This window comes from Hymenobacter siberiensis (assembly GCF_018967865.2).
Taxonomy (GTDB): Bacteria; Bacteroidota; Bacteroidia; order Cytophagales; family Hymenobacteraceae; genus Hymenobacter; species Hymenobacter siberiensis.
In genome coordinates this window covers 1,606,962-1,722,304 of record NZ_JAHLZY020000001.1, presented here as the reverse complement: position 1 = coordinate 1,722,304, position 115,343 = coordinate 1,606,962, and the positions used below count along the sequence as shown (strand labels likewise).

At 61.9% G+C, this 115,343-nt stretch carries 92 protein-coding genes, 3 tRNA genes and 3 pseudogenes (2 of these 98 cut by a window edge); 57 read left to right on the top strand and 41 right to left on the bottom strand.

Translation table 11 applies throughout. The features are described 5' to 3' along the window. Together porU2 and KQ659_RS07635 are read right to left on the bottom strand one after the other, a co-directional pair. Window positions 1-2,317 carry the 5' portion of a putative type IX secretion system sortase PorU2 gene (gene porU2, locus KQ659_RS07640; protein ID WP_216689329.1) on the bottom strand. 2,873 nt of this gene lie to the left of the window's left edge, so the window shows 2,317 of its 5,190 coding nt (coding positions 1-2,317); it begins with the start codon at window positions 2,315-2,317; the stop codon falls past the left edge of the window. A 73-nt stretch (window positions 2,318-2,390) separates the two neighbouring features. Continuing rightward, a complete protein-coding gene (locus KQ659_RS07635) occupies window positions 2,391-3,506 on the bottom strand; it encodes a putative type IX sorting system protein PorV2 (RefSeq protein WP_216689330.1) in 1,116 nt (371 codons plus the stop codon). A 375-nt stretch (window positions 3,507-3,881) separates the two neighbouring features. On the opposite strand from KQ659_RS07635, the gene KQ659_RS07630 reads away from it, so the two are divergent. Together KQ659_RS07630 and KQ659_RS07625 are read left to right on the top strand one after the other, a co-directional pair. After that, complete coding sequence (locus tag KQ659_RS07630) at window positions 3,882-4,229, top strand: PadR family transcriptional regulator (RefSeq protein WP_168673967.1); 348 nt, start codon at window positions 3,882-3,884, stop codon at window positions 4,227-4,229. Between the two features lie 61 nt (window positions 4,230-4,290). After that, window positions 4,291-6,948, top strand: coding sequence for a PspC domain-containing protein (locus KQ659_RS07625; protein WP_216689331.1), 2,658 nt, complete (start codon window positions 4,291-4,293; stop codon window positions 6,946-6,948). Between the two features lie 98 nt (window positions 6,949-7,046). Here the strand turns inward: KQ659_RS07625 and KQ659_RS07620 are convergent, their stop codons facing one another. From KQ659_RS07620 to mce, 3 genes are all read right to left on the bottom strand, one after another. Beyond that, the gene (locus tag KQ659_RS07620) at window positions 7,047-8,486 is read right to left on the bottom strand and encodes a CCA tRNA nucleotidyltransferase (RefSeq protein ID WP_216689332.1); all 1,440 of its coding nucleotides are present in this window, start codon (window positions 8,484-8,486) and stop codon (window positions 7,047-7,049) included. Between the two features lie 107 nt (window positions 8,487-8,593). Next, window positions 8,594-9,166: an L-threonylcarbamoyladenylate synthase gene (locus tag KQ659_RS07615; protein WP_216689333.1), complete on the bottom strand. Its 573-nt coding sequence runs from the start codon at window positions 9,164-9,166 to the stop codon at window positions 8,594-8,596. 150 nt (window positions 9,167-9,316) lie between these two features. Then, complete coding sequence (gene mce, locus KQ659_RS07610) at window positions 9,317-9,730, bottom strand: methylmalonyl-CoA epimerase (protein ID WP_216689334.1); 414 nt, start codon at window positions 9,728-9,730, stop codon at window positions 9,317-9,319. Window positions 9,731-9,939: 209 nt separating this feature from the next. Here mce and KQ659_RS07605 point away from each other — a divergent pair, with 209 nt between their 5' ends. From KQ659_RS07605 to KQ659_RS07590, 4 genes are all read left to right on the top strand, one after another. Then, entirely contained in the window at window positions 9,940-11,154 is a 1,215-nt protein-coding gene (locus KQ659_RS07605) for an IscS subfamily cysteine desulfurase (protein ID WP_269808172.1), read from the top strand. A 104-nt stretch (window positions 11,155-11,258) separates the two neighbouring features. Further along, window positions 11,259-11,669 (top strand): Fe-S cluster assembly scaffold IscU, encoded by a 411-nt coding sequence (gene iscU, locus KQ659_RS07600; protein ID WP_046244756.1) that lies wholly within the window; start codon window positions 11,259-11,261, stop codon window positions 11,667-11,669. 91 nt (window positions 11,670-11,760) lie between these two features. Then, window positions 11,761-12,153 carry a hypothetical protein gene (locus KQ659_RS07595; protein WP_216689335.1) on the top strand — a complete coding sequence of 131 codons (393 nt, stop codon included), beginning with the start codon at window positions 11,761-11,763 and terminating at the stop codon, window positions 12,151-12,153. A 123-nt stretch (window positions 12,154-12,276) separates the two neighbouring features. Further along, window positions 12,277-12,603: a HesB/IscA family protein gene (locus KQ659_RS07590; RefSeq protein ID WP_070728920.1), complete on the top strand. Its 327-nt coding sequence runs from the start codon at window positions 12,277-12,279 to the stop codon at window positions 12,601-12,603. 152 nt (window positions 12,604-12,755) lie between these two features. Here the strand turns inward: KQ659_RS07590 and KQ659_RS21780 are convergent, their stop codons facing one another. From KQ659_RS21780 to KQ659_RS07565, 5 genes and pseudogenes are all read right to left on the bottom strand, one after another. After that, complete coding sequence (locus KQ659_RS21780; protein ID WP_226930113.1) at window positions 12,756-16,331, bottom strand: T9SS type A sorting domain-containing protein; 3,576 nt, start codon at window positions 16,329-16,331, stop codon at window positions 12,756-12,758. Window positions 16,332-16,577: 246 nt separating this feature from the next. Further along, window positions 16,578-16,886, bottom strand: a pseudogene (locus KQ659_RS22075) (lamin tail domain-containing protein); the annotation flags it as partial. A 368-nt stretch (window positions 16,887-17,254) separates the two neighbouring features. After that, window positions 17,255-17,602 carry a hypothetical protein gene (locus KQ659_RS07575; RefSeq protein WP_216689337.1) on the bottom strand — a complete coding sequence of 116 codons (348 nt, stop codon included), beginning with the start codon at window positions 17,600-17,602 and terminating at the stop codon, window positions 17,255-17,257. A gap of 359 nt (window positions 17,603-17,961) precedes the next feature. Further along, window positions 17,962-18,696 carry a LytR/AlgR family response regulator transcription factor gene (locus tag KQ659_RS07570; protein ID WP_216689338.1) on the bottom strand — a complete coding sequence of 245 codons (735 nt, stop codon included), beginning with the start codon at window positions 18,694-18,696 and terminating at the stop codon, window positions 17,962-17,964. Window positions 18,697-18,769: 73 nt separating this feature from the next. Continuing rightward, window positions 18,770-19,885, bottom strand: a complete 1,116-nt coding sequence (locus tag KQ659_RS07565; protein WP_216689339.1) for a sensor histidine kinase — start codon at window positions 19,883-19,885, stop codon at window positions 18,770-18,772. 397 nt (window positions 19,886-20,282) lie between these two features. On the opposite strand from KQ659_RS07565, the gene pulA reads away from it, so the two are divergent. From pulA to KQ659_RS07545, 4 genes are all read left to right on the top strand, one after another. Then, window positions 20,283-22,274 (top strand): type I pullulanase, encoded by a 1,992-nt coding sequence (gene pulA, locus KQ659_RS07560; RefSeq protein WP_216689340.1) that lies wholly within the window; start codon window positions 20,283-20,285, stop codon window positions 22,272-22,274. 296 nt (window positions 22,275-22,570) lie between these two features. Then, window positions 22,571-23,560, top strand: coding sequence for a PspA/IM30 family protein (locus KQ659_RS07555; RefSeq protein WP_216689341.1), 990 nt, complete (start codon window positions 22,571-22,573; stop codon window positions 23,558-23,560). Window positions 23,561-23,697: 137 nt separating this feature from the next. Continuing rightward, entirely contained in the window at window positions 23,698-25,476 is a 1,779-nt protein-coding gene (locus KQ659_RS07550) for an OmpA family protein (RefSeq protein WP_216689342.1), read from the top strand. Between the two features lie 211 nt (window positions 25,477-25,687). Next, the gene (locus KQ659_RS07545) at window positions 25,688-26,470 is read left to right on the top strand and encodes an ABC transporter permease (protein WP_216689343.1); all 783 of its coding nucleotides are present in this window, start codon (window positions 25,688-25,690) and stop codon (window positions 26,468-26,470) included. A 68-nt stretch (window positions 26,471-26,538) separates the two neighbouring features. Here KQ659_RS07545 and KQ659_RS07540 read toward each other — a convergent pair whose 3' ends face one another. Beyond that, window positions 26,539-27,135: a transposase gene (locus tag KQ659_RS07540; protein ID WP_216689344.1), complete on the bottom strand. Its 597-nt coding sequence runs from the start codon at window positions 27,133-27,135 to the stop codon at window positions 26,539-26,541. A 102-nt stretch (window positions 27,136-27,237) separates the two neighbouring features. Between KQ659_RS07540 and KQ659_RS07535 the strand changes: the two genes are divergently transcribed. Beyond that, window positions 27,238-28,068, top strand: a complete 831-nt coding sequence (locus tag KQ659_RS07535) for an ATP-binding cassette domain-containing protein (RefSeq protein WP_216689345.1) — start codon at window positions 27,238-27,240, stop codon at window positions 28,066-28,068. On the opposite strand, the gene KQ659_RS07530 is transcribed toward KQ659_RS07535, so the two are convergent. Further along, the gene (locus KQ659_RS07530) at window positions 28,065-28,655 is read right to left on the bottom strand and encodes a hypothetical protein (RefSeq protein ID WP_216689346.1); all 591 of its coding nucleotides are present in this window, start codon (window positions 28,653-28,655) and stop codon (window positions 28,065-28,067) included. The genes KQ659_RS07535 and KQ659_RS07530 overlap by 4 nt on opposite strands. 28 nt (window positions 28,656-28,683) lie before the next feature. Then, window positions 28,684-29,781: an AAA family ATPase gene (locus KQ659_RS07525; RefSeq protein WP_216689347.1), complete on the bottom strand. Its 1,098-nt coding sequence runs from the start codon at window positions 29,779-29,781 to the stop codon at window positions 28,684-28,686. Between the two features lie 52 nt (window positions 29,782-29,833). Here KQ659_RS07525 and KQ659_RS07520 point away from each other — a divergent pair, with 52 nt between their 5' ends. After that, on the top strand, window positions 29,834-31,195 hold the full coding sequence (locus KQ659_RS07520; protein WP_216689348.1) for a sigma-54-dependent transcriptional regulator: 1,362 nt from the start codon (window positions 29,834-29,836) through the stop codon (window positions 31,193-31,195). A 269-nt stretch (window positions 31,196-31,464) separates the two neighbouring features. On the opposite strand, the gene KQ659_RS07515 is transcribed toward KQ659_RS07520, so the two are convergent. Further along, window positions 31,465-35,019 (bottom strand): PAS domain S-box protein, encoded by a 3,555-nt coding sequence (locus KQ659_RS07515; protein WP_216689349.1) that lies wholly within the window; start codon window positions 35,017-35,019, stop codon window positions 31,465-31,467. 258 nt (window positions 35,020-35,277) lie between these two features. On the opposite strand from KQ659_RS07515, the gene KQ659_RS07510 reads away from it, so the two are divergent. From KQ659_RS07510 to KQ659_RS07495, 4 genes are all read left to right on the top strand, one after another. Beyond that, the gene (locus tag KQ659_RS07510; RefSeq protein ID WP_216689350.1) at window positions 35,278-36,726 is read left to right on the top strand and encodes a sensor histidine kinase; all 1,449 of its coding nucleotides are present in this window, start codon (window positions 35,278-35,280) and stop codon (window positions 36,724-36,726) included. A 232-nt stretch (window positions 36,727-36,958) separates the two neighbouring features. Next, complete coding sequence (locus KQ659_RS07505) at window positions 36,959-37,669, top strand: hypothetical protein (RefSeq protein WP_216689351.1); 711 nt, start codon at window positions 36,959-36,961, stop codon at window positions 37,667-37,669. A gap of 238 nt (window positions 37,670-37,907) precedes the next feature. Beyond that, window positions 37,908-41,207 carry an AsmA-like C-terminal region-containing protein gene (locus KQ659_RS07500; protein WP_216689352.1) on the top strand — a complete coding sequence of 1,100 codons (3,300 nt, stop codon included), beginning with the start codon at window positions 37,908-37,910 and terminating at the stop codon, window positions 41,205-41,207. 173 nt (window positions 41,208-41,380) lie between these two features. Beyond that, window positions 41,381-43,279, top strand: coding sequence for a CocE/NonD family hydrolase (locus KQ659_RS07495; RefSeq protein ID WP_216689353.1), 1,899 nt, complete (start codon window positions 41,381-41,383; stop codon window positions 43,277-43,279). A gap of 235 nt (window positions 43,280-43,514) precedes the next feature. Here KQ659_RS07495 and KQ659_RS07490 read toward each other — a convergent pair whose 3' ends face one another. Together KQ659_RS07490 and KQ659_RS07485 are read right to left on the bottom strand one after the other, a co-directional pair. Further along, window positions 43,515-44,168, bottom strand: coding sequence for an HAD family hydrolase (locus tag KQ659_RS07490; protein ID WP_216727542.1), 654 nt, complete (start codon window positions 44,166-44,168; stop codon window positions 43,515-43,517). A 121-nt stretch (window positions 44,169-44,289) separates the two neighbouring features. Further along, window positions 44,290-44,475, bottom strand: a pseudogene (locus tag KQ659_RS07485) (ATP-binding protein); the annotation flags it as partial. A 75-nt stretch (window positions 44,476-44,550) separates the two neighbouring features. Between KQ659_RS07485 and KQ659_RS07480 the strand changes: the two are divergent. Together KQ659_RS07480 and KQ659_RS07475 are read left to right on the top strand one after the other, a co-directional pair. After that, window positions 44,551-44,994: a helix-turn-helix domain-containing protein gene (locus tag KQ659_RS07480; RefSeq protein WP_216689356.1), complete on the top strand. Its 444-nt coding sequence runs from the start codon at window positions 44,551-44,553 to the stop codon at window positions 44,992-44,994. A 5-nt stretch (window positions 44,995-44,999) separates the two neighbouring features. Beyond that, window positions 45,000-45,794, top strand: a complete 795-nt coding sequence (locus KQ659_RS07475) for a transposase (protein ID WP_216689357.1) — start codon at window positions 45,000-45,002, stop codon at window positions 45,792-45,794. Here the strand turns inward: KQ659_RS07475 and KQ659_RS07470 are convergent. The 3 genes from KQ659_RS07470 to dinB form a co-directional block, all read right to left on the bottom strand. Next, a complete protein-coding gene (locus tag KQ659_RS07470) occupies window positions 45,777-46,889 on the bottom strand; it encodes an IS4 family transposase (protein ID WP_216688119.1) in 1,113 nt (370 codons plus the stop codon). The genes KQ659_RS07475 and KQ659_RS07470 overlap by 18 nt on opposite strands. 665 nt (window positions 46,890-47,554) lie before the next feature. Further along, a complete protein-coding gene (locus KQ659_RS07465) occupies window positions 47,555-49,687 on the bottom strand; it encodes a carboxy terminal-processing peptidase (RefSeq protein ID WP_216689358.1) in 2,133 nt (710 codons plus the stop codon). A gap of 228 nt (window positions 49,688-49,915) precedes the next feature. Beyond that, entirely contained in the window at window positions 49,916-50,956 is a 1,041-nt protein-coding gene (gene dinB, locus KQ659_RS07460) for a DNA polymerase IV (protein ID WP_408610775.1), read from the bottom strand. Between the two features lie 248 nt (window positions 50,957-51,204). On the opposite strand from dinB, the gene KQ659_RS07455 reads away from it, so the two are divergent. The 3 genes from KQ659_RS07455 (at window position 51,205) to KQ659_RS07445 (ending at window position 54,402) form a co-directional block, all read left to right on the top strand. Then, window positions 51,205-51,280: transfer RNA gene (locus tag KQ659_RS07455), tRNA-Asp, on the top strand. Window positions 51,281-52,000: 720 nt separating this feature from the next. Beyond that, window positions 52,001-53,485 carry a glycoside hydrolase family 30 protein gene (locus KQ659_RS07450; protein WP_216689360.1) on the top strand — a complete coding sequence of 495 codons (1,485 nt, stop codon included), beginning with the start codon at window positions 52,001-52,003 and terminating at the stop codon, window positions 53,483-53,485. 137 nt (window positions 53,486-53,622) lie between these two features. After that, on the top strand, window positions 53,623-54,402 hold the full coding sequence (locus KQ659_RS07445) for a GDSL-type esterase/lipase family protein (RefSeq protein ID WP_216689361.1): 780 nt from the start codon (window positions 53,623-53,625) through the stop codon (window positions 54,400-54,402). A 39-nt stretch (window positions 54,403-54,441) separates the two neighbouring features. On the opposite strand, the gene KQ659_RS07440 is transcribed toward KQ659_RS07445, so the two are convergent. After that, window positions 54,442-55,092 (bottom strand): sce7726 family protein, encoded by a 651-nt coding sequence (locus KQ659_RS07440; RefSeq protein ID WP_216689362.1) that lies wholly within the window; start codon window positions 55,090-55,092, stop codon window positions 54,442-54,444. A 238-nt stretch (window positions 55,093-55,330) separates the two neighbouring features. Between KQ659_RS07440 and KQ659_RS07435 the strand changes: the two genes are divergently transcribed. Next, on the top strand, window positions 55,331-56,818 hold the full coding sequence (locus tag KQ659_RS07435; protein ID WP_216689363.1) for an OmpA family protein: 1,488 nt from the start codon (window positions 55,331-55,333) through the stop codon (window positions 56,816-56,818). A 27-nt stretch (window positions 56,819-56,845) separates the two neighbouring features. On the opposite strand, the gene KQ659_RS07430 is transcribed toward KQ659_RS07435, so the two are convergent. Then, window positions 56,846-57,166: a hypothetical protein gene (locus KQ659_RS07430; protein ID WP_216689364.1), complete on the bottom strand. Its 321-nt coding sequence runs from the start codon at window positions 57,164-57,166 to the stop codon at window positions 56,846-56,848. 501 nt (window positions 57,167-57,667) lie between these two features. Here KQ659_RS07430 and KQ659_RS07425 point away from each other — a divergent pair. The 9 genes from KQ659_RS07425 to KQ659_RS07385 all read left to right on the top strand — a co-directional run bounded on the left by KQ659_RS07425 (window position 57,668) and on the right by KQ659_RS07385 (window position 66,695). After that, window positions 57,668-58,744: a hypothetical protein gene (locus KQ659_RS07425; protein WP_216689365.1), complete on the top strand. Its 1,077-nt coding sequence runs from the start codon at window positions 57,668-57,670 to the stop codon at window positions 58,742-58,744. A 117-nt stretch (window positions 58,745-58,861) separates the two neighbouring features. After that, complete coding sequence (locus tag KQ659_RS07420) at window positions 58,862-59,668, top strand: cytidylyltransferase domain-containing protein (RefSeq protein ID WP_216689366.1); 807 nt, start codon at window positions 58,862-58,864, stop codon at window positions 59,666-59,668. 76 nt (window positions 59,669-59,744) lie between these two features. Further along, on the top strand, window positions 59,745-60,602 hold the full coding sequence (locus tag KQ659_RS07415) for a transketolase (protein WP_216689367.1): 858 nt from the start codon (window positions 59,745-59,747) through the stop codon (window positions 60,600-60,602). A gap of 70 nt (window positions 60,603-60,672) precedes the next feature. Further along, window positions 60,673-61,632: a transketolase family protein gene (locus KQ659_RS07410; RefSeq protein ID WP_226915615.1), complete on the top strand. Its 960-nt coding sequence runs from the start codon at window positions 60,673-60,675 to the stop codon at window positions 61,630-61,632. 235 nt (window positions 61,633-61,867) lie between these two features. Continuing rightward, complete coding sequence (locus tag KQ659_RS07405; protein ID WP_216689368.1) at window positions 61,868-63,202, top strand: aminotransferase class III-fold pyridoxal phosphate-dependent enzyme; 1,335 nt, start codon at window positions 61,868-61,870, stop codon at window positions 63,200-63,202. Window positions 63,203-63,355: 153 nt separating this feature from the next. After that, complete coding sequence (locus KQ659_RS07400; protein WP_226915616.1) at window positions 63,356-64,162, top strand: SDR family oxidoreductase; 807 nt, start codon at window positions 63,356-63,358, stop codon at window positions 64,160-64,162. Between the two features lie 106 nt (window positions 64,163-64,268). Then, the gene (locus KQ659_RS07395; protein WP_216689370.1) at window positions 64,269-65,159 is read left to right on the top strand and encodes an N-acetylneuraminate synthase family protein; all 891 of its coding nucleotides are present in this window, start codon (window positions 64,269-64,271) and stop codon (window positions 65,157-65,159) included. 172 nt (window positions 65,160-65,331) lie between these two features. Then, complete coding sequence (locus KQ659_RS07390) at window positions 65,332-66,327, top strand: sterol desaturase family protein (RefSeq protein ID WP_216689371.1); 996 nt, start codon at window positions 65,332-65,334, stop codon at window positions 66,325-66,327. A gap of 35 nt (window positions 66,328-66,362) precedes the next feature. After that, window positions 66,363-66,695: a DMT family transporter gene (locus tag KQ659_RS07385; RefSeq protein WP_216689372.1), complete on the top strand. Its 333-nt coding sequence runs from the start codon at window positions 66,363-66,365 to the stop codon at window positions 66,693-66,695. A gap of 54 nt (window positions 66,696-66,749) precedes the next feature. On the opposite strand, the gene KQ659_RS07380 is transcribed toward KQ659_RS07385, so the two are convergent. Then, a complete protein-coding gene (locus KQ659_RS07380; RefSeq protein ID WP_216689373.1) occupies window positions 66,750-67,517 on the bottom strand; it encodes an SDR family oxidoreductase in 768 nt (255 codons plus the stop codon). 224 nt (window positions 67,518-67,741) lie between these two features. Then, the gene (locus KQ659_RS07375) at window positions 67,742-68,161 is read right to left on the bottom strand and encodes a hypothetical protein (protein WP_216689374.1); all 420 of its coding nucleotides are present in this window, start codon (window positions 68,159-68,161) and stop codon (window positions 67,742-67,744) included. Between the two features lie 225 nt (window positions 68,162-68,386). On the opposite strand from KQ659_RS07375, the gene KQ659_RS07370 reads away from it, so the two are divergent. Then, window positions 68,387-68,653 (top strand): hypothetical protein, encoded by a 267-nt coding sequence (locus KQ659_RS07370; protein WP_168673920.1) that lies wholly within the window; start codon window positions 68,387-68,389, stop codon window positions 68,651-68,653. Window positions 68,654-68,781: 128 nt separating this feature from the next. Here the strand turns inward: KQ659_RS07370 and KQ659_RS07365 are convergent. Beyond that, a tRNA-Ile gene (locus tag KQ659_RS07365) sits at window positions 68,782-68,855 on the bottom strand. Window positions 68,856-68,953: 98 nt separating this feature from the next. Here KQ659_RS07365 and KQ659_RS07360 point away from each other — a divergent pair. The 7 genes from KQ659_RS07360 (at window position 68,954) to KQ659_RS07330 (ending at window position 75,335) form a co-directional block, all read left to right on the top strand. Then, the gene (locus tag KQ659_RS07360; RefSeq protein WP_216689375.1) at window positions 68,954-69,613 is read left to right on the top strand and encodes an HAD family hydrolase; all 660 of its coding nucleotides are present in this window, start codon (window positions 68,954-68,956) and stop codon (window positions 69,611-69,613) included. Next, window positions 69,576-70,859, top strand: coding sequence for a site-2 protease family protein (locus tag KQ659_RS07355; RefSeq protein ID WP_226929869.1), 1,284 nt, complete (start codon window positions 69,576-69,578; stop codon window positions 70,857-70,859). Before KQ659_RS07360 ends, KQ659_RS07355 begins: the two co-directional genes overlap by 38 nt. 211 nt (window positions 70,860-71,070) lie before the next feature. Further along, window positions 71,071-71,709, top strand: a complete 639-nt coding sequence (locus KQ659_RS07350; RefSeq protein ID WP_216689376.1) for a hypothetical protein — start codon at window positions 71,071-71,073, stop codon at window positions 71,707-71,709. Between the two features lie 267 nt (window positions 71,710-71,976). Beyond that, on the top strand, window positions 71,977-72,354 hold the full coding sequence (locus KQ659_RS07345) for a hypothetical protein (protein ID WP_216689377.1): 378 nt from the start codon (window positions 71,977-71,979) through the stop codon (window positions 72,352-72,354). Window positions 72,355-72,487: 133 nt separating this feature from the next. Continuing rightward, window positions 72,488-73,258, top strand: a complete 771-nt coding sequence (locus KQ659_RS07340; protein ID WP_216689378.1) for an MbnP family protein — start codon at window positions 72,488-72,490, stop codon at window positions 73,256-73,258. 7 nt (window positions 73,259-73,265) lie between these two features. Next, the gene (locus tag KQ659_RS07335) at window positions 73,266-74,309 is read left to right on the top strand and encodes a cytochrome-c peroxidase (protein ID WP_226915618.1); all 1,044 of its coding nucleotides are present in this window, start codon (window positions 73,266-73,268) and stop codon (window positions 74,307-74,309) included. 18 nt (window positions 74,310-74,327) lie between these two features. After that, a complete protein-coding gene (locus KQ659_RS07330; RefSeq protein WP_216689379.1) occupies window positions 74,328-75,335 on the top strand; it encodes a hypothetical protein in 1,008 nt (335 codons plus the stop codon). An 85-nt stretch (window positions 75,336-75,420) separates the two neighbouring features. Here the strand turns inward: KQ659_RS07330 and KQ659_RS07325 are convergent, their stop codons facing one another. Further along, complete coding sequence (locus KQ659_RS07325; protein ID WP_216689380.1) at window positions 75,421-76,611, bottom strand: phosphoglycerate kinase; 1,191 nt, start codon at window positions 76,609-76,611, stop codon at window positions 75,421-75,423. Window positions 76,612-76,778: 167 nt separating this feature from the next. Here KQ659_RS07325 and KQ659_RS07320 point away from each other — a divergent pair, with 167 nt between their 5' ends. From KQ659_RS07320 to KQ659_RS07310, 3 genes are all read left to right on the top strand, one after another. Next, window positions 76,779-79,574, top strand: a complete 2,796-nt coding sequence (locus KQ659_RS07320) for a D-alanine--D-alanine ligase family protein (RefSeq protein WP_216689381.1) — start codon at window positions 76,779-76,781, stop codon at window positions 79,572-79,574. Between the two features lie 206 nt (window positions 79,575-79,780). After that, window positions 79,781-80,542 carry a PASTA domain-containing protein gene (locus KQ659_RS07315; protein ID WP_216689382.1) on the top strand — a complete coding sequence of 254 codons (762 nt, stop codon included), beginning with the start codon at window positions 79,781-79,783 and terminating at the stop codon, window positions 80,540-80,542. Between the two features lie 145 nt (window positions 80,543-80,687). Further along, on the top strand, window positions 80,688-82,676 hold the full coding sequence (locus KQ659_RS07310) for a T9SS type A sorting domain-containing protein (RefSeq protein ID WP_216689383.1): 1,989 nt from the start codon (window positions 80,688-80,690) through the stop codon (window positions 82,674-82,676). Window positions 82,677-82,911: 235 nt separating this feature from the next. Here KQ659_RS07310 and KQ659_RS07305 read toward each other — a convergent pair whose 3' ends face one another. The 3 genes from KQ659_RS07305 to KQ659_RS07295 all read right to left on the bottom strand — a co-directional run bounded on the left by KQ659_RS07305 (window position 82,912) and on the right by KQ659_RS07295 (window position 86,884). After that, a complete protein-coding gene (locus KQ659_RS07305; protein ID WP_226915824.1) occupies window positions 82,912-83,403 on the bottom strand; it encodes a fasciclin domain-containing protein in 492 nt (163 codons plus the stop codon). A 638-nt stretch (window positions 83,404-84,041) separates the two neighbouring features. Continuing rightward, window positions 84,042-86,483 carry a TonB-dependent receptor gene (locus tag KQ659_RS07300; RefSeq protein WP_216689384.1) on the bottom strand — a complete coding sequence of 814 codons (2,442 nt, stop codon included), beginning with the start codon at window positions 86,481-86,483 and terminating at the stop codon, window positions 84,042-84,044. Window positions 86,484-86,812: 329 nt separating this feature from the next. After that, window positions 86,813-86,884 (bottom strand) — tRNA-Arg (locus KQ659_RS07295). A 158-nt stretch (window positions 86,885-87,042) separates the two neighbouring features. On the opposite strand from KQ659_RS07295, the gene KQ659_RS07290 reads away from it, so the two are divergent. Next, window positions 87,043-87,492 carry an organic hydroperoxide resistance protein gene (locus KQ659_RS07290; RefSeq protein ID WP_216689385.1) on the top strand — a complete coding sequence of 150 codons (450 nt, stop codon included), beginning with the start codon at window positions 87,043-87,045 and terminating at the stop codon, window positions 87,490-87,492. 90 nt (window positions 87,493-87,582) lie between these two features. On the opposite strand, the gene sucC is transcribed toward KQ659_RS07290, so the two are convergent. Further along, window positions 87,583-88,779, bottom strand: a complete 1,197-nt coding sequence (gene sucC / locus KQ659_RS07285) for an ADP-forming succinate--CoA ligase subunit beta (RefSeq protein ID WP_216689386.1) — start codon at window positions 88,777-88,779, stop codon at window positions 87,583-87,585. A 219-nt stretch (window positions 88,780-88,998) separates the two neighbouring features. Further along, on the bottom strand, window positions 88,999-90,171 hold the full coding sequence (locus tag KQ659_RS07280) for a glycoside hydrolase family 113 (protein WP_216689387.1): 1,173 nt from the start codon (window positions 90,169-90,171) through the stop codon (window positions 88,999-89,001). A gap of 136 nt (window positions 90,172-90,307) precedes the next feature. Between KQ659_RS07280 and KQ659_RS07275 the strand changes: the two genes are divergently transcribed. Beyond that, complete coding sequence (locus tag KQ659_RS07275) at window positions 90,308-90,967, top strand: ABC transporter ATP-binding protein (protein ID WP_216689388.1); 660 nt, start codon at window positions 90,308-90,310, stop codon at window positions 90,965-90,967. Between the two features lie 346 nt (window positions 90,968-91,313). After that, window positions 91,314-92,102 (top strand): hypothetical protein, encoded by a 789-nt coding sequence (locus KQ659_RS07270; protein ID WP_216690731.1) that lies wholly within the window; start codon window positions 91,314-91,316, stop codon window positions 92,100-92,102. Between the two features lie 116 nt (window positions 92,103-92,218). Here KQ659_RS07270 and KQ659_RS07265 read toward each other — a convergent pair whose 3' ends face one another. After that, complete coding sequence (locus KQ659_RS07265; RefSeq protein ID WP_216689389.1) at window positions 92,219-92,773, bottom strand: hypothetical protein; 555 nt, start codon at window positions 92,771-92,773, stop codon at window positions 92,219-92,221. A gap of 276 nt (window positions 92,774-93,049) precedes the next feature. Between KQ659_RS07265 and KQ659_RS07260 the strand changes: the two genes are divergently transcribed. Next, complete coding sequence (locus KQ659_RS07260; RefSeq protein WP_216689390.1) at window positions 93,050-94,987, top strand: RecQ family ATP-dependent DNA helicase; 1,938 nt, start codon at window positions 93,050-93,052, stop codon at window positions 94,985-94,987. Between the two features lie 97 nt (window positions 94,988-95,084). On the opposite strand, the gene KQ659_RS07255 is transcribed toward KQ659_RS07260, so the two are convergent. Beyond that, window positions 95,085-95,384 (bottom strand): rhodanese-like domain-containing protein, encoded by a 300-nt coding sequence (locus tag KQ659_RS07255; protein ID WP_216689391.1) that lies wholly within the window; start codon window positions 95,382-95,384, stop codon window positions 95,085-95,087. A gap of 170 nt (window positions 95,385-95,554) precedes the next feature. Here KQ659_RS07255 and KQ659_RS07250 point away from each other — a divergent pair, with 170 nt between their 5' ends. Then, a complete protein-coding gene (locus KQ659_RS07250; protein WP_216689392.1) occupies window positions 95,555-97,897 on the top strand; it encodes an endonuclease in 2,343 nt (780 codons plus the stop codon). An 83-nt stretch (window positions 97,898-97,980) separates the two neighbouring features. Here the strand turns inward: KQ659_RS07250 and KQ659_RS07245 are convergent, their stop codons facing one another. Further along, entirely contained in the window at window positions 97,981-98,256 is a 276-nt protein-coding gene (locus KQ659_RS07245; RefSeq protein WP_216689393.1) for a GNAT family N-acetyltransferase, read from the bottom strand. Between the two features lie 124 nt (window positions 98,257-98,380). Between KQ659_RS07245 and KQ659_RS07240 the strand changes: the two genes are divergently transcribed. Both KQ659_RS07240 and KQ659_RS07235 read left to right on the top strand, forming a co-directional pair. Further along, complete coding sequence (locus KQ659_RS07240; RefSeq protein ID WP_216689394.1) at window positions 98,381-98,824, top strand: hypothetical protein; 444 nt, start codon at window positions 98,381-98,383, stop codon at window positions 98,822-98,824. A gap of 50 nt (window positions 98,825-98,874) precedes the next feature. Continuing rightward, window positions 98,875-99,147: a hypothetical protein gene (locus KQ659_RS07235; protein WP_216689395.1), complete on the top strand. Its 273-nt coding sequence runs from the start codon at window positions 98,875-98,877 to the stop codon at window positions 99,145-99,147. A gap of 144 nt (window positions 99,148-99,291) precedes the next feature. Here the strand turns inward: KQ659_RS07235 and KQ659_RS07230 are convergent, their stop codons facing one another. From KQ659_RS07230 to KQ659_RS07220, 3 genes and pseudogenes are all read right to left on the bottom strand, one after another. Then, a complete protein-coding gene (locus KQ659_RS07230; protein WP_216689396.1) occupies window positions 99,292-101,400 on the bottom strand; it encodes a TonB-dependent receptor family protein in 2,109 nt (702 codons plus the stop codon). 269 nt (window positions 101,401-101,669) lie between these two features. Next, window positions 101,670-101,936: pseudogene (locus KQ659_RS07225) on the bottom strand (transposase); the annotation flags it as partial. A gap of 15 nt (window positions 101,937-101,951) precedes the next feature. After that, complete coding sequence (locus KQ659_RS07220; RefSeq protein WP_216689397.1) at window positions 101,952-102,101, bottom strand: hypothetical protein; 150 nt, start codon at window positions 102,099-102,101, stop codon at window positions 101,952-101,954. 351 nt (window positions 102,102-102,452) lie between these two features. On the opposite strand from KQ659_RS07220, the gene hemF reads away from it, so the two are divergent. Then, the gene (gene hemF, locus KQ659_RS07215) at window positions 102,453-103,505 is read left to right on the top strand and encodes an oxygen-dependent coproporphyrinogen oxidase (RefSeq protein WP_216689398.1); all 1,053 of its coding nucleotides are present in this window, start codon (window positions 102,453-102,455) and stop codon (window positions 103,503-103,505) included. Window positions 103,506-103,775: 270 nt separating this feature from the next. On the opposite strand, the gene KQ659_RS07210 is transcribed toward hemF, so the two are convergent. The 4 genes from KQ659_RS07210 to KQ659_RS07195 all read right to left on the bottom strand — a co-directional run bounded on the left by KQ659_RS07210 (window position 103,776) and on the right by KQ659_RS07195 (window position 107,256). Further along, complete coding sequence (locus tag KQ659_RS07210) at window positions 103,776-104,615, bottom strand: universal stress protein (protein WP_216689399.1); 840 nt, start codon at window positions 104,613-104,615, stop codon at window positions 103,776-103,778. Between the two features lie 129 nt (window positions 104,616-104,744). Continuing rightward, window positions 104,745-105,584 carry a universal stress protein gene (locus KQ659_RS07205; protein ID WP_216689400.1) on the bottom strand — a complete coding sequence of 280 codons (840 nt, stop codon included), beginning with the start codon at window positions 105,582-105,584 and terminating at the stop codon, window positions 104,745-104,747. Window positions 105,585-105,871: 287 nt separating this feature from the next. Beyond that, on the bottom strand, window positions 105,872-106,678 hold the full coding sequence (locus KQ659_RS07200) for a L,D-transpeptidase family protein (protein ID WP_226930112.1): 807 nt from the start codon (window positions 106,676-106,678) through the stop codon (window positions 105,872-105,874). After that, a complete protein-coding gene (locus KQ659_RS07195; RefSeq protein ID WP_226929866.1) occupies window positions 106,669-107,256 on the bottom strand; it encodes a L,D-transpeptidase scaffold domain-containing protein in 588 nt (195 codons plus the stop codon). Before KQ659_RS07195 ends, KQ659_RS07200 begins: the two co-directional genes overlap by 10 nt. Before the next feature lie 454 nt (window positions 107,257-107,710). Here KQ659_RS07195 and KQ659_RS07190 point away from each other — a divergent pair, with 454 nt between their 5' ends. Then, window positions 107,711-108,523, top strand: coding sequence for a universal stress protein (locus KQ659_RS07190; RefSeq protein ID WP_216689402.1), 813 nt, complete (start codon window positions 107,711-107,713; stop codon window positions 108,521-108,523). A 69-nt stretch (window positions 108,524-108,592) separates the two neighbouring features. Further along, a complete protein-coding gene (locus tag KQ659_RS07185; RefSeq protein WP_216689403.1) occupies window positions 108,593-109,147 on the top strand; it encodes a hypothetical protein in 555 nt (184 codons plus the stop codon). An 11-nt stretch (window positions 109,148-109,158) separates the two neighbouring features. Here the strand turns inward: KQ659_RS07185 and KQ659_RS07180 are convergent, their stop codons facing one another. Beyond that, the gene (locus KQ659_RS07180; RefSeq protein ID WP_216689404.1) at window positions 109,159-109,602 is read right to left on the bottom strand and encodes an energy transducer TonB; all 444 of its coding nucleotides are present in this window, start codon (window positions 109,600-109,602) and stop codon (window positions 109,159-109,161) included. 183 nt (window positions 109,603-109,785) lie between these two features. Here KQ659_RS07180 and KQ659_RS07175 point away from each other — a divergent pair, with 183 nt between their 5' ends. The 5 genes from KQ659_RS07175 to KQ659_RS07155 all read left to right on the top strand — a co-directional run. Further along, window positions 109,786-110,898, top strand: coding sequence for an IS4 family transposase (locus KQ659_RS07175; RefSeq protein ID WP_216688119.1), 1,113 nt, complete (start codon window positions 109,786-109,788; stop codon window positions 110,896-110,898). Between the two features lie 107 nt (window positions 110,899-111,005). Next, the gene (locus tag KQ659_RS07170; protein ID WP_216689405.1) at window positions 111,006-111,314 is read left to right on the top strand and encodes a hypothetical protein; all 309 of its coding nucleotides are present in this window, start codon (window positions 111,006-111,008) and stop codon (window positions 111,312-111,314) included. Between the two features lie 26 nt (window positions 111,315-111,340). After that, the gene (locus KQ659_RS07165; protein ID WP_216689406.1) at window positions 111,341-111,658 is read left to right on the top strand and encodes a hypothetical protein; all 318 of its coding nucleotides are present in this window, start codon (window positions 111,341-111,343) and stop codon (window positions 111,656-111,658) included. 145 nt (window positions 111,659-111,803) lie between these two features. After that, window positions 111,804-114,656, top strand: a complete 2,853-nt coding sequence (locus KQ659_RS07160) for a S8 family peptidase (RefSeq protein ID WP_216689407.1) — start codon at window positions 111,804-111,806, stop codon at window positions 114,654-114,656. Window positions 114,657-115,278: 622 nt separating this feature from the next. Then, a protein-coding gene (locus KQ659_RS07155; RefSeq protein ID WP_168673872.1) for a hypothetical protein crosses the window boundary here: on the top strand, window positions 115,279-115,343 show its beginning. Its footprint extends 184 nt past the window's final position; the window shows 65 of its 249 coding nt (coding positions 1-65); the start codon lies at window positions 115,279-115,281; the stop codon falls past the right edge of the window.

Sequence of the window (115,343 nt, the reverse complement as noted above, 5' to 3'; positions counted from 1 at the left end):
CCTGCGTGAAAGAGCTTTGCAGGCGGCGCACCACCTCGTCGTGTACTACCGTAATAGGCTTACCGTACCAGGCCGGGTCGTTGAAAAGGAGTTTATAAAGCGTGTCCTGGGCAATACTCAAGGGAGTAGCGTAGCTGAAACCCGATTCTGCCAGCGAGCCCAGTGCGCCCTTGCGGTCGGCAAAAAGCCAGTCTTCTACCACTGTAGGGGCCCGGGTGAAGGTGCCATTAGCAAAGCACCCGGTCAGAAATAAAAATGGATACTTACGGTAGTTGGTAAAAGATGGCATGGTAGACGGCATGCCAAAATTCAACGTAAAAGCGGTGGCACCCGCATGCCCGAAATAAGAAATCAAGGAAACGCCAGCATTAAGCTGGGACGAAATATCAACGGCAACCGGCAGCGGCGTATTCCGGACCTCCGTTTCGACGTGCCCGCCGAACAGTGGGCGCTCGACCCGGGCCTTCGCCGCATCCATATAAGACTTGTATTCAATTGCTTCACCGGCATCCTTAGCTCCCACCAGGTGCAGCACATTTTTGCGCCACGGCTGGGACCCCAGAGGCTCCAGATTCTGCGCATCTTGGTCGATTACCTTATTCAGGTAATTCATTATCTGCTGCGGAGTGGTCACGGTGAGGCGGCCAGTGTGCAACCGGGCCACGAAATTATTGTTGAAGTAATCGGCCGTCAGCAGGTTATCCGATACTGAGCGGGAACTGGTGGGCACCAGGTCCAGGCTGAATTCGCCACCCCGGGCGAAGTACGAGCCTTGCACCGGCTCGCTGGGTACAATGCCCTTGCCCAGCAACAGCAGGTAACGGTTGGTCGCATTGGGCGTAGCCGCTGCCAGCCACCGCGAAAAATGACGTAGCGCCAGCCACGATTTTTCGCCGTAGAAAAACTGGTCGTACAGCTGCTGCGAGGTCACCATAAGCGTGTCGTAGCGGCCGCCGGCCGTCGAAGCGCGGTAGTTGGCGTAGGCGCGGGCCGCGTTGGGTACCGTGCCTACGGCACCCATCAGTTGCGGGTGCGTGATAATGGTGAACGTAGGCACCGCCGGATTGATGGTCCGGAACCGAACCCGACGGGCCGGCAGGGGCTTTGGCAACGTAGCTTCATCGGCCAGCATGAGGCGATGCGTAATCGCCGCCGTGGCGCCCGGAAAGACGAAGCGCTTCAGCGTTGCGCTGGCACCTTGTGTGCCCACTACCCGCTGCACGTTGTACAAGTCGTTGATATCGAAGCCAGCCACGGTGGCGGGCACATCAGCCAGCTCGTAGGTGGCGGCCCCCGTTAGCAGAGAATCATTCTGAAAAAGCAGGCGGTTGCGGCTGGCCAGCCAGGCCGGAGCCTGCGGAACAGTGGTGCGCAGGTAGTGCGACACGAAATAATCGCCGGCCGCGACTGGCGCAACGCTTTTCAGCTTGATGATGACCCGACCGGTACTGCTAACATCGGAGGCCTGCAGCGTGAACGATTGCCGGGCCCGCACCAGTCCTACGTAGTTCATCACCCCCAGCACCCGCTCGGCTCCACCCCCCGTGGGCGGCACCACAATCACCTGCGTATGGTGGGGTGTTCCCACGCCGCCAGAGCGCTGCGAAAAGTCCTGCGCCCCGAACAACACCACCTCGACACGAGGCAGCGGCCCGGTGGCAGCAGGGCTCACCGACACAGAATCAATGGTATACGTCAGCTCATTATTACTGGCATTCATATAAAAGCCCTCACCGGCCTGCATCCAGGGCAAGTAAGTACTCAGTTCCGGCGGATAGTCCTGGAAGCCCTCTATGCGCAGGGTCAGCCGTTCGCGCAGATTGTGCGGATGCACGGTGCCGCCGGCTGCTACCGGCTCCTGCATGTGGCGACCGGCGGTGCCGGCGCGCCAGGTCAGGAAGTAGCTGGCCGTATCGGTGTACAGGCTGAAGTATTGATGCGGCTGGTCAGCAGGGTTTTTATAGAGCTCCGCATCGAGCCGGCCATCGTTGTGCACGGCGTAGAATTCGATGAAAGAAGTGGCATCCAGCGTGGTGCGGCTGCCGCCCACGTAGGTGGCAATTTCCCGGCCGCGCCGCCAGATTTGGAGCTCGTTGGGCACCACGCCGGTAATACCGGCTTGGGTCAGGTACTGATAATCAATTTTATATAATCCATCCCGCACTATTTTCATTTTATAGTACGTCTGGCCGGGCACAATCCACTCATTGCCCACCGGGCCGGACTGGGCCTGGGCGGTAGTACTGCTCAGCCACAATCCCACCCACATCAACAGCACTACCCATCGCCGCGTCGAATACGTGTACTTTTTATTCATTCTATTTTGAAAATTCATCTATTTACAATACTATCCATCAGGCACCTATGCAGCTATTTACCAACCTGGGCTGCTATTTGAAGCCGTAGCCCAGTGATACAATCAGGGAGTTGGTCTGGGACGCGCTGCCCAGTTTCTCTACGGCCAGGCGCGAGAGCGCCAGGTCGATGCGCAGTCCGCTCACGGCTACGCCGGCCCCAAGGCTGTACTGGCCCTTCCACTGCAGGGACTGGTCAACCACACTGCTGATTTTCTGGAAGTTGCCAGCCCCACCACGCAGGAACACGAGGTTCTTGTAGCCCAACTCCACGCCCAGGCGCGGGTCCACGCTCACGGTTTTGCTGGAAACCAGGGTGTTGCGCTGGCCATCGGTAGTGGCCTCCAGGTCGACGGCGACGAGGGCGGAGAACTGCTTGGGGAGGTCGAAGCGACGGCCCACACCCAGCACGAAGCGCGGCAGTGTGATTTCGGTGCTGTTTTTCGGGATGGAATCCGACTTGATAGCCACGTTGCTGTTCAGCCCCTTCACGTACTCGGCCGAGTTGATGTTCCAGGAATTGAACGTGGTGGTGATGTCGCGGGCCATCAGGGCCATGTTCCAGCCCTTGTGGTTGTACTGCACCCCGGCATCAATACCAAAGCCGTAGCCGTGGGCAAACTTGCCGATGTTACGGTAGATGATTTTGCCGCTGCCGCCCACGCTCAGGCCTTCCACGCCCAGCTTGCGGGCGTAGGAAAGCAGCAGCGCGTAGTCGGCCACCGAGAAGTACTCAATCTTGCTGTAGTCGACGTAACCGTACTCATTTACCAGGGCGCGGGTATCGGCGATGTTGTCTACGCCCAGGCGCAACACACTCACACCCAAGGCACTCTTATCATCGATGGGCATGGAGAAAGCGGCGTAGTCGTTTTTCACCACCCCCGAAAACAGTTCGGAATGCATCAGTACGCCGTCGTACTTGTGGGTTTGGTTGGTGAGGCCGGCGGGGTTCCAGTAGCCGGCGGTGGCGTCGGTGGCCAGGCTCACCTGCACTTTGCCCATGCCCAGGGCCCGGGCCCCCACGCCAATGTTCAGAAATTCGTTGCTGTACTTGGGCGTTTTGGTAGACTGCGCGGCGGCCGGCAGGGCCAGCGCGGCGGTGGCTCCCACGAGGGCCAGCCCGCGGGCAACAGAGGAAAATTGGGACATAGAAAGGCGACTAGTAAAGTTTGCGCGGACGGAACGCAAGTTACTTCATTATAGTGCGTCCGGCCCCGCGAATTTCGGGCCAAACCGCCGGATACGCGCTGTTCGGCCAACGGCAGAAGTGGCGTTGCCCGGCTTTTGACGGCCCGCAACGCCGAGGTTCGGGCAAGGCACGGACCATTTCACCCACTCATAGCCAGGCAAAAGCAGGTATTTTGGGGGGACACCGCCTTAATTATCGAAATTTTATCGCTGATAATCAATACGTAATATCATATTCAATTGGATTTGATGGAATTATTTATCCAGTACCTTGCGTTACAAAGTACCTACCATACATTTGTACTGTTCGTCACCCACTAGTCAACCTACTCGCCCATGAAACTCGAGAACACCCAGGTTCAGATGCGCAAGGGAATCCTTGAGTTCTGCATCCTGGAAATTATCGCCCGCGGCGAAGCCTACGCCTCCGACATGCTGGAGGAGCTGACTTCGGCCCGCATGATAGTGGTGGAGGGCACGCTCTACCCGCTGCTCACTCGCCTCAAAAATGCTGCTCTGCTCGACTACGTGTGGAAGGAGAGCACCAGCGGCCCGCCCCGCAAATACTACACCCTCACCGAGGAGGGCCGCAAGTTCCTGGCGGAGCTGCGCGACACCTGGGAGGAAATGGCTGCTTCGGTGGGCATCATCCGCCACAGCCGGCCACCCGGCGACAGCCGCTAACCCTACCTCTTTTTCTGCTTCACTCACCAGCATCCAATTGGCCCGTTCGGCCTTCTTTCACATGAAAAAGAACATCAGTATCAACTTGCAAGGCATCATCTTCCACATCGAGGAAGACGGTTTCGACGTTCTGAGTCGCTATCTGGCCGAGGTGAAAGCTCACTTTGCCAGCTACCGCGGCCACCAGGACATCGTGACCGACATCGAAGGCCGCGTCGCGGAGCTTTTCGCCGCCCGCCTCTCGCCCATGCAGCAGGTCATCAGCCTCGATGACGTGAATGCCATGACGGCTAAAATGGGCCGTGTGAGCGACTTCGCTCCCGATGCCGATGAGGACGACGAGGTAGAAGCCACTGCTCCCTCAAGCGATACTGTCGGCCCCGAAGGCGCTTTTGGTCGCAAGGGCCCGTTTAGTCCCGAAGGTGCGTTTGCCAACAGCAGCGAGCCCTCGGCTCCCGGCGAAACCAAGCGCCTGTACCGCGACATGGCCAACCGCAAGGTGGCGGGCGTGGCGGCCGGCATCGCGCAGTACTTCATGGTGAACCCGCTGTGGATTCGGCTGGCGCTGATATTCGGCACCGTGTTTTCGCCCGCTATCAGTATCTGGTCGCGCCACAACATGCGCGTCGATTTTGGCGGCTGGCTGGTGGTTGCCTACGTGGTGCTCTGGATTTTGCTGCCCAAGCGCTACGATGCCCCCGCCCCTACCGAGGCGCTGCTGAGCACGGGCCCGCTGGCCGGCCGCCGCCTGTTTCGCGACACCGGCACGGGCAAGGTAGCCGGGGTGGCCTCTGGCCTGGCCGCCTACTTCAACGTGGATGCGACGCTGGTGCGGATACTGCTGATTCTTGGGCTGCTACTGGGCTTCTCCACCATCCCGCTCTACATTATTCTATGGATAGTATTGCCCGAGGCCAAAACGGTCTCGGACAAACTCCGTATGCGCGGCGACGCCATTACGCTGGAAAGCTTCGACAGCAGCGCCCGCAACAATGCTTTCACCGAAGGCTCTGCTCTCACCAACCGCCCCGTGGGCGAGTTTGTGGAAGATGCCGCCCGCAACCTGCGCCCGGCCGTCGATTTCGTAGGCTCGGCCATTCGGGTAGTGGCCGGCGTGCTGCTCACCATAACCGGGTTTGGCCTGCTGCTGGCGCTGGCCATTGGCCTGGGTACGAGCATTGGCCTGTTTCCGAATGCGGAGAACATGATTTTCACCCACGTGCTGCTGCAGGGCGTGCCGGCCTGGGGCTTGCTGGCCGGCTTCCTGGCCCTGGGCATTCCGGCCCTGGCCCTGCTGCTGGGCGGCCTGAACCTGCTCTTCCGCCGCTCGCTGATGACGCGCACCATGGGCCTGTCGCTGCTTGGGCTCTGGTTACTGAGCATTGTGGGCGTGACGGTGGCTGGCGTTCAGCAAAATCGCAACTTTCAGTACGATGCCGAAGTGGAGCAGCTGGAACAATTCTCGAAGTTGACCACACCCGTACTCATGTTCGACTCGCGCCGCGTAGACCGCGACTGGGAGCAGCACGTCGACCTGCGCCTCGCCGCCGTCGACAGCGGCAAAGTGGTGGAAGTGCTGCGCACCCTGAGTGCCAAAGGCCCCAGCGAAGAAGTGGCCCGTAACACGGCCCTCACCACCATCAACTACACGGTGCGCCCCAGCGGCGACTCCTCGCTGGTGTTCGACGACCATTTCTCCTTCCTGCCCGAGGCAGCCTACCGCAAGCAGGAGCTGAGCCTCACCCTGCGCCTGCCCCGCGACCGCACATTCCGCATCAGCCGCAACTTTGCCAACGACCTGCTTGATGAGGATGATTTTGTGGGCAACCGCCGACCCCGCGACCCCGAGCAGCACCGCTACCGCCTGCGCGGCAACAAGCTGGAGTGCATCAGCTGCACCAACGAGCATCTGGGTCGCGACGAAAACAACGACGACTCGAACATCAATATCGACAGCGACGACAGCGACAGCGCCGACGACAACAGCGACGATAATAACGACAACAGCGACGGCAACAGCCGCAGCGGCCTCTCGCTGAACTACGGCGGCGCACCCAACTTCAATACCGATTTGAGCAGCTACGGCAGCGGCCGCCGCACCTTCGACGAAACCGGTTTCACCCGCGTTTCGGTGGCCGGGGGCTACCGGGTGGTGGTGCGCCACGGCAATAGCTTCAAGATTGAGGCCGGCGGCGATGACAGCGCCCTCGATAACCTGCGCGTGGAGCGCAACGGCGACGAGTTGGTGGTGAAACCCTCCCGCAGCCGCAAGTTTTTTGGCGATGCCGACCACAAAGTCCTCATTCGCATCGAGATGCCCAGCATCGACCGCCTCGAGCTGGCCGGCGCGGTGCAGGGCGACCTCGGCGGCTTCGACCGCCAGGAAGATATGCGCATTGAGCAGGCCGGCGCCAGCCACCTGCGCCTGAACGGCAACTACGGCAACCTGAAAATTGACCAGGCCGGTGCCTGCCGCACCACCGCCACCGGCCAGGCCAACAACCTGACCCTCAACGCGGCCGTGGCCTGCGAGCTGGCCGGGGCCAACCTGAAAACGCGCGTTGCCAAAGTTTCGCTCGTCGGGGCCTGCAAAGCCCGCCTCAACGTGACGGAAAGCCTGAAGGGCGACGCCGTGGGTGCCAGCGAAATAGCCTACAGTGGCCAGCCCGCAACCGTGAAAGTGGACGCGGTGGGTGCGTCCAGCATCAAACGTTTGTAGCCCACCGAAGATTTAGGCCGGGTTATAGCTATCGAGGCAACTTTACCCGTACTATTAACATCTATTCCCCCGACGAAAAACAGAAAACGAAGTCAGGCTTAGTTTGGTGAGTGAACGAGGCCTCCTTCCGGAGCCAGTCCTTTGGCCGCCCCCTGCTGCAACAGGAAGGCCAGGGCTGGCTCCATTTCGTTTTTAATAATGCCGTCGAGAATGGCTTCCATCACGGCTTCTTTCAGCTCGCCCACGGCTCGCGAAGGTTTCAGCCCGAAGGTTTCCATGATAATCTCGCCGGTGATGACCGGCCGGAAGCTGCGCAGGTGGTCCTTTTCCTCCACCTCCTTCAGCTTCTCTTCCACCTCCGTAAAGTTGCGCAGGTATCGCTCCTTACGGGTGTGGTCCTTGCTGGTGATATCGGCCCGGCACAGCAGCATCAGCCGGTCAATGTCCTCGCCAGCCTCGAACAGCAGGCGGCGCACGGCCGAGTCGGTCACAGTTTCCTTTACCAGGGCGATGGGGCGCAGGTGCAGCTTCACCAGCTTCTGCACCATGCGCATCTCCTCGCCCAGCGGCAGTTTCAAGTCGGTGAAGATGCCCGGCACCCAGCGTGCGCCCTTGTCCTCGTGGCCGTGAAACGTCCAGCCCACTTTGGGGAAGTAGCGCTTGGTAGCGGGCTTGGCGATGTCGTGCAGCACGGCAGCCCAGCGCAACCACAGGTCGCCGCCGGCGGCGGCCACGTTGTCAAGCACTTGCAGAGTATGGTAAAAATTGTCTTTGTGGGCGTGGGCACCCACTTTTTCCACGCCGTACAACAGCGCCATCTTCGGGAAAATGAGCTGCAAAAGGCCCGTCTGAAACAGCAGCTTGAACCCGTAGCTCGGCGTGGGCGACTCAATAATCTTATTCAGCTCGGTGGTAATCCGCTCCTGCGACACAATCTTTATCCGCTCCTTATTCCGAATAATGGCATCGAACGTATCGGGCTCAATATCAAAGTTTAGCTGCGAGGCGAAGCGGACGGCGCGCATCATCCGCAGCGGGTCGTCGGAGAACGTCACGTCCGGCCCCAGCGGCGTGCGAATGGTTTTGCCGGCCAGGTCCTTCATGCCGTCGTAGCGGTCCACTAGCTCGCCAAAATTTTCGGGATTCAGGCTCAGGCCGAGAGCGTTGATGGTAAAATCGCGGCGGGCCAGGTCCTCTTCCAAAGTCCCGGCCTGCACTTCCGGCTTGCGGCTTTCGGTGCGGTAGCTCTCCTTGCGGGCCCCCACAAACTCAATGTCGCCGGCCTCTTTGGTGGGCAGCATGGCCGTGCCGAAGTTCTTGAATACCTGCACTCGGCCCCGACCTTTCAGCTTATTGCCCACGGCCTGGGCCAGGGCAATGCCATCGCCCACGGTCACCACGTCAATATCCTTGCTCTCGCGGCCCAGCGCCAAATCGCGCACATAGCCGCCGATAACGTAGGCCGGCTGGCCCAGTTCGGCCGCCGCTTCGGCAATGGTGTGGAAAATGGGCAGGTCGGGCAGTTTAGGCATATTCATGGGCGCAAAGGTAAAACCCGGCGTGTCGCCCTCCGCGTCACCCTCCTCCCCTGACCCCCTCTCCAAAAAAGAGGGGGTCAGGGGAGGAGGGTGACGCGGAGGGCGACTTACGCCCGCACCACCTCCAGCTTGCCATCCGCGCCCAGCCGCACCAGCCGCGAAGGCGTGGTGCGCGTGGCATCGTCCTGCCGCCAGTTCACTACATGGTCGGCCCCGCGCACGATGGCGGCATCCACCTCCGTGTACACCGCCGGGGTCGGCTCGCCGGCTTTGTTGGCAGAGGTCGATACCAACCCATGCCCCAGCCGGCGCACAACCTTAAAGCAGAACTCATCCTTCACCACGCGCAGGCCCACGGTGCCATCCGGGGCCACCAGCTCCTTGGCCACCGCCCGGCCAGCAGGCAGGATGTAAGTGGTCGGCCGCGTATCGGCGGCCAGCATGGCTTCCAGCTCGGCCGGCACTTCGGCAGCGTAGCGCTTCAGCATGTCAAAATCGGCCACCAGCACGATGCTGGGCTTGCCGGCCTCGCGGCCCTTCAGCTTATAAAGCTGCTGCACGGCGGGCAGGGCTTCGGCATCGCAGCCCAGGCCCCACACGGTATCGGTGGGGTACACAATAACCTGCTGGAGCAGCAGCGCGTCAACGGCAGCATCGACTTCTTGTTGGAAACGGTTCATATTACTGATTTACACTGATTAACCGTGATTTCACCGGGTTTTTATTGCCCGCGAAATCATGGCTTTTTGTTTTTATTAATTTCAATCTCCTAATTCAATTAATGACCAAACCGCAAAGATTACCGCCGAAAGAAATCAGCGAAATCACGGCTAATCAGCGGCAATCAGTGATTGGCAGAGCTCCACCAACACCCCGGCCGCGCTCTTGGGGTGCACGAAGCACACCAGCTTATTATCGGCCCCGCGCTTGGGTTCCTCATTTAATAATACGAAACCCTCCTCTTTCAGCCGCGCCATCTCGGCGCGGATATCATCAACCTCGAAGGCGACGTGGTGAATGCCCTCGGGCTTTTTAGCCAGGAATTTCGTAATGGCGCTGTCCGGCGAGGTGCCGGCCAGCAACTCAATCTTTGAGCCACCGACCTGAAAAAAGACGGTATCGACGGCCTCGCTGGCCACGTGCTCCTTCTTATAGGGGGCCGCGCCGAGCAGTTTGGTGTAGATTTCGGTGGCGGCTTCGAGGTCGTGTACGGCCAAGCCGAGGTGTTCGAGGTTGGTAAGCATGAGGTGAGTGTGGAAGAGATAATGCCGCTTACCGGGCAAAAAAGCGGGTTTTACCGCGCATTTTGCATCGTTACCGGAAGTCGGCGCATTTCCTTATTTAGATTGTGTCTACTTTTGTGAGACCAAAGAAAACTGATTGCCCCCGAACCGTGTTCTAAGAGCCGACCAGGCTTTCATTGGTTTATCTTTTTGCTATACCGTTGCGCGCAATGCTGAAGCTCCCTATTTACCTCGACAACAACTCCACCACCCCACTCGACCCGCGTGTGCTGGATGCCATGATGCCCTACCTGACCGATGTATTCGGCAACGCCGCTTCGCGCAACCACCCCTTCGGCTGGGCCGCTGAGGAAGGCGTGGACTACGCCCGCGAGCAGATTTCGAAGCTCATCAACTGCGACTCAAAAGAAATCATCTTCACCTCGGGGGCTACCGAGTCGGACAACCTGGGCATCAAGGGCGTGTTCGAAATGTATAGCCAGAAAGGCAACCACGTCATCACCACCACCACCGAACACAAAGCAATACTCGATACCTGCAAGCACATCGAGAAGCTGGGCGGCAAGGTGACCTACCTGCCCGTTGATGAGCAGGGCCTCATCAGCCTCACCGACCTTGAAGCCGCCATGACGCCCGAGACCATTCTCGTGACCATCATGTACGGCAACAACGAGACGGGCACCATCAACCCCATCCGCGAAATCGCCAAAATCGCCCACAATCACGGCGCCCTGTTCATGACGGACGGCACCCAGGCCGTGGGTAAAATCCCGGTTGATGTGATTGCCGAAGGCATCGACATCATGGCCTTCACGGCCCACAAGATGTACGGCCCGAAAGGCGTGGGTGCCCTCTACGTGCGCCGCAAGAACCCCCGGGTGAAAGTGACCGCCCAGATGGACGGCGGTGGCCACGAGCGCGGTATGCGCTCGGGTACCCTCAACGTACCCGGCATTGTGGGACTGGGCAAGGCCTGCGAATTGGCCCGCCTCGAAATGGCCGCCGACGCTGCCCGCCTGAGCGTGATGCGCGACCGCCTCGAAAAAGAACTGATGACGATGGAGGAAACCTACGTGAACGGCTCGGTAGAACACCGCCTGCCCCACGTTACCAACATCAGCTTCAAGTACGTGGAAGGCGAAGGCCTGATGATGGGCGTGAAGGACCTGGCCGTATCGTCCGGTTCGGCCTGTACTTCGGCCTCGTTGGAGCCCAGCTATGTACTCAAGGCCCTGGGCCTGAGCGACGACCTGGCCCACAGCAGCCTGCGCTTCGGCCTGAGCCGCTTCACCACCGACGAGCAAATCGACTACGCCATCGGCCATGTAAAAGAGGCCGTGACCAAGCTCCGCGAAATGTCGCCCCTGTGGGAGATGTTCCAAGAAGGCATCGACTTGAGCAAAATCGAGTGGGCGGAACACTAAAATAGTTATGAGTTAAAAGTTATGAGTTATGAGTTTTTCATTTGCCCTCATGGCTCTGCTTTTCAACTCCTAACTCATAACTTTTAACTCATAACTCCAAAATCATGGCTTACTCCGATAAGGTAATCGACCACTACAGCAACCCCCGTAACGTGGGCACGCTGGACAAAAGCAAGAAGAACGTAGGCACCGGCCTCGTGGGCGCACCTGAGTGCGGCGACGTAATGCGCCTGCAAATTGAGGTGGACGAAGCCACCAACACCATCACCGACGCCAAATTCAAGACGTTCGGCTGCGGCTCGGCTATCGCCTCGTCGTCGCTGGCCACGGAGTGGCTGAAGGGCAAATCCATCGACGAGGCCCTGGCCATCGACAACATGGAGATTGTGGAAGAGCTGGCCCTGCCGCCCGTGAAAATCCACTGCTCGGTACTGGCTGAAGATGCCATCAAGTCGGCTATCTCGGACTACCGCGTGAAAAACGGTTTGCCCGCCCTGGAGCTGGCGCACCACTAATTTTTCGAGTTAAAAGTGAAGAGTTAGGAGTTTTTGGTCCCAAACCGGGCCGAAGCTTCTAACTCTTCACTTTTAACTCTTAATCCGACTAATGGACGAATTTGACATTGCCCGACTGGAGCGCGAGATTCGGCAGTACCTGGGGCTGGAGCCCACGCAGCTGCAATTCGAGTTCCGGGAGCTGGAAGGGCTGACCCGACTGGATTTGATTACGGTGAATCCGCGCCATCAGCAAAGCTTCCTGTTTCGCTACGAAACCGGCCGTGACAAGGTGGAGTGCCTGGAAAAGATGCTGGCCTACGTGCGCAGCTACCGTGATACCGAAAGCTCCTACACGCTGCAATGGCGGGCCCGGGGCGACAGGGAGCTGCAAACGTCCTACTTCCGGGCACACAACGTATATGAGGCACTGGACAAGCTTTATTTCGACCGCGATTTGAACACGATTACCGTGTTCAGCGTAGTGTTGAACCCAAGCTCTTAAGGGCTTCGATGAATTGTTTGGCGAGCGAGTGAACAAAGAAATTCGGCCGCTTGTTTATAATGTGTCTAAATTGCGGGTCCATTCGACTTTCCATCAAGCCTGAACGGCTCCGCTCCTACTGCCATGATTACCGTATCCGATAAAGCCAAAGAAAAAGTAGCACGCCTGATTGAAGACGCGCATCTTGACGACACCTACCGCCTGCGCGCCTCGGTGGCTGGCGGCGGCTGCTCGGGCCTGAGCTACAAGCTGGATTTTGATAACGAAGTGCGTCCCATGGACCAGGAATTCGAGGACAAAGGCGTGCGCGTAGTGGTCGACATGAAAAGCTTCCTCTACCTGGCCGGCACCGAGCTGGATTTTTCCGACGGCCTCAATGGCAAGGGATTCCAGTTCAATAACCCCAACGCCTCGCGCGAGTGCGGCTGCGGCGAGAGCTTCTCCGTCTGACCACGGATTAGCACGGATTTTGTGCTGCCGAGGAAACTTCAATCCTCACTCACAGCAAATAAAAAAGGCTTGCCATCTGGCAAGCCTTTTTTATTTGCTTAAAACAGTTTGACGTACGTCCACGAAATCCGTGGAATCCACTAAAATCCGTGCTAATCCGTGGTCTTTTCAAACTTCTGCACGGTGCGGCCGGCAGCGGTTTGCAGCTCCAGGAAATAGAGGCCGGTGGGCAGAGCTTCGAGACCGATGCTGGCGGTGCCGGCTTCGGTAGTGCCGTGCAGCAGGGACTGGCCCAGCTGGTTGAGCACGCGGTAGGGCGTGGCGGCTTCGGCGATGAAGCTGATGCGGCTGTGGGCGGGGTTGGGGTAGAGCTCCACTTTGGCGATTTCGCCGGAACCGGCTACCGTGACCACCGGCGAAAAGCTGCTGCCGCCGTCCAGGTCGACCTGGCGCAGGCGGTAGTAGAGCTTGGCGGCCGGGGCGGCCTTGTCGAGGGTGGCGTAGGCTGTGGGGTTCATGCTGTTGCCCTGGGCAGCTACGGTGGCCAGCTTGGCGAATTCGCGGCCATCGACGCTGCGCTGCACCTCAAAGCGGGCGCTATTTTTCTCGGTGGCCGTGGCCCATTTCACCGAAACCGTCTTATCGGCCTGGCGCTGGGCGCTGAAAGCGGTGAGCTCGACGGGCAGCGGGTTGGTAGCGGCCAGCACATTGGTATTGGACAGGTCATTCTGAGCTCCGAGCACGAAGTCGGAAAAATCAGAGAACGACGCGGAGGTGAGCGTACCTGCCACCGAGGCCCCCCCGGCACCGGAATCGGTACCCGTGTTGCCGGAGCGGCCCAGGTTGGTCCACTGGTTGGCGAATGAGCCGGTGGCGTCGCGCTTAGCAATCACGAAATCGGTGCTGCTGGGTACGTTCACGTAATCTTCGGCCCCGAAGCTGAGGGTGACAGTGCCGGTGAAGTTGCCCGCCGTGGTATTCGATGATTTAACGGTGTAAAATCGTTTCGACGACACGCGGGCCAGCGGGGCCGTACCCAGGCCGGCATCTGTCGATAAAGTACGGCTGGAGTTGCCCTCAAACTGCTCCGCAGTGTAGGTCGAAGCAGCGGTCTGGACCGTGCTGCTGAGCGTGATGGGCCGATAAAATGTGCTCTTACCAACCGGAAATACCATGGTAGCCGCACCCGCGCCCGTAATGCGGGCCATTGGGCCATTCACGAAGCTGCTGGCGCTACCACCGGTTAGCATAGCGCCGTTTTTCAGCGTGAGTAAGTTGGTGGCGGTGGTAGCGATATTACCGGCGGTGAGGACCAGCGTACCGCCCAGAGTGAGCGGGGTACCCAGCGCGGCCAAACCATTGCTAGTGCGATTCAGCGTGAAGTTATTTATTTCGGCAAGGCCGGTTGCAAAAATCAGGGTGCCCAGTGTGCCGGTGCCACCCACAATCAGATTAGTCGTGGCCGAACCTACGATGTTGCCAGACCCGGTATTGACGATGGTACCGTTCAGGGTAAGGGTGGCTGGCGTAGCACCATCGCCAATTTGCAGGCCGCCATTAGCCAGGGTTAGCACCCCGTTTACGGTGAGGTCGGATGGCACGGTAAGGCGGTCGCTGAAGGCCTGGAGGCGGAAGTTATTTACTGTTGTGGCACCAGGGGTCAGGCGCAGCGTACCAATGGAATAACTGCTCCCCGTTTCAAGACTGATGCTAGAAGCTGGTGAAGCGGTGACGGTGCCCAGGCCGGTACTAGCGGTAGTACCGGCAGAGATAACGGCCTTGCCACCAACGTAAAATCGCAGGGTATTTGAATTCAATACCAAGGTAGTACCCGTTTCGAGGTAGTAGCCACCGCTGGCGAGATTGCCCAGCTCAAGGGTTGTGGGGCCTCCCGCGTCGGAGAGAATGACCCCGCCTCCGGGCTTGTAGGCAAATAACTCGGACAGCAGAATATTGCTGCTGTTGCCGGCAATGGTCTGCGGGATAGCGGCAAACAGGTTAAGGGTAATGCGGGCGCTGGACGAGTTGTTGAAGGTCGCACCATTCACCAGCGTGAGGTTGCCAGTGAGGTCGATGGACGAGAAGGGCGAGGAAGTATTACCGCCCAAAACTGTGTTGTCCAGGGTGAGGTTGCCGGGCACCACGGTGCTAGTGATAGGCGCGGCGAAGGTGCCGGTATTTTTAGTCAGGGTCTTGGTGCCGTTTGTCAGCTTCAGGTTCTGGTAGGCAAAGGTGCTGGACGCGGGCACGGTGAAGGTGCCGGTCTGAGCGAAATCGATGGTGCTGCTGGCATCCTGCACGCCTTGGGTAATGGAGTTGTAGGCGGCCGCCACCGTATGCTGAATGACGAGCGTGCTATTGGCCAACTGGTCGAGCTTGCCACTGAAAACAAGCCCCGTGGGAATCACCAGCGAGGCATTGGCCGTTAGCACTACTTTCGAGCCCGCGCCCGTCACCGTCCAGTTGGCGCTGATGGTGCGGTTGTTACCCGCTACGTTGTAGACAGTACCAACCGTTGTGAAGTCGCCCAGCGAGTTGCCCGAACCGTCGCTGCTGGTCCCGAAGGTGCTGGCCAAGTTTAGGGCGCCGGTGGCTTTGGCGTAGAATACGATGGGCGCGGTAGTAGTAAAGCTGGCCGTACTGGAAGCCGTGGTCAGGTAGTTTTCCAGACCGGGCGTGGCGTTGTCGTTGTAGGCGTAGGCCTCCAGGGTATAGCCGGTGGTGGCCGATAAGCCCGTTACCGTGAAGGTATTGGGAACGGTGCCGGTAGGGCCGGCATACACGACGTAGTTGCCGGGGCCGGTGGTGGCACCGCTGCCGAAAGTGGTGCTGGCAGGGTAGGTATTGCCATCGACCGGGGCCCCAGCCGCAACCGAGGTGGCATGAATAACCACCAGCTGCTGGGCACCATTGCCGCCGTTCGCCACCACATCGGCCTGCGAAAACACAACGTTGGCCGTGCTCAGGGCGGGCGGCGTGGTGGGCTCGATGGCCAGCATAGGAGCCGGGCCACAGGTTACGGCCACGTCTTCGAGGTAGAGCTGAGCCGTGCTTGTTTCGGCACCGCGCAGGAAGCGCAGCAGCACACTGGAACGGGTTTGGTAGGCCGACAGGTCGATGGTGTGCTTGGCAAAAGTGGCCGTCAGGTCGGTAATAGCATAGGCAACCAGGGTGGTATAGTTACTTCCCCCGTCAATCGAAACCTGCACCAGCAACGAGCGGGCCGCCGTGCTGCCGCTGCTGCGGGCTACAAAGAAATCGAGGCTGCTGGGGTAGCTGAGGGCGGTGGCATTGATCAATGAATGACCGGCACCGTTGAACACAGCCGAGCCGCCCGAAGAACCAATGCGGTTGAAGGCATTCTGCGTTACACCGTTCACCGCCCACTTCGCGAAGGGGAAAGCATCGAAGTTATCCACCAAACAAGGAGCCGTGGTCACGGCGAACGCTCCAGATGGTGAGCCATTTATGAAGGGGTTGCTGGCATTTATCCGGATGGTGTAGGCCGCGCCGGGAGTAGTACCCCCCGGAACGGTGACTGTGAGCGAGCCCACCGTGCTGGCCGTGGTGCTGAGCGCCGTGCCGGGGAATGTGCCGCCGACCGTCGAAAGCTCGGCTGAGAAGACATTACCCGTACCGAAAGTATCGGTGGTGGTATACGTCACCGTTACGCTACCGCCCTGCGTGGCCGGGTTGGGCGTGGCGGTGCCGGTGGTGATGGTAGGCACGGCTACGCAACTGAAAGCCGCAGTACTTGAGTTACGTGCTACGGGAGCAACCACCGTAAAGTCCGCGCTGTTGTCATCTGTATCTGTGCAACCACTGTTTTTCCGTACAGCTGCTGTCATGTTCCCGGTGGCTGAAGTTGAGCCTGTTCCCTCAAATCCGGTCCCTACAGTTGCCGTAGATACGCCATACCCAACCCGGTCTATTAATGTGGAGCCTGACAACAAGTCAAATCGTCCTTTGGTAGCAGTAGAAGAGATATTAACTACAGCTAACTGGTCCGGCGTAGGCAGATTGCCCGCCGTTGTCGATAAGGATACCAGAAAGTATTTACCAGGAGCAATGGATGCACTGGATGACATGGAAACAGAGCCGCCTACTACCCCGGCTGAACTGAAATATTTTACTGAGTAGCCGCTAAGTGAAACGCTTGCAGTGCCTCGATTGAAAAGCTCAACAAAGCTTACCGTGTAGGTTGAGCCAGCGTTTCCCCCTCCACCATATGCTTGGCTGATAACGAGGGTGGCGCTCTGCCCCCACCCAAGCAGCGGTAACATTAGCATCACTGCCAGCGCGAAGCTGCGGCCGATACCAGCGGAAAAACGAGGTAATGGTTTTCTCATAAAAAACGGAGTGTAGGGGTGTTGCCAAATTATCATACGGTGGACACGTTGGGTGTAAATATATTTGAATAAAATTAGATTTAAAGCATTATTCTATTATCAAATCTTTATCCCCCATCCCTAACATATTCAGCAACTTGCAATTAGATTTTTTTATTTACCGAGCCAATCCTGGAAACTCCCGGCCTTTGGCAATAAATACTTGACAGCAAACTTGTCATATCAACAGTAGGATTGGACTATCACCCACCCCTATCCCCTTAAATACACAAAGCCCTTGCGTCCGCAAGGGCTTTGTGTATTTAAGCAAGGTGGCCGGAGGTTGCACCCGCCGGCACAACGGCGGGCCGTGGCTGGTAATGGTGCCTGCCATTCCAAGACGGGGGCATTTGCTGGACGCTCCTGTCAGCGGGAAGTAATTGGGTGGCCACGCGCAGCACGGCGGGCCGCTTAGGAATGACAGGACTTATGGCATAACGCGGCACCGGCCGGCGACGGGGCAGGGTTTTTACCAGCGTGGCCATGGGCAGGTCCTTGTTCTGGGTAACGACCAACACATCGATATTCAGGCGTTCGGGCTCCTCTTTGAGGGCCCAGGCCAGGAGGGGCATGGCCAGGGCCCGGCGCATGGCCAAGGTTTCGAGGAGCAAAAACTAGTCTTCGGCCCACATGGCCAGTGGCGTGGCGGGCGGCGCGAAGAAGGTGACACGCCAGCCGCGCTCCTGGGTTCAGCCAAATTTAAAGCTGTTCAGCTCCAGCCCGCCCAGGCTGCCGGAAAGGCACAAAACGGCCAGCTGCGGCGGGGACGCCTCCCACTCATGGGGGGGCCATGCCGGGAGTGGGGCGCCTGGAAAAGGTGAATGGATTCATAGCTCAGAAAGACAGGAAGCGTGGGGCATTGGAATGGTAGAGGGTGGAAGCGTGGTGGGACAGCAAATAGAAATCGCAGCTAATCCGAACTGTCATCCTTCGCTGCGCTCAGGATGACAGTTTTATTCAAGCGCTACCCTCAGGTCCAGCGGCTGAGGAACTGCAGGAAGGCTTCTTTGTACTGGTCGCCCACGGGGATGGTGACGGCGCCAATCTGGACGGTGAGACGGCGCACGGCCTCAATCTTATCGAGCGCCACGATGAACGAGCGGTGGATGCGCATGAAACGCCGAGCGGGCAGCTTTTCCTCCATCGCCTTGAGGCTCATGAGGGAGAGCAGGGCGCGGGGCGTGCTTTTGAGGTGGACTTTGACGTAGTCCTTCAGGCCTTCGATATAGAGAATGTCGCTGAGGGCTACGCGCACCAGCTGGTACTCGGCTTTCAGGAAAAGGTATTCTTCTTCCTCAGGGCTGGTGGCGGGGGCCGTGGCGTGTTGCGCGGTGAGCTCGGCGTAGGCGCGGGCCTTGCCGGCGGCGCGCAGAAACTCCTCGTAGTTGAAGGGCTTCACCAAGTAGTCGAGGGCATCGACGCGGTAGCCTTCGAGGGCGTACTGGCTGAAGGCGGTGGTGAAGATGACCCGCGGGCCGGTGGGGCCCAGCACGCGGGCCAGCTCCAGGCCGTTGAGCTCCTGCATCTGAATATCGAGGAAGGCCAAATCGACGGTGCCGGGGTGCTCGTGCAGGTACTTGAGGGCCTCCACGGCGCTGCCAAATTTGCCCACAAGCTCCAGAAATGGCGTTTTTTGAACGAAGGACGCGACCAGGCCCAGGGCCAGGGGCTCATCATCGACGGCAATGGTTTTGAGGGGCGTCATAAGGAATAAGGAACAGGGGATAAGGAATAAGGACGTGGGAATTAAGGATAAGGAGCTGAAACGAAAGGAGCGACTACGCCCTCAATTCCTTATCCCCTATACCCTTTTCCTTGTCCCCAATATGCAACGTGAGGTGCACCCGGAATTCGTTGGCGGGCGTGTGGTCATCCACCAGCAGGTTGAACCGGCCGGGGTACAGCAGGTCGAGGCGGCGGCGGGTGTTGGCCAGGCCGATGCCGTTGCTGCCGGCCAGGTCGGTGCTGGGCAGCGCGAGCAGGGTGTTGCGCACTTCCAGCTCCAGCACATCAGACGAGGGCTGGGTGAGGCCGATAAAGATGCGGCTGCTTTGGGTGGCGGCCACGCCGTGCTTGAAGGCGTTTTCGAGGAAGGGCAGCAGCAGCATGGGGGCCACGAGCACATCGCGCACGGGCTCGGGGCGGTCGAAGGTGACGGTCACGCGCTCATCGAGCCGCAGCTGCATGAGGGTGATGTAGTCCTGCACGAAGGCAATTTCCTGGCTGAGCAGCGTGAGGCCACCGGCGGTGTCGTACAGCACGTAGCGCATCATGCGCGAGAGCCGGTGAATGGCCACGCGGGCCTGCTCGCCGTCGAGCAGCGTGAGGGCGTAGATGTTGTTGAGGGTATTGAAGAAGAAGTGCGGGTTAATCTGGGCCTTGAGCACCGACAGCTCCGAGCTCACGCGCTGCTGCTCCAGCGTCTGCCGAATCTGGGCATCGTTCTGCCACTTCTGCACCACCGTAATGCTCGTGCTGATGCCCAGCACAAACATGGTGGTGAGCAGGCCCATGGTGTCGATGCGGAAGCTGCCTCGGTTCAGCCGGGGCCGACCGGCCGCCGCCTCAAAGGCTTTGTCCATGAGGGCGGGCAGGTCGAGCACCGATTCCAGAAACTTACTGAAGCTGAGCACCACCGCCGTAGTGGCCACCAGGGCCAGAATAAACCAGCCGTTGCGCCCATGCAGCAGCAGGCGCGGCACCGTAACGTTGGCCGTGAGGTAATAGGTGGCCACCCACGCGGCAAACATCAGCCCCTGCTTCAGCCAGAACTGCGGCGGCATGGTGAGCCGCCCGGTGAGCGGCTGAAACAGCAAAAACGTGAGCCCGAACAGCCCCCACACCAGTACATGAATAAGCGGCGTGAGGTAGCGACGGGGCGTGAGGACGGCCATAGATGAGGGAGAAATCGGAACAAACATAGCCGGTCCCGTATTCCAAAGCCGGGCCAAACCGACCGCACCCGCAATTCCATCGACGGCGGGCAGCGTTTTACCGTCGGGCAGGTGGGCGGGGTTTGAAGGACGACACTCCCCTCCTTACCAAGGAGGGGATGTTTCAGCAAAGCTGAAACGGGGATGGTTGTGGGCGTTGTGGGCATTGAACGGTCGAGACCAGTTCAACACCACCCGGGACCGGTTCAACACCACCCGGGACCAGTTCCGCACCGCCCTGTCACCGTTCAACGCACACAACCACCCCAGCTGACGCTTTGCGTCAGCATCCCCTCCTTGGTAAGGAGGGGAGTTTGGTGAGGTTACACTTCCGGCCGGACTCCCGACCTTTGCCCCCATGATTCGCCCGCTTCTACTACTGCTTGTGCTGCTCTCCCCTGCTCCCGCAATCTCAGCACCATCCCTTCCCGACTATGCAACTTACCCCACCTACCTCGGCCCCGACCTTGGGCTAACCTGGCGCGGGGGCCAGGCCACGCTGCGCGTGTGGGCCCCCACCGCCTCGGCCCTGCACATGCGCCTCTACGCCGCCGGCAGCGGCGGCCCGGCCCGTGCCGACTTTGTGATGGCCAAAGCCGAAGGCGGCACCTGGACCTACACCCTGCCCGCCGGCACCACCGGCTTCTACACAGTACAGGCCACCATCGCCGGCAAAACCCTGGCCGAAGTAGCCGACCCCTACGCCCACGCCGTGGGCGTGAACGGCCAACGCGGGGCCGTGTTCAACCCCATCATCGCCGAGCCGCCGGGCTGGAAAGACGACCTGCGCCCCGCCCTGAAACAAGCCACCGACATTGTAATCGGCGAAGTACACGTACGCGACCTCACCATGCACCCGCAGTCGGGTGTGCGGCACAAGGGCAAGTTTCTGGGGGCCGCGCAGGTGGGCACCCGGGGCCCGGACGGCGTGAGCACCGGTCTCGACCATTTGGTTGAATTGGGCCTGACCCACGTCCACCTGCTGCCCACCACCGATTTCGCCAGCATCGACGAAGCCGCGCCCGCCAGCGCCAACCGCTACAACTGGGGCTATGACCCGCTGAACTACTCCGTGCCCGAAGGCACCTACTCCACCGATGCCACCAACCCGGCCGCCCGCATCCGCGAGTTCAAGCAGCTGGTGGAAAACCTGCACGGGGCCGGCCTGCGCGTGGTGCTCGATGTGGTGTACAACCACACCGCCGATGCCCGCCGCAGTAATTTCGAGCAGCTGGTGCCCGGCTACTACTACCGCCACAACCCCGACGGGAGCCTGAGCAACGCCACCGCCTGCGGCAACGAAGTAGCCTCGGAGCGGCCCATGGTCCGCAAGCTCATCGTGGAATCGGTGGCGTATTGGGCGCAGCAGTACCACGTCGACGGCTTCCGTTTCGACCTCATGGGCGTGCTCGACATTGAAACCATGCGCGCCGTGCGCGTGGCCCTCGACCAGCAGGACCACAGCATTTTCATCTACGGCGAGGGCTGGACCGCCGGCCCCTCACCCCTGCCCGACGCCAAACGCGCCCTCAAGGGCAATATGATGAAGCTGGACCGCATTGCCGCCTTCGGCGACGAGCTGCGCGATGGCGTGAAGGGCCACTACGCCCACCAGACCGAGCCCGGCTTCGCCAGCGGCCAACCCGGCCTGGAGGAAAGCGTGAAATTCGGCATCGTGGCCGCTACCCGGCACCCGCAGCTCGATTATACGAAGGTTAACTACTCGAAAGCGCCGTGGGCCGGTGCACCGTCGCAGGCCATCAACTACGTGGCCTGCCACGACGACCGGGTACTCTGGGACAAGCTCAAGGTATCGAACCCCAACACCTCGGAAGACACGCTCATCAAGATGGATTTACTGAGCAACACCATCGTGTTCACCTCGCAGGGCGTACCGTTTTTGCCGGTCGGCGATGAGTTCCTGCGCACCAAGGGCGGCTCCTCCAACTCCTACAACCAGCCCGACAGCGTGAACCAGATTGACTGGGGCCGCAAGGCCAAATACGTGGGCGTGTACGAGTTCTACCGCAAGCTGCTGGCCCTGCGCCGCAACCACCCCGCCTTCCGCCTGCCCACCACCGAGCTCATTCAGCAGCACCTCGAATTCCTGCCCAACATGGCCCCCGGCATCATCGCCTACCAGCTGAAGGACCACGCCGGCGGCGATGCCTGGAACACCATCACCGTCATTTTCAACGGCAACCGGGGGGCCTGGAGCGTGCCCCTGCCCCGCGAAACCTACAAAGTAGTGCTGCGCGGCAACCAAATCCAGGAAGAAGGCCTCGACGTGCTGGAGGTAACCAGCGGCGTGCAGGTCCCCGGCAACTCCGCCCTGATTCTGGTGCGGTAGAGACGCATAATTGCGTCTCGTCGTTGAACGGTAATCGTACAGACGATGCGGACGAAGAGACGCAATTATGCGTCTCTACCCTTGCTGATTTGAAAAAATTCGCTTTCCATTTTGGAAAAATTCATCCCCGTTGGGCCCCGTGCCCGGCGGGGATTTTTTATTATTCAATTGGTAATCAACAGGTAGTTCGGTTCGAACCCAGGCATCACCAATCCGGCATTGGTATTGGCATATGGTGGAGGCAACCAATTAACGGCCGCACCGGCCACCACCTCCCTCCCCCCAATACCAACGCCATGAACGCACTTCCTTCTTTCGATTCCGCCCCCGGCCTCCCCAAGTGGCAGCAGCCGGAAAAAGTAGCCGGCCGCGTGGTCCTTATCGGGCTGGTAGGCACGGCGGTGTATTTCTGGGGCAGCATCCTGCCCTTCCTCGTCGACATGGTGTTCGACACCGTGAAGCTGGGCATCGGGCTGGGCACGCTGTTCGTGCTGTTTCTGCTGGCCACCAACAAGCGGATTCACGCCGGACTGTGGTACGCCGGGCAGCGGGTGCTGCGCTCGATGGCGGGCATCTTCGTCAACACCAACCCCATCGGTATCATGGAGGACTACATCTCGAACACCGAGAAGGAAGCCCGCAAGATGGACGCCGAAGTCACCAACATCGAAGGGGCGCACGAGCTGGTGAAGCGCAAGCTGGCCGCCAACGCCGCCCAGATAAAGGAGTACCTGGCGCTGGCCGACTCGGCCACCCGCCAGGGCGAAAAGGACGCCGCCGAGAGCTACGCCATGCGCGCCGCCCAGGTGCAGGACTATAACCAGCGCCTGCAGCCCATGGCCACCACCACGGCCAACGTGACGGTAGTAATGCGCCAGATTCTGAAAGCCGCCCTGCGCCAGATTGATGGCAGTAAGTTCAAAGTCAACCTTTTGAAGGATGAATATCAGCTGGCGAAACGCACCAGCTCGGGCATGCGCGCGGCCATGAACATCCTGCGCGGCGACCCCGACAAGAAGTACTTCTTCGACCTGGCCACGGACCGCGTGGCCGAAGACATGGCCCAGCAGCTGGGCCAGATTAAGCAGGCCATGCGCTACTCGCAGGAGTTCGTGAAGGAGATGGACATCCAGAACGGGGTGATGAGCGAGAAGGGCCAGCGCCTGCTCGACCAATACCAGAAAGGCGAATTCAACGCCGTGCTCAACGAAAAACCGCAAGCTCCCCAGAACATTCTCACCACTAAAAAAGCCTCCGATGATGCCTACTCTAGCCTGCTTGATTAGCTTTTTGCTGGCCTGGGCCTGCTTGAGCAGCGCAGACTTTGTAGCGCGGACTTTTAGTCCGCGAGTCACCCAGCCAGCCCACTCTATTTCCATTCAACCACCCCATTCGCGGACTAAAAGTCCACGCTACTACTCCGATGACAACACGCGGTAAATTCATTATTGGCCTCCTTCTTTTTGGCCTCCTGTACTTCGGCATCAACAAGCTGGTTACCAGCGGTGCCGTATTTAAAAAGGCCGACACGCAGTCGGTGCTTTTGAACTCGATTGAGCTGCCCACGACCACCGGCGGCAACCGCGCCAACATCGTGGTGCCGCTGGCCCCCATGCCCGGCACCGCCCCGGCCGACAAAGGCACGCCCCTCACCTGGGAAGTGATGGCCTGGAACAGCCAGATGGCCGGCATGCTGGCCAACGGCGGCCCGCGTTCCACGATGGGCTCGGCGGCCGCCGCCAACGGCCTCGACATGCAGATTGTGCGTCAGGACGACGTGAGCAAGATGCAGGCCGACCTGGTGAAAAACGCCCTCGACCTGCAAAGCAACCCGGCCACTCCCGGCCTGATTGTGAGCATCATGGGCGACGGCCTGCCGGCTTTCTCGGCGGTGCAGAACGAGCTAAAAAAAACCGGCACGCAGCTGCAAATCATCCCCTACTCGGTGGGCAAATCCTTCGGCGAAGACAAGCTGATGGGCCCCAAGGAGTGGCTGGATAACCCCAAGCTGGCCCTGGGCAAAACCGTGGCCTGCTATCTGCGCGACGGCGACCAGAACATTGCCCTAAAATGGTGCGCCGACAACGGCCTGAAGGTGAACCCCGACGAAACCACCTACGACCCCGAAGCCGTGAACTTCATGGCCGCCAGCGACTTCCTGGTGGCCGCCGAGAAATACATCCTCGGCAAGCCCGAAGCCCGCACCAAGGTAGTGAACGGCAAGAACACGGGCGTGAAGGTGGACGTGGTAGCCGATGCCGTGGCCACCTGGACGCCCGGCGACGTGAACATCGCCAAGCAGCGCGGCGGCCTCGTGAACATCGTGAGCACCAAGGACTACTCCAACCAGATGCCCAACATCATGGTAACGACCAAGCGCTGGTACGACGCCCACCCCAAAGAGGTACTGGGCCTGATGACGGCCTTCGCCGTGGCCGGCGACCAGGTGAAAAGCCACCCCGAAGCCCTGACCCGCGCCGCCGATATTTCGGCCACCGTGTACGGCGACCAGGATAAGCCCGGCGCCTACTGGCTGAAGTATTACAAAGGCGTGAGCGAAGCCGACCGCAACGGCGAAGTAGTAGAGCTGGGCGGCAGCAAAGCCTTCAATTTCAGTGACAACCTGACCTTGTTCGGCCTTGATGAAGGCGGCACCAACATCTACGCCTCGGTGTACAAAACCTTCGGCGACGTGCAGAAGAAGCTCTATCCGAAGGAGCTGCCCATCTACGTGCCACTCACCGAAATGCTGGACCTCGCGCCCCTACAAAAGCTGCAGGCTCAGTACAAAGGCAAAGCCGTAGCCCCGGCCGAAACCCAGCAGTTTGCCGCCGGCGACGAAATCCGCCAGAGTGTGAGCAAGCGCGCCTGGAACATCGAGTTCAACAGCGGCCAGAGCAGCTTCACGCCCCAAACTACCCGCGAGCTAACCCAGCTGTTCGATGACCTGGTAGTAGCCGGCCGCCTGAAAGTAGCCGTGCACGGCCACACCGACAACGCCGGCGACCCCGGCAAAAACCAACAGCTTTCGGAAGACCGCGCCATGGCCGTGCAGCACTGGCTCGAAACCAAGAGCCACAGCGCCTTCCCCGATGGCCGCATCCAGGTGTACGCCCACGGCGCCACCGAGCCGGTAGCCAGCAACACCACGCCCGATGGCAAAGCGAAGAACCGCCGGGTCGAGGTGGTGCTGGGCAACTAGAACGACACTCCCCTCCTCAGCTGAGGAGGGGATGTGAGCGCCGAAGAGGCGCGAATGGGGGTGGTTGGCCTCGTTGAACGACACCCGAACGAAACCCTTACAGAACCTCACGCGAGTCGTTCAACGATTCAACCACCCCAGTTGAGCCTGCGGCTCAACGTTCCCTACTTGGTAAGGAGGGGAGTTTGACCGCCATTTCCGTCCTCCCACCATGAAGACCCTCTTCTCCCCTAACGCCCAGCCGCGCCCGCTCATCTTCACCACCATGGTGGTGGCGCAGGTGGCCCTGCTGCTGCTGTTATGGCTGTTTTACCCCATGCAGCTCTTCCCCAGCCTGAGCGAAGTATTCCGCTCCCTCGGCGACCTCATCACCACGCAGGGCCTCATCCCGGAGCTGTGGGCCAGCATGACCACCGCCATCGAGGCACTGGCCGTGGCCACGGTGCTGGCGCTGGGCATTTCCTACCTCACGGCGCTACCCTTTTTCCGGCCCATCGCCTACGCGGCCTCCAAGATGCGCTACCTCACCCTCACCGGCCTCACCTTTTTCATGGCCCTGATGGTCAGCTCCGGCCATCAGGTGAAGCTGTCAGTGCTCATTTTCGGGGCCACCGTATACCTGGTCACGGGCATGACGAGCGTAATTCTGACCACCACGCAGGAGGAAATGGACCACGCCCGCACCCTGGGCATGAGCGAGTGGCGCAGCTTCTACGAAGTGGTAGTGCTGGGGAAATTGGATGAGATGCTCGAAGTGGTGCGCCAGAATTTCGCCATCATCTGGACCATGATTACGCTGGTGGAAACGCTCTACCAATCGGAAGGTGGCATCGGGCTGCTGCTGTATAAGCAGAACCGGTACCTGCACCTCGATGGGGTGCTGGCCATTCAGCTGGTGATTCTGGCCACGGGCGCGGCGCAGGACTACGTATTTGTGCTGCTGCGGAGGGTGTTTTTTCCTTACTCGGCGCTGGGCAGTAGCGCGGACTTTTAGTCCGCGAGTGAACGGTACGCCTGAACGTTTCCACCCAATTGCTTCAACTCGCGGACTAAAAGTCCGCGTTACTGCGCCAGGAAGCTATACGGCCACTTTTCCCAGTCATCAACCAGCCCGGCTTTCACCGGATTGTCCAATACGTAGCGGATAATCCGGTCCAGCTCTCCTGGCCGCACCACGTGGTCGTAGCTCTCGGCCTGCCAGAAACTGCCGCTCCGGCCCAGCAACTGATTCGCCTGCTTGCTGGAATAGCCTTTTAGCGATTGTAGTGTTTTTACCAGCGACGGCGCTCCTTCGGACAGTTCTACTACCAGATGAGCGTGGTTGGGCATGATGCAGTAACATCGCAGGTGGTAGCCTTTTCCATCGGGATAATGCAGGGCCTGTGCCACGATGGCCGCAATTTCGAGCTGCCGCAGCCAGGTGGGACCGTAGCTACTGCCCGCCAGCAAATCATCGAAACGCCCGAAGTATTTCTTCCGCTCGGCATACTGCGCGACGGGGTCTGGCCCGCAGCTTTCCTGCAGCAATCGCGCTTCGGTCTGCAGCCGCTCCAGCACCTCCTGCGGCAGGCTACCCGCCAGCCGGAATGTAATGAAAATGAGTTCGCCCGGTGGCAGCCGGTGCGGCAGGTTGCGCTCATAATAAATCAGGTCGGACACCCTGCAATGTAGCGTGGACTTTTAGTCCGCGACCCACAAAGTCCCTCAAAACATCCTTTTCCACCGCTCTCACTCGCGGACTAAAAGTCCGCGCTACTTCCCATGACCATCCACACCCACGCCTACCGCGACCCCATCCTGACGCTCAACAACGTCTCCATCACCCTCAACAACGAGCAAATCCTGCGCGACATCAACGCCCAAGTCCTCGACGTGACCCGGCCCAACATGCGCCAGGGCCAGGTCGTGGGCTTCTACGGCCGCTCGGGCATCGGCAAGTCGGTGCTGTGCCGCATCATGGCAGGCCTCATCGCCCCCGGCACCGGCACAGTGGAAGTGGGCCTCGCCCAGCAGCCCGTGACGCCCGGCATGGTGGGCTTTGTGCAGCAGCGCTACCCCCTTTTCGAGCACCGCACCCTACACGACAACCTGCTGGTGGCTGCCCAGCGAAAGCACGCCCCCGCCGACGCCCGCCAGCACGTCGAGGCCTACCTCGAACGCTTCGGCCTGGCCCCGCACCGGCGCAAGTACCCGGCCCTGCTCTCGGGCGGACAGCGCCAGCGGGCGGCCATCGCCCAGCAGCTGCTCTGCTCCGACCACCTCATCCTGCTTGATGAGCCCTTCTCCGGCCTCGACGTGGCCATGATTGACGAAGTGAAACGCATCATCGTCGAAGTTACCACCATGGACGAGCTGAACACCGTCATCATCGTCTCGCACGACATCGTGACCACCACCGCCCTGGCCGACCGCCTCTGGCTGCTCGGCTACGAACACGACGCGGCCGGGGCCCTCGTGCCGGGCGCCACCATCAGCTCCCAGCACCAATACAACCTGGCCGAAATGGGCCTCGCCTGGCACGAAAACGTCGAAGCCGAACCCGAATTCGCCCAGTTCGTCGAGCACATCAAGCAGGAGATTAGGGGGAGTTAGGTAAGGTCGCGCACTTGCCAGTCGGGCGATAAACGATTGGGATGAAGATTGTATAAATGAAATTTCAAACCCCACTCATCCAATTTATTGGTTAGTTTCTGGTCGAGACCAGCTACTCGTTGCTTTCTACCTAACTGATAAATACCGTTTTCTGCGGGGTTAAGTGTTCCGACAGGTAACGCAGGTTCTACTAAAAGCAGGACCACCTCTATTGCTGGTTGTTGGCTCAAGCAGGCATATGGACCCAAGATTTCATCCTGCAAACGTTCGGCAATTAGCAGCCCAGCCAGGGTGCCAGCTGTTTTCTGCATTACCGTTCTAAACAACTCCGTATGTCGGGGCTCTTTTTTTCTAGAATCACTCAGTTCTTTACCTAACGCTTCCCGTTTGCGGTCATCTTTTACCTCAATGAACTGCAACCGTTCCGGCATGCCAGGCAGCCTACACACTATATCTATTCCCCGCACGTACTGCACGCCACCTTTCTCCATTACCCGCCTGTAGAAGCTAGCCGCATCACCCGTTACGGGGTTGACTGGCCGGTCATAAGGTACTGCCTGCCAACCCTCAGAAAACTCAATTTCCAAGTTTCGCTCAATTATCCTTAGCATGAGCTTAACTATTTTCTCGGGCAAAGATTTCTTCCAAGTCGTCGGCTTGGTCTAACTCAACTTCCAATGCCACTACATCGGGCAGATACTTAAAATCATCCCGCGTGACGACTACAGTAGGTTGTCCCTGTTCTGCATTTAAACCAAAATATTTTATGGGCAGCGCCTCCTCATCTACCTCCCGCGACAAGATATGAAATTCTTTTAACAGACTCATACTGTGAGTTGCCAAGATAATTTGAAATTTCTGACGTGCCAGTTCAGCAAGCACTTTTGCTAATTCGCGTAGTAGAGCCGGATTGAGATTCGCTTCTGGTTCATCCCAGAACAGCGTAGCATTTTTATTTAAGCTCCCAATGGCAAGTAGATGGCTGAGTGTCCCCAATTTGCGGAATCCTTCAGCTGCCAATCCAACCCGGAATCTCGCACCGTTTTTTGGGTAGAAATAAAACCGCCCATCCTCCGACTGTATTTCTCCCTGCATAATATCGGCCCATTTGCTAAGCACTGGCTTTGCAAATGCCGGTGGCGTTTTAGGCACCCGAATAGTCAGTTGTGTTGCCAAGTCAAGATAGGTGCTATCAAATACATCCGGATTATTTTTGCTAATACCCAGAATGTCGGGCATTAGTGATAAAATCTCTTTAGCCGGAATGAAGATGGGCGTAGCTGTTTCTTTGGCGGCAAACTGAAACGGCTGGTCAGGCCCTATACTGTTTAAAGGATGGTCAGAGTGTTTGATTCTGAAAGCAAATCGAGAATCGCCCTCCGTCCCAAACGATGCACTTACCTGCGCATCTTGTTCACCAGCATTATTTCGCACCAACTTATTCTGCGTGCCTGGCAGAAATACAGCAGACAAACGACTAGATAGCGCAATACTAACTGAAAGCTGGAAATCAGTGGGGTCGAATTCATCCTTAGGTTTGTTGCGCCTAATTTGTTCTGCGAAAGCAACCGTTTGGGCCACCGCATAACCAAGCTTCAGCACATGGCTTTTACCAGTACCGTTATTACCAACAATCACATTCAGTCCTGGCCCAAATTCAAAATCAACTTCGGCAAAGGCGGTGAAATTCTCAATATGAAGGCGTTCTAGCATAGCTCAAAACTACTGCTAATTGCCGTCTGCTCTCACTTTCCAACGCAAAAAAATGCCCACTGGTACCCTGCTCATCATCGACGACGAAGCGCGCTTGCGCCAGCTGCTGGCCCAGGTGCTGGAGCTGGAAGGCTACACCGTGCTGCAAGCCCCCGACGCCCACCGCGGCCTGGAGCTGCTCCAGCAACACGCCGCCGACATCCTGCTCGTGCTCTCCGACGTGAAGCTGCCCGATGCCAACGGCGTCGACCTGCTGCCCCGCTTCAAAGCCGCCGCCCCCGATGCCGAAGTGGTGCTGCTCACCGCCTTCGGCACCATCCCCGACGGCGTGAAGGCCATGAAGCTCGGCGCGTTCGACTACCTCACCAAGGGCGATTTTGAGCAGCAGCTGGTGGTGGTGGTCGACCGCGCCGCCGAAAAAGCCCGCCTCCGCCAGCGCGTGACGGAACTGGAGCGCCGCGTGGGCCAGCAGTACCGCTTCGAGTCCATGATTGGTCACTCGCCCGAGCTGCGGCGCGTGCAGCAGCTGGCCCGCCAGGTAGCGCCCACCGACAGCACCGTGCTGCTCGAAGGCCCCACTGGCAGCGGCAAAGAGCTATTTGCCCAGGCCATCCACCAGGCCAGCGGGCGGCAGGGCAAGGCCTTCGTGGCCGTCAATTGCAGCGCCTTCCCCAAGGATTTGCTCGAATCCGAGCTGTTTGGCTACAAGAAGGGCGCCTTCACCGGCGCGCTCTCCGACAAGAAGGGCCTGCTGGAAGAAGCCAACGGCGGCACCCTGTTTCTGGACGAAATCGGCGAGCTGGAGCTCAACGTGCAGGCCAAGTTCCTGCGCGTACTCGAAAGCCAGAGCTTCACCAAGCTCGGCGACACCAAGCCCACCAAGGTGAACGTGCGCCTGGTGGCCGCCACCAACCGCAACCTCAAGCAGGAAGCCGACGAAGGCCGCTTCCGCCCCGATTTGTACTACCGCCTCTCGGTGTTCGTCATCAACGTGCCTTCCCTCAAAGAGCGCCCCACCGACGTGCCGCCGCTGGCCAACTACTTCCTCCAGCACTTCGCCGCCCGCCTCGCCAAGCGCCTACCCGGCCTTTCGGACGAGGCGTTGGCCCTGCTGCAGCGCTACCCCTGGCCCGGTAATGTGCGCGAGCTGAAAAATGTGCTCGAGCGCGCCGCTATTCTGGCCCCGCCGGGCGAGCTGTTATCGGCTGATTTTCTACCCGATGAGTTCCATGCCCTGGGTCGCCCTGCGAAGCCCGGTGCCGACGCGGCCGACGACAGCATGCGGGCCGTGGAAGCCCGCCACATCAGCAAGCTGATGGGCGAGCTGGACGGCAACAAGCCGGACGTAGCTAAGCGCCTGGGAATTGGCCTCACCACGCTGTACCGGAAGCTGGAGGAATACGGATTGGGGTAGGGTGCGTTAACTGGCGCGAGTTTAGCGCAGCGTAACTCGTGCCGAAAATGACGGGGAGGCTGCGCCTCCCCTGCTGCGCCAGCGGCAATGTAGTACCGCGCCCACTGCGCCGTTCTGCTGCGAGGCACAGCCTCACCCGAACGGCAGGTACGAGTTACGGCTGCGCCTAAACTCACGCCAGTACTGCCTATTGCGCCGTTCTATTGCGAGGCACAGCCTCGCCCGAATGGCAGGCACGAGTTACGGCTGCGCCTAAACTCGCGCCAGGGCTACGGTCGCTTTGAGCTAGTCAAATCCAGCAGCAACTGGCAGAGAGCGGTTTCTTCGTAGGGCTTGGTGAGGCAGGCATTCATGCCAGCGGCCAGGTAGGCGGCGCGGTCGGCGGCGAAGGCATTGGCGGTGAGGGCGATGATGGGCAGGGTAGCGCGGGCCGGGTCGGGGTGCCGGCGGATGGCCTGGGTCACCTCCACCCCACTCAGGCCCGGCATGCGGATATCGAGCAGGGCCACATCGAAGGCATGCGCCTGCAGCTCGGCCAGGGCATCGAGGCCATTGCCCACGGCCCGCACCTGCACGCCCCAGTATTCGAGCACGACCACGACAATGCGCTGGTTTACCAGGTTGTCTTCGGCCAGCAGCACGCGCAGGCCGCGCAGGGCTTCGTAAGAATCATCGGGCGGGGCGGGGGCCAGCGGCACGGCCGGCTCCGGGGCGCGGGGCAGCACCAGCTGAAACGAGAACGTGGTGCCCACGCCGGGCGCACTGCACAGGCGCAGGGTACCACCCATCTGCTCCACCAGCTGCTGGCTGATGGCCAGGCCCAGGCCCGTGCCGCCGAAGCGCATGCTAGTTTCGGCACTGGCCTGGCTGAAGGCGTCGAAGATGTGGGCTTGCTCCCCAGGAGCGATGCCGATGCCGGTATCCGCCACCCAAAAGCGCAGCACGAGCTCCTGCGGCGTATCGTGGCGCACTTCGGCCCCCAGCCGAATATGGCCCTGCTCGGTGAACTTAATGGCGTTCGACAACAAGTTGAGCAGCACCTGGTGCAGGCGGTAAGCATCGCCCACCACCCGGAGCTCGGCCGAATGCGGCGGCTCAACGTGCAGAGTCAGCCCTTTTTGGGCGGCCAGAGTGGCCACCATCTGGCCGGCCCCCTGCATGGCCACGGCCACATCGAAAGGCTCGTGGTTGAGCTCCAGGTGGCGGGTGGTGATTTTGGCCATGTCCAGCACGTCGTTCACGAGGGCCAGCAGGTGCTGGCCGGCCTCCTGCATGGTGCCCAGGTAATCGAGCTGCGGCGCGGTGAGGGCCGTTTTGCGCAGGAGGGCGGCCATGCCCAGCATGCCGTTGAGGGGCGTCCGGATTTCGTGGCTCATGCGGGCCAGAAAGGCTTCCTTGCCGCGGGCATTTTCTTCGGCTTCCTGCTTGGCATGCTGCAGGGCGCGCTGGGCCAGCACGCCGAGCGTCACGTCGTAGCCAGAGGCCACCACGTAGGGCGAGTAGCCTTCCTCGGTCACCTTATAGGTGTAGTAGTTGAGGTAGCGCAACTCGCCGGCCTTGTTGCGGATGCTGACGACGCGGGGCTGCGGCAGGGCCGACTCGTAGCCGTCCAGATAGGCTTGCAGGGTGGCATGGTGTTCCGGGGTCAGGGCTTCGCGCAGGTGAAGGCCCACCAGCTGCACCGCCGGCATGCCCATGAGCCGCTCAATGGCCGGGTTAACGGAAAGGATTATGCCCTGCTGGTTGTGGGTACAAATCAGGGCCTGCGAGTAGTACACCAGGTCGTGGTACTGTTTTTCGCGGCGCTCCAGCTCCTGGCGGGCCTGCTTCATGGCCGTGATGTCGGTGCCGATGGTGAGGATATTGACCTGGCCATCGGCCCGGAGCATGGGCCGCTTGTGCATGTGAAAATGGAGTATTTCGCCCGAAAGCTGGGTGAAGGGCAGCTCTACCGTCAGGGATTGGTGCGTGTTCTGCACCTGCTGGTTCAGGGCGCGCACCAGGTCCCGCTCCTGCTGCACCACGGGGCTCGTGATTTCGGCATGCTGATGCTGGGCGCGTTGCACGGCTTCATCGTAGGCCTTGTTAAAAAACGATATCCGCCCTTCGGCATTCATCAGACAAATAACATTGGGCAGGGAGTCCACAATCTGCCGGATAAAATCCTGCTGCTCCTGCAACATGGCCTGCACCTCGTGCTGCAGCTTTTCAGCCTGGTAGCGCGCCGTAATGTCGATACCCGAACCCACTACCAGGCGCAGGGCCCCATCGGCCCCAAACACGGGCCGCAAGTGGCGCATTATCAGCTGGGGGCGCTGGTGGCGGCTGGTACGCATTTCCTCCCAGGTCACGTCCTCGCCGGTACGCACGGCCAGGTCGAAGTACTGGTTTCGCTGTTGGTGCAGGCCGGCGGGGTGCTGCTGGTGGTGAAGGGCAAAATATTCGTCGCTGGTGAGGCCGATGATTTGCCGACGCACCACCGGGTCGGCCACCGACGACGGATTGACGAACAGAAAGCGGTGATTGGCATCGAACACGGCCACGTCCACGGGCAGCAAGTCCAGGATGGACTCGTAGAACTCCTGCTGCCGGGCTATTTCCTGCTCGGCCTGCTTGCTGGCCGTGATGTCGCTGCCCGAGCCAATGACCAGCAGCATGCCATTGTGCCCCCGCACGGACCGGTAGCTCCGCTGCAAATACCGCGGTCCCGGGTAAGTTTCCTCCCAAGTTACCTCGGCCCCGGTGCGCAGGGCTTTGGTGAAGGCAGCCGCTCGCTGCTCGATGACGGCGGCCGGCAGCCCGCGCTGCACACCGGCCACCGTGCTGGTCTGGCCCAGCATCCAGGCGCGAACGGCAGGGTCGGGCTCCACCACCGGGTTGAGAAACAAGTAGCGGTGCTGGGCGTCGAACACGGCCATGGCCGTAGGTGTCTGCTCCAGAATGCTCTCGTAAAAGGTACGCTGCGCGGCCAGCTGCTGCTCGGCCAGGTGCCGGGCCGTGATGTCAGTGAGGTAGAGGGTAACCGTATCCTGGCCCGGCCCGGCCACGGCCCGGCACAGGTAGTGCTGCCCGGCCACTTCCAGGGCCTGCTGCTGCTGCGTGGGGGTGCGCAGCGCAGCCTGCACCAGCGCGTGCAGCTGCTGCTGGAAATCACCCTGCGTGCCGGCCGCCAGGGCTTGCAGCAGGGGTTGGGCAGCAGGGTTGGCATAAATCACCTCGCCGGTGGCCGTTAGGCGCAGGGTGGCGTTGGGGTTTTGCTGGGCAATGAAGGAAAGCGTCCGAATCTCGGCATCGCGCTGATGCCGCTTGGTCACGTCGCGGTAGCAAATCAGGCGGCCGGCGCACACGGTATCCAGCACCAGGTAGTCAAGCTCAACCACCCGCCCATCGGCCAGCCGGAACTCCTCCCGCAGCACGGTTTGCCCCGCCGCATGCAGGGCACGGGCCCGCGCCGCAAAGGCCGCGGCGTCGGCAAACGCATTACCGATAGCAACGGCCTCGTGCGGAATCGGCGGCTTGCCCTCCAGGGGACCGGCCACCGGCGGCAAGCCAAACATCTCCCAAAATGCCTGATTAACAAACTGAATCTGATTGGAGTGGTCCACCAGCACCAGGGCAGCCGGCAGGTGCTGCACCAGGGTCGTGAGCTGGGTGTGATAGTGCTGGGCGCTGACGGCCACGGCGGCCAGCTGTCTTTCCAGGGTAGCGGCCTGGGCCTGGGCGGTAGCCAGGGCAGTTTCGGCCTGCTCGCGGCGGGCACGCTCGGTAGCAACGAGTGCGGCCCAATCAATATCGGAGTGGGGAGCAGCGGGGAAGATGGCCATGGAAAGGAAAAGGTGGCATAAGGCCAGAGCCGCTGGTGGTAGCAGTGGCCCGGGCGGCGGCCCAAGATACGGCGATACGGCCGGGCGGGTGGCAAACAAGGCCCGCCGCTTGATTACGGTCCTGCCAGAGCCGCCGTCTGGGACCGACGTTATAGCTTTAACCGATTTACGGGCTCATCCGCCCTTTGTTCTCAATTTATTTGGGTGCCGAAACCGGCCGGCCACCTGGTCGGGGGCCGGGGCGGCATTCGTTGCGTCATGTCCCTCAAACTAAAAATCCGCCTCAGCGTCTTTCTGCTACTGCTGCTGCTGCTGGGGCTGGGCGGCTACGCCTTCCTCACCATCCGCTTTCTCGAAAACGGCGCGCACGGCATCGAGCAAGCTGATTTCAACACGGCCCGCTTTGCGGTGCTGGCATTTCTGGCGGCCGGCACGGCGGTGGGCATCACCATGATGGTGCGGCTGCCACGCATCGTGGTGCGCCCCCTGCACCGCCTCACCGCCGACATGGAGCGGGTGGCTGGCCCCGGCCCCGCCACCCGCGTGGCCGTGGGCAAGCGCGACGAGGTGGGCACCGTGGCCGCCGCCGTGAACCTGGTGCTGAGCCAGGCCCAGGACGAGCGCCGCGCCACCCTGGCCGAGCTCTTCACCGAGCGCAACCGCATGGAAAGCCTCGTGCGCAGCCTCGATGAGGGCCTGCTCCTCCTCGATGAGCGCGGCACCATTGTGCTGGCCAACCCCGTGGCCTGCGACCTGCTGGGCCTGCCGCAGTCGGAGCTGCTGGACCTGCCCGCCACCGCCGTGGCCGCCACCAACGAGCTGCTGCGCGACCTGCTGGTGCCCCTGGCCGAAGCCAACATGGCCGGCGATGAGACGCCCGACCCCGTGTTCATGTTTCCGCACAAGGGCGACGCGCCGCACTACCAGCTCAAAATAAGCCCCATTGAAACCGTGGACCAGGCCAGCCGACGCACCGCCGCCGGCCACATCCTGTGCCTGCGCAACGTGTCCGACTTTAAGAAGCTGGACGAGCTGAAATCCACCTTTTTGGCCACGATTTCGCACGAGCTGAAAACACCGCTGGCCAGCATCAAACTCAGCCTGATGCTGTTGCAGAACCCGCGCACCACCGATGCCGAGCGCCAGGTGCTGGCCACCGGCATCGGCGAGGAAACCCAGCGCCTGCTGAACATGGTGGGCCAGCTCATCGAAGTATCGCGCCTCGACGCGGGCGCGGGCATCAAGCTCAACGTGCAGCCCATGCACCTGGCCGACGTTATCCGCTACGCCACCCAAACGGTGCACCCGCAGCTGCACGACAAGCAGATTCGGCTCGACCTGCAGCTGCCCGAGGCCCTGCCCGAAGTGCACGGCGACGTGGAAAAAACCACCTGGGTGCTCATCAACCTGCTTTCCAACGCCATCCGCTACTCGCCCACGGCGGCCCCGCTCATCATCCGAGCCATGCAATGGGGCGAGATGGTGCGCGTGAGCGTGGAGGACCAGGGCCCCGGCATTGCGGCCGAGCACCACAAGCGCATCTTCCAGCGCTTTGCGGGCGTGCCGGGCCAGGGCGGGCACGGCAGCTCGGGGCTGGGCCTCAGCATTTCACGCGAGTTTATTGGGGCGCAGGGCGGGCAGCTGTGGGTGGAAAGCCAGCCGGCAGCGGGCAGCCGGTTTCTGTTTACGCTGCCGGTGGTGGGCTAAGGGGTTAAGGCTGGGTTGAGAGGCTAAACAGGGACGTCATGCCTCGGCTGCGCTCGGCATGACGCGTGCAGTAGTATTCCAATCACTAGGAAAAGAAATAGTGGCAGCACGCGTTATGCCTGTGCTGCGCTCGGCATAACGTCTCTATGGTACCATTTCCGGCCGTTTGCCGCCGGCATGCGTAAACCCAACCGTACCGGCGGCCCCGCGCCGCCTTTCCCTTTTTTAATATATGCTGACCCCCGCCCCCAAATTCACCGTTGAGCGCCTCACCTTCGCCACCCTCACCGAGCTGCCCAATACCTGGCAGAATTCAGATTACAAAGCCTTGTTGGTGAAGATGAACTACGACAATCCGGACGCCATCAGCGAAGCCGAATTGAAGGAAATGTGCCTCATGTCCTTCACCGATTTGGAGCCCCGCGAGGCGGCCGAAGTGGTGCTGGGCTACTTGTATCCGGAAGAGCTGAATGCCGGCCAGATTGAAAACCTGAGCCACCAGATGCTCACCGAGAAGCTCTGGGAAGAAAACCCCGAATTGCCGCTGCACAAGGGCTTTTACCAGGCCACGCAGCTGCTGCACGATGCATACAACGGCACCTTCCCGGCCACCAAGGCCGTGGAGTTCCAAGTGAAATGCACCGCCGAAAACCCCGCCGACCTGGCCCTATTTGCTGATGAGCCGGCCGCGCCGCTGGTGCGCCTGCTCGCGCCCGGCCTGCCAGCCAATGCGCTGATTAACCGCCTGTTCTCGTCGCAGGTGGAAGGCGACAAGTTCGAGGAAGCGAAATCGATGCTCTGGCAATTGAGCACGAAGGAAAAAACGGATAACTCCATCACCTTCGACGTAGTGAGCTCGGCCTACTGGCTGGAAGATTTCAAGTACGCCGACACCTACGAGACCACCACCCACGCCGACGCCGCCGTACCGGCCGAAGAATAGCCAGAACTTGCGTAGGCGAACAGCCGCAAAGCGGCGGCACATATTGCCGGAACAGGATGCCGCCGCTTTGCGGCTCTGTTCGGTTCTGCAATTCTTTACGACCAACGTGTCGCCGCTTCGCGGCTGGAAAAAATCGTCAACTGCGTAAGTCCTAACCCAGCAACCAGAAACTTTCGCATAAGCTGCCCTACATTGGCTCCTTTAGCTCGTGGCAGCCCCGCCGCGCACCCGGTATTTTATGAGATTCTTCACCCTACGACGAGTATTGGCACTGGTGCTGCTGCTGGCCGTGCTGGGCGCGGGACTGGCCGTGTGGCTGCGGGGCAGTGAATATGCCCGCCGCCTGGTGACCCAAAAAGTGCGGCAGGGCCTCACGCAAAATTCGGAGCTGGTGCTGGCTCCATTTCGGGTCGAGCTATCGCCCTGGCGCGATTTTCCGCACCTCACAGCCTCCATCCAGCACCTCGCCCTCACGGATACTTCGTTTCAAAAATCGGTGCCGGTGCTCAGCATCGGGCGCGCCGATTTGCGGGTGGAGCTGCTCAGCCTGCTGCGCGGCCGGGTCGATGTGGCGCGGGTCGAAATCAGCGACATTGATTTTCAGGAGCGGGTCGATTCGCTGGGCCGTGCCTGGGGCCTGCGCGGCAAGCGCCGCAAGGGCACCGGCGCCACGCCCACCCTCAACCTGAAGCTGGACGAGCTGTTGGTGAACAACTTCCGCTTCAGCTCGCACAACGGGTATTCGCGGGGGGCCTTTGGGGTGCAGGTGCGGCAGGCCAAACTAAAGGCGCGGCTGCGCGACGGAGTGCTGCGCGTGGGCGGCACCCTCGACGGCGAGCTGAGCTACCTGCGCACCCGTGCCGGCACCCTGTTTGAGCGCGAGCCCGTGATGGCCTGGGTGAACTACAAATACACCTTTGCCAACCGCCAGGGCCTCATTTACCACACCCGCGCCACCCTCAACGGCGACACCATTAGAGTGAGCGGCACCCACACTGTGGCCGCCGACCAGCCCACCGGCACCACGATGGCGCTGCGCTTCGTGGGCAATCAGCCCCTCGTGGACGTGCTGCACGCCGCCCTGCCGCCCCGCCTCGAGCCCTACCTCACCGGCACCACCAGCCCCAGCAAGGCCCACATTCACTACACCATCACGGGCCTGAGCGGGCCGAAGGTGACGCCGCGCAACGTACTCACCTTCAGCCTGCGCGGGGCCAGCCTGCAATGGCCCGAGCCCGCCCGCCACATCCGACGCTGGGATTTGATGGGCACCTACGATAATGGCCCGCAGCACAATATCCGCTCCACGGTGCTCACGCTGCGGCGCTGCCGGGTGTATTCGGCCGCCGGCCAGCTCGACGTAGCCCTCACCCTGCGCAACTTCCGCCGCCCCTTCCTGGACGGCCGCTTCCGGGGTCGCACCGAGCTCACCGAGCTGGCCGCCCTGCTGGCCTCCGACCGCTGGCAGGCCCGGGGCGGCACCGCCGATGTAGACGTGCGCCTGCGCGGCCTGCTTCCGCCCCGCGCCGACCGCCCCGCCCCTGCTGTGCCGCAGCGGCCGCTGTCGCTGCGCGGCACGGTTGCGCTGCACCAGGCCTCGCTGGTGCTGCCGGCGCGCGGGGCTGACATCTCGGGCCTGGATGTGCAGGTGGGCCTGCGCGACAGCCTCTGGCACCTGACCAATGCCTCCGGCGTGCTCAACGACATACGGTTTCAGGCTTCGGCCACCACGGTCAACCTGCTGGGCTACCTCAATGGCAAGCTGCCCACGGCCAGCATCAGCGGCCGGTTTGCCGTGGATGAGCTGCGGGTGCCCCAGCTGCGGGCCCTCATGCAGCCCGTGCCCCGCGCTGGCAGCGAGGACTTTGCGCCCACCAGCCTGCCCAAGCCCAGCCGCCGGCCGCGCGACAAGGCGCAGCTGGCCGCCACCCTGGGCAGCGCCCTTATTCCGCCGGGCCTGCTGCTCGATGTGAGCCTGCGCTGCCAGCGCCTGCTGCTGGCCACCGATACCCTGAGCAACCTGGCCGTGACCATCCGGCACGATGGCCAGCGGGTGCAGCTTCAGCACCTGGCGGGCCGCATGTGGGGCGGCGACGTGCGCGGCGACGTGCAGTGGCCCACCGACCCCGACAACCGTGTGGCCCCCGTGCAGTACCATGTGGGCGTGCACTTCGCGGCCATCAACTACTTGCAGTTTCTCACCCGCCTGAACCGCCCCACGCCCCGGCCGGCCCCCGACCGCGCCAGCCGCCGCAAGCCCGGCGGGGCCAGCCCGGCCCTGCGCGACCTGCTGCTGTCGGCCAACGGCCAGCTCACCCTCGAAATTGACCGGGTAGACCTGCCCGAGGATGAAAGCATGCGCCAGGTGAGCCTGCAGCTCGAAAAAAGCGGCCCCACGCTGCGCATGCCCTACCTGCGCTTCCTCACGCCCGAGGGCGGTCACGGCGAGGCTTCGGGCACGGCCCAGGTGGAGGGCCTGCACCTCACCGCCGCCGATACCGACCTGACCCTGCGCTACACCACCCTCGACGTGCAGCGCCTGCTGGGCCTCATTGCCAGCCTCACCGCGCATACCGATACGGTGCCCACCGCCCGCACCCTGGCCCGGGCCGAGCGCCGGGCCGAGCGCCGCGCCCAGCGGCAGCGCTTGCCCGGCAACCCCTCCCTGTTTTCCAACGGCGTGCTGAGCGCCGTGCTGCGCGTGGAGGCTGATAACGTGCACTATGGGGTGCTGAGCGGCGGCCGGTTCCGGCTGGTATCGCACCTGCTCGATGGCGAGGCCCGGCTCGACAACTGCTCCTTCGATGGCTTGCAGGGCCACCTCAGCCTGAGCGGCTACATGCGCAGCACCGCCAACCGGGCCCACCACCCCACCCAGCTACAGGTGCGCCTGGAAGACATTCAGCTGCCGGCCCTGTTTGCCACCGCTACCAGCATGGGCCTGAGCGTGTTGGGCGGCAGCAATATCCAGGGCAGCCTGCGGGGCATGGCCGACATCCACACCGACCTCGGCCCCACCTTTCTGCCCGCCCTGGCCCAAACCGCCGGCTACCTCAAAACCGACATCCGCGACCTGGAGCTCATCAACGTGGAAGCCCTGATGGAGGCCCTGAAATTCATGAAATCCGAGCGCACCGGCCACTTGTATTTCGAGCCCGTGCGGGCCGAGTTCGTGCTGGCGCAGGGCCAGGTCATCATCCCCGGCCTGCACCTGAACAGCAACCTGAGCAACCTCGAAGTGAGCGGGCACTACGGCCTGGAGGGGGCCACCAGCCTTTTCATCGGCCTCAAGCCCCTGCAAGCCCTGTTCGGCAACAACGGCAAGCGCGTGGAGCGTATCCAGAACGGGTCCAGGGTGAGCAAATCAACCGGCAAGCTCACCTACGTGAGCCTGCGCCGCACGGCCCCCGGTGAGAAGTACAAGGTGCGCCTGTTTCAGCGCGACGAGCACCGCAACGCCATGACCCGCCTGCAGGAGCAGTACCGCAGCTTCCTGCGCACCCAGCGCCTCGACACCACGGTGCAGATGCTGCGCTGAGGGGGCACCCGGTCTGACCGCCCTAAGCGGTCTGACCGGTTGTCGTTGTTTACCGGAACGAGTTGGCTTCAGGTTACCCATAACGTGCCGACTTCGGCCGGGCAGACCGGTATTCTGCGCTCCGCCGTACCGTTCTTTGTTCCGTGCTCAACTTCTCATACAGCTCCCCCCTTATGTCTCGCCTGCTTCTCGCCTTTCTGCTGCTGGCCGCCGCTCCTGCCGCCCGGGCCCAAACCGCACCCCGCGCCCAGGATTCTGCTTTCGTCAGAGACAACTACACCAAGCTCGACCGCCAGCTTACCATGCGCGACGGCGTGAAGCTCTACACCATCATCTACGTGCCGAAAGATGCTTCCACGGCCACGCCTTACCCGTTTCTGATGACGCGCACGCCCTACTCGGCCGGGCCGTATGGGGAGCAGAAGTACCGCCCGCGCGGTCCTGGCCCCAGCCGGGAACTGTCGACCGAGAAGTACATTTTTGTGTATCAGGATGTGCGCGGGCGGTACATGAGCGAGGGCAAGTTTGAGGAAATGACCCCGGCTATACCGGCGGGCACCACTGCGCGCGGCAACACCGTGCGGCACGACGAAAGCACCGACACCTTCGACACCATCGAGTGGCTGCTGAAGAACGTGCCCAACAACAACGGCCGCGTGGGCATGATGGGCATCAGCTACCCCGGTTTCTACGCCTCGGCGGCGCTGCCCAACGCCCACCCGGCCCTGAAAGCCGTGTCGCCCCAGGCCCCGGTCACGGATGAGTTTATCGGCGATGATGCCCGGCACAAAGGCGCGTTTTTCCTGCTCGACAACTTCGAATTCACGAATTATTTCGACGTGCCGCGCCCCCAGCCGGTGGCGGAGTATAAGCCGCTATTCAAGTTTGAGACGAAAGACGCCTATAGGTTTTTTCTCGACCTCGGACCCATCAAAAACGCCAACGGCCCGAAGTATTTCAACAACCGCGCCCGCATCTGGAACGAGTACCAGCAGCACGAAACCTACGACGCCTACTGGCAAGCTCGCAACATTCGCACCGCCCTCACGGGCGTGAAACCGGCTGTGCTGGTGGTAGGCGGCTGGTTCGATGCCGAGGACTTATACGGCGCGCTGAACACCTACAAGGCCATCGAAAAGCAGAACCCCGGCGCTACCAACCGCCTCGTGATGGGCCCCTGGACCCACGGTGCCTGGGCCCGGCCCGACTGGAGCAAGTTCGGCCCGCTCAGCTTCGGCTCCAACACCGCCGATACCTTCCGCAAAACGCTGGAAACGCCATTTTTCAACTTCTACCTGAAAGACAAAGGCAGCTTTAATCCGGCTGAAGCCACAGTGTTCAACACCGGCACCAACGAGTGGAAAACCTACCCGGCCTGGCCGCCAGCGGCTACGGAGGGGAAGCTATATTTCAAGAAGGCTGGAGGGTTGGCTTTTGCTACCGAAACGGACCTTAAGAGCCAAGCTGAAGCCCGCCGCTTGAAGGACATGAAAATAACTCCTGCCTCAGAGTACACCCAATACCTTAGCGACCCGGCCAACCCCGTGCCCTACACCGACGGCATCCACGGCGAGCGCAACACCGAGTACATGATTGAGGACCAGCGCTTCGCTGCCAAGCGCCCCGACGTGCTCACCTTCCGAACCGAAACCCTGCCCGATGCCCTCACCCTGGCCGGCCCCCTCACCGCCGACCTGTGGGTGAGCACCTCCGGCACCGATGCCGACTTCGTCGTGAAAGTAATTGACGAGCAGCCCGATGGCACCCAGCGCCTGGTGCGCGCCGAGGTGATGCGCGGCCGCTTCCGCAACAGCTTCTCCCGGCCCGAAGCCTTCAAACCCAACCAGCCCACCAAGGTGAAATACGAGCTGCCCGACGTGCTCCACACCTTCGCCAAAGGCCACCGCATGATGGTGCAGGTGCAAAGCACCTGGTTCCCGCTCGTCGACCGCAACCCGCAAACCTTCGTGCCCATTGCCACGGCCGATGCGAAGGATTTTCAGAAAGCCACCATCCGGCTGTACCACGATGCGGGGCACCCCTCGGCCGTGCAGGTTTCGGTGCTGCCGTAGCTGTACCGTGGAGGCTGCGAGTCCGCGCGTCACTGGCGCGAGTTTAGCGTAGCGTAACTCGTGCCCGCCATGACGGGGAGGCTGGGCCTCCCCTGCCGCGCCAGCGGCAAGCCGGCCGCCCCGTTCCAGCGGGCCGTTCTATGGGAGACCCAGCCTCCCCCGAATAATAAGTCACGAGTTACGCTGCGCTAAACTCGCGCCAGCACACTGCCAGCCCCAACCTATCCAGCACTGCCTACGCCACCAGCCCGCGCATGAAGGCATCGGTATAGTCCGGAGCACAGTGCCGCACGTTGGGCAGGTGCGCGAACTCGGCTTCGGAGTGGGTAGTGGTGAGCACCACGGCCTGCATCCCGGCATTGTGGGCGGCTTCGGCCCCTTTGGGCACGTCTTCGAACACGATACAACTGGCGGGCGGCACGCCGAGCAGCTCGGCGCAGCGCAGGAAAACTTCGGGATTGGGCTTGCTCACTGTCACGTCATCGGCACTCACGATGGCTTGGAAGTAGTGCCGGATTTGGAGGTTATCGAGCACAAAATCAATATTGAACGGGATGGCAGCCGAGCCGATGGCCATGGGAATGCCCTGCTGATGGGCCTGCTCCAGCAGCTCCATCAGACCCGGCAGCAGCGCCAGGTGCGGCAGAAACTCACGCTGGTAGCGCCGCTCTTTTTCGAGCGAAACCCGGTCCATCTCCTCGCCCGTGAAGCGGTCGGGGCCGAACATGCGCACCAGCACTTCGCGGTTTTTGCCGTACATCTGGGGCTTCACCTCGTCCCAGCTGAAACGGCCGCCCAGGTCTTCGTTGAAGAGCTGCTGCCAGGCGCGGGTGTGGTACTCCATGTCGTGCACCATGGTGCCGTTGAGGTCGAAGATAAAGGCTTTCATAGGAGAATTTCGGGGTCTTTGATAGGCGCAAAGAACGGCACGCAATGCTATAAAAGCCGTCATACAGCGGGCACAATGACAGTCATGCAGCGCAGCATGACGGGCTGGAAGTTCCTTCTTCCTACAGATACACCCGAAACGAGGTGCCCTCGCCCACTTCGCTCTCTACTTCGATGCGCCCGCCGTTGCCCTGCGTAATGCAGTTGATGAGGTAGAGGCCCACGCCCGTACCCTCGGTGTGGGTGTGGAAGCGACGGAAGAGCTGAAACAGTTCATCCTGATGCCAATGCATATTGAAGCCCAATCCATTATCCTCTACTAGTGTTCTGCCAACTTAATTGCGATGCCAATTGTTAGTTATTTTTCATTTTACGCTCCCCTGATGGCTCGCCTCGCAAAACCGGTTTGTTTACCTGCCTCTGACGTATCTCGACTGCGGGCTATCGTCAAAAAAGGCACTCACAAGAGCCGCAAAATCACCCGGGCGCGGGCGCTGCTGTTGATGGGGGAGGGCCAAAGTGCGGCGCAGGTGCAAGCCAGCGCGGGCATTTCCGACAGCCAGTATCACCGTATCAAGCGGCGTTACCTGGCCGAAGGACTGGACAGGGCGCTGGAAGAGCGCCCCCGCAGCGGGCAACCCCGAAAGGTGACGGCCACCCTGGAGGCCCGTATTACAAGCTTGGCTTGCAGTGAGTTACCGACTGGCGCGGCCCGTTGGACCTTGTCCCTACTTAACGAAAAGCTGATTTCGCTCGACTGCATTGACAAGATTTCGAATGAATCGATTCGACAAGTTTTAAAAAAAGGAAACTCAAACCCTGGCTGAAACAAATGTGGTGCATTGGCACCATCACGGGCGAATACCTAGCCAACATGGAGGACGTGCTCGACGTGTACCAGCAACCGGCCGAAGCGGGCGTGGTGCGCCTGTGCTTCGATGAGCGCCCCTGCCAACTGCTCGACCAGGTGCTAACCCCGATACCATCCAACGCCACCGCCAAAGAACACCAGGAATACCTGCACAAAGACGTTTACAACGTCCTGTTGGCCTACAACATCGACACGGGCCAACGCTATTTGCAGGTCACGACGACCAAAACCAAGGCCGATTACGCGCAATTTATGGACTGGCTCGTGCAAACCCACTACCCCGACGCCCCCAAAATCAAGCTCATCCAGGACAACTACGCGACCCATTCCTACGGGGCTTTCTACGAACACCTGCCCTTGGATACGGCCCGCGACCTGCGCCACCGGCTCGAATTCCACTTCACCCCCAAGCACGGGTCTTGGCCCAACATGGCCGAAATCGAGTTTTCGGCCTTATCCCGCCAGTGCCTCGACCGCCGCATCGGCACCCAGCAACGTCTCGAAGAGGAAGCCCTCTGTTGGGAGGCTAAACGCAATGCGGCCGCCGTCAAAGTCAATTGGTCTTTCACGACCGAAAAAGCCCGGGATAAATTGAAAAACAGGTACGCAGAATTAACGAAAATAACCAGCAAAACTAAGTCGGTAGAACACTATTTCATTATCTACCAACGTATCGCCGCGTTGCGGCTCGATGCATTTGTTGTACCCGTCACGCAACAGGGCTTGCCCCGCACTACTCTACCCTACTATTTTTAGTAATTGATTTTTAGCAAGTTGCCTCGTAATCCAGTTCAGTAGCGTTTCAACCAAGCGGGCCAATGGGTCCTCGGGCAGGGTCAGCGGGCGGGCGAGTTGGCGGAGCAGATTGAGGCCGTGGCGGCTCAGGCTGGCGGCCCGGTAGCCGTGGTTTTTGCGGGCAATGGGCTGGCGGCCGCCGTGGGCGGCCGCGCCCACGCCCAGACAAAACGCGTAGGCCAGGCTGACCAGGGCCACGAGCTTGCGCAGCTTTTGGAAACAGCGCAAGTGGGTGGCTTCCAGGTTAAAGCCCCGCCCTTTCAGATTTTGAAAGCATTGCTCAATCGTCCAGCGCTTGGCATAGAGTTGCTCGAGGTGGTTCAGACCGGCCGTGGCAAACAGGAAGACAAACGCGTCCGCCGCCACGGCCTTGACCCAGACCTGCCCCCAGACTCCGTCGACCTGCACGTGGGCGAAGCGGCGCACCTGCCCCGGCACCAGGCCCAGGTCGGCCACGGCCTGCCGCCGGCCGTCGGCGTGGGTCAGGCAGTGGTGCTTGGGCAGGCGCATGACAAAATTAAGCCCATTGTCTTTGAGCCACTTGAACCACGCATGGCCGACAAATTCCCGGTCGCCCACGACCAGGCCGATGCGGTCTTTGCCCAGCAAGGCCAGGCACTTTTCGAGCACCGCGATGCGGTCGGCGGCGTTGGAGTTGCCGCTGCGGTTGTCGAGCAGGTGCCAATAAAGGGGCACGTGGACCTCGCCCGTGCCGACGGTGACGAGCAGGATGTTCACTTGGCACTGGCCGAAGTCCCACTCCGTGCGGTCGAGGCATAAGCGCAGCTTGCCCTGCGCAGGCAACAAACTCAGTAAAATCCTGGCCACCAGTACGTAATTGAGGTCTACTTCGCGGAAAAAGTCCTGAATGCGCGTTTCGTTCGAGGCGGGCTTGGCCGCGTCATTGAGGTGCTGGGCCACCTCGCCGAATTGCACGTTGCGGCTCTTTATCAGGCCAAGAATAAACTGGCCCACAAACTTTTGGCGGGACAAGTGGCCCACAAACGGGGCCTGCTGCAAAAGCGTCGTAATTTTAGCGGCGAAGTGTTGCTTCACGGGGCAGAACGGGTTTTTGGTGGTGTCGTAACCCCAAAGGTCGGGCTGCCCCGTTTTTGTACCTGAAAAATAGTAGGGTAGAGTAGCCCCGCACCATACTGCGTTTTGCAAACCACTTCGTGATGAGTATAACGGCGTCAGTCTTAAAGGAAATCCCAACGGGAAAATACTGCGGCCATTTCAGCTGCGCTGAGCACGCACCCTTGCCTATCAGGACGTTAGGATTTTTCGTTGGTCGTTGCCACATTTAACTCCCGACCCTTTCCACGCCATGAAAAACTGCCTGCATCTCGCCTGAGTACGCCCCCGGCTCCGACCAGCGGCACCCTCACCTCCGTCTTCAGCACGCCCCCCCTACCCCCGCTATGCTTCCGGCACTTTCAGCTTCACGGGCAAAGCCGCCATCTCTTCGGACAGCAAAACCATCACCGGCACATTCAGCGACGTGAGTTACTGACTGCTGCTTCGCAGCAGACTGTAGTCGTGCAGGAGTAAGCGTACGGAATCGAGAACGTCATGCTGAGCGCAGTCGAAGCATGACCACCTTTTTTGGCTACGGTTACTTTTGCGTGACTACTTACTAGCGGGTTCTCGGTAGCGCTCCACGAAAAAGCCCCCGTTGCGATTCCGCAGCGGGGGCTTTTTCGTGAGATTTACTTTTCAGCCTACTTCAGCTCGTCGCCAATCACGGCCACGGCTTCGGCCAGGGCGGGGTCTTTGCGCAGGGGCTTGAGGAAGCGGGCGAGGCGCTTGGCGGCCGTGGAGTCGGATGCCGGGCGGGCATCGGCGGGCAGGGCGGCCACGTCGAGCACGGCTAGGGCATTCTGGGCGGCCGTTTGCTGCTTGTTGATGGCCCGAGCCTCCACCTGCTGGGTGCGGTAAGCGGCCAGGTTCAGCGACAGCATGGTTTGCTTCTGGCGGGCGGTGGCGCGCTGGGCGGCCTCGGTAATGAGCTTGAAGCCGGGGCTGGCGGCCACGCGGGCGGCGCTGTTGGCCTTCAGCGTGGCCAGGGCCGGCAGGGTATTGGTAGGCTGAAACGCGGCGGGCGCAATCTCATCCCAGGGCAGCGGGTATTCCGATTCCTGCTCGCCCTTGGCGAAGGAAGCCAGGGCATCGGGCACCGTAATGTCGGGCGTCACGCCCTTAAACTGGGTCGAGCCGCCATTCACGCGGTAGAATTTCTGGATGGTGAGCTTGAGCGAGCCCAGGGGCTTGAGGCCGCTGGCCTGCGCGTTCACGGCATTGTCCAGGTCAAATACCTGCTGCACCGTGCCTTTGCCATAGGTAGTGCTGCCCAAGATGATGGCGCGTTGGTAGTCCTGCATGGCGGCCGCCAGAATCTCGGAAGCCGAGGCGCTGTACTTGTTCACCAGCACCACCAGTGGGCCGGCATACTGCACGGCGGGGTCGGTATCGGCCACGGGCTGGGCCGGGCCACGGCTGGTTTTCACCTGCACCATGGGGCCGGTGGGCACAAACAGGCCGCCCATGTCCACGGCGTCGCGCAGCGAGCCGCCGCCGTTGTAGCGCAGGTCGAGCACCACGCCGGCCACGTTTTCCTTGCTGAGCTTGGCCAGCTCAGCCTTCACGTCGGCGGCGCTGCTGCGGCCGCCCTTGCCGCTGAAATCGGCGTAGAAACCGGGCAGGTTGAGGTAGCCATACGTGCGGCCGCCCTGCTTGATGAGGGCCGACTGGGCGTAGGTTTCCTCAATTACCACCACATCCCGGATGATAGGGATGACCTGGGTAGCCCCGTCGGGCTTGCGCACCGTGAGGCGCACCTCCGTGCCCTTCGGCCCGCGAATGAGCTTCACGGCCTTATCGAAGCGCATGCCTTCCACGCTCACGGGCTCGGCGGCCCCCTGCGCCACGCGTAGGATGAGGTCGCCCACTTTCAGCTCGCCCTGCCGCGACGAAGCCGAGCCGGCCACGATGTCGACCACTTTCAGCTTGCCGCCGTCTTCCTGCAACTGCGCGCCCGTGCCCTCCAGACGGCCGCTCATAGTGATGTCGAAGTTTTCGCGGGCAATGGGTGCGAAATAGTCCGTGTGCGGGTCGTAGCTGTTGGCAATGGCCTCGGCGAAGACGGCCAGGCGGTCGTTAGCATCGGTTTGCAGCTGGTCGATAAATACGTCGTCGTAGTATTTCAGCACGCGCTTGCGGGCCTCGGCCTCCATCTCGGCGGGCGTGCGGGTTTTGTCGGTGGTGGTGGCTGGCGAGGCACCAACTTTGTTGGCAGCCAGTGGTTTGTCCTTCTTCTTGGCCTCCTCGTCCATCATTTCCGAGAGGCGGGCCAGGGTCTGGTACTTCAGCATCTTGCGCCACTGCTCGCGCTGCTCGGCGGCATTGGCGGCGTAGGTGGCCTTGGTGGGGTCGGTTTCCCAGCTTTCCTGCACCGAAAAATCGAAGGGCTGGGCCAGCAGCTGGCGGTAAAGCACCTGAATCTCGGGCATGCGCTTGGCCAGCAGCTGGCTCGTAGCATCCAGAAACTCGTGGCTGCCGCCGCGTATCTCATCGTCAATTTTGGTTTTGAACTGGCTGAGCTGGGCCACTTCCGGCACCAGCAGCAGCTGCTTGTTCACATCTATGCGCTTGATATACAAGTCGTACACACGTTGCGAAAACTGGTCGTCAATCTTTTCGGGCTGGTAATGAAGCTGGTTCAGGCCCTGCATCATCACGCCGAGCACTACCTGGTCACGCGTCGGTGTGCCCTGGTACACGGAATAGGAAGCCAGCCCCAGCAGGGCCAGCACGGAGGTGGAATATAATCCCAGTTTGAAGCGGGGGAATTGCATGCGAAAAGGGCTGATGAAGAAAGGAAAGTGGGTTTGGCCGGGGCCGATACCTGCGCCCTGACGGGCCAAAGGGTAAAGATGCTGCTTCCCTAACCAGAATCGCACCAATAATTGCTCCCAAAGTCGAAAAAGAACCGACAAAGGTTGCGAAATGCGGACGCGGAACGGATTGCTGGACGGATTGCTGGCGCGCGTCTGCGACGCATGCCGGCAGCAGTGCGGAAGCCCTCAGAAGCTCAGCGTGAGCTGCCGGCCGGCCCCCTCCTGCGCATTGCTCAGGTTGGAGAGCGTGACGCCCAGCAGCCGCACGCCCTTTTCCAGCGGAAACAGCCCTTCCACCAGCTCGCGGCAAATGCGGGCCAGCACCTCCGGCCCTGGCACCAGGCCCACGCCGCTGCGGCTGCGCGTGATTTGCTGGAAGTCGCCGAATTTCACCTTCAGCGTCACCGTCCGGCCCCGGATGCCGCTGCGCTGGCAATACTCCCACACGTCTTCTAACAGCGGCTGCAGAGCCTCCAGCAGGTCGGCAAATTCGTGCAAATCCTGCCCAAAAGTGGTTTCCGAGCCCATAGATTTGCGCAGGCGGTCGGCCACCACGGGCCGCTCGTCCTCGCCCCGCGCAATGGCAAAGTAGTAGCGCCCCACCTTGCCAAAGCACTGATGCAGAAAGGCCACCGTCTGCGCCCGCAAGTCGGCCCCGGTGAAGATGCCCAGCTCGTTCATGCGGGCCGCCGTCACGGGGCCCACGCCGTGGAACTGGCCCACCGCCAGCCCTGCCACAAAGGCTAACCCCTGCGCGGGCCGCACCACAAACTGCCCATTGGGCTTGCGGTAGTCGGAGGCCAGCTTGGCCAGAAATTTATTATACGAAATACCCGCCGAGGCCGTGAGCCCGGTTTCGGCCAGAATTTTGGCCCGGATTTCCCGCGCAATCTGGGTAGCCGAATCCATCTGCTTTAGGTTGAGCGTCACATCGAGGTAGGCCTCGTCGAGCGACACGGGCTCAATCAATGGCGTGTACTCGGCGAAGATGGCCCGAATCTGCCGCGACACTTCCTTATACGCCGCGAAGCGCGGCGGCACGAACACCAGTTCCGGGCATTTGCGCAGCGCCGTGGCGCTCGGCATGGCCGAGCGCACCCCAAATTGCCGGGCCTCGTAGCTGGCCGCCGCTACCACGCACCGCTCCCGCGCACCGCCCACCGCCACGGGCCGGCCGCGCAGCTCGGGGTGGTCGCGCTGCTCCACCGAAGCATAAAATGCATCCATATCCAAATGAATAATTTTGCGAATAGAGCTGGCAGTCACTATTTTTACTGTTTATTCCAACAAAAAATAAAAGGGCGGCTGCGGAAGGCGGAATCTTTGTTTCCAGCGAGTATGTCGGGTTTCCAATTGGGGAAATATTATTCCCTTAAAAGATATTTGCCTGATTATCAAAATTTAACAATAAAATAATCTTAAAAATTTATATTTTTATTAATAATTATTTTACCTACTTTTGAATTATTGAACCTTGTGGGGTGGCGGAACTGGCAGACGCGCTAGCCTATCTCGCTAGTAAAATTAGAGGTTCGAGTCCTCTCTCTACAGCAACAATCCCGGTCGCAGCAACGGCCGGGATTTTTTGCGTCTGGGGGTTTTTCTCATGATGCCCAACCGCAGGCGTACCCCGCCGTGGCCAGCCAAAAGATGCAGCCCGGCCACAACGCCGCAGCCTGCGCCACCCAACCGTCTGCCGGCCCCGCAACCGCCAACACAATTGCTTCGTGCGACTCATCGGCACATCCGAAAGTGCCTTCTTGTACGCCTTGCGCTTACCCTAGGCGGTCTGACCGGTTGAAGTGAGCACGATTCTGCCCGGACGACTACCGGTCGGACCGGCGCAACCTCCCCAGGCGGTCTGACTGGTTGAAGTGAGCACGATTCCGCCCGGACGACTACCGGTCTGACCGCCTAGGGCGGTCAGACCGGCGCAATGACTCCGGATTTGGGTATGGACAAGTTCTGGTAGGCCTGGCCGCTACTTTTTTCGCTTGTTTTTTAAGCGCATGGCGGCCGGGCTGATTAGGGACCAGCGCGGCACCTGCCAGCCCAGCCCTCGGGTCTCGACGTGTGCTGTAGGTGTATCAGCAATTACTGAAAATGCTTTACAAGCCAGCCAGTCGCTTTTTTCACCCCAACAGCTTCGGTACAGGCGGCTACATTTGCCTGGGCGGCCGGGCGGCCAGGCAATGCAAAAGCCCTTGGGCTGTCGCTTACGCACACGGCTGCATTCCCGGCCCTGCCACCCTCATCCTTAGCCCTTCCACCATGCTTGCCAAACTCCCACCCCTGCTGCTGCTTTCCGTGCTTGGCCTCAATGCCAACGCTCAGCAAATCAAGACAAAACCAGTCGCTACCCGGCCCGCACCGGCCACCTACTCGGCGGCTGGCAAGACGGCCCACGTATTTGCTACCGTGCAGGGTACCAGCCAGCGCCTGGCGGCCGGCGGCAACCTCAGCTTTGCGCCCGCCGCCCAGCCCCTGGAAACCCAGGTCTGCGTGTTTGTCGACCCCGGCCACTCGTTCCAAACCATGCTCGGCATCGGCGGGGCGCTCACCGATGCCTCAGCCGAAACCTTCGCCAAGCTGCCCAAACCCCAGCAGCAGGAGTTTCTCAACGCGTATTACAGCCCCACGAGTGGCATCGGTTACACGCTGGGGCGCACCAGCATTCACAGCTCCGACTTTTCGAGCGGCAGCTACACCTACGTGGCCGACAAGGACGAGGCGCTGAAAACCTTTAGCGTGCAGCATGATGAGCAGTTTCGCATCCCCTTCATCAAGCAGGTGATGGCGGCGGCCGGCGGTAAACTGACCTTATTTGTGAGTCCCTGGAGCCCGCCCGGCTGGATGAAAACCAACGGCGAAATGCTGCACGGCGGCAAGCTCCTGCCCCAATACCGCCAGGCCTGGGCCGATTACTACGTGAAGTTCATCAAGACCTACGAGCAGCTGGGCATCCCCATCTGGGGCCTCACGGTGCAGAACGAGCCCATGGCCACCCAGAAGTGGGAGTCGTGCATTTTTACCGGCGAGGACGAGCGGGATTTCATCAAGGGCTACCTCGGCCCCACGCTGGCCAAAGGCGGACTGGGTTCGAAAAAGCTCATTGCCTGGGACCACAACCGCGACCTGCTGTTTCAGCGCGCCAGCACCGTGCTCAACGACCCCGAGGCCGCCAAATACGTGTGGGGCATCGGCTACCACTGGTACGAAACCTGGACCGGCAGCAGCATGCTGTTTGAGAACGAGCGGCGCGTGAAAGAGGCTTTCCCCAACACCAACCTGATTTTCACGGAAGGCTGCCAGGAGAAATTCGACCTGGCCAAAGTCGATGACTGGGCGCTGGGCGAGAAGTATGGCCACTCGCTGATTGGCGACTTCAACGCCGGCACCGTGGGCTGGACCGACTGGAACGTGCTGCTGGACGAAACCGGCGGGCCGAACCACGTCGGCAACTTCTGCTTTGCCCCGGTCATTGCCGACACCAGAACCGGCAAGCTCATCTACACCAACGCCTACTACTATATCGGCCACTTCTCGAAGTTCATCCGCCCCGGCGCGAAGCGCATCAGCGCATCGTCTAACCGCGACACCCTGCAAACCACCGCCTACCGCAACCCCGATGGCAGCGTAGCCGTGGTGGTGATGAACCAGACCGACAAGCCCGAGGCATTCCAGCTCTGGATGCACGGCCAAGGCACCAATACCACGGCCGCCGCGCACTCCATTATGACGCTGGTGGTTAATTAGAACGGTGCTGCTTGCTTAAAGCCCTGGCGGTCATGCTGAGCGCAGTCGAAGCATCTCTACCGTAATAGTAAATGATTACTACTGCGGTAGAGATGCTTCGACTGCGCTCAGCATGACCGTTTTATTTATCATTCAATATGCCTTTCCCCAAACGCCTCCCCGTAGCCCTCCTGCTTGCTGCCGCACTAGCCGCCGCGCCCGCCCGCGCCCAGCAGCCCGCCGACGCGGCCACCACTAAAAAAGCCGACGACGAAGCCTACCATCAGCGGCAGGAATACCTGCTGCATAACGACTGGCCCAACCTCCAGCGCTATGCGGCGGCCAACCAGCGCCTGCCCGCGCCCACGCCCGGCCGGCCCCGCGTGGTCATCATCGGCAATTCCATCACCGAGGGTTGGGTGAAGCAGGATTCGGCCTTTTTCAAGGGTAAAACGTACGACTACGTGGGCCGGGGCATCAGCGGCCAGGCCACGGGCCAGACAGTGGTGCGCTTCCGGGCCGATGTGATTGACCTGCACCCGGCCGTGGTCGTCATCCTGGTGGGCACCAACGATGTGGCCGAAAATAACGGCCCCTACAACCCGCAAACCACGATGAACAACATCATGACGATGACCGAGCTGGCCCAGGCCCACGGCCTACGGGTGGTGCTGGGCGCGGTGGCGCCGGCTTCGGACTTCTGGTGGCGCAAGGGCCTGGAGCCGGCCCCCAAAATCCTGGCCCTTAACCAGCAAATCAAAGCCTACGCCGGCCAGCGCTACCTCCTGTACTACGACCTTCACACCGCCCTGAAAGACGACCTGAACGGCCTGAAAAAAGCCTACGGCGAAGACGGGGTGCACCCCAACCTGGCCGGCTACCGCGTGATGGAGCCCCTGCTCGACCAAGCCGTAGCCGCTGCCCTGAAGCAGAAATAACCGCTTGGCCGCCCCTGCGCCCGTGCCGCCCGGCCGCTCTCAGCGGCTAGGCGGCACGGGCTTTTTGCGCCCGGCCGGCTTCTTCTTTTTGGCTTTGGGTCGGGCTTTTTTGCGGCGGGGTGGCAGGCGCTCGCGCTCGGCCTTGCGCTCAGCCCGCATGAGCAGGCGTTCGGGCAGGCGGGCAATGAGGCGCTCGCGCACGAACTGCGCCAGGCTGGAAAGCGGCACCAGCTGCGTGGTGCGCAGAAAATTGCTCACTTCGCGGCTCCGCAGCGTACTCACGCCCGTGAGGCCCCGCGCTAGCAAAAACTGCTTCACTTCTTCCAATAGCAGGAGCTTGGCCAGCGGCGCACGCTCCACGGTGGCGTTGTAGCCGGCGGCGCGGTGCGGATGCAGCCCCTCGGCCGAAGCTACCAACACGCCCACCCACGCGGGCAGCAGCGGCAGCAGCTTGGGCAGGTGCTTTGCGGTCACAATGAAGGTGACAAAGTCGTAGACCTCGCCGTAGCAGCGCAGCTGGTTGGCCACCCGTTGCAGGGTGTCGCCGTCGCCCTTCACCTCGTAGCCGTGCATGAAGTGCTCGGTGATGTGCACCACATCGGCGCGGGTGGTGCCGGTGGGCAGCTCATCGATGCGTACGCCGCCCACCAGCAGCGGGTAGAGCAGGACGCGAATTTCCGGGTCGTTCATGGCAACCCCAAAAGTAGCTTCCCGGCGGAGAGCAGCTTCGAATTAAATGTATTATTATAATTAATATTTATAATGTTTATTATGAATAAATTTTGTTATTTTTGTTTAGCCATGAAATAGTTGCATAAGATTGACAATCAGCATACTCCAGCAGCCGCGTGCGCGGGCAAGGCAGGGTGTTGCGTGGCAGCTGGGCCACGTGCGATTCTAAAAAGTATTTCCGAACAATTGTCACATTATGAAAAATACTGTAAACGAATCAGTTAGCTACTGCTTCACCCGCGAAACCATTGCCCGCCTCGGTACCCGGCTCGATGAAGCCGCGCCCAGCGTTGAGTATGCGTTACGCCAGGCGTTGCACCTGGTGCTGAACGAGTTGTCGGACCGGGTGGGGCACGGACTCACGCCCGAGGGCCTGCTGGAGCTGGTCCGCGAAGCCGACTCGGCCCAGGTGCTCCAGCCGCTGGCCGACCTACACCCGGCCGCCCGCTACGAGCGGGGCGTGAACCTGCTCCTCGACCTGCTGGACGGTGCCTACCGCAGCACCGTGAGCCGCATTGCCGCCGGGGCAGCCATCCGGCCATCGGCCAGCGACACGCTCCTGCAAATAGCCGCCACGGCCGTGCTGGGCGTGCTGGGCCACGCCGCCACCGAGAAAAGCCTGTCGCCCACCGACTTCGTTTATTGGCTGCACACCGAGAAAGCGGCCATTGCCACGGCCATGCTGCCGGCTTCGGAACCTGGCCTCGTACCGCCCCTGCCCCCTGAGCTGAGCCTGCGCTACCAGCCCGTACAACCTGTGCAGCTGGCCCCCACCCCCGCCGCCTGGGCAGAGCCAAACCCGGAAACCGCAGACGGCTGGGCTATTTCGCCGTATTGGCAGTGGGGCGGGCTGCTGCTGCTGGCCGTGTGCCTGGGCTACTTCTTTGGTCATAGCACCCCGCGCCAGGACCAGCCACTGGTGGCAACCAACCTGGTGGCAGAAACAAACCCGCAATCTCCACCCGCCGCATCTACGGCAGCCGATATTCCCCTCTCCGAAACGGCCCCGGCCGAGGCCCCCGGCCCGACCCCCGAAGCCGCAGCCATGGCAGTCTCGCCCGCGCCCGCCCTGGGGAGCCGGCTCGTGGAGCCCCTGCCCAGCCGTGCCCCGGCCAGTGGGGCCTACCGGCTGGCCACGGCCCGCCCGGCGGCCGGCGGCAACGAGCCCAACGGCCGCTACGACCAGGACCGGGACACCTACATCTACGACACCGGCCGGCCCATTGTGCTGACGCTGGCCGACGGCACCACCCAGAAAGTGGGGGCCAACTCGACCGAAAACCGGCTTTACACCTTCCTTTCGTCGCCCGCCTTCCAGGTCGATTCGGTGAACCGGACCAAGGGCTGGATTAATCTCGACCGCATCAACTTCGAAACCGGCAAGGCCCAGCTCACGCCCGAGTCGGCGCTGCAGCTGGGCAACATTGCCAGCATTCTCACCACGTTTCCGCAGTCTGTGGTGAAAATAGGTGGCTATACCGACAGCACCGGCGAGGCCCTGGTGAACTACCAGCTCAGCGAAGACCGCGCCCGCGCGGCCATGCTCACGCTGGCCAGCATGGGCGTGAGCGCCGACCGCCTGCAAGCCAAGGGCTACGGCCCCAAATACTTCGTGCGGCCCAACAACACCCCCGCCAACCGCGCCCTGAACCGGCGCGTCAGTATTCGGGTGCTGCGCAAGTAGGCCCCCTTGGGCCCTGCCGGAGGGGGCTTACACCCGGGCGTGCCGCTCCTGCTGGCAGGCGCGCAGCCAGGCTTCGGCCTGGGCCACGTCCTGAAAAAGCTCCAGCGGGCCGCCCGCCCCGTGGTCGAAATGCACGGTGAGAATATCGGACAGCGAGTCGGCCTGCACTACATGGGCTACGTAGCGCAGGCACATGGCGGTGGCTTGCGGCATCCACACGCGCTCCAGCCACTCAATGGAGTCAAACCACGGCCCCATCAGCGCCACGTTGTAGTTGAGCAGGCAGGGGTTGCGAAGCCCTTGCAGGATGTGCAGGTAGTTGTCGGCCCTGCGCAGGGCTTCCTGCATGTCGACGAAGCCGCGCCAGGTAGCCCGCAGCCAGCCGCCGGGCTCTTGCGAGAGGGCGCACCGACTGCCATCGGCATCGGGAAGAAAGCTCAGAATTATGGCAGAAGTAAGTAGTTAGTGGCTAAGCTATTCAGGGAATAAAAGCCCTTAAATGTAGCGTCGTTTTAGCTACTTACGGCGCTTTTGGATTCTTAATGCAGTTGATATGCAGGAGTCTTTCGGCACGGCCCCGGTTAAGGTCAACCATTGAAAAACTGTTGGAATTGATTTAGTTGAAGCTGCGTACGCGGTACCCTTACGGCGGCCGGGCCGGGCGTTTTCGGCCGGTGCCGGCCGTGGTGAAATGCGCCAGGGCCAACCGTCGCCATCTGGCACCGGCTGCAGTAGCGCAAACGATGGGCGGGGGTGGTATTTCGCCCCTCATACAGTACCTTGGCAGTATGCCGGCCCTGCCGTGGGGCAGCCCGCCGGCAGTTCGGTTGCCTCAATTTTTCGTCCTGCATGTCCCGAAAAAAGGTTCTTTTTCTCATCGGCTCGCCCAACCAGACCACGCAGATGCACCAGATTGCGCAGCTGCTGGCCAACGAGTTTGAGCCCTACTTCAGCCAGCTCTACTACGATGGCTGGCAGCGGCCCTTCTACAAATTCCTACTCTGGAGCGGCGGGCTAGACAAAACCATCGTCACCGGAAAAATAAAAGCCAAGGCCGATAAGTACTTGGCTGAGCATGACTTGCGAAATGACTTCGAGGCCCGGGTATACGGCAACAGCTACGACCTCATCGTGTGCTGTTCCGACGTGGTGGTGCCCTGGCCGCTGATGCGCCGCACCAAAACCATTTTCGTGCAGGAAGGAATGACCGACCCGCTCAACTATTGGGCGCGGCTGGTGAAGCGCTTCACCCGCTACCCCATACTGGCCATTGGCACGGCCCTGAATGGCATGAATAATTGCTGCGACATCTACTGCGTGGCGTCGGCAGGCTATCAGCAGCACTTTGAGCGTGTGGGCGTGGATGCTGACAAGCTCATCGTGACGGGCATTCCCAATTTCGACCACATCGAGCAGGTGCGGCACAACAACTTCCCGCACCACGGCTACGTGCTGGTGGCCACCTCCGACCTGCGCGAAACCTTCACGCCCGAAAACCGCCCCAAGTTCATCCGCGAGTGCGTTCGCATTGCGGCCGGCCGGCCGTTGGCCTTCAAGCTGCACCCCAACGAGGAGTTGCCCCGCGCCGTGGACGAAATCAACGCCAATGCCCCGGCCGGCACCATGATTTTCACCGAAGGCAATACCGACCATATGATTGCCAACTGCGTGGAGCTCATCACCCAGTACTCGACTGTCGTGTACGTGGGCCTGGCCCTGGGCAAGCCCGTACACTCCTACTTCGACGTGGACGACCTGCGCCGCAAGCTGCCCTGGCAGAACGACGGTACCTCGGCCCAGCGCATCGCGACCATTTGCCGAGTTTTTAGCCACTTCGAGGGCAGCGGGCCGGCCTTTCTGCGGCAGCTCGATGCCGGGGCCTTTGCCGCACCACCGGCCGCCAATGGTTCATTGGCCGTTCATTAATCCATTTTTTTATTTATTTAAGCCTCAGGCTGCTACCTGATTTTTGGCTGATTTCACCTGACTTTTTAGAGTATTCACGTTGAAGGGGCGACTACCCGTTAGCTGACTTTGCTGCCTATGTCCGTTCCCAAGATTCTGACCGTTATGCAGGCCCGCATGGGCTCATCGCGCCTGCCGGGCAAGGTGCTGCTGCCGCTGGCCGGCCAGCCCCTGCTGGTGCGCATGGTGGAGCGGGTGCAACGCGCCCACCTGGCCGGCACCGTGGTAGTAGCCACCACCACGGAGGCCGCCGACGACGCCATTGCCGCGCTGTGCGCCACCCACGGCCTCGAATATTTCCGGGGCGATGCCCTCGATTTGCTCGACCGCCACTACCAGGCCGCCCGCCACTACCAGGCCGATGTGGTGCTGAAAATCCCGTCCGACTGCCCGCTCATCGACCCGGCCGTGATTGACGAAGTAGTGGGTTTCTACCTGCACTTTGCCGACCGCTACGACTTTGTGAGCAACCTGCACCCCGCTACTTTCCCCGATGGCAATGATGTAGAAGTGATGCCCATCGCCGCGCTGGAAACCGCCTGGCGCGAGGCCCAACGGCCCTTGGAGCGCGAGCACACCACGCCCTTTTTCTGGGAAAACACCGACCGGTTCCGGCTGGCCAATGTGAAGTGGGATACGGGTCAGGACTTCTCAATGAGCCACCGCTGGACCATCGACTACCCGGAAGACTACAATTTCATAAAGGCCGTTTATGACGCGCTGTACCCGACCAACCCAACCTTTGGCCTTGATGATATTCTGCAGTTGCTGAATAAGCGCCCGGATATTGCTCAACTCAACGCTCACCTGGCCGGCGTGAATTGGTACCGCAACCATTTGACAGAGCTGAAAACCGTGGACGCCTCGCAAACCCGAAAAATCTAGTGCCTGGTGCCTGGTGCTTGGCTTTCAAACGCTGATAACCAGGCACCAAGCACCAGCAACCAAGCATCAACCCCTCATGACGTCTGAAAAACAACAGAAACTAGAAGCCCTGGCCCTGCGTGTGCGCGAGCACATCGTGCGCCTGAGCACCGATGGCGGCTGCTTCACCGGCGCGTCGCTGAGCTGCGCCGACCTGCTGGTGTATCTCTACGCCGACTGCCTGAACGTGCGGCCCGACAACCTCACCGACCCTACCCGCGACTACCTGTTCCTGAGCAAGGGCCACGATGTGCCCGCCCTCTATGGCACTTTCGTAGAGCTCGGCTTCATCGACAAAGCCCGCCTCGACCAGCACCTGAGCACCGACGACCACATTTACTGGCACCCCAACCGCAATGTGCCGGGCGTGGAATTCCACTCGGGCTCGCTGGGCCACCTGCCCAGCGTAGCCCTGGGCGTGGCGATGGACTGCCGCATGCGCGGCCAGGACAACAAAGTCATCGTCATCACCGGCGATGGCGAGCTGAACGAGGGCACCGTCTGGGAAAGCCTACTGGTGGCCAGCGCCCACAAAGTCAATAACCTGACCCTGGTGGTCGACCGCAACCACTTCCAAGCCAACGTGGCCACCGAAGACCTGATTCCGCTGGAGCCGCTGGCCCCCAAGTTCGAAGCCTTCGGCTGCGAAGTGCGGCGCATCGACGGGCACGATTTCGCGCAGCTGGAAGAAGCGTTTGCTGCCCTCCCCTTCTCCGATACCAAGCCCTCAGTCATCATCTGCGACACGGTGCGCGGGCGCGGCCTGCCCAGCATTGAGGCCCGGGCCGACCGCTGGTTCTGCAACTTCTCTTCGGAGGAAGTGACAGAGCTGCTGAAGGAGCTGCACACCCAGGAAGCCACCCGCCTGACCAGCGAAACGTTAACTGTGCGGTAAGCTTTAGCTTGCCGTCTTTTCGCCTTCCATCGAACCAACCCATTTACGGCAAGCTAAAACTTGCCGCACGATGACCATGACCTACGAAGAGCTAATTAAAGAAACCGCCCTCGCCGATGAGCGCATCGTGGTGATGACCGCCGAAAACCGCGCCCTCATCCGCAACCTCCCGGCCGTGCTCGGCCCGCGCTTCATCGATACGGGCATCACCGAGCAAACCCTTATTGGCGCGGCCGCCGGCCTGGCCCTGCGCGGCCGCGTGCCGATTCTGCACGCGCTGGCCACCTTCCTCACGCTACGGGCCTTTGAGTTCATCCGCACCGATGTGGGCATCGGCCAGCTGCCGGTGAAACTAAGCGGCTTCGTGCCCGGCTTCCTTTCCGACGGCAACGGCCCCACCCACCAGGCCATTGAGGACGTGAGTTTGATGCGCGGCATCCCCGGCATGACGGTTTTTGCCCCCGCCGACGAGGCCGACATGCTGGCCATGCTGCCCGCCATCTGGGCCTCGCCCGCGCCGGCCTACGTGCGCATCAACACCCGCCCCGCCACCTATGAGCACACCCCTTTCGAGATGGGCAAGGCCGAAATCGTGGCCGAGGGCACCGACATCACCATCCTCACCTACGGCATGCTCTTCGAACAAACGCTGGTGGCACGCGAGCTGCTGATGCAGCAGAGTAAGTCGGTGGGCCTGATTAACCTGCGCAGCCTCAAGCCCATCGATGAGGAAGCGCTGCTGGCCGTGGCACGGCGCGGCGGCCTCCTAGTAACGGTGGAGGACCATTTTGTAACCGGCGGCCTCTTTTCCATTCTGGCCGAAGTGCTGCTGCGCCACCAGCTCACGGCCCGCGTACTGCCGCTGGCGCTGGAGGAGCGCTGGTACCGCCCCGGCCGCCTGAGCGCGGTGCTGGAGTACGAAGGCTTCACCGGCCACCACATTGCCCGGCGTATTACGGAGCATCTGGGCGAGTCGGGCGCGAGTATTGCCGCCGGCCCGGCCGTGCTGGAAAACCAGTTTGCCGAGTAGCTTCAGCTGCTCCGCCCAGGCGTCAACCTCACCCCCTGACCCCCTCTCCAAAAAAGAGGGGGCACCGGATTTGCCTTTATAAAGCGTATTAATCGCAGATGCTAAACCCAGCACATGAATCGTCCTCACGAGCCGGTGCTCCCTCTTTTTTGGAGAGGGGGGCAGGGGGTGAGGTTGACGCCTGGGCGGAGCGGCTGGAGTACTTCGCTAACCCCACTTAACAACAACCCACCCCATGCCAAACACCGTTTCCTCCAACGAAAACTACCCCGACATCACCAAATCGGATGAGCTGTACGCTCGGGCGCAGAAAATCATGACGCCGGTGACGCAGACCCTCGCCAAAGGCCCCGGCCAGTACACCAAAGGCGTGAGCCCCAAGTACGTGAAGCGCGCCAAAGGCTCCCATATCTGGGACGTGGACGGCAACGAGTACCTTGATTTTCAGATGGGTATCGGCCCCATTTCGCTGGGCTATGCTTACGAGCGGGTTGATAATGCCATCCGGGCCCAGCTCGAAGACGGCATCACCTTCTCGATGATGCACGAGCTGGAAGTGGAGCTCTCGGAGCTGATTCATGAGATTATCCCGAACGCCGAGAGCATCCGCATCAGCAAGACCGGCGCGGATGTGTGCTCGGCGGCGGTACGCGTGGCCCGGGCCTTCACCGGCCGCGACAAGGTGCTGTGCTGTGGCTACCACGGCTGGCACGACTGGTACATCGGCACCACCAGCCGCGACAAGGGCATCCCGCAGGAAACCAAGGACCTGACCGCTGCTTTTGAGTACAACAACATCGACTCACTCAAAGCCCTGCTCGATGAAAACGTGGCCTGCGTGATTCTGGAGCCGTTTATTTTCGATGCGCCCAAGGACAACTTCCTCCACGAAGTGGAACGACTCTGCAAGGAAAACGGCACGCTGCTCATCTTCGATGAGATGTGGACCGGCTTCCGGGTGGCCGTGGGCGGCGCGCAGGAGTATTTCGGCATCACGCCCGATTTGGCGGTGTATTCCAAGGCATTTGCCAACGGCATGCCCATTGCCCTGCTCACCGGCCGGCGCGATGTGATGGAGCTATTTGAGCAGGATGTCTTCTTCTTCACCACCTTTGGCGGCGAGGCGCTGAGCATGGCCGCCGCCGTGGCGACCATCGCCGAGATGCGCGAAAAGAACGTGCCCGCCCGCCTCGCCGAGCAGGGCAAAAAACTCAAGGATGGCTACAACGAAATCGCCGCAGAGCTGGGCCTGACCAGCTACACGAAATGCTACGGCTACGACTGCCGCAGCATCGTGACCTTCGACCCCTCGGCTGGCAACGGCATGGAGCTGAAGGCCTTCATGCAGCAGGAGCTATTCAAGCGCGGCATCATGTGGGGCGGCTTCCACAACATGTGCTTCTCGCACTCGGATGAGGACGTGGCCTATACACTGGCCACCTACCGCGAGGTGCTGCCGCTGCTGAAGGAAGCCATCGAAGCCGGCGACGTAGCCGCGCGCCTGCTGGGCGAGCCGGTGGAAGCTGTGTTCCGCAAAGTGACCAATGCTGCGCCGGCGAAGGCGAAGTAAGACAGAACGTTGTAAAAAGTACGTCATGCTGAGCGCAACCAAAGCCTCTCGCGTGTGGTAGCAACTCAGATTGCACGGATTAGTTGTGGTACGCGAGTCGATTCGGCTGCGCTCAGCATGACGTTCAATATTTTACCCTACTTTTCTCCCCCTTTGAACCTCTTCTCCCTCACCAGTAAAACTGCCATCGTCACCGGGGCCTGCGGGCTCATCGGCCAGAAGCACTGCGCCGCATTGGCCGAGGCCGGGGCCAATGTGGTAGTAGCCGACCTGAATGCCGAAGCCGCTACCGCTGTGGCCTTCGGGTTGGGCGGCGGCCCGCACCTGGGCCTGGCCGTTGACGTGACCAGCCCGGAGTCGTTGGCTGCCGCGCGCGACCAGATTCTGGCGCACTTCGGCCACATTGATGTGCTGGTGAACAATGCCGCCATCAACGACATGTTTGAGAACCCCGCGCTGGCGGCCGATTTGAGCAAGTTTGAAAACTTCCCGCTGGCCACTTTCCAGAAAGTGCTGGAGGTGAACGTGACGGGCGTGTTTCTGGCGGCGCAGGTGTTCGGCACCCCCATGGCGCAGCAGGGCCACGGCTCCATCATCAACGTGGCCAGCACTTATGGCATGGTTGGCCCCGACCAGAGCATCTACCGCAACGAGGCCGGCGAACAGACGTTTTACAAGTCGCCCTCCTACCCCATGACCAAGGGCGCGGTGGTAAATTTCACCCGCTACCTGGCGGCCTACTGGGGCGCGGCCGGCGTGCGCGTGAACACGCTTTCGCCCGGCGGCGTGGAAAATAGCCAGGACGAGTTTTTCATCAAACAATACAGTGCCAAAACCCCGCTGGGCCGCATGGCCACGCCCACCGACTACCAGGGCGCGGTCGTATTTCTGGCTTCGGATGCCTCGGCCTATATGACCGGAGCCAACCTGGTCGTGGATGGCGGCTGGACGGCCATCTAAGCAGTTAAAAGTTAAAATACGGTAGGTTCCCTTTTACCTTTTAACTCTCAACTTTTAACTATTTCCCTCCTACCCTCAGACCCTTGTACCCTCATACCCTAGACCTATGCAAGCTATTGAAATCCGTAAAAACCGGTTTATCGGCGCGGGCCACCCGGCCTACATCATTGCCGAAATCGGCATCAACCACAACGGCTCCCTCGACCTGGCCAAGCAACTGATTTCGGAAGCCGCCAAGGCCGGTTGCGATGCCGTAAAATTTCAGAAGCGTACGCCCGAGCTGTGCGTGCCCAAAGACCAGTGGGAAAAGCAGCGCGACACCCCCTGGGGCCGGATGAGCTACATCGACTACAAGCGCAAAACCGAGTTCAGCCAGGCCGAATACACCGCCATCGACGACTATTGCCGCGCCCTGGGCATCGACTGGTTTGCCTCGTGCTGGGATGAGCCGTCGGTGGATTTCATGGAGCAGTTTGCGCCCGTGCTCTATAAAATGGCCTCCGCCTCCCTCACCGACAAGCCCCTGCTCGACCGCGTGCGCGCCACCGGCCGCCCGCTGATGCTGAGCACCGGCATGAGCACCATGGACGAAATCCACCAGGCCGTGAAATGGGTGGGGCTAGATAAGCTGATGATTGCGCACTCCACCTCCTCCTACCCCTGCCCGCCCGCCGAGCTGAACTTACGCATGGTGCCCGTACTGCAAGGCATGTTCCCGGCCACGCCCATCGGCTACTCGGGCCACGAAACCGGCCTGGCTACCACCGTAGCCGCTGTTGCGCTGGGAGCCGCCTTCGTGGAGCGCCACTTCACCCTCGACCGCGCCATGTGGGGCTCCGACCACGCCGCCTCGGTGGAGCCGGGCGGCATGGCCAAGCTCGTGCGCGACATCCGCGACGTGGAGGAAGGCCTCGGCGATGGCGTGAAGCGCGTGTACGACTCCGAGCTGGAGCCCCGCGCCCGCCTGCGCCGCGAGCTGACGCCGAACCAGGAGTAGGGCGTTTCGGTTGAACTGCTGAACGAAAATAGCAGAACGTCATGCAGAGCGCAGCGAAGCATCTTTACCGCAATAGTAATTTAGCTTACTGCTGCGGTAAAGATGCTTCGCTGCGCTCTGCATGACGTTGGATGGTATGACGTTCTTTTAATAACCCAGAATCCTCCACACCATGCATCACGTCGAACTCATCACCACGGCCATTCTGCTCGTTTGGGTGGCCATCGTGATTACACTGGAGCGTATCATCCCGTACCGCAAGGGCCTGCCGTTTTTCCGCGAGGGCTTCTGGACCGACCTCGTGCTCTACACCTTCGTGCAGAGCTTCGCCCTGAAAATCATCATTTTCGACTACATCATTCTGCCGCTCGACCAGCATTTTGGGTTCTCGAAGCTGCATTTTGTGACGGGCTGGCCCATCTGGGCGCAGGTGCTGTTTTTCGTGGTTACCCACGATTTCTACATCTACTGGTTTCATCGGTTTCAGCACAGCAGCCCGCTGTTCTGGCGCACCCACGAGGCGCACCACTCCGGCAAGCAGGTCGACTGGCTGGCCGGTTCCCGCTCGCACGCCCTGGAAATTATTATCAACCAGACCATTGAGTTTGCCCCCATTATTCTGCTGGGAGCCGACCCCATGGTGGTGCCCATCAAGGCCTGCATCGATGCCGTGTGGGGCATCTGGATTCACTGCAACATTGATGTGCGCTCGGGCCGCCTGCAATACGTCATCAACGGCCCCGAGATGCACCTCTGGCACCACGCCGACCACGAGGAAGTATTCTACGCCAACTTTTCGACCAAATTTGCTTTCTGGGACTGGATTTTTGGCACTGCCTACCGCCCCGACCACAAGCCCCTGAAATGGGGCCTGCCCTACGCTTTCCCGAAGGATTATTTCAGCCAGCACGTCTTTTCCGTGGCCCGCTTCGATGAAGACGAGTTAGCCCGGCGCTCGCCGTTGTTTCGCGCCTACCACGGCGTGCGGCTGCGGGTGTTAAAGCGCCTGACCGACCGCGTGCCGGCCCTGCGCCCGCTGCACGGCTGGCCCGTGCCCGAGGCTTATTCCGAAACCATTCCCGCGCAGCGGCCAGGCGGTAATTTCGGCCAAAATCCGGCCCCGGCCGCTTCATCTCATCCGCCCACCACGGCCGCCTCGTCTCGTTGATTAATCCCTGGTTTTCCCTGTTTCTGGCTTCCTTCATGGAAGTTTGCTGGACGTATAGCCTCAAGGCACTGAGCATGCAGCGCATCAAGGAGATAGCCTGGGCGCACAGCCTGGGCCAGCCGGCGCTGCTGCTACCAGTGCTGCCGCTGCTGGCCTACGTAGGCTTTGGGCTGGCCAACGTCATTTTCCTCTCGCAGGCCATGCGCAGCATTCCCACGGCCACCGCCTACTCGGCCTGGATGGCGCTGGCCGTGGTCGGCATCAAACTGGTGGATTTGCTCTACCTCAAACAGCCGTTTTCCTGGCTGAGCGTTTTTTACACCAGCCTCATTATCATTGGCGTACTGGGCCTGCGGCGAATAGAATAGCCTTCTGCCACCAGCCCCGCCAAAGGACGATTTGCGCCCGCAGTGCCGTGGCTTTTACATGCCTTTGGCGCTCATGCCGCCATCTACCAGCAGGCACTGCCCGGTGATGTAGGCCGCACCGGGCAGGCACAGGAAGGCCACGGCGGCGGCAATTTCGTCGGGCTCGCCCACGCGGCCCATGGGCGTGCGGGCCTCCACCTTGGCCATGAAGTCGGGCCGGGCCATAAGCCCCGCCGTGAGCGGCGTGCGGATGAACCACGGCGATACCGTATTCACCCGGATGCCGTCGGGGGCCCACTCCACGGCCAGGTTGCGGCCGAGCTGCTCTTCGGCGGCTTTGGTCATGCTGTAGTAGGCACCGGTGCCCACGTCGAAGCGGCCTGCCACCGAGCCCACATTCACGATAGCCGCGTGCCCGGAGGCTTTCAGGAGCGGGTGGACGGCCCGGCACATCTCAATGATGCTGAACAGGTTCACCTGAAACAGCCGCTCGTATTCGGCGGTAGTATAGTCGTTGAAGCCCTTGCGGATGTTGGTGCCCACGTTGTTGATGAGCAGGTCGAGCCCCTGCCATTGGGCCTGGATTTGGGCCATGATGGCGGCCCGGCCGGCCTCGGTGCTCACGTCGGCGGCCAGGCCGGTGGCGGGGAGGCTGCGGGCAGTCCAGTCGGCCACGGCAGCGGCTACTTCGGTTTCGTTGCGGGCTACTATCAGCACTTCGGCGCCCAGGGCCAGGAGCTCTTCGGCAATGGCCAGGCCAATGCCCTTGGTGCCCCCTGTCACGAGGGCGCGGCGGCCGTTTAGATTCCAGCGATTGGTCATTTTCACGTTGGTTGATGAATGGGTATAACCACACCAAACGTAAAAGCGCCCGAACCGGCCGGGCGAAATCTGGATAAAGCCCGGCATGCATAGTGTATCGAACCAGCTTTGCCGCAGCAGGGCTTCCGCCCCCAACCGGCTCAGCAACTGAGCATGTGGCTATTAGGCGCTGTATTTTTGGTGGCCCGAATTGCCCGCTAAGTCTCGTACCACTACTGCTGCGGCTATGCCAGCTGCGCCAGCCAGGTTGCAGCCTCGGCTTCCTCCCCAAACAGGCGGTAAGTCATGGCCCGGGCAGTAGCTTCGCCGGTGGCCTGGTCGATGGAAAGGCCCGCCAGCACATCGGCGGGCAACAGGATAGCCCCGTAGAAATCGGGCATGCGCGTGCTGGGCATACTCAGCCAGTAATCGGTGACCCAGGCAGATTCTTCGGGAGTGAAGGGCACCATGCAGCTATGGTCGGCAATAACCTTGTGCCAGCGACGGAGCGCCAGTACCTGCTTGGCGTAGCCGAGCAGGGTTTGCAGGTCGGCCAGCTGGCGCGGGCCGGGGCTGTATCGGATAATAATGTATTCGCCGACAGGCTGCTCCAGCAGCTGGCCGGCAGGATTGCGAAAGTGGATGCGTTGTTTACCAGAAGCCATAAGGACCACAAAGGTACTCCCAAGATGGAAAACGCGCCCAAAAACCCTAATTCAAGGCTTATTTACTCTTTTTTACACCCGCTATGCAGCCAGGCGGGTGGAGCCACCGGGCAGCGGCAGACCGGAACCGGCTTAGCTCCCGTATCGGCCCCGATATGAAAAGCGCCCGCGAAATTGCACCAAAGCCAAGCCCCGTTGGTTGAGCTTTTTCTATACCTTTATTTTATGGAAATAGCTAACCACACTTTTGCCGAAGCCACTTCGGCGGCTCCGTTTCTGGATTATGCCATTTGTGTAGATGCCGACAACCGGCCCGCCAACCACGTAGGCGATTGGCCCGTGCAGGGCCAAGCCTACGCCGTGCGCGTGGTAGAAAGCCGCACCGAAGGCCTGGACCTGGTTCACGTACTAGGCTTCGAGGGCGAGGCGCCGTACTTCAACGCTTTCGCCCCGCACCGCTTCGAGTTCATTGAGCGCATGTGGCTCAACTAGCGATTTTCGGGGTGCTGCACAAGCTGGCGATAAGTCGCATAGCCTTTATCGACCGCGCATCGACGGCACCCGTTTTTCGCATATCATCAACAAAAAAGCCTCTCACAATATCGTGAGAGGCTTTTTTGTGGGCCCACTCGGAATCGAACCGAGGACCTACTGATTATGAGTCAGTTGCTCTAACCGATTGAGCTATGGGCCCGGTGCCGGAGGCAGTCATCTTTCACCTCAACCATGCCGTTGCCAGCCCTCCAACGCTGCAAAAGTACGACCTTCGTGGATGGAAAAACAAGCCAGCCCATGCTTCCCCACTTATTGTTCGATTTCGGCGGTGTCATCATTGACATTGATTACGATGCCACCCCCACCGCCATGCGCCGGCTGAGCCGCGCGGGCAGCACCATAGCCTTTTCGCAGGCTAGCCAGGCCGAGTTGTTCGACCGCTTCGAAACCGGCCACCTCACGCCCGCCGAATTCCGGGCCGGCCTGCGCGCCGCCTACGCCCTCGATGCCACCGATGCCGAGCTGGATGCCGCCTGGCACGCCATGTTGCTCGACGTGCCCGCCGAGCGTCTCGCCCTCATTGGCGAGCTGCGCCGGCAGGGCCACCAAACGGCGCTGCTCTCCAACACCAACAAGCTGCACATTACCGAAATAAACCAGCGCCTGGCCGGCCAATACGGCTTCCAAAACGGCATTGCCGACGTACTCGACCGCGTGTTCTACTCCCAGGAGATGGGCCTGCGCAAGCCGGGCGAGGAAATATTCCGGCACGCGCTGCGCGAAATGAACTGGCAGCCCAAAGACGTGTTGTTTATCGAAGACAGCCCGCAGCACATTGCCACCGCCCGCCGCCTGGGGCTGCAGGTGCTGCACCTGGCCCCGCCGCTCACCCTCCTCACCGCCCTGCCCGAAGCCCTCCGTGCCTTTCCCCGAGAATACGCCCCTGCCCAGTCCTGAACCTGATTTTGCGGACTTCCCTGCCGGGCACGGTCCGGCCGATGTGGCCGCCCCGTTGGCCACCGATGCGCCCGGCCGCCTGGCCCGGGCGCGGGGGCTATTCCGGCGCTTCGAGCGGCCGGAGCCGTCGGCTGGGCGCACGGCGGCGCTGCACATCGGGCTATTCCTGGTCACGCTGGTTACCACTACGCTGGCCGGCATTCAGCTCACGCGCGGTGCGGTCGATTTCCTGCCGCTCGAGGTATTTCAGCTGCGCGGGGCGGCCCTGTGGGTGGAGCTGCGGCGCGGGCTGTGGTTTGCGCTGCCGTTTCTGGGGGTACTCACGGTGCACGAGTTCGGGCATTATTTCACGGCGCGCTACAACCGGGTGCGCGCTTCGCTGCCCTATTACATTCCGTTTCCGATGGGGCTGGGCACGTTTGGGGCCATCATCCGGATTCGGGAGCGGATTTTTTCGCGGCGCGAGTTTTTCGATATCGGGCTGGCCGGGCCGCTGGCGGGCTTTCTGGTGGCGGTGCCGCTGCTGATTTACGGCTTCACGCACCTGCCGCCGCTGGCGTATCTGTACGCCATCCACCCAGACTACGCCCAATATGGGGCCGACTATGCGCGGCATGTGTATGGAGCCAAGGAGCTGGCCAACGGCCTCACCCTGGCCCGTCCGCTGCTCTATCAATGGTTGGAAAACGCCTTTGCCGACCACGCCCGCCTGCCCCACCCGCTGGAGCTGCTGCACTACCCCGTGCTGCTGGCCGGCTCGCTCAGCCTGTTTTTCACGGCCCTCAACCTGCTGCCCATGGGCCAGCTCGACGGCGGCCACATTCTGTACGGGCTGCTGGGGCCGGGGCGCTTTAATCGAATGGTACCGGTGCTGTTCACAGGTTTTATTTTCTATGCCGGGCTGGGGCTGTTTTCGCTGCACGACGACTGGCAGACCTGGCTGTATGGCGGGCCGGTGTACGCGGGGTATCTGGCGCTGATATTCTGGCGGGTATTTCCCCGGCCGCGCCAGGGGCTGCTGCTGGCGGCGGGCATCTGGGCGGGGCAGGTGGCGGGGGCCGCGCTGCTGCCGGGCATCGTGGGCAACCCCGGCTGGCTGGTATTCGGGCTGCTGCTGGGGCGCTTCACGGGCATCTATCACCCGCCCGCACCCGATGAGCGCCCCCTGAGCCCGGGCCGGCAGCTGCTGGGCTGGCTGATGGTGGCTATTTTTGTACTCTGCTTCACCCCCAGCCCATTTGCTTAGTGGCTGGCTAGTTGAGTTAGCCGGTGAACGGTGTAGAGACGCATCTTTGCGTCTCGGCGTCCGCGCCGCGTGGCTGAAATTGGTTCACAGCCAAGACGCAAAGATGCGTCTCTACATCGTTCCGGAATTCTCGTAACTCAACCCAACCAGCCACTTCATAACACCACCCTCCGCTCCCCCTCATTCTACCCACTCCCCACCCCTCCCCTGAATGATTTTTAGCCAAAAACAGCTTTTTCTGGGTACCACGCACATCGAGCTGCGGGCCGAAAGCCTGTACGTGTGCAAGCGCAACCCCCAGGGCGTGCCCACGCTCGAAACCGAGGTGCCTTACGAAGAAATTCTACCCATCAAGTCCGGCGAGCACCGCCACATCCCCACCAACCAGCTGCTGCTCACGGGGCTGCTGCTTGTGTTTCTGGGCTACAGCCCGTGGCGCGAGTGGCTGGCCACGGGGCATACCGGGGTGGCACTGTACTCGTGGTGGCTCATTTTTGGGGTAAACGTGCTGGCCAGCTGGCTGCGCTTCGAGCAGCAGTGGTGCACGTTCCGGTTGCGCACGGCGCATCTGGCCATCACGCTGGCCGGCCGGCCCTGGCAGCGCAAGCAGTTCCGCACTTTAGTGGCGGAGCTGGAGCGCCGCACCAAAACCTACCTGCGCGACGAGTACGGCCAGGTAAACCCCCTCGGCTTCATCGAGCCGCAGCTGCGCCGCGTGGCCTGGCTGCACGAGCTGGACGTACTCAGCGCCCGCGAAGCCCAGGCCCTGAGCACGCGCCTCACCGGCCGGCGCGGCACCGATACACTCCGCAGCATGGGCCAGGAGCTGGAGTCGCCCTATCTCAACTAACCCAGCAGTAATCGTATACTCCGGTCCGACCGCCCTAGGCGGTCGGACCGGTTGAAGCACCCCCGATTTTGTTCTCACGAAAACCGGTCGGACCGGTTGAAGCTCCTCGGTTTCGTTCTCACGACAACCGGTCAGACCGGAGCAACGACGCTTAGCGCCTATCCGAACAGGCACTAAAAAGCGCAGAATGCGCTACATGACGCGCTACCATCCCGGAACAGAGTCCTGAGCAGCTGGCTTACCTTTGCCCGGACAGCTTCCCGCTTTATGCACCGCATTCCGGCTTTTTTCCTCGTCACGCTCGTGCTGCTCCAGACCTTGGGGCAGGAGGTGCTGGTCGTGGACTATCAGATGAATAAGGCCCGCATCACGGAGCTGTACTGCGTGAACAAGGCCAGGCCGCAGCTGCACTGCAACGGCAAGTGCCACCTGGCCCAGCAGCTGCGCAAAGCCGAGGGCGGCGACAAAAAAGCCCCCGAAATGCTGGCCAGGATGAAGTACGAAGTGCTGCCCATGGCCGCCCTGCTGCTACCCCGGCCCCGGCGCTGGCCGGTGGCCGCCCGGCCCTATGCCCGCCGACCTGTGCCGCACTGTGCGGCAGTGCCCAGCCGGGGCGTGTTTCGCCCGCCCCTGTTATCAGCCTGATTGTGGCTTTGGCTTTCTGCGCGGCAGAAGGCCGGCCAACTTGGTGACTCCGTCGGGTTTCCCGGCGGACCGGATGCGCGCATACGCGCTGCTTTTCAATCAGTTGTTGATTTCCCCCTCCCCCGCTTTTCCGATGAAACGCTTTTCTATTTCCGCCCTTTTCTGTACGTTAACCCTTGCTACGCTCGCGCTTGCGGGCTGCAAGAAAGATGAAGTAGTGGCCGCTCCGCCCACGGTATCCCTCGAATTTGAGCAGACCGTGGGGGCCGACCTGCTGGTACTGGACACCAAAACCTATACTACGCTGGCCGGCGACCAGTTCAGAATCAGCATTTTCCGGCAGTACATCTCCAACATCGTCTTCACAAAAACCGACGGCTCGACGTATGCCGTGCCCGACAGCTACTACCTGCTGGACGCCGCCAAGCCCGACTCCCGCCACCTCACCCTCACCGGCGTGCCGGCCGGCGACTACAAGGGCATCACCTTCACCATTGGGGTCGATAGCGTGCACAATGTTTCGGGCGTGCAGAAAGGCGCGCTCGACCCCAACAACAACATGTTCTGGACCTGGAATTCGGGCTACATCTTCACCAAGCTCGAAGGGTACTCCGCACAGTCCACCACGTCGGCCCTCACGTTCCACATTGGGGGCTTTAAAGCGCCAAACAACACCATCCGGACCGTTTCGCCGGCTTTTCCCAGCGGAATGACCCTGCTGGTGCGCGCCGACCACAGCCCCGAAATCCACCTGAATGTGGACTTGCTCAAGCTCTTCAGTGGGCCGAGCACCATTCGATTTGCGACGCTGTCTGACGTGCAGTCGCCGGGGAGCAATGCGGTGAAAGTGGCCAATAACTACGCGGCCGGCATGTATTCGGTCGAGCACATCCACGCCAACTAGTCCGGCCATGCGCCGCACCTTGGTTGCCTCGCTGGCCTGTGGGCTAGCGGGGCTGCTCCTGGCGGGCTGCGGCCTCGGCGACGTGGTGGAGCCGGATGCCCCGGTACCCGGCACCACCCTCCCGGCCAACTTCCCCGCCCCCGTGTATGCCCCGGATGCCAACCCGCCCACGGCGGCGGCGTTTGGGCTAGGCCGCAGCTTGTTTTATGATGTCCGGCTCTCGCGCGACGGGTCTGTGTCGTGCGGCAGCTGCCACCAGCAATTCGTGGCCTTCGCCAACGCCGACCACCGCCTGAGCCACGGCGTGGCCAACCGCCTGGGCACCCGCAACGCCCCGGCCCTGCAGAACCTGCGCTGGAAATCGGAATTTTTCTGGGACGGCGGACCCAAAAACCTCGAAACCCTGCCCCTGGCCCCGCTCACCAATCCGCTGGAAATGGACGAAACACTGCCCCGCGTCCTAGCCAGGCTCAATGCCGATGCCGATTACCCACGGCGCTTCGCGGCGGTGTACGGGGCGGGGCCCATCGATTCCTACCAGTTTCTGCGGGCGCTGGCACAGTACACGGCCGCACTCACCTCGGCCAACTCGCGCTACGATAAAGTGGTGCGCGGCGAGGCCGGGGCCGTGCTCACGGCCGGCGAAGGGCGCGGCCGGGTACTGGTGGCGCAAAAATGCGCCAGCTGCCATGCCACCGACTTATTCACCGACGAAACCTACCGCAACAACGGCCTCAGTGCCACCTTCGAAGCCGATTCGGGCCGCGCCCACATCACCCGGCGCACCACCGACGTGGGCCGCTTTAAAGTACCCAGCCTGCGCAATGTGGCCCTCACAGCTCCCTACATGCACGACGGCCGCTTTGCCACGCTGGCGCAGGTGCTGGCTCACTACGACCACGGCGTGGTGGCCTCCCCCACTCTCGACCCGGCCCTTCGCCCGGCGGGCATTCCCCTTACCGCAACAGAAGAAGCCGATATCATCGCCTTCCTGCACACGCTCACCGACGACTCGTTTATTCACGATGTGCGACTGGCGGCGCAGCCCTAGGCTTCAGCATTTATTTCGATGAACTCTCAGAAATCTATTCTCATAAGCCTGCTGCTGAGTGGGCTGGCGCTGCCCGGCCGGGCCTGCGACATCTGCGGCTGCTTTATGGGCATCACGCCCTACGACAACCAGAGCGGTTTCAGCCTGATGCACCGCTACCGCATCTTCAACGGCTACCAGGCGCTGGGGCAGTCGCCGCAGTTTTTCCCGGCCGGGGTGCGGCCGTTTTTCCCCTCGCCCCTCAACGGCGACAACGGCTACGCCCACAGCCACCACGGCGAACCGACCGATTTCGAAGCTTTCCGCGTCATCGAATTGCGCGGAAAATACTTCCTCTCGCAACGCGTGGAGCTGAACGCCTTCGTGCCCTACATGATGAATACCTCGCAGATAAACGGCCGGCAGCTGAACTCGGCCGGCGTGGGCGACGTGACGGTTTTTACCGGCTACCACCTCATCCGGGCCATCGAAACGGCCGGGGTGCAGAGCCGGCTCATTGTGGGCGGCGGCCTGAAGCTGCCCACCGGCGAGTACACCCGCCAGAATGCCCAGGGCCAGCGCTACCCGCTGCTAAACCAAGTGGGCACCGGCACCACCGACGGCTTCGTATACGCCAACTACATCGGCAGCTTCCATAGCTTCGGGCTGAGCGTGAACAGCAGCTACCGCCGCTCCACGGAAAACACATTCCGCAACAGCCTGGCCCCGAGCACGGCCACCTACGCCAGCCTGTTCTACCGCGTGCCGCTGGGCGAAAACTGGCAGGTGTACCCCTCAGCGCAGTTTTTCTACGAGAAAACCAAGGGCGAGATGCTGGACGGCCAGCTCACCGGCGAGCACGCCATGAACAACGCCCTGCTGGGCCCCGGGCTAGATGTGTACTACAAAAACTTCTCGCTCAACACCAGCTTCCAGCTGCCCATCTACACCGCCACTACGGACCACCCGGCCAGCGCCGGCCGAATGGTGGTATCCGTCGGCTACAGCTTCAAGCAGACCAAATACCTGCTGCACGGCAAAAGCTGACGATTACACAACGCAAAAAGGAGCCCCCGTTGCCTGCGCGACCGGGGCTCCTTTTTGCGTTATTATACTGGTTCTTCGCTACATCCTAACCCAGCGCCGTTACGCCGGGCAGCTCCTTGCCTTCCATGTACTCCAGCAGCGCGCCGCCGCCGGTGCTGATGTAGCTCACCTGGTCGCCAAAACCAAGCTGCTGCACGGCCGCCGCCGAGTCGCCGCCGCCGATGAGCGAGTAGGCGCCGGCCGCCGTGGCCTCGGCAATGGCCTGGGCCACGTACTCGGTGCCGAGCGAGAAGTTGCTCATTTCGAACACACCCATCGGGCCGTTCCAGAGGATAGTTTTGCTGTTGCGAATAACTGCGGCGAAGGCTTCGCGGCTTTCGGGACCGAGGTCGAGGCCCATCCAGCCGTCGGGGATGCTGAGGTTGCTGGCCACGTCCACGTTGGCATCGTTGGCGAATTTATCGGCGATGAGCGAGTCGGCGGGCAGCATCAGGTTCACGCCCTTGTCTTTGGCCTTCTGGATGAGCTGGCGGGCCAGGTCCACTTTGTCGGCTTCCAGCAGCGAGCTGCCGACGTGGCCATTCTCGGCCACGGCAAACGTGTAGGCCATACCGCCGCCGATGAGCAGGTTGTCAACCTTATCGAGCAGTTTTTCGATGATGAGAATCTTGTCTGAAATCTTGGCCCCGCCCATGATGGCGGTGAAGGGCCGCTCGGCATTTTCGAGCACCTTCTGGGCGTTGTCGATTTCGGATTGCAGCAGGTAGCCGCCCACACGGTCCTGCGCAGCAAAGGAATTGGCCATCACGGCCGTGGAGGCGTGGGCGCGGTGCGCGGTGCCAAAGGCATCATTCACGTACACATTGCCCAGGGTGGCCAGCTTGGCGGCGAAGACCGGGTCGCCGGCTTCCTCCTCCTTATAGAAGCGCACGTTGTCCATGAGCAGCACTTCGCCGGGCTGCAGAGCGGCCGCTTTCTGGGCGCCTTCGGCCCCAAGCACGTCGCCACCAAACTGCACTTCGCGGCCGTATTCCTGCGAGAGACGCGCCATGAGGGCTTCGAGCGAAAACTTCTGCTCGTAACCGCCCTTGGGCCGGCCCAGGTGCGAAAGCAGCACCACGGAGCCGCCATCGTTCAGGATTTTCATCACCGAGCGGGTGGCCATGCGGATGCGCGTGTCATCGGTGATGCGCAGGTCCTTATCAAGGGGCACGTTGAAATCGACGCGCATCACGGCGCGCTTGCCGGCGAAGTTGTAGGTATCGAGGGTGTTCATGGGAATGAAGGAATGTGAGGTAAGCTTTAGCTTGCCGTGGAGAAAACGTAATCAGACCACAAAGTAAACCCGGCGGGTACACTCCGAACCGTGAGGCCACAGTGGCGTTGCCTTGTACGATAACGGCAAGCTAAAGCTTACCGCACTCCCTTACCTTTGCTGCACTTATGAAAATCGGTATTTTTTTCGGAGGCACTTCGCGCGAGCGGGAAATTTCCTTCGCCGGCGGCCGCACCGTGTTTGATAACCTGGACAAGGCCCTGTTTCAGCCCGTGCCCATCTTCGTCGATAGCCTGGGGCAGTTCATTCTGCTCGACTGGCAATTTATCTATAAAGGTACCATCCGCGACTTCTACCCGCCGGTGAGCTCGCAGCCGCCGTCGCTGCACCATTTGCAGGTGTACATCGAAAGCCTGGGCGAGCTCAGCCACGATGAGAAGTTTGAGGCCATTGCCAAAGTGGGGCGGCAGGTGCAGCCCGAACAGCTGCCGCTGCTCATGGATTTCGCCTTTCTGGCCCTGCACGGGCCGGGTGGTGAGGACGGGGCCATTCAGGGCATGCTGGAGTGGCTGGGGATTCCATATTCGGGCTCCGGTATTCTGCCCTCGGCATTTGGCATTGATAAAATCGCGCAGAAGAAGCTGCTGAAAGCGCTGGGCCAGCCCACGCCCGACTTCCGCGTCATCACGGCCGAGGAGTGGGACCGCGCCGACCACGCCGCCACCCTCGCCTACCTGGTGCGCGAGCTGGGCTTGCCGCTGGTGCTGAAAGCGCCGCGCCAGGGCTCCAGCATCGGCGTGAGCATTCTAAAAACCGACGACCTCGCCAAATTCGAGGCCGCCATCGAAAAAAGCCTGTTCCGCAAAACCCTGACCCGCACCGACTGGCAGCGCCTGGGCGAGCAGGACAAAGTGGCCTGGGTGCAGCATCTCACCGATATCCGTGACGGCATCGGCCTGCCGGTGACGCTGGCGCTTAATGAAGAATTGGAAGGCGATAATTCTTCATTAAGCGAAGCGACCATTTACCACCCCGAAACCCTGCTCTTCACCCTCGACCAGACTTTTGAAACGGCCGATACCATCCGCCTGACCAACGTGGACGGCGAAACGCAGGTGCTCGTGGAAAGCTTCGTGGCCGGCCGCGAGTTCAGCTGCATTGTGGTGGAAGACCCCAACGGCCTGCCGCTGGCCCTGCCGCCCACCGAGATTGTGAAGGGCGAGGAGATGTTTGACTACCGCTCGAAATACCTGCCCGGCCTGGCCCGCAAAATCACCCCGATTGACTTACCGGAGGATAAAATTCAGGAAATCCGCGAGGCCTGCGAGGAGATGTTCCGCACGTTCGGCTTCCAGGTGTATGCCCGCTTGGATGGGTTTGTGGTTGAGGGGAATAAGGTAGAAGGGATAGGGAATACGGAAAATGGTGGTGCCCAATCCCTATCCCCTATACCCTCCTCCCCTTCTACCCTGTTTCTCAACGACCCGAACACGACTTCGGGCATGCTGCCGGCTTCGTTCTTCTTCCACCAGGCGGCCGAAATAGGGCTCAACCCGAGCCAGTTTCTGACTTACCTCATCCGCACGTCGCTGGCGGCCCGCCGCCGCGCCGGCCTACGCCCCGTGAAGCTGGGGGCGCTGCTGGCCAAGCTCGATGCGGCCGTAGCCGGCCGCCAGCACGAGGCCACCGAGCGCATTCGGGTGGCCGTGATAATGGGCGGCTACTCCTCGGAGCGTCATATTTCGGTGGAGAGCGGGCGCAACATCTTCGAGAAGCTCAGCTCGTCGGCCAAGTACGCGCCGGTGCCGGTGTTCCTCACCGGCTCGGCGCAGGAGCACCAGCTCTACGTGCTGCCCGTGAACGTGATGCTGAAGGACAACGCCGACGACATCCGCGAGAAAATTGAGCACGCCGAGGCCGGCGAGGCCCCGCACCCCATTCTGGCCCGCATCCGACAGGAAGCCAGCCAGATTACCAGCACCTACGCCGGACAGGCGCTGGCCCTGCCGCGCCGCATCTCGTTCGGGGAGCTGGCCGGCATGGTCGATGAAGTATTCATTGCCCTGCACGGCCGCCCCGGCGAGGACGGCGCGCTGCAACAGGAGCTGGAGAAGTTTGGTCTGCCCTACAATGGCTCGGGCGTGGCCAGCAGCAGCGTCACCATCAACAAGTTTGAAACCAACAAGCGCCTGCGTGCCGCCGGCCTGCTGGTGGCCGAGCACCGCATGGCCACCAAGCTGGAGTGGCAGGCCGATGCCGAAAGCTTCTACCGCAGCCTCGAAACGCAGTTTCCTTACCCATTCATCGCCAAGCCTGCCGACGATGGCTGCTCCTCGGCGGTGAAGAAAATCAAGAACCGCGCGGAGCTGGAAGCCTTCAGTCAGCTCATCTTCCGCACCGGGGAAGACCTCATGCCCGCCCCGGCCGGCGTGTTGAATCTGGGTTTTAAGGAGGAATTTCCGCGCAAAGAGGCCTTCCTGGTCGAAACGCTCATCAGCCGCGACGGGGCCGCGCACTTCCTCGAAGTCACGGGCGGCCTGCTCACTTCTTACGACGAAGACGGCCTGCTCGACATCGAAGTATTCGAGGCCAGCGAGGCCCTGGCCAACGGCGAGGTGCTGAGCCTGGAGGAGAAATTCCTGGCCGGCGAAGGCCAGAACATCACCCCCGCCCGCTACGATGCAGACCCCGCCGAGCGCCAGCGCATCTCGAACGAGGTGAAGGCCGTGCTGCACCGCGTGGCCGAAGTGCTCGATATTCAGGGCTACGCCCGGATTGACGCCTTCGTGCGCGTGCGCCAGGAGGGCGAGGTGGAGGTGCTCATCATCGAGGTAAATTCACTGCCCGGCATGACGCCCGCCACCTGCATCTTCCACCAGACGGCCCTGGCCGGCTACACGCCTTATCAGTTCATCGACCGGATTCTGGAGTTCGGCAAGGCGCGGGCGGCCCGGGTTAGCTGAACATCGGACTCCCCTCCTTACCAAGGAGGGGATGTTTGCGCGAAGCGCAAACGGGGGTGGTTGTGGCATTGCACAACACATGATGACACTATTCTAACGTTGCTCAACGCCACAACCACCCCAATTTTGCCTGCGGCAAAATATCCCCTCCTTGGTAAGGAGGGGAGTTTTCCGTTCTTTGCCCCATATAACGTCTTCTTTGCTAAATGGCTTTCCTCACCTCCAATACCCCGCTCGACGTAGTGAAGCACCTCGTGCTCATCGCCGGGGCGGGCCTGCTGCTCGTGCTGGGCTTTTTCTACGTGTATTTACCCATGAGCACGCACCACGGCGAAACCATCACAGTGCCCAAGGTGACGGGCATGAATGTGGCCGACCTCGAAGCCTACCTCGATGAGCGCAACCTGAACTACTTCGTGGACGACTCCAGCTACAGTCCCAACATCCGCCCCTTCACCGTGCTGGTGCAGGACCCCGCCCCCGGCGAAAAGGTGAAGGAAGGCCGCAAAATCTACCTGCAGGTGAGCATGAAAAACCCGCCGGTGATTAAGATGCCCAAACTTACCGATGGCTCCTCGAAAAACGCCATGCTCATTCTCAAAAGCTATGACCTCGTGGTGGGCCAGATTCAGCTGGTGCCCGACCTGGCCTCCGGCGCGGTGCTGAAGCAGCTGGTGAACGGCAAGGAGATAGCGGCCGGCGCGCCCATCGCCAAGGGTACCAAAGTGGACCTCGTGGTGGGCGACGGCCAGGGCAACCAGACCTTCGCCGTGCCCAACCTCATCAACATGCCTGAGGATGAGGCCATTACGCTCCTAGTGGGCCAGGGCCTGCAAAAAGGCGAAGTGTTTGAGCAGCCCGCCGCCGATGGCCAGACGCCCGGCACGGTGGTGCGCCAGCGCCCCGCCGCCGTCCCCGATGCCACCATCCGCATGGGCCAGCTGGTGGATATCTGGGTGGCGAAATAAGCCGTTAATTTTCAACGCAAAGCGGTGCTTTGCGTCGCCGCGCCGGAAAACCTTTTTCACTGGCGTAGCGGCGTGGGGCACCGCTTCGTCGTAATGCACTTTTCCGGGCGCTTTGGTCGTTAGGCCCTCAATCTCCTGCTAACTTATGATGACACGATTCCTCCCATGGTCGCGCTTGCTGCTGCCGGCGCTGCTGTTGAGCACCGGCGCGGCCTCGGCCCAGCTCTCGCCTTCCGAGCCCCTGTCGGCCGACCCGGGCCGGGCAGCTTACGCGCCCAGCGCCGCCATCCGCACCCAGCTGCGTGGCACCACGGCCCTGGCACTGCCCTTTTTCGATGACTTCACCACGCCGCTGAACGGTGCGCCCAACCCGCAGAGGTGGATGCCCATCGGCGGCGCTTTCGTGAGCAACCGCCTGGCCATTCAGCCCCTCACCCGGGGGGCCGCCACCCTCGACGGCCTGCGTGCCAACGGCCAGAACTACAGCGGCCAGGTAAACATTGTGTACGGCCCCATCGACTCGCTGGTATCACAGCCCATCAACCTGGGTGGCCTCACGGCCAACGACAAGGTGGCGCTCAGCTTTGCCTGGCAGGCCGGCAGCATCGTGAGCATCCCGGGGGCCAACGGCAGCACCACCCCCGTGCGCCTGGAGCTGTTTGTGAAAACCGATGCCAATGCCTGGGAGCAGGTGTGGGCCTACAACGGCCAGCGTGTGCGCACCGGCTTTCGGCAGCAGGTAGTACTGCTGGAGCAAGCCAAATACCTGCACGGCAATTTCCAGTTTATGTTCATTGCCACCGGCAACAGCTCCGAAAACCGCGACAACTGGAGCGTGGACTACATTCTGCTGAACCGGGGCCGCACCGCCGGCCTGGCCGATACCACGTTTCTGGATTCGGGGGCCGGCGGCGGGCTCACCGGCGGCAATCCCTCGGGCGGCATGCGCAGCCCCCTGCGCCGGTTCACCTCCATGCCGGTCTGGCAGTTCAACACGGCCTCGCCGACCGGCAGCGAGCTGGCCGCCAACCTGGGCGTGAACTACAGCAACCTGCGCAGCGGCCTGCTCCCACTGAACGTGAACGTGCTGGGCACCGTGCAGCAGCTGCCCGCCGGTCCGGTGCTGGGTACCTGGCTGCAGCGCAGCCTGCCGCTGGGCACGCTGCCCCGCCTCACGCCCGTGACCGGCGCGGCCAGCGCCGTGGCCCTGCCCGCCACGCCCGATGCCAAGCGCCTGCGCTACACCATGGCGCTGAACTCGCAGGAGCAAAACCCGCTTACGCTGCCCAACGACACCATTTTCCGGGACGTAGAACTGGCCAATTACTACGCCTACGACGATGGTACGGCCGAAGGATTTACCAACCTCGACCCCTTCACAAGCGGCCAGCAGCTCGCCTTTGCCTACCGCTTCGATTTGAACCAGGCCGACTACGTGCGCGGCCTGCGCCTATACCCGGTATATCCCGGCTCCAGCGTGGCCGGCGGCAACCGGACGCTGGATTTCGATGCCCGCCCCGTCACCATCAGCGTGTGGGACAATGCGAACGGCCGACCCGCTACCACCGCCCGGGTTTCCAAAACGGCCACCATCCCGGCCGCCGCCAATATTCCGGCCGGCTGGCAGTATTATCAGATTGATTTTGACCAGCCCGTGCCAGTATCGGGCATTTTTTACGTGGGCTTTTCGCAGCCTTCTACCTCCGCCGGCCGCTTCCTGCCCTACGGCCTCGACTACAACAGCAGCTTCCCGGCCCAACACCTGTTGCGCCGCGACAACACCGGCGTGTGGGACACCACCAACTTCGCATCCGGCCGGGGCGCGCTCATGATGCGCCCCGTGATGACCAATAACGTGGCCACCGCCACTGCCGCCAGCCGCGCCGCCGCCGCCTACAGCATCTACCCCAACCCTGCCCCTGCCGGGCACGGCCACGGCACCGTGAGCATTGCCGGGCCGGGTTTTGTGCGAGCGGTATTGGTCGATGCTCTGGGCCGCGTGGTGTGGGAGCAGCCCACTGCCCAGGCCGGCAACCCCACTCTGGCCCTGCCCACGCTGCCCGCCGGCCTCTACACCGTGCGCCTGACCCTGGCCGACGGCCGCACCATCGGGCAAAAGCTGATGTTGGAATAGCGTTTGCCCTCTGTAGCAATCGAAGCTACTTAGAAAGTAGTATCGTTCCGGTCAGACTGCCCTAGGCGGTCTGACCGGTTGAAGTACCCCCGATTTCGTCCGCACGACAACCGGCCGGACCGCCTAGAGCGGTCAGACCGGCGCAACGACTTCCTAAACAGCCTCATTAGCAAAAAAGCCGTCCGGATAACTCCGGACGGCTTTTTTATTGGGGCACGAAGCCTGAATTTGCTGATTACTTAGCTGGCATCAACACGGTATCGATTACGTGCGTTACGCCGTTGCTCGACATCACGTTCGGGATGGTGACCGTGGCCATGCCGCCTTTGGCGTCTTTCAGCATCACGCTGCTGCCGGATATCATCACCGTCAGCTGCTCGCCTTCCACGGTGGTCAGCACCTGACCATTCTTGAGGTCGGCGGCCGTGAGGCGGCCGGGTACTACGTGGTAGGTGAGAATTTTGGTGAGGGTGGGCTTCATTTCGGGCGTCAACAGCGAGTTTACGGTGCCAGCGGGAAGCTTATCAAAAGCCGCGTTGGTGGGGGCAAATACGGTGAAGGGACCAGCGCTTTTCAGCGTTTCAACCAAGCCGGCGGCTTTCACGGCGGCTACCAGCGTGGTGTGGTCGGCGCTGCCAGCGGCATTGTCCACGATATCCTTATCGGGGGTCATCATGGCACCGCCCACCATCACACCGTTGCTCATTGAGTTGTCTGCCATGCCCATCTTTTTGCGGTCGGCAGCGGAGCGGGGCTTGGTTTTGGCTTTCATTTTGTCGCCGGCAGCCGATTTGCCTTTGACTTTCATTTTGCCATCGTCGGCCATTTTGGTCTTGGTCATCATGCCGTCGACGGTGGTTTTTGTTTTCTCGTCGTCGCTCTTGGTCTTCATATCCTGCGCGAAGGAGGTGGCCGAGCAGGCTACGGTGAGGGCGAGGGCGGTGAAGATGTTTTTCGTGTTCATGGTATTGGGAGTTGGAGTGAGAGTCACTGATAATGTTCAGCCTATACGGCGGCACGGTAGTATTAGGTTTAGCGCATGTGCCCACAGCGGTGTTAAATCTTGTTTATAACATAAAATATTTATATATTTTTTATTTATTCATGCAACAGTTATTACATCGGTAGTTCAAATATGTCAAGCTGCTGCATATCGATGCAGCAGGGCACGAAGCAGGAAAGCTCCTTTGCAGCCTGCAAAGGAGCTTTCCTGTGGCCACAGCAGAAACAAGCAGCGCCCACGCAACCATTTCGAATAAATACCTAGCGCGGGGTGGTGCGACGACCGAAATCGTCGTCGCACCACCCCGCGCTACATCCTTGCTTCATATCAAACAAGCAGACCTCCACCCCAACAGCTGGCCCTTAAAACTCCACGATGAACCCAATTGTGGGCACTACCAGCGCGTCACTTGCCGGCAATAAAACCGGTACGGCGTTGCCGCCATCCTGGCGCAGGGGCTGGCCGTCGATGGTGGTGTAGCCGGAGTTGTCGGGCTGGCGCTCGAAGGTGTAGGTGGGCACCGATACGGGCTTGGTCAGCAGCGCATTCTGCACATCGATGTAAAAATCGAAGCTCAGGCGGCGCAGGCTCACTTTCTTGTCGAGGCGCAGGTCGAGCTGCTGGAAGCCCCCGAGCCGGCGGGTATTAAGCTGGCTATAGTCCAGAATGCCCTGGCCCACGGCCTGGTAGCTGGCACGGCTGGCGGCTTCGTCGTAGGGCGTGTAGGGCGCGCCGCCGCCCACGCGGTACTTGGCCCCTATTTCCCAGCCCCGGCCCAGCTTGTAGCCCAGCAGCGCCGAGCCCAGAAAGCGCGTATCCCAGGCCGTGGGCCGGTACACCCCATCGCGCCCCGAAAACTCGGAGCGGAAGGCCGTGAGCGACACAATGGCGAAGAGCTTGCCGCTGAGTTTCTGCTGGAAAAAGGCCTCGGCCCCGTATGCGCGCCCGTCGCCGGTGCTGGTGATGGCCTCGTTGCCAATGGCGTTAAAATCGCCGCCCAGGTTGGCCAGGCTGATGCCGTCGCGCGCGCTCACCGGGTAGTAGGCGTACTTTTTATAGAAGCCTTCCAGCGTGACGCGGGTGCCCTGGGTGGGCAGCCACTCCAGCCCCGCCACGGCGTGGTCGGACCGGATGTAGCGGCTGCCCTCGTTCACGAGCCGGCCCGCCGGGTCGCGGTAGCCCAGAATGGTGCTAGGCGGAATCTTGTAGTAGCGGCCCAGGCTGGCGTTCAGGTTCAGGGTGGGCAGCAGGGCGTAGCTCAGCGACACGCGGGGCGAGAGCGTCCGGTCGAGCCGGTAGCCTTGCAGCAGGGCATTGGTACCATCGGCCCGCACGCCGGCCGATACCGTGAGGCGGCCTTCAGGCCCGTAGGTGCGGGTGGCCTGGGCAAACAGGCCGTAGCGCACAAAGTCGAGGCTGGTGGTGAAGTTCACCGTCACGGCCGGGCTCACGAGCGCGCCGCTGGCATCGCGCACTTCGGCTCGGATGCGGTTGCGCAGGTTATTATCATAATGCACCAGCTGGCCCACCACGCCGTAGCTGTACTGCCAGCGGCCCACGCGCTTGTTCACGTCGGCGCGCAGCTTGTTTTCAGTTTCGCCGCTGCGGGCAAATAGCTTACGGTAGGCTTCCTGACCGATGTAGCCGTACTGAAACTGGTCGGCGGCGCTGTGCTGCTGGGTGCGGCTCAGGGCCAGGTTCAGGTAGCCGTTGTCCACCAAGTGGCGCAGGTTCAGGCCCACGGTGTAGTTCCACTGGTCGATGGTGGGGTTGTTGCGCAGGATGAACTCCTTGCTGGGCGAGCTCTTTTTGGGCGGCACAATTTCGAAGTGGTCGATGGCCCCCAACCCCAGCGTGGTGAGCGTGGTTTTGGGCGAAATCTTCGTCGTGGTCTTGAACTGAAAATCGTAGAAATCGGGCCGGATGGGCAAGTCAATCAGCTTAAACAGCACCTGCAAATAGCTGCGCCGGGCCGACGCCAGAAAGGTCGTGTTCTTGGTGAGTGGCCCTTCGAGCGTAGCCGCCACCTCGGTGCCCGAGGTACGCAGGTTGCCCTGCAGCCGTTCGGAGTTGCCGTCGCGCTGCCGGAACTGCAGCACCGAGCTCAGCGCATTGTCATACCGCGCCTGAAAGGCCGAGGAGCTCAGCGTCACGTCCTCAATAAAGCTGACGTTGAGGATGCCAGCCGGCCCGCCCGCGCTGCCCTGCGTGGGGAAGTGGTTGATAATGGGCACCTCAATGCCGTCGAGGTAGTACACGTTTTCGTTGGGCGCGCCGCCCCGGATGATGATGTCGTTGCGGAAGCCCGCCGTGCCGCCCGTGCCGCCGCCGCCCACGCCGGGCAGGCTCTGTATTACCCGTGAAATATCGAAGTTGCCGCCCGGGTTGCTCTTGATTTCCTCGGTAGTGAGGCGCTGTACGCTCAGCGGCGTTTCGGCTGTGGCCACCCGAATGGCGCGGTTGGCCGTCACGGTTACCTCGCCCAGCGCCTGCGGGCCTTTGTTGATTTCCAGGTTGAGGGTGTTCACATTGCCGCTGCTCACGGCCACGTCGGCGCGCAGCAGGGCATCGTAGCCCACGAAGCTGGCGCGCAGGTTGTAGGCGCCCGCCGGCACGCCCGTGAGGCGGTAGCGGCCTTCCGCATCGGTCGCGGTGCCGAAGGTGGTGCCTTCCAGCGTTACACTCACGCCAGGCAGGGCTTCCTGGGTGGCCCGGTCGCGCACGGTGCCGGCCACGGTGCCCGGATTCTGGGCGCGGCCAGCGAAGGAAAGCAGCAGAAAAAGCAGTAGGGTAATTGTTCTCATGCTGAACCAAGAGTCGGGAAAGGAAAATGTTTGCCGATTGCCACGCAAAGTATACGAAGAGCCGTCAGCCCGCGCAACTACCTGCCCGCATGGCTTCTTAGGGAACATTTCGAGTTAATGCGCGAAATACAACGTCGCGAATTGTCACGTCGTTACACCCTGTACATAAACTTGAATTCAGGCCAACCATATCATAGAACAGTAACTCTGGGCCTATGCTGAACAGCGCTTCGACAAGCCATTTCAGTGGGCAAAACTCCTACCCGGGTCCTGTACCGTACCCCGGAAAATAAAAAACCCCGTTTCCAGCTTGGAAACGGGGTTTAAAGTGGCCGCGTTAGGAATCGAACCTAAATCAAGAGCTTCGGAAACTCTCATACTATCCGTTGTACGACGCGGCCGGATTAGGCTGCAAAAGTAGCCATAAAAGCGAGGGCGACCAAATTTCAACGCCAAATTCCTTGGCAATTCTACTCGAATGCCATAACCCAGGCGGGCCAAAACCAGTTAAGCCAACAACCCTTATCGCATCAGAAATTTCCACTTTCACGCTTCATTCATGAAAAAGAACCTGTATACGGCCGATGCTTCGGCCGTTGGTGGCCGCAGCGGCCACGTCCGTTCCTCCACCGGCATCATCGACCTCGACATGTCGGTCCCCGAGGGCCTGGGCGGCAAAAGAAACGCCACCAACCCCGAAGAGCTGTTTGCCGCCGGCTACGCCTCGTGCTTCCAGCAGGCCCTGCTCGTCATCGCCCAAAAGGCCGGTGACCGGCTCGACCCCGAAACCACCGTGCAGTGCTCGGTTACCCTGTTTCAGGAGGGCGAAGGCTACGGCCTGAGCGCCGTGCTCGACGTTGACCTCAAATCCTTCGACCAGGAAAAAACGCTGGACATGGTGCGCCATGCCCACCAGATTTGCCCATACTCGGTGGGCACCCGTGGCAACATGGAAGTGGAGCTACGCGTGAAAGGCGAGGCCGTGCCTGCCCTCACCGAAAAGAAATAGCCCGTGCGCTCCGGTGCCACGAAAAGAACAAAGAAAAGGCCCGCCTGATGATTCAGGCGGGCCTTTTCGGCAATTAATGGTCGGTTACCCTTAGGCGTTGGCCAGCACTTCTTTCACGCGGGCGGCAGCATCCTTCAGCAACACGGCCGAGGCTACTTTCAGGCCGCTCTCGTCGATGATGCGGGCGCCTTCCTCGGCGTTGGTGCCTTGCAGGCGCACGATGATGGGCACGCGGATGTCGCCGATGGCTTTGTAGGCCTCAACTACCCCATTAGCCACCCGGTCGCAACGTACGATGCCGCCGAAGATGTTAATCAGGATGGCCTTCACGTTCGGGTCCTTCAGGATGATGCGGAAACCCGCCTCCACCGTCTGGGCGTTGGCTCCACCCCCTACGTCGAGGAAGTTGGCGGGCTCGCCACCCGAAAGCTTGATGATGTCCATGGTGGCCATGGCCAGGCCGGCGCCGTTCACCATGCAGCCCACGTTGCCGTCGAGCTTCACGTAGTTCAGGTTGTTCTGGCTGGCTTCCACTTCCAGGGGGTCTTCCTCGTTGAAGTCGCGCAGAGCCACGAAATCCTTGTGGCGGTACAGGGCGTTTTCGTCCAGCGTCACCTTGGCGTCAACGGCCAGGATTTTGTTGTCCGACGTTTTCAGCACCGGGTTGATTTCGAACATGCTGGAATCGGTTTCGTCGTAGGCCTTGTACAAAGCGGTTACGAACTTCACCATTTCCTTTTGGGCCTCACCTTCCAAACCGAGGTTAAAGGCTATTTTGCGGGCCTGGAAGCCTTGCAGGCCTACCGAAGGGTCCACGTGCTCGCGGTGGATTTTCTCGGGGTGCGACTCAGCTACCTCCTCGATGTCCATGCCACCCTCGGTGGTGTAGATGATGACATTTTTGCCCAGCTCACGGTCCAGCAGCACGCTCATATAGTACTCCTTGGGCTCCGAAGCGCCGGGGTAATACACGTCCTGAGCAACCAGGATTTTATGCACCTTGCGGCCCTCGGGACCGGTTTGCTTGGTGATGAGCTGCATGCCGAGAATGTTGCCGGCAATCTCTTTCACCTGCTCCAGGTTTTTAGCGAGTTTCACTCCGCCCCCTTTACCCCGGCCACCGGCGTGGATTTGCGCCTTCAGCACGTACCAGCTGGTGCCGGTGTCGGCGGTCAGCTTCTCGGCGGCGGCTACGGCCTCCTCGGGGGTATCGGCGGTGATGCCTTCCTGCACGCGGACGCCGTATTTTTTCAGGATTTCTTTGCCCTGATATTCGTGAATGTTCATAAAAACGGGTAAGGGGTGGTTTTAGCTACGCTACCTCGCGGTTGTTGGGGCGAAAGTACGAAGCAGGTAGGCAGTAGCCCAAGCTTTAGCTTGTGACAAGCGGTTTGTACCATAAGCTTTAGTTTGTGACGAACGCAGCGAGTGTACCCGTTGAACGGTGCGGATTCCGGAACTCGCTGCGCTTGTCACAAGCTAAAGCTTATGGTACAAGCTTGGGTGCTACTGACCATACCAGCGAGCCAGCACAGCTTCGGCGGGCTTGTGCTGGGGCGTAAAGTCGGCGTGGCGGCGGGCCGGGCCATCGGCCTCCAGCCCGGGGTACCACTTCCAGATAAACATGCCCTTGAGCCACGGCAGGCCCCAGCAGGCCCGGAACAGCGACTCGTAGCAACGGGCCTGGGTGGCCTCGTCGGGCGTTTGCAGGGCGGCCGTGCGCTCGGGCCACTCCCAAGGGCGGGCGGCGGCATCGGGCGTGGTTTTATAGCCCACTTCGGTAAATACCACGGTTTTTTTGATTTTTTTCTGCCACCGGACCAGCTTTTGCAGGTGGGGCTGCCAGCCGCGCAGCAGCGTATCGAGTGATGGGCTGGCAGACGAGCACAGGGGGAAATAGGCCTGAATGCCCACGTAGTCGAGCGCGTCCCAGAACCGGATTTGCTCGTACTCGCCGCTCCAGTTGGCGGCGTAGGTAAGCGGGCCGTGGTACACCTGCCGAATCTGCCTGATGAGACTGCGCCAGGCTTTTTCGTGGGCCGGCTCGGTGGCGTGCTGCAATTCGGTACCAATGCACAGGCCGTCGAGGTGCGCGGCCTCGGCCAGCGCGGCGTAGTGCAGAATAAAGGTGGTGTAGCTGGCAAACCACGCATCCCAGGCCGCCGGGCTGGTCATGTTAATATCGCCGGGCCAGGCGCTGCGGCCCCGCACCCACAAGTGCGGCTTCAGCAGCGTGCGGATACCGCGCGGCCGGGCCAGCCGGGCCGTGTATTCGATGCCGGCGTCGCTTTCGCCCCACAGGCCGAAGCGGCCGCCGGGCCGGGCGGTGTGCAGCTGCACGGCGGGCTCGGCGGCCCCGGCCTGCCAGCCGAAGGGCGTTTGGGCAATCCAGCTGATGTGGTCGCGCCGCAGCGGGGCCCACTCGGCAATGGTTACGGAGTCGCCGCCCACCCAGCTCACGCCGCGCAGCCGCAGGCTGTCCGACACCACCGCGCCCCGGCCGCGCGGCGCAAACGCCGCCCCGAAAGCCGATGGGGCCGTGGCCAGCGTCTGGGCCTGCCGGGCGGTTTCGGCGGGGAGGACGGCGCGGCGCGGCCAGCGCCACAGGGCCAGCAGCGGCACCAAGGCCAGCAAAGCCAACGGCCACCAGCGGCGTATCGAAAAAAAAGAGCGCGGCATGAAAAGAAAGTGGGGCAATGCGAAGAATCGGTTTGTGCTTAATCGGCGGGCTGCGTGTTAAGGCGCGGCAGGGCACCGCCCGGATTGTGCGTAGCTTTGCCACTACCGCTTCATTCACGTCTATCGCTGCCCGCCGTTGCTGCAAGCTATCAACATTCACAAGAGCTACAATTCCCTGAACGTACTCAAGGGCATTGATTTAACGATTGAAAAGTCGGAAATCGTGAGCATTGTTGGTTCCTCCGGGGCCGGCAAGAGCACGCTGCTCCACATTCTGGGCACGCTGGACACGCCGGACTCGGGCGATATCCTGTTCGATGGCGAATCGGTAAGCTCGCTGGGGCGCAACGATTTGGCCCGGTTCCGCAACCGGCACATCGGCTTCATCTTCCAGTTTCACAACCTGCTGCCCGAGTTCACGGCCCTCGAAAACGTGTGCCTGCCCGCCTACCTGGCCGGCCGCTCCGAAAAAGAAGTGCGCGTACGGGCCCGCGAATTGCTCGGCATGCTGAACATGGAATTTCGGGCCAACCACAAGCCCAGCGAGATGAGCGGCGGCGAGCAGCAGCGCGTGTCGGTGGCCCGCGCCCTCATCAACTCGCCCGAAATCATCTTCGCCGACGAGCCCAGCGGCAACCTCGATACCAAAAATGCCCAGGAGCTGCACCAGATTTTCTTCCTGCTCCGCAAAGAGCTGGGCCAGACCTTCGTCATCGTGACGCACAACGAGCAGCTGGCCGACATGGCCGACCGTAAGATTGTGATGCGCGACGGCCATATTCTGGAAGGCGGATAGGTTCATTTCTCGTCCTGTACATCGGTTCCCGCAGAGGTCCGCAGAAGTGTTTCGGCACGGCTCTGCGGACCTCTGCCTTTTTACACGGCACCCGCTGCAGGAACCGCTGCCTGGCGCCGCCGAAACGATGCCCGCCGGGCTATGCTTACTAAACGGAGGAGCTTAGTAAGAGCCGCCACCGACCATTCCCAACCTGCTTAGTTCTTAATAATTTTCTTATTGCTGATAAATTACTGAATAACAGCAATAAAATTTACCAATATTTTTGGCAATTCTGGCACGTTTGTTTCTAATTCTGGGTTATTAACCCGAACATCAGTTGGACACATTACTAAAGAACAAAGCCATGAACGAGGCCCCGAAAACCACCAAGGAAGTTACCAAAAACGTTAAAGTCGAGAGCTACGACATTGCCCGCTCCGACGAAACGCTGGATTTGGCGAAGGACCTCGCTAAGTTCATTAAGGATAACAAGCTTACGACCAACGTGCAAGGCAAGGAGTTTGTGAACGTGGAGGGCTGGCAGTACGCCGGTTCGCGCCTGGGCATCGTGCCCATCGTGGAGCACGTCATCAACGTGAGCAGCCCCGAGGAAATGAAGTACCAGGCCAAAGTGACGCTCTTTGACCTGCGCCACGGCACCACGGTGGGTGCCGGCTTCGCGGTGTGCTCGAACAAGGAGAGCGGCAAGAAATTCTACCAGGAATTTGCCATCATGAGCATGGCCCAGACCCGCGCCATCGGCAAGGCCTACCGCAACTGCCTAGCTTGGATAATCCGCGCCGCCGGCTACGAGCCCACGCCCGCCGAGGAAATGGACTACAACACCAACACGGTGGCCGTAGCCGCTCCTGCGCCGGTAGCAGCCCAGCCCGTGCCCGCCATGCAGGTGCTGCCCGCCGAGGCTCCGGCCGCCACGGCTGATGCCCCCGCCGCCGCGCCGGTTCAGTACGCCACGGCTGCGCACAAGGAGGAAATCATCCGCCTGCTGAACCATCCGGTTATCACCCGCCCCGAGAAAACCAAGATGCTGCTCAACATCAACCGCCTCGATGAGGAGCGTGCGGTGCAGGCCATCGCTAAGCTGCGCAAGGCCATTGATGACCGTGAGAACGGGGAGAAAGTGGCGGCTTAGTCCTGTTACTTTTCCTGCTTCTACCAGCCCGGTACCGTGAGGTGCCGGGCTTTTTTGTGAGCATATTTTAAGGGGCGGTGAGGCAGGATTGTTTTAATCACCTTTTTGGCAAACTTCTATGGAAGACTTTGTTCAAAAAGGCTCACCCACATGCTTCGCGGTTCTGGTGCCTGCATGGTCGGGGTTTCGCCAGGCAGGAGCGGGCGCGAAAGGCTGGGCTGGCGCTGGTACTCTTGCAGCACGAAGGCATGGGTGAGGCCCGGCAGGGTGACTTCGACACTATACAGGTACGGGTCGTGCAGGTGGGTTACGACCAACTCTGGCAGGGTAGCTAGTTGGTGCTGCTGATAAAAGGCAAATAAGGATTGGGTAGGAAAAGGTTGGGAGCTCTGGTCCGCTCCACACCCGCGCAGCGTGCGCACTTGGCCTTGACCGGCATGTTGCCAGACGACGTAGGCCACCACGTGGTCAAAGCCACCCTGCTCGAAGTAGTGCCGCACCGTGAACAGGCTGTCGACATGCTGGCGCCGCAGGGTTCGGAGTTGCTGCTTTACTTCCGCCTCCAAGCAGCGTTCTTGCTGTAGGCCACCAGGCGGGCGATGCCACGTGGGCTGACCGAACACGGCGCACGGCAGCAAAATCGAGAGGAGTGCCAAAAGGAGCTTAGCCATGCGAAGGACAAAGTAGGTGACAGCAAACTAACGCTCCTTTTGCTAAAAGAAACACTGAAGTGCCTACTTGTATAAACAAGCCCTTTCAAAGACAGGAAAGCGGGTGCGTTAAGTTTAAGAAACTTCGCTCACTTTCGTCGTTCACGAAATGCCGTTTTGGGACGAGTTTTGCGAACTCCTACCGAAAGCGTTTTTCGGCCAATTGCTGTCTTGGTGCACAACACAAAGCCAAGCAAAAGCCCATCGGTTAGTAAAACCTGGCCGTAACTTCGCACCATGTCCTCCGCTCCTACCGAAACCTCGCCCCTGGCGCTGCTGCGCGAGCATTGGGGGCACACAGCTTTCCGGCCGGGGCAGGAAGAAATCATCAATTCGGTTTTGAATGGGCACGATACGCTGGCGCTGCTGCCCACCGGCGGCGGCAAGAGCATCTGCTTTCAGGTGCCGGCGCTGGCGCGGCCGGGCATCTGCATCGTGGTGTCGCCGCTGATTGCCCTGATGAAGGACCAGGTGGACAACCTGCGCAAGCGTGGGCTGAAAGCGGAAGCCATCTATGCGGGCATGAGCCACCAGGAAATCGACCACGCGCTGGACAACTGCGTGTATGGCCGCAGCGTGAAGTTCCTGTACGTAAGCCCCGAGCGGCTGCTCACGGAGCTATTTCAGGTGCGGGTGGCGAAAATGAACGTGGGGCTGCTGGCCGTGGACGAGGCGCACTGCCTATCGCAGTGGGGCTACGATTTCCGGCCGCCCTACCTGCGCATTGCCGAGCTGCGCGAGAAGCTGCCGCCGGGCACGCCGGTTATCGCCCTCACGGCCACGGCCACGGCGCAGGTGCAGGCCGACATCGTGGAGAAGCTGAAATTTGGGCCGGGCTCGGGCGTGTTTCGGCAGAGCTTTGCCCGGCCCAAGCTCTCGTACTCGGTGCTGCAAACGGAGGACAAGCTGCGCCGGCTGCTGGAAGTGGTGCGCGGCGTGGGGCCGAACAAAACGGCCATTGTTTATGCCCGCACCCGGCGGCAGACGGAGGACACGGCCGCGTTTCTGCAGCAGCACCGGTTTGCGGCGGCGGCCTACCACGCGGGCCTGCCATCAGATAAGCGCACCCAAGTGCAGCAGGACTGGATTGCCGATAAAGTGCGCCTCATCGTGGCCACCAACGCCTTCGGCATGGGCATCGACAAGCCCGACGTGCGCCTCGTGGCCCACCTCGACGCGCCCGATACCCTGGAGGCTTACTACCAGGAGGCCGGCCGCGCCGGGCGCGACGGCCAATATGCCTTTGCCGTGCTGCTGGCCGGGCCCAACGATGCCGATGAGCTGCGCCGCCGCACCAGCCAGTCGTTTCCGCCCCTGGATACGGTGCGGCGCGTGTACCAGGCGCTGGCCAACTACTCGCGCACGGCGGTGGGTGGCGGCGAGCTGGCCGCGTTCGAGTTCGACCTGCAGCAGTTTGCCGAAACCTACCGCATCAAGGCCGTGGACGCGCACAATTCGCTGAAGATTTTGCAGCGCGAAGGCTTTGTGCAGCTGAACGAGGCCGTGAACCAGCCGGCACGGGTGCACCTGATAATGAGCCATCAGGATTTGTACACGTTCCAGGTGGCCAATGCGCAGCACGACTTGCTGATAAAGGCCCTGCTGCGGCTGCACGGCGGCGAGCTGTTTGCCGATTTTCAGACCATTTCGGAAAATTCGCTGGCCACGCACCTGCGACGCAGCGTGGTGGAAGTGCGCCAGCAGCTGCGCTACCTGCACACGGCGGGCATATTGCACTACCAGCCCAAACAGGAGGCCCCGCAGGCGATGTTCACCACGCCGCGCTTCGATGCGGCCAAGCTGCCCATCGACCAGGTGCGGATGACGGCCGCCCGCGACCTGGCCCGCGCCAAAACCCACGCCGTGGGCCAGTACCTTAACGGCACCCGCTGCCGCCAGATTCTGCTGCTCACCTATTTCGACGAGGCCGACCCGGCCCGCTGCGGAGTCTGCGACATTTGCCTGGCTGAGAAAAAAGCGGCACAGGCCGCCGTCCAGGCTCCGTCGCTGCGCGAGCCGCTGCTGGCGCACTTACGGGCTGGGGCGCTGTCGCCGCGCGAGCTGCTGGCCGCGTTTCCGCCGAAGGATGCGGCGGCTATTACCGCAGCCGTGCGGGAAATGGTGGACCGCGGCGAGCTGGCGTATGCGGCCGACGGGCGTCTGGTGGCGGCATAGCTGCTTGTAGCACACGCTTTAGCTTGTGCGACGGTGGCGCGAAACTGCCTGACGCCGCACAAGCTAAAGCATGTGCTACAAGGGAGGCGCTTACTTGCTAACCAGCCGAATACTCGGTGAACCCGCCCAGCAGATTCCGCACGTTGCTGAAGCCCTGCTGGGTGAGGTAGGCTTTGGCCTGCGAGGAACGGCTGCCGCTCTTGCAGTGCACAATTACTTCCTCGTCCTTCCAGGCGTCGAGGTCGTCGAGCTTCTCGGGCAGGGAGCCGAGGGGGATGTTCTGGGCCGTGGGAATGCTCGCTTCTTCGTGCTCCCAGGGTTCGCGCACGTCGACGAGGTGCGGGGTTTCGCCGGCCTGCAGGCGCTGGCGGAGTTCGGTGGTGGTGATGTCGGCCATATATGTAGGGTATGAGGGTATGAGGGTATGAGGGGACGAAAATAGGGCGAAGTCTTCTTGGTTTCGTAATGCGCGGGCCCTCAGCCGCCCGGGCCGAATCCGTTACCTTTACTGCTTCCCTCTGCCCCCGCGCTTATCCCTCATCCCATTATCCCCTTCTCCCGTTTCATATGAAACACTTTTTCGCTTCGCTGCTGGTGGCGCTGGCCCTGGTACCCGCCGCGCTGCAGGCCCAGGTATTTCCGGCCGTACCGACTGCTCCGCCCACCAACTTGCAGGGCCAGGCCCTGCGCGACTGGCTACGTACCAACTGGTATGACGGCAAGCGTACGGTGCTCTCCTATGCCGGAGCCCGGGCCAAAATGTATAACTACGCCGACAACTACAACAACTCGGTAACCTGCGTGTACTCGGGCTACAACACCCCGAACCCGTTCAGCTTCACCAGCTCCAGCACCACATCGGCGGCCAACATCAACTGCGAGCACAGCATTCCGCAGTCGTGGTTCAGCTCGGCGGCCCGCATGGTGTCGGATATGCACCACCTCTACCCCACGTATATTCAGTGGAATTCGAACCGGGGCAACAACCCCTACGCCGACATTCCGGACGCCGCCACCACCCTCTGGATGCGCAACACCAGCAGCCAGAGCACCATCCCGACCACCAACATCGACGAGTACAGCGAGGACACCAACTCGCAGTTTGAGCCCCGCGAAGACCACAAAGGCAACGTGGCCCGCACGGCGTTCTACTTCTACACGATGCACGACACCCAGCCGGAGCTGATTGCCACCGGCCACCAGAGCATCACGGCACTGGCCCCGCTGGCCACCCTCTACGCCTGGCACCTGGCCGACCCGGTGGATGCCCACGAGATTGAGCGCAACCGCCGCGTGGCCGCCAGCCAGGGCAACTACAACCCCTACATCGAGCACCCCGAGCTGGTGGCCCAGGCCTACGGCCTGGCCCCTCCCGGCCCGGTATTCACGTTTGCCAGCGCTACGGGCAGCATCATCGAAGGCAATACCGGCACCAGCACCTACACGTTTACCGTGAACCTGGCCCCGGCCGCCGCCACGGCCACCACCGTGCAGGTGAGCTTCGATGCCATGAACTCGACCGCCACCAGCGGCTCGGATTTCACCTTCGCCTCGCCCGCTACCGTGACCTTCCCGGCCGGCAGCACCAGCCAGACCGTGACCCTGACCGTGAACGGCGACACCCAGCCCGAAGCCGATGAAACGGTAGTTCTCAACCTGACCAACGCCAGCACCGGCACCGGCCTGGGCGGCCCCAACGTGCACACGCTCACCATCCTCAACGACGACGGCACGCCTTCTACGGTGAGTTTCGCCTCGGCCACCGGCGCTATTATTGAGGGCAACACCGGCACCAGCACCTACACCGTGAATGTGGCCCTGACCGGCGCGGCCATCACCAGCGCCATCACCGTGCCGGTGAACGTGGACGTGGCCAACAGCACCGCCACTTCGCCGTCCGACTATACCCTGAACACGACCAGCGTGAGCTTCACCGTGGGCGGCCCCACCACCCGGGCCGTGACCGTGACCGTGAACGGCGACCTGACCTTCGAGCCCGACGAAACCGTGCGCCTGCGCCTGGGCACGCCCTCCACGGCCGGCGTGCTGCTGGGCCAGCCCACTGCCCACGTCCTCACCATCACCAACGACGACGCAGCCCCGGCCGGCGCGCCCTGCACCAAGCCCTACTTCACGCAGTACACCGAGTCGAACACGGGTAATACCAAGGTGCTGGAAATCTACAACCCCACCACTTCGCCCATGCCCCTGGCTGGCAAGCGCGTGGTGCTGTACGCCAACGGGGCCACTACCGCCACCACTACGCAGGCCCTGAGCGGTACCATTGCCCCCTATGACGTGTTCGTGATTGCTAACACCGGCGTGACCGATGCCGGCGTAGCCGCCCAAACCGACCTGCAAAGCGGCGTGGCTTTCTTCAACGGCGACGATGCCGTGGCCCTCTTTGATGGCACCGACACCCTCGATATTATTGGCGTGATTGGCCAGCGCCCCACCGAATGGACGGTGGCCGGCGGCGGCTCGACCCTGAACAATACCATGGTGCGCCTGCCCAACACCAACCAGGGCGGCCGCTGGAATGGCCCCTACGGAGCAGCCACCTGGACCGGCAATGGCGTGGATAACTACGCCGGCGTGGGCAGCTACACCAGCACCGCCTGCGGCCTGACCACCGCCACCCGCACCGCTGCCGGCCTGCGTACCGCCCTCGAAATATATCCCAACCCGGCCACTGCCACCGTGCAGGTGCGCCTGCCCGGCCAGGCGGCCGCCCGCTCCGCTACAGTAGAAGTGCTCGACCTGCTGGGCCGCGCCGTGCGCCAGCGCACCGCCCAGCTCAGCGCTACCGAGGCAGCTTTGGTAGACCTGCGCGGCCTGCCCGCCGGCCTATATGCCGTGCGCGTGCGCTGCGCCGGCGTGGAGTACACGGGCCGCGTAGTGGTGCAATAGCCCACTACTTCCCCGAACGCAAAAGCGCCCCCGACCAGCTGGTCGGGGGCGCTTTTGCGTTCGGACAGGGCCGGGGGCCGGGCTTATTCCAGCAGGTCGGCGTATTCGGCGTGGTGCTTCTGCACGAAGCCGGCCATAAATTTGCAGCTGGCTTTCACCTTGAGCTTTTCTTCGCGGGCGAAGGCCAGGGCGGCGCGGGCCAGGTCGTCGGCCAGGCCCTGGCCGCGCAGGGCCTCGTCTACAAAGGTGTGGGTGACGTCGATAACACCCTCGGCGGGGCGGGCGTAGGCCAGCTCGCCGGTGTGGCCGTCCTGGCTGAGGGTAAATTGCTGGTTTTTGGTGTCGTGCTGAATGGGCATCGGCTTGCGTAGTTGAAAGGATAAAAGCTGCGGGCTATACGCGAAAGCGAACGAGTACCGCCGGTTTGCGTACAAGAGCTTATTGAAGCGGGCCCGGCCCGTTTGCTTTTCAATTCTCTTCTGCATGGATACGCCCACTCCCCCCCTCTCTCACGACAACGACCCCCGTTCTATCGACCAGCAGGAACGCGACGCCGCTGCCCGACTCAATCCCAACGACCCGGCCGTGACGGCCACCAGCCCCGACTACGGCAGCTTCGGCCATGCCAGCGCCGCTACTGCCGCCGCCCCCGGCCGCAGCGGGGCCAATGACAATCCCGACGAGTTCAGCGAATTCTCGGACCGCGAGAAAGAAGCTCAAAACGCTCCCAACAATCCCGAGGACCAGCCCGGCCACATCATGCAGAACCAGGCGCCTGAGTTGGTGCATGAAGTGCAGGCCGAAGGCGGCGACAATACCGAGCTGCGCGAGGCCTGGGCCAAAGATGACCCCCGCTACGCCGGCGGCGGCACCCACAACACCCGCGAGGAATCGGCCGATACCGACTACCCCGCCAAAGACGAGTAGGCCGGCCCGGCCCTACGCTTCGTTTTCCATTCGATTTTTTATCCCCGACCATGCCCAATAACCCCAACGACACCTTCGACCAGGAACCCTCGGAAGACGGTGCCTCCACTCCCATGCTCGACGCGGCCACCCACGGCCAGGTGCTCGACAACAACAATGACTCCGGCCAGGAAAAAGCCGACGAGATGGATGATTCCCTCCGCACCTTCGAGCAGAACATGAACATGAGCGAGCAGACCGCCGGCGAAATTCCCGGTACCCTGCCCAAAGAGCTCATCAATCCCAGCGATACTGCCTTCACCCTGCCCGAAGAGCATAGCTAGAACGGCCGTTTATGCTAGCCCCAGCGGGGCCACATATCGGTAGCAATGAACCGTAATTATGGTTTTCGAAGCCCCAGCGGGGCGACACTTGTCCGACAAGTGTCGCCCCGCTGGGGCTTTGTCGGCTACTCCATTCGTGCGCCCCTACCACCGCCAGCCCACCTGTGTCCCGGCGTACCACGCCCGGCCCGGCGCAGGCTGGAAGTAGCGCCCACCGAAGGCGTTCAAATCATTGCCCAGGCTGTAATTGCGGTCGGTGACATTGTCAATACCGCCGTAAATATTCGTTTCCAAACGGCCGAAGCTGCGCCGCCAGCCGCCCCGCGCCCCAAATACCCAGTAGCCGGCGGCCTCCTCGGTATTGGCATCATTGAGCACGATGCGGGCCTGGTGGCTGAGGCTGGGGCTGAGGTAGAACCCGAGGCGCTCGCTGAAGTCCAGCCCTGCGCTCAGGGTGTGCGGCGTGGTGCCGGTGAGGCGGTTGCCGCCAAGGTCGGTAGTGCCGCTGGTGTAGCTGCCGAAGCGGAAATCGTTGTAGGCGTAGCTGGCCCAGGCGCGCAGGCCGCGCCCGGCAGTTTGCGCATTTTCGGGGCTTGAAACGGGGCCGGTTTCGCGCCACAGCCAGCCGCTCAGCGCGGCTTCGAGGCCGCGCTGATGGGTGCTGCCGATATTGCGGAAGACGACGATGCCCTGACTCGTGGTGCTGCTGACGATGGTTTGGCGCAGCTCCAGGTCAAAAATATTAACGTCGTAAGTCAACCTGTTGGCGAAGAAATTGCCCCGTGCGCCCACCTCGTAGCTGGTGCCGCGCTCGGCCTGCAAGTCGCCATTGATGCGGCCGTCGGAAGTCCGGATTTCGTCCAGCGTGGGCGGCGAGAAGCCGGTGCTCACGCTGGCATACACCGACAAATTGGGGCTGAACTCGCGCAGGAGCGCCACGCGGGGCGACACCACGGGCTGAAAATCGCGGCTGAGCTGATAATCGTTGGGCTGGGTGGCGGCGCTGCTCACCCGCGCGATGCGGTAGCGCAGGCGGTTGTAGCTGGCGGCCACGGTTAGCTGGAAATCGGCCGGCAGGCTGTAGTCGGCCTGGGCGAAGGCGAAGCCGGTGGTGGTCGCAATTTCGTCGTTGTAGCGCAGCGCGCCGGGCGTGCCGCCGTTGTTCTGGTAGCTGCGCCCGTCGGTGAAGCCGGCCTGGAACTCGCCGCCGCCCTGCAGCCGCAGTACCCGCCCGGCCAGCGCCGTGCGGTACCTCAGGGCCGTGCGCCCGCCCACGCCCACGCCGGTATCTCTTTCGTAATCAACTAAGTAAGGCGTCCGAATCACGGTGCCGCTGCCGTAGAGCGTGGTTTGCAGCTCCAGCTTATCGCTAAAGCGGTACTCGTGGGTGAGGCCCAGCAGGCCGGTGCGCGAGGCATAGAAGGCCTGTTGCGCCACGGTGCCGGGCGCGGTGGCCGTGCCCGGGCGCGCCTGCCGGGGGTCGGCCGCGTACTGGGCGCGGGTAAGGCCGCCGGGCAGCTGGTAGCTGATGTCGGTGTAGAGCAAGTGGGCGGCCAGCGTGGTTTTGGGGCCGGCCACGGTGCGGGTATCGAGGGCGAAAACGTCGCGCTGCAAGGCGCTTTGCTGGCGGTAACCGTCGAGGCTTTGGTGGGCGTACTGGGCGCGGATGCTGCTGGTGGCACTGCCCGTTTCGACCGTGATGGTGCTGCGGCGCAGGCCGTAGCTGCCCACCGTGGCCCCCACCGCTACCCGGCTAACGCCCGCCGCCACCGCCGGCGTGCCAAACAGCGCCACGCCGCCCGTGCCTGCGCCGTACACGCTGCCGGCCGGCCCTTTCAGCACTTCGAGCCGCCCGATAATGGCGGGGTCGAGCAGATTGAGCGGCGTGCTGCCACCGGCCTCGGTGAAGGGAATACCGTTGTAATACACTTTCACGTTGCGCACGCCGAACGGCGAGCGCAGCGAGCTCCCGCGAATACTGAGCCGGTAGCTGGCCGTGGCGCGTTCCTCCAGCCGCACGCCGGGCAGCGTGTTTACGGCCTGCGTGAGGGCCGTGGGGCTGAACTGCGCAATCACGCGGGCATCGATTATCCCGATGGCGGCGGCGGTGCGGCGCAGCGGCAGCCGCTGGCCGTAGCCGGTGACGGTAGCTTCGGGCAGGACCACGGCGCGGGTGGTATCGGGCCGGGTTTGGGCCCGGGTGGGCAGCCGGAGCAACCCCAAGGACAATAGCAACAGGTAACGAAGAGGCATAGACAGGTAAGGCAAACAGCACGACGCAGACCAGCGGAGTACGCAAATTGTTGCCGGATGGAGGCTTATTTATGCGGGGTTGCTGTGATTTGGCCCTTCCCCAGTTTGGCTGGCTATTTCTTTGCCCTACTGTCCTTGTCTAGTGGCGTTATGTTCTGGCTGGTCGCCCTCTGCGGGCACCTCATCCCTGCCGGACACGGCCCCTAGAGCGTGAGAAAAATTTAGCAATTATATATTTATCTAAGTCAATCTATCATTACCCCAATATGCTAGAAGGCCAGGAAGGAGACGACGGTTTTCTCGTAGCGGGTTGCCCGGCGGCGGTACTGTTTGAGGCGGCCAAAAAAGCGCTCGACTTTGTTGCGGTCGCGGTAGGTTTCCTCGTCCATCGGAAGGGGTTGGGTCCGGCCGGGGTGGCGGGGAATGACGGCTTCGATGCCCTTTTCGGCGCAATAGGCGCGGGTTTCATCGCTGTCGTAGGCCGTGTCGGCCAGCACCTTGCCCGGCGCCAGGTCCGCCAGCAGCGGCAGGACCTGCGGGCTGTCGCCGGCTTACCCGCCGGTGGCAATCAGGCGTACGGCGTTGCCCAGCGACTCGACGCAGGCGTGGATTTTGGTGCCGATGCCGCCGCGGCTGCGGCCCAAGCGCTCGGCGTCGGCGTTGCTTTTTTTGGCCGGCCGAATGCTGGTGCGCCCGCACAACGGTCGAATCGAGCATGACCCCGTCCAACTCGGGGGCTTGCAGGGCCTCGAACGCCCGTTCCCACACGCCTTTTTGGGCCAGGCGGCGGAAGCGCTTGCAGACAGAATTGTGCTTGCCGAAGCGTTCGGGCAGCCGGCGCGCATTATTCACATGATAGCGTTGAAAAAAAGGCGGTTATCCTGGGCGGTTACGCCGCAATCGGTGACTTTACCCGAGAGCAGAGGGGCAATAGCCACCCATTGAGGGTCCATAATTTCATGATGACGCATATACTTAAATCCTTAATTTGTTTTAGGTAACAAGCAGATGACCACAAGTAATTGTCCTCACGCTCTAGAGCGCCGCGCGCCATGGTCGAGCAGTGGATGCGGCAGTTTCAGGACTGGCTATGCCACCGCCTGGAAACTGCCGACGGCAGCGGCCACCGCTTCGTGCCCGAGGACTGGACCCACGCCGAGGGCGGCGGCGGCATCACCCGCGTGCTCCAGCACGGTGATATTCTGGAGAAGGGCGGCGTGGCTTTTTCGGCCGTGTGGGGCGAGATGAGCGAGGCCGCCGCCCGGCAGCTGCTCATGCCCGACCGCCGCTACTTTGCCACCGGCGTGCGCGTAGTGCAGCATCCGCGCAGCCCTCGGGTGCCCATCTCGCACATGAACGTGCGGTATTTCGAGGTGGGCAACGGCGAAGCCTGGTTCGGTGGTGGGCTCGATTTGACCCCGATTTATGTGGATGCCCAGCAGGCCCGCTGGTTTCATGAGCAGATTTGGGAGGTGTGCCAGCGCCACCAGCCCGACTATTACCCGCGCTTCAAGGCCTGGGCCGATGAATATTTCTACCTGCCCCACCGCCAGGAAACGCGCGGCGTGGGCGGCCTCTTTTTCGACCGCCTCACGGTGAGCCGCGATGGTCTGTTTGAGGAATTGTTCGCCTTCGTGCAGGACGTGGGCGAGGTGTATGACCGCACCTACAGCGCCATTATGCGCCAGAATGCGCCCCTGCCCTACACCGAGCGCGAGCAGCAGTGGCAGCGCGTGCGCCGGGGCCGCTACGCCGAGTTTAACCTGGCCATCGACCGGGGCACGCGCTTCGGCCTCGAAACCGGGGGCTGCACCGAATCCATCCTCATGAGCCTGCCCCCGCAGGTCGACTGGCACTACAACCTCACGCCCGCGCCCGCCTCGCCCGAAGCCGCCTCGCAGCAGTGGCTGCGCCAGGGCATCGACTGGCTGGCGGTGCCGGCCGGCCAGCGGCGGCTTAGGCTGGCACCACCGTCAGGCGCACGGGCAACACGGCAACAGACATTTGCCCCAGGCGCGGAGCCGGCACCGCCGTGGCCACCCAGCCCGCGCCCCACGCCGCCGAAACCGTGGATGACACAAAAATCAGTTGCAGATGGTCGGTAGAAACGTGCATAGTCCTGGCGGGGAATCGCTGAAATTCCCGCATGAATGAATAAAGCAGGCCAATTTGGCGCGGCGCCCACCGGCCAGCCGAAGGCGCTCCGCGATGCAAGGACTGCCCCGTGAATACCACCCTTAAAGCTCGCTCAGTCTTCCTGCACATCCAATAATCAGCATCATACCGGTAGATGACTTTTATCATTTTGCACAATTCGCAGCCTTCCGAAGGAGGAGCTTTAATTGTTGCGGCGAACGTTGATGGCCGCTCCGCTCCTACTCGCGCGGGCGGGCCGACAGCAGCAGCACCGGCACCTTGGTGTAGCGCAGAACATGGTCTATCACGCTGCCGCTCACCAGCTTGTGCATCCAGCCATGACCCTGATCGAGCAGCACCAGCAGGTCGGCGTTCAGCTCCTGCACCGCCTGCAGCACCCCCGATGCGGGCAGCTCGCTCAGCACCGGGCGCAGCTCGTGGCCGGGCGTGGCGGAGGCCAGTCCGCACGCCTGGGCCGCCGCGAAGCCCGCCCCGGTGCCGGCCGGCGCGCCCGGCGGCAGCACCGTCATGGGTATTATTTCGCACTCCAGGGCCTGGAGCACTGGGATTACGGCAGTGGCGGCGGGCTCCAGCGTGAAAGCCTGGTCGGCCTCCAGGGCCAGCACCACGCGGCGGGGCGGCTGCATGGCGGCATCGGGCAAGTACTCGGGCACGAGCAACAGCGGGAAGCCGGTTTGGTGCACCAGGGGCAGGGTGCGGTTGCTCAGCCACTCGTCGAGGTAGCCGCTGGTGGCCGTGAGGCCGGACACCAGCAGCAGCGGGTGGTGCTGGTGCAGGGCCTGCTCGATGGCGCTGGGCCAGTCAGCTTCCAACAGCTCGGCGGTGGCGTGCACGGGCAGGGCGGCAGCCACCTGCTGGAGGCTGCGCCGGGTGGCGGGCACATACTGGTCGTCGAGCACGGGCAGCACCGTGCCGTATTCGGTGGTGATGGGCTGCGGCAGGAAAACATGTATCAGGTGCAGGTCGGCCTTGAGGGGCGTGGCCAGGGCGGCGGCATACACCCGGGCGCGCTCGGCCGCGAGCGAAAAATCGGTTAAGACAACAAAGTTGGGTTGCATGACGAAGCGAGAAAAAGGTGGCAGCACAATAGTGTGGGCAGCAGTTCGGTAATTTCAGCAGTTTAATTTTTTCGGCTTTTCGACGTTTGTCTTCCTGAGCATTCGGCAATTCAAGCCACATTCAACGCCTCAGCTCATGCTGGGCAGCTCGGGGGTATCGGCCGGCAGCAGCAGCACCGGTACGGGCGTGTGCCGCAGCACCTGCGCCGTGACGCTGCGGTGGAACAACCGCCCCAGAAAGCTGCGCGTGCGGGCAATGAGCACTAGCAGGTCGATGCTCGGGCCATACAGGGCCTCCACGATGCCGGTGGCCGGAATGGGGTGGTGCGACTCCTGCAGCACCAGCGAGGTGGCGGCCGGCAGCAGCCGGCTGGCCCGCACATCGGCCAGGGCCATGCGGCTGGACAGGGCCAGTGGCTCGGGAGCAGCCGTGACGTGCACCACCGTGTAGGAGGCGTGCCAGGCAGCCATGAGCGGGGCCAGGGCCTTGGCGGCGGCATTGAGCTCAAAAGGCTCGGCATCGACGGCGATGACCACGCGGCGCGGCAGCCGGGGTTCGGGCGCGGCTTCGGGCACCAGCAGCAGAGGCCGGTAGGTGGCCCGCAGCGCGGGCAGGGCGCGGTTGTGCAGCAGGTGGTCGAACAGGCCGTGCTCCTCGCTCAGGCCCAGGGCCAGCAGCAGCGGGCGGTACCGGTGCACGGCCGTGGCCACGGCTTCGGCCAGGGGCTCCCGGGTGCTGGTGATGCCGGTGGGCGTGGGCAGCTGGTGGGCCAAGGCTTCGAGGGCCGGGGTAGTTTCGGCCGGGCCATGGTGGGCGGGGAAGCCGGCCCGGGCCGCCGGCTCGGAGTCCTGGCAAAGGTGCAGCAGCTCGAGCCGGGCCTGGAGCGGGGCCCCAAGCACAGCCGCCCACCGGGTGGCCTGCACCACCGGAGTCGGCGGATTGTCGAGTACCAAAACAGATGGATTCATGACCGTGAGACGAAAAGATGACGTTTAAAACACTCCGAATATCCCTACCCGGGCTACTCCCCGGCGGGTGGCCCGGGCCCCGCCCCGGCGCGCTAGGCCGGGGGCCGGGCGCTGGCTTCCAGGTGCCATCCCAGCAGGGTCAGCACGCCGGCCAGCAGCACCGAAAACAGGAGCAGCAGCGGTTGCATAAGCGGCAGAATTTAGCGTGATGGGACCGGGGTTAGGAGGCGCGGGCAAGCAGTCAAATGTCAAGTAATAAACCCGGCACCGCCATGATGTCAATCGCCTTATTGCATGATTTTTATCACCAGGCCACAGAGGTTGGAACGCGGGTTTCGGCTCAGGGCCGCAGGCCAAACAGGGCCTGGCGCAGGGGTTCGTCGCGGTGGTACACATCGGCCAGGAAGCGAAGCTGGCCGTTCTCGGCGGTGCAGGTGGCATAGCGCACGTAGAGCGGCAGAGGCCGGCTCAGGCGCACATAGCGCGAGCGCGGCATGGCGGGCACATTCGTCTTCGGTGGGCAGCTGCACGGGGCGGCCTTCGCGGCGCAGCAGGTAGGCGGCCAGCAGCATGGGGTTCTGCAGGCGAATGCAGCCGTGGCTGAGCGCGCGGCGGCTGGCCTTGAACAGGGCCCGCGCCGGCGTATCGTGCACGTAGATGGCGTACGGATTGGCAAAGCGAAACACAATGTTGCCCAACGCATTATCGCAGCAGGGCGACTGCCGGATGGTGTAACTGAAGTTCTCTTTCGTGACGCGGCTCCAGTTGATGTGCCAGGGGTTGCGCCCCCGGCCCTGGGCATCGGTGAGGCGGTAGTTGTTGCGGTACAGATAGCCGGGGTCCTTCTTCAGACGGGGCAGCATTTCCTGAGTGGCAATGGAATGCGGCACATGCCAGTCGGGCGCCAGCGTGAAGTGGCTGAGGCGGCTGCTGAGCGTGGGCGTGGGCGTTTCGGGCTTGCCTACCACCACGCGGTGGCGGCGCTGCACCGAGTCGCGGGCAATTACCTCCAGCTCGTAGGCGGGCAGGTTGATGAGGATGTATTCGGGTTCCGGAATGCCATCCCAGCGCCAGCGTTCCAGGTTCAGGGCCACCAGCTCGTACTGCGTCTGGTGCCGGGCCGCCGAGTCGGGCAGCACGGGGGCAGCCAGCCACTGCGCCAGGGCCTGCTGCAGCTGCCGGTACTCGCGGTTGGCGGGCTGGCTGGCCAGCAGGGCCGCGGGCACATTGTGGCCGGCAAGGGCGGCGCGCAGCACTGGGCCCGGCTGCCCGGCCGGCCCGGCAGCCCGCTCCCCCCCGACACCGTGTAGGGCCGCAGCCGCCCACGCCGCAAATCGCGCACAAAAGCCAGCACCGCATCGCTGAGGTACACGTCGAGGCGGGCCTGCCGGGCAGCGGCCGGACGCCGAGCGCGGCCCAGCGAATCGCGCAGGGCCAGCAGCTGGCCCAGGTGGTAGTCGGCGGGGCTCAGGCCGTGCTCGGCGGCGCGGGCCAGCAGGGCCAGAGCGGCACTCATGTTGAGGCTGTCGGGCGCGGTGCCCCAGGCCGGGGCGCAGTCGGGGCCGTAAAACGCCCGCAGGGCGGCTCCGGCCTGCAGGCCCCGCTGCTCATCGGCGGCGCGTTGGCTGCCGGCCACCGTGGTATCGAGCAGGGCCTGAATGGATGAGCCCACGGGCTCGGTGGGCAGTGGGCTGGCGGGGTTGATGGCGGCCGAAGTCGGGGCCGGGACCTACCAGCCGGACGCGGAGCCGCTCCCCGGGGCCATAAGGACCAGGCACAGGCAAACCGGCATGAGGCGAAGAGCAGCCATCAGCAGCAGACTTAATTCATTATAACAGTTATTAATATATATATCTTCACTAAATTCATCCTCTCCCTTTTGGGACGGGGGCCGAAGCTGTAGAAGCTGTTTAAAAAGTCCCCGAACGGTCATGCTGCGCTGCGCTGCGCGCAGCATGACCGTTCGGGGACTTTTTGTGATTTTCTATAAACAACTCCGTAAATAAGGCCAGCTGCTCGCCGCGAAACATGATAAAAATCAAGTGGTTTTACTAACGTATGCCAGTTGACCCGCGCAGTGCAGGTCGGTTCTTTGCTTTGCGCACTCTCACCAGCCTCTCCTCATCATGACCGCCTCCCTGCTTGTTCTCACCGACTTTTTTCAGGCCGCCAACCGGGCGCTGGACTATGCCACTGACCTGGCCCGGCCCCTCCATGCCCGGCTGGTGCTGCTGAACGTGCGCCGCGACTCCGTGCTGGACCCGGAGCGCCTCACGGGCGATTTTTCCGACCTGAGCAAGGAAGCCGTGGCGCTGGCCCTGAGCAGTGTGGCGCGTGGCCTGCCTGTGCCCGTGGTGTCCGAAGTAGGCTACGGCCGCGTGGAGGTGGCCGTGGCCGATGCCGTGGCCCGGCACCACCCCAGCCTGATAGTACTGGGCCGCCCCGACCACTCAGACCTGCCCGATGAGCTGGTGCAAACCACCTCGCTGGAGCTGCTGCGCCACGCCCCCTACCCCATGCTGGTGGTGCCCTACCTGGTGAGCAGCACGGCCCCGCCCCGGCGCGTGCTGATGGCTGTGGATGGGGAGCCCTTCAACCTGGGCGCGCACGCCGGCACCATGCAGCAGCTCTTCAAGGCACTGGAGGCCGAAGTGACCGTGCTGAACGTATCGGCCGGCCACCACGAGCAGGACCTCGCCGCCCTGGAATCGGTGCGGCAAACCGGCCTGCTGGTCGACCTGGCCCCGCCCCACGCCCGCACCGTGACCAGCGCCAGCGCGGCCCGGGGCATTATGCAGGTGGCCCAGCCCCATGACTTCGATTTGCTGGTGGTGATTGCCCGTGAGCGCAGCTTTCTGGGCAAGCTTTTTCATAATAGCGTGACGGCCCAGCTCGCGCTGGACAGCGCGTTGCCCATCCTGATACTGCCGGCCCGGTAGGCACAGCGGCACCTTGCGGGCGCGAGGCACGTAGCTTGCGGCTGAACCTTGCCCGCGTAGCACCTCCCCATGCCCGCCCTCCCGCCCGCCCTTCGCAAAGCCCTACTGCAGCTGCCGCAGAAAGAAAAGGACCAGCTCCTGGCCCGCCTCGTGGCCCAAGATGCCGTGCTGACCGAACAGCTGGCCTTCCGGCTGCTGGAGGGCCCCGAGGCGCTGGCAACCCGCCGCGCCACCCTGCGCACCCAGGTCGACGACCCGGTGCGGGGCTTCCACCAAACGCCCAACGACCTGCTCGTTATCCTGCGGCAGCTCCAGACGCGGCTGGCCTACCACGCCAAAATAACCGATGATGCTTTTGGCGAGGCCGAGCTCAGCTGGCGGCTGCTGGCCAACGTGTTCCGGCACCAGACGGCCAGCACGGCGCGCCTGCACGGCCCCACCCAGCCCCTGCTTCAGCACCTGGCCAAACGCACCCAGGAGGCCTTGCGCCAAACCACCCGCCTGCACGAAGACTTCCACCTGGAACTGGCCGAAACCGCCAACGCGGTGCTGGCCGCCCTGTGGCAGTCGGGCGCGGCCCCACTAGCGCGAGAGCTGGGCCTGCCCCGCATTATGGATGGCTAATTAACTGATTTTCAAAGCAACCGAAACACGATGGGCATGGTCATGCTCACCCACACGGGCTGGCCGTGGACCTTGCCGAGCGTCCACCAAGGCATGAGGCGCACGAGGCGCAGGGCTTCTGCGTCGAGGCCGCTGCCCAGGCCGCGCACTACGTGCGGGTCGTGCAGGTGGCCGGCGGGGTCTACGGTGAAGGCGACGTGGACTTTGCCAGACAAACCACGGTCGAGGGCGGCGGCGGGGCATTGCACCTTGCTGCTCAGGAACTTCACCAGCGCCGCGTCGCCGCCGGGGAAGCTCGGCATTTCCTCGGCCGTGAAATAGACGGTGGGAGCCGCCGGGGCGGCGGCGGCGCTGCCTTCGGCCTGGGCCACCGCCACTACCGAAGCCGTCTGGGCCTGAGCAAGGCCGCTCGCCGCCACCATCAGGCCAACCACAAAAGCGCAACGGTAATGCATGAGGGGTCGGGCTAAAGTTCTATGCCACAAAGCTACCTGGCCTTGTTGCGGGCGCAGCGGCCGGAGAATTATCCTTTTGTTGTGGTAATGTTGGCAACTACTCTACCCTACTATTTTTCAGGTACAAAAACGGGGCAGCCCGACCTTTGGGGTTACGACACCACCAAAAACCCGTTCTGCCCCGTGAAGCAACACTTCGCCGCTAAAATTACGACGCTTTTGCAGCAGGCCCCGTTTGTGGGCCACTTGTCCCGCCAAAAGTTTGTGGGCCAGTTTATTCTTGGCCTGATAAAGAGCCGCAACGTGCAATTCGGCGAGGTGGCCCAGCACCTCAATGACGCGGCCAAGCCCGCCTCGAACGAAACGCGCATTCAGGACTTTTTCCGCGAAGTAGACCTCAATTACGTACTGGTGGCCAGGATTTTACTGAGTTTGTTGCCTGCGCAGGGCAAGCTGCGCTTATGCCTCGACCGCACGGAGTGGGACTTCGGCCAGTGCCAAGTGAACATCCTGCTCGTCACCGTCGGCACGGGCGAGGTCCACGTGCCCCTTTATTGGCACCTGCTCGACAACCGCAGCGGCAACTCCAACGCCGCCGACCGCATCGCGGTGCTCGAAAAGTGCCTGGCCTTGCTGGGCAAAGACCGCATCGGCCTGGTCGTGGGCGACCGGGAATTTGTCGGCCATGCGTGGTTCAAGTGGCTCAAAGACAATGGGCTTAATTTTGTCATGCGCCTGCCCAAGCACCACTGCCTGACCCACGCCGACGGCCGGCGGCAGGCCGTGGCCGACCTGGGCCTGGTGCCGGGGCAGGTGCGCCGCTTCGCCCACGTGCAGGTCGACGGAGTCTGGGGGCAGGTCTGGGTCAAGGCCGTGGCGGCGGACGCGTTTGTCTTCCTGTTTGCCACGGCCGGTCTGAACCACCTCGAGCAACTCTATGCCAAGCGCTGGACGATTGAGCAATGCTTTCAAAATCTGAAAGGGCGGGGCTTTAACCTGGAAGCCACCCACTTGCGCTGTTTCCAAAAGCTGCGCAAGCTCGTGGCCCTGGTCAGCCTGGCCTACGCGTTTTGTCTGGGCGTGGGCGCGGCCGCCCACGGCGGCCGCCAGCCCATTGCCCGCAAAAACCACGGCTACCGGGCCGCCAGCCTGAGCCGCCACGGCCTCAATCTGCTCCGCCAACTCGCCCGCCCGCTGACCCTGCCCGAGGACCCATTGGCCCGCTTGGTTGAAACGCTACTGAACTGGATTACGAGGCAACTTGCTAAAAATCAATTACTAAAAATAGTAGGGTAGAGTAGTTGGCAACATAACCGGGGGGCGGGACGGCGGCCCTGGGCGGCATCTTTTCGGGGCTGAAAGCAGTACAACACCCAACTGTCCTGCCGCTTACTTCGCCGCCCATGGTCCCCTCCCCTACTTCCGACGCTTGTGCTCCGCGCGACCCGCAGCTTTCGGCTCCCAACCTGCGCCTGGCCCTTGATGAGCTGGATGCCAAAATCAAGACCCTGCACAACCGCGCCCACGCCACGGCCGCCGGCTCCGCCAATACCTACGAGGCCCACGCCACCGCCCTCGAAGCCAAGCGCGCCCGCCTGGCAGCGCAGCTTACGCAGGCCGACACTCCGACCTCCGGCTCCGAGCACGGCACCTGGCAGCAGCTGCGGCAGGATATCGAAAATCTGGGCCACGACGTACAAGCCCTATTATAGCTATCTGCTGCTGGTTAGCCACTTACTTGCTCCTCAATCACTTCCCGAGCAACTTATTTGCTCTGTCCTTCACTGTCTTTTTTTACCATCATGCACAAGTTTTTTTTCTGCTGTTCCTGGGCCTCGGCCTGAGCCTGACCATTCCGGCCACCGCGCAGTCGCGCCCCAAGTTGAAAGCCCGGCGCGCCTTTTCCCACACCTCGGAATCGGGCCAGGGCAAAAACAACAAAATTCAGTTTCGCCGCGAGAGCAACCGCCCGGTTATCGACATGAAGCCCCACAAGCTGGAGTCCTTCAAAACGGCCAAATCGCCTAAGCCCTACAAGTACTACAACCCGCGTTAGCACCGCGCAGCCCTATCCTGCCAAGCCCGCCGCTTCTGCTGAAGCGACGGGCTTGCTTTTTACGGGTCTGCCGATAATCCAACCCGCGTAATCAATACGTAAGCTCTTATCTTTAACTGCGATATCACCGCAAGGCTTTTACCTGATGAAAAACACGTTACGTGCATTATTTTTCTTCTTATTAATTGGATTGGGGCAGGCGGCTACGGCCGTGGCCACGCCGCCCACCATTCCTGGCCGGCTGGTGCTGAAGCTGCGGCCCGGCCAGGCCCCGGCGGCTCTTGAGGCCGCGCTGAATGCGCTGAGCGCCCACGGCCTGCGGCAGAAATTTCCCCACACCCAGGCCCCTAGTCCCGAGCGGCCCGGCAGCGTGGACCTGCGGCGGATTTACCAGGTTGAGCTGCCCGCCGCCACGCCGTTCGACCGGGCCCGAGCCGTGCTGCTGGGCACCGGGGCCGTGGAGTACGTGGAGCCGCTTTATACCCGCGAGCCGCTATACCAGCCCAACGACCCCCGGGCCGACTCTACGCTCACCAGCCTCGCAGCCAGTCAGTTCTACCTGAAGCAAATTCACGCTTACCGCGCCTGGGATGTTACCCGGGGCGACAGCAGCATCGTCATCGGCATCACCGATGGCGGCGTGCGCCTCACCCACGAGGACCTGCGCCAGCAGCTGAAGCACAACTACGCCGACCCTATAAACGGCCTCGACGACGACGGCGACGGCTACGTGGACAACTTCACCGGCTGGGACCTGGCCAACAACGACAACGACTGCGGCTACGACATCACCATCATCCACGGCTCGATGGTGGCCGGGGTGGCCGCCGCCCGCACCGACAACGGCCTCGGCATTGCCGGCCTGGGCAACCAGTGCCGGTTTCTACCCCTGAACATTTATCCCAACACGCCCACCGGCTCTTTTGCCGGGTTCGAGGCCGTGGTGTATGCCGCCGACCACGGCTGTCAGGTCATCAACATGAGCTGGGGCGCAATAGGTGGCTACTCGCGCTTCGAGCAGGATGCCATCACGTACGCAGCCGTGAACCGCGACGCCGTGGTGGTAGCCGCCGCCGGCAATACCAACGCCGACGTGCTCTTTTACCCCGCTTCCTACGACCATGTGCTGTCGGTATCCGGGGTGCAAAGCACGGACCAGAAAAGCGGCAGCGGCACGTTCAACCACCGCGTCGATTTGGTGGCCCCGGGCATCAGCATCCTCACCACGCAGGGCTACCACACGGTATCGGCGAGCGGCGTGGCCGATGCCGATTACGTGGCCGTGGGCGGCACCTCGTTTGCCGCGCCGCTGGCGGCGGCGGCGGCGGCGCTGGTGCGGTGGCGATTCCCGCAGCTCACGGCCGCCCAGGTAAGGGCGCGCCTGCGCCAGACCACCGACAATATCGACGCCCTGCCCGCCAACGCGGCCTGGGCCGGCCGCCTCGGCACCGGCCGCCTCAACGTGCTGCGCGCCCTCACCGAAAGCCCGAAGGAGGCCCGCGTCATCGCCAGCACGTTCCTACCCGCCCGGCCCGCCTATGCCCCCGCCGACACCCTGCGCCTGGCCGTGGACGTGCAGAATATGCTACTGCCGGTGGCCGGGCTCACGGTCACGCTCACTTCGCTCTCGCCCTACCTCACGGTGCGGCAGGGCAGCTTTGTGGTGGGCAACATGGCCACGCTGGTCCGCGCCACCAACTTCAGCGCGCCCTTCCGGCTGGCGGTGGCGGCCAGCGGTATTCCGCTCAATGCCACGGCCACGCTGCGCTACCGCATCACGGCCGCCGCCGGCTTTCAGTACGACCAATACGTGGACCTGATGCTGAACCCCGACTACGTGGTACTCGATGCCAACGATTTGAATATCACGCTCACCAGCCGGGGCAATCTGGCCTTCGATAACCTCATCGGCACCGTGGGCGCAGGCCTGAGCTACCGCGCCGGTGGCAATATCCTGAGCGAAGGCGGCCTGCTATTGGCCACCACGCCCACCCGGGTATCGGACCGGCTGCGCAGCAGCGGCGGGCAGTCGCGGCAGTCGTTTTTCAGCCTGCGCCAGGCTACCCGTCAGCAGCCCGGCCCCCGCACCGACCAGGAAGCCCGCATCGCCTTTCAGGACACCATTCCGGTGGCCGGCAGCCGCGTGCGGAGCGTGGGCGTGGCCGTGCGCCAGCGCGCCTACGCCTGGGCCACGCCCGACCGCCGCGATTTCGTGGTGCTGGAATATTCGCTCAAAAACCTCACCGCCGATACGCTCAAGCCCCTCTACGCCGGCATTTTTGCCGATTGGGACCTACCCAATTCCAACGGCGCGGCCCGCAACGCCGCCGCCTACGACAGCGCCCGCGCCCTGGGCTACTGCTACGCGCTGGCCGGCCCGGCCGGCACCCCCGCCCCCATGGCCTACGCGGGCATCCGGCTGCTGCGCGGCGGCGCGCCGGCCGTGTATTCCATTGACGGCGGCGCGCCCGCCGGCGCCCCCATCCGCCTGGCCGACGGCTTTTCATTGGCCGAAAAATTCCTGGCCCTGAGCAGCGGCACCGCCCGCGCCCAGCGCACCGCCGGCCTGCCCAACGGGGCCGATGTATCGCAGGTAGTGGGCACCCGGCTGGCCCGGCTGGCCCCCGGCGACTCTACCACCGTGGCCTTTGCCGTGCTGGCCGCGCCCACGCTGGCACAGCTCCAGGCCTCGGCCGATGCGGCGGCCACGGCTTATGCCACCGTGCTACCCACGCGCTCGGCAGCTTTGGCAAACAACACATTCCGAGTGTATCCAAACCCCACCAGCCAGCGCCTCACCGTGGTGCTGCCGGCCGTAGCGCCCGCCACGCAGGCCACCCTACTCGACCTCACCGGCCGCGCCGTGCGCCGCTGGGCCCTGCCCACCCAGCAGGCCGAGGCTACCTTCGACCTGAGCGCGATAGCCGCCGGCGTGTACGTGCTGCGCATTCCCGGCACAGCCGGCACCTATCAGCAGAAAGTGGTGATAACCCGTTAGCGGCACTTACCAGAATTGCCCAAAGGCCCTTCATATGCCCATCCGCATGCTGAAGGGCCTTTTTTTGGCTTGAGCCGAAAGCAGTTCGTGCCGCCTGCCGCAATTGCACTGCATTACCGCCGCCGGGAGCATACATAGTGATTAATGGGTGCTTCGCCGGGGAATATCAGCTATCCAGCGGTTTAGTGCAATCTGGCGCACCTGGCGCGCTAGGTTTGTGGTGCATCTCGGCTCCCGCTTACGCCATCAGTAGCTTACCCGCGCAATTATTTTCCAGCCCATTGCGGCACGCGGCAGGGACTAGCTGACCGGCCCCGGACAACCAAGCAATAGCAGCTGCCGGGTGCTAAAAAGCGGAGCAACAATAAACCAGTCAGACAATACAAGCATAACAATATTTAGCTGTCTTAGTGAAAAAAATCGCTCCCATAAATTACTAAATAAATTAGTCGGGCATTTTCCACTATCCTAACTATTACACAACTATCTTTCGCTGAACACGTTACATGATTCATGATATAATCATATTGAAAATATGAAATCACCTAACTCCTCATCAAAAAAGCCTAAATAAAATACTTTCCAAATTTTTTAGCTTACTGTAATAATTGTATCTTTGGGTATGTCAAACGTCAAACTCCCTACGCCGCTGCCCTTGCAGCAATTTGCCCGTTGCGTGAACGACGC

Coding starts and splice junctions, on each gene's coding strand:
- KQ659_RS07280 (WP_216689387.1), bottom strand. CDS start 90,171: ATGCCGCGCTCTTTTTTTTCGATACGCCGCTGGTGGCCGTTGGCTTTG.
- KQ659_RS07375 (WP_216689374.1), bottom strand. CDS start 68,161: ATGGCTTCTGGTAAACAACGCATCCACTTTCGCAATCCTGCCGGCCAG.
- KQ659_RS07505 (WP_216689351.1), top strand. CDS start 36,959: ATGCTGACCCCCGCCCCCAAATTCACCGTTGAGCGCCTCACCTTCGCC.
- iscU (WP_046244756.1), top strand. CDS start 11,259: ATGGCTTACTCCGATAAGGTAATCGACCACTACAGCAACCCCCGTAAC.
- KQ659_RS07435 (WP_216689363.1), top strand. CDS start 55,331: ATGAAAAATACTGTAAACGAATCAGTTAGCTACTGCTTCACCCGCGAA.
- KQ659_RS07250 (WP_216689392.1), top strand. CDS start 95,555: ATGAAACACTTTTTCGCTTCGCTGCTGGTGGCGCTGGCCCTGGTACCC.
- KQ659_RS07205 (WP_216689400.1), bottom strand. CDS start 105,584: ATGAATCCATCTGTTTTGGTACTCGACAATCCGCCGACTCCGGTGGTG.
- KQ659_RS07300 (WP_216689384.1), bottom strand. CDS start 86,483: ATGAGAACAATTACCCTACTGCTTTTTCTGCTGCTTTCCTTCGCTGGC.
- KQ659_RS07260 (WP_216689390.1), top strand. CDS start 93,050: ATGTCCTCCGCTCCTACCGAAACCTCGCCCCTGGCGCTGCTGCGCGAG.
- KQ659_RS07160 (WP_216689407.1), top strand. CDS start 111,804: ATGAAAAACACGTTACGTGCATTATTTTTCTTCTTATTAATTGGATTG.
- KQ659_RS07445 (WP_216689361.1), top strand. CDS start 53,623: ATGCCTTTCCCCAAACGCCTCCCCGTAGCCCTCCTGCTTGCTGCCGCA.
- KQ659_RS07545 (WP_216689343.1), top strand. CDS start 25,688: ATGAAGACCCTCTTCTCCCCTAACGCCCAGCCGCGCCCGCTCATCTTC.
- KQ659_RS07515 (WP_216689349.1), bottom strand. CDS start 35,019: ATGGCCATCTTCCCCGCTGCTCCCCACTCCGATATTGATTGGGCCGCA.
- KQ659_RS07305 (WP_226915824.1), bottom strand. CDS start 83,403: ATGGGCATGGCAGACAACTCAATGAGCAACGGTGTGATGGTGGGCGGT.
- KQ659_RS07405 (WP_216689368.1), top strand. CDS start 61,868: ATGCCAAACACCGTTTCCTCCAACGAAAACTACCCCGACATCACCAAA.
- pulA (WP_216689340.1), top strand. CDS start 20,283: ATGATTCGCCCGCTTCTACTACTGCTTGTGCTGCTCTCCCCTGCTCCC.
- KQ659_RS07340 (WP_216689378.1), top strand. CDS start 72,488: ATGAAACGCTTTTCTATTTCCGCCCTTTTCTGTACGTTAACCCTTGCT.
- KQ659_RS07620 (WP_216689332.1), bottom strand. CDS start 8,486: ATGAATATGCCTAAACTGCCCGACCTGCCCATTTTCCACACCATTGCC.
- KQ659_RS07475 (WP_216689357.1), top strand. CDS start 45,000: ATGTGGTGCATTGGCACCATCACGGGCGAATACCTAGCCAACATGGAG.
- KQ659_RS07550 (WP_216689342.1), top strand. CDS start 23,698: ATGACAACACGCGGTAAATTCATTATTGGCCTCCTTCTTTTTGGCCTC.
- KQ659_RS07430 (WP_216689364.1), bottom strand. CDS start 57,166: ATGCAGGAAGCCCTGCGCAGGGCCGACAACTACCTGCACATCCTGCAA.
- KQ659_RS07290 (WP_216689385.1), top strand. CDS start 87,043: ATGAAAAAGAACCTGTATACGGCCGATGCTTCGGCCGTTGGTGGCCGC.
- KQ659_RS07315 (WP_216689382.1), top strand. CDS start 79,781: ATGGCTTTCCTCACCTCCAATACCCCGCTCGACGTAGTGAAGCACCTC.
- KQ659_RS07170 (WP_216689405.1), top strand. CDS start 111,006: ATGGTCCCCTCCCCTACTTCCGACGCTTGTGCTCCGCGCGACCCGCAG.
- KQ659_RS07555 (WP_216689341.1), top strand. CDS start 22,571: ATGAACGCACTTCCTTCTTTCGATTCCGCCCCCGGCCTCCCCAAGTGG.
- KQ659_RS07325 (WP_216689380.1), bottom strand. CDS start 76,611: ATGAACACCCTCGATACCTACAACTTCGCCGGCAAGCGCGCCGTGATG.
- KQ659_RS07185 (WP_216689403.1), top strand. CDS start 108,593: ATGCCCGCCCTCCCGCCCGCCCTTCGCAAAGCCCTACTGCAGCTGCCG.
- KQ659_RS07525 (WP_216689347.1), bottom strand. CDS start 29,781: ATGCTAGAACGCCTTCATATTGAGAATTTCACCGCCTTTGCCGAAGTT.
- KQ659_RS07510 (WP_216689350.1), top strand. CDS start 35,278: ATGTCCCTCAAACTAAAAATCCGCCTCAGCGTCTTTCTGCTACTGCTG.
- KQ659_RS07395 (WP_216689370.1), top strand. CDS start 64,269: ATGCAAGCTATTGAAATCCGTAAAAACCGGTTTATCGGCGCGGGCCAC.
- KQ659_RS07180 (WP_216689404.1), bottom strand. CDS start 109,602: ATGCATTACCGTTGCGCTTTTGTGGTTGGCCTGATGGTGGCGGCGAGC.
- KQ659_RS07245 (WP_216689393.1), bottom strand. CDS start 98,256: ATGCCCATTCAGCACGACACCAAAAACCAGCAATTTACCCTCAGCCAG.
- KQ659_RS07240 (WP_216689394.1), top strand. CDS start 98,381: ATGGATACGCCCACTCCCCCCCTCTCTCACGACAACGACCCCCGTTCT.
- KQ659_RS07490 (WP_216727542.1), bottom strand. CDS start 44,168: ATGAAAGCCTTTATCTTCGACCTCAACGGCACCATGGTGCACGACATG.
- KQ659_RS07535 (WP_216689345.1), top strand. CDS start 27,238: ATGACCATCCACACCCACGCCTACCGCGACCCCATCCTGACGCTCAAC.
- KQ659_RS07565 (WP_216689339.1), bottom strand. CDS start 19,885: ATGGCCGTCCTCACGCCCCGTCGCTACCTCACGCCGCTTATTCATGTA.
- KQ659_RS07270 (WP_216690731.1), top strand. CDS start 91,314: ATGAACGAGGCCCCGAAAACCACCAAGGAAGTTACCAAAAACGTTAAA.
- KQ659_RS07450 (WP_216689360.1), top strand. CDS start 52,001: ATGCTTGCCAAACTCCCACCCCTGCTGCTGCTTTCCGTGCTTGGCCTC.
- KQ659_RS07480 (WP_216689356.1), top strand. CDS start 44,551: ATGGCTCGCCTCGCAAAACCGGTTTGTTTACCTGCCTCTGACGTATCT.
- KQ659_RS07425 (WP_216689365.1), top strand. CDS start 57,668: ATGTCCCGAAAAAAGGTTCTTTTTCTCATCGGCTCGCCCAACCAGACC.
- KQ659_RS07630 (WP_168673967.1), top strand. CDS start 3,882: ATGAAACTCGAGAACACCCAGGTTCAGATGCGCAAGGGAATCCTTGAG.
- KQ659_RS07615 (WP_216689333.1), bottom strand. CDS start 9,166: ATGAACCGTTTCCAACAAGAAGTCGATGCTGCCGTTGACGCGCTGCTG.
- KQ659_RS07385 (WP_216689372.1), top strand. CDS start 66,363: ATGGAAGTTTGCTGGACGTATAGCCTCAAGGCACTGAGCATGCAGCGC.
- KQ659_RS07605 (WP_269808172.1), top strand. CDS start 9,940: ATGCTGAAGCTCCCTATTTACCTCGACAACAACTCCACCACCCCACTC.
- KQ659_RS07190 (WP_216689402.1), top strand. CDS start 107,711: ATGACCGCCTCCCTGCTTGTTCTCACCGACTTTTTTCAGGCCGCCAAC.
- KQ659_RS07265 (WP_216689389.1), bottom strand. CDS start 92,773: ATGGCTAAGCTCCTTTTGGCACTCCTCTCGATTTTGCTGCCGTGCGCC.
- KQ659_RS07495 (WP_216689353.1), top strand. CDS start 41,381: ATGTCTCGCCTGCTTCTCGCCTTTCTGCTGCTGGCCGCCGCTCCTGCC.
- KQ659_RS07625 (WP_216689331.1), top strand. CDS start 4,291: ATGAAAAAGAACATCAGTATCAACTTGCAAGGCATCATCTTCCACATC.
- KQ659_RS07370 (WP_168673920.1), top strand. CDS start 68,387: ATGGAAATAGCTAACCACACTTTTGCCGAAGCCACTTCGGCGGCTCCG.
- KQ659_RS07595 (WP_216689335.1), top strand. CDS start 11,761: ATGGACGAATTTGACATTGCCCGACTGGAGCGCGAGATTCGGCAGTAC.
- KQ659_RS07410 (WP_226915615.1), top strand. CDS start 60,673: ATGACCATGACCTACGAAGAGCTAATTAAAGAAACCGCCCTCGCCGAT.
- KQ659_RS07420 (WP_216689366.1), top strand. CDS start 58,862: ATGTCCGTTCCCAAGATTCTGACCGTTATGCAGGCCCGCATGGGCTCA.
- KQ659_RS07330 (WP_216689379.1), top strand. CDS start 74,328: ATGAACTCTCAGAAATCTATTCTCATAAGCCTGCTGCTGAGTGGGCTG.
- KQ659_RS07320 (WP_216689381.1), top strand. CDS start 76,779: ATGAAAATCGGTATTTTTTTCGGAGGCACTTCGCGCGAGCGGGAAATT.
- hemF (WP_216689398.1), top strand. CDS start 102,453: ATGGTCGAGCAGTGGATGCGGCAGTTTCAGGACTGGCTATGCCACCGC.
- KQ659_RS07415 (WP_216689367.1), top strand. CDS start 59,745: ATGACGTCTGAAAAACAACAGAAACTAGAAGCCCTGGCCCTGCGTGTG.
- KQ659_RS07380 (WP_216689373.1), bottom strand. CDS start 67,517: ATGACCAATCGCTGGAATCTAAACGGCCGCCGCGCCCTCGTGACAGGG.
- KQ659_RS07500 (WP_216689352.1), top strand. CDS start 37,908: ATGAGATTCTTCACCCTACGACGAGTATTGGCACTGGTGCTGCTGCTG.
- mce (WP_216689334.1), bottom strand. CDS start 9,730: ATGCTTACCAACCTCGAACACCTCGGCTTGGCCGTACACGACCTCGAA.
- KQ659_RS07390 (WP_216689371.1), top strand. CDS start 65,332: ATGCATCACGTCGAACTCATCACCACGGCCATTCTGCTCGTTTGGGTG.
- KQ659_RS07345 (WP_216689377.1), top strand. CDS start 71,977: ATGCACCGCATTCCGGCTTTTTTCCTCGTCACGCTCGTGCTGCTCCAG.
- KQ659_RS07335 (WP_226915618.1), top strand. CDS start 73,266: ATGCGCCGCACCTTGGTTGCCTCGCTGGCCTGTGGGCTAGCGGGGCTG.
- KQ659_RS07350 (WP_216689376.1), top strand. CDS start 71,071: ATGATTTTTAGCCAAAAACAGCTTTTTCTGGGTACCACGCACATCGAG.
- KQ659_RS07520 (WP_216689348.1), top strand. CDS start 29,834: ATGCCCACTGGTACCCTGCTCATCATCGACGACGAAGCGCGCTTGCGC.
- KQ659_RS07570 (WP_216689338.1), bottom strand. CDS start 18,696: ATGACGCCCCTCAAAACCATTGCCGTCGATGATGAGCCCCTGGCCCTG.
- KQ659_RS07440 (WP_216689362.1), bottom strand. CDS start 55,092: ATGAACGACCCGGAAATTCGCGTCCTGCTCTACCCGCTGCTGGTGGGC.
- KQ659_RS07635 (WP_216689330.1), bottom strand. CDS start 3,506: ATGTCCCAATTTTCCTCTGTTGCCCGCGGGCTGGCCCTCGTGGGAGCC.
- dinB (WP_408610775.1), bottom strand. CDS start 50,956: ATGGATGCATTTTATGCTTCGGTGGAGCAGCGCGACCACCCCGAGCTG.
- sucC (WP_216689386.1), bottom strand. CDS start 88,779: ATGAACATTCACGAATATCAGGGCAAAGAAATCCTGAAAAAATACGGC.
- KQ659_RS07465 (WP_216689358.1), bottom strand. CDS start 49,687: ATGCAATTCCCCCGCTTCAAACTGGGATTATATTCCACCTCCGTGCTG.
- KQ659_RS07255 (WP_216689391.1), bottom strand. CDS start 95,384: ATGGCCGACATCACCACCACCGAACTCCGCCAGCGCCTGCAGGCCGGC.
- KQ659_RS07310 (WP_216689383.1), top strand. CDS start 80,688: ATGATGACACGATTCCTCCCATGGTCGCGCTTGCTGCTGCCGGCGCTG.
- KQ659_RS07230 (WP_216689396.1), bottom strand. CDS start 101,400: ATGCCTCTTCGTTACCTGTTGCTATTGTCCTTGGGGTTGCTCCGGCTG.
- KQ659_RS07210 (WP_216689399.1), bottom strand. CDS start 104,615: ATGCAACCCAACTTTGTTGTCTTAACCGATTTTTCGCTCGCGGCCGAG.
- KQ659_RS07360 (WP_216689375.1), top strand. CDS start 68,954: ATGCTTCCCCACTTATTGTTCGATTTCGGCGGTGTCATCATTGACATT.
- KQ659_RS07235 (WP_216689395.1), top strand. CDS start 98,875: ATGCCCAATAACCCCAACGACACCTTCGACCAGGAACCCTCGGAAGAC.
- KQ659_RS07590 (WP_070728920.1), top strand. CDS start 12,277: ATGATTACCGTATCCGATAAAGCCAAAGAAAAAGTAGCACGCCTGATT.